Source organism: Achromobacter deleyi, from assembly GCF_902859705.1.
GTDB classification, from domain to species: domain Bacteria; phylum Pseudomonadota; class Gammaproteobacteria; order Burkholderiales; family Burkholderiaceae_B; genus Achromobacter; species Achromobacter deleyi.
In genome coordinates, this window is sequence record NZ_CADIJO010000022.1 from 1 (window position 1) to 92228 (window position 92228).

The 92228-nt window shown below is 67.4% G+C and carries 77 protein-coding genes; 24 read left to right on the forward strand and 53 right to left on the reverse strand.

What is annotated here, in order from left to right; genetic code table 11:
- The 3 genes from pcnB to hda form a co-directional block, all read right to left on the reverse strand.
- Positions 1 to 1315: polynucleotide adenylyltransferase PcnB (pcnB, locus tag HV798_RS24570; RefSeq protein WP_175216581.1), on the reverse strand; the 1315-nt coding region annotated here is incomplete at its 3' end.
- Positions 1316 to 2014, reverse strand: coding sequence for an HAD family hydrolase (locus HV798_RS24575; RefSeq protein ID WP_025136727.1), 699 nt, complete (start codon positions 2012 to 2014; stop codon positions 1316 to 1318).
- Entirely contained in the window at positions 2011 to 2712 is a 702-nt protein-coding gene (hda, locus tag HV798_RS24580) for a DnaA regulatory inactivator Hda (protein WP_175190753.1), read from the reverse strand. Before hda ends, HV798_RS24575 begins: the two co-directional genes overlap by 4 nt.
- A 305-nt stretch (positions 2713 to 3017) precedes the next feature.
- Here hda and purM point away from each other — a divergent pair, with 305 nt between their 5' ends.
- The gene (gene purM / locus HV798_RS24585) at positions 3018 to 4067 is read left to right on the forward strand and encodes a phosphoribosylformylglycinamidine cyclo-ligase (RefSeq protein ID WP_175190754.1); all 1050 of its coding nucleotides are present in this window, start codon (positions 3018 to 3020) and stop codon (positions 4065 to 4067) included.
- Positions 4068 to 4128: 61 nt separating this feature from the next.
- On the opposite strand, the gene HV798_RS24590 is transcribed toward purM, so the two are convergent.
- From HV798_RS24590 to mutL, 3 genes are read right to left on the reverse strand one after another with little or no spacing between them, the layout of a single operon-like run.
- The gene (locus HV798_RS24590; RefSeq protein WP_175190755.1) at positions 4129 to 4623 is read right to left on the reverse strand and encodes a hypothetical protein; all 495 of its coding nucleotides are present in this window, start codon (positions 4621 to 4623) and stop codon (positions 4129 to 4131) included.
- Positions 4623 to 5588, reverse strand: a complete 966-nt coding sequence (miaA, locus tag HV798_RS24595; RefSeq protein ID WP_425486168.1) for a tRNA (adenosine(37)-N6)-dimethylallyltransferase MiaA — start codon at positions 5586 to 5588, stop codon at positions 4623 to 4625. The genes HV798_RS24590 and miaA overlap by 1 nt, the downstream gene beginning before the upstream one ends.
- A gap of 3 nt (positions 5589 to 5591) precedes the next feature.
- Positions 5592 to 7562, reverse strand: coding sequence for a DNA mismatch repair endonuclease MutL (gene mutL, locus HV798_RS24600; protein ID WP_175190757.1), 1971 nt, complete (start codon positions 7560 to 7562; stop codon positions 5592 to 5594).
- Between the two features lie 124 nt (positions 7563 to 7686).
- Between mutL and HV798_RS24605 the strand changes: the two genes are divergently transcribed.
- The gene (locus HV798_RS24605) at positions 7687 to 8325 is read left to right on the forward strand and encodes a VTT domain-containing protein (RefSeq protein WP_025136733.1); all 639 of its coding nucleotides are present in this window, start codon (positions 7687 to 7689) and stop codon (positions 8323 to 8325) included.
- A gap of 128 nt (positions 8326 to 8453) precedes the next feature.
- On the opposite strand, the gene HV798_RS24610 is transcribed toward HV798_RS24605, so the two are convergent.
- Together HV798_RS24610 and tsaE are read right to left on the reverse strand one after the other, a co-directional pair.
- Positions 8454 to 9833 (reverse strand): N-acetylmuramoyl-L-alanine amidase, encoded by a 1380-nt coding sequence (locus tag HV798_RS24610; RefSeq protein WP_175190758.1) that lies wholly within the window; start codon positions 9831 to 9833, stop codon positions 8454 to 8456.
- Entirely contained in the window at positions 9761 to 10300 is a 540-nt protein-coding gene (tsaE, locus tag HV798_RS24615) for a tRNA (adenosine(37)-N6)-threonylcarbamoyltransferase complex ATPase subunit type 1 TsaE (protein WP_025136735.1), read from the reverse strand. Before tsaE ends, HV798_RS24610 begins: the two co-directional genes overlap by 73 nt.
- A 171-nt stretch (positions 10301 to 10471) precedes the next feature.
- Here tsaE and fumC point away from each other — a divergent pair, with 171 nt between their 5' ends.
- The gene (gene fumC, locus HV798_RS24620) at positions 10472 to 11863 is read left to right on the forward strand and encodes a class II fumarate hydratase (protein WP_175190759.1); all 1392 of its coding nucleotides are present in this window, start codon (positions 10472 to 10474) and stop codon (positions 11861 to 11863) included.
- Between the two features lie 347 nt (positions 11864 to 12210).
- Here the strand turns inward: fumC and HV798_RS24625 are convergent, their stop codons facing one another.
- Entirely contained in the window at positions 12211 to 13110 is a 900-nt protein-coding gene (locus tag HV798_RS24625) for an AEC family transporter (protein ID WP_175190760.1), read from the reverse strand.
- A 246-nt stretch (positions 13111 to 13356) separates the two neighbouring features.
- On the opposite strand from HV798_RS24625, the gene HV798_RS24630 reads away from it, so the two are divergent.
- Positions 13357 to 14349, forward strand: a complete 993-nt coding sequence (locus tag HV798_RS24630) for a tripartite tricarboxylate transporter substrate binding protein BugE (RefSeq protein ID WP_025136738.1) — start codon at positions 13357 to 13359, stop codon at positions 14347 to 14349.
- Positions 14350 to 14446: 97 nt separating this feature from the next.
- Here the strand turns inward: HV798_RS24630 and HV798_RS24635 are convergent, their stop codons facing one another.
- Positions 14447 to 15337, reverse strand: a complete 891-nt coding sequence (locus HV798_RS24635) for a LysR family transcriptional regulator (RefSeq protein WP_175191104.1) — start codon at positions 15335 to 15337, stop codon at positions 14447 to 14449.
- A 136-nt stretch (positions 15338 to 15473) separates the two neighbouring features.
- On the opposite strand from HV798_RS24635, the gene ggt reads away from it, so the two are divergent.
- The gene (gene ggt, locus HV798_RS24640) at positions 15474 to 17228 is read left to right on the forward strand and encodes a gamma-glutamyltransferase (RefSeq protein ID WP_175190761.1); all 1755 of its coding nucleotides are present in this window, start codon (positions 15474 to 15476) and stop codon (positions 17226 to 17228) included.
- 65 nt (positions 17229 to 17293) lie between these two features.
- On the opposite strand, the gene HV798_RS24645 is transcribed toward ggt, so the two are convergent.
- The 4 genes from HV798_RS24645 to HV798_RS24660 form a co-directional block, all read right to left on the reverse strand.
- Positions 17294 to 18700, reverse strand: a complete 1407-nt coding sequence (locus HV798_RS24645) for an APC family permease (RefSeq protein WP_175190762.1) — start codon at positions 18698 to 18700, stop codon at positions 17294 to 17296.
- 324 nt (positions 18701 to 19024) lie between these two features.
- The gene (locus tag HV798_RS24650) at positions 19025 to 20146 is read right to left on the reverse strand and encodes a CaiB/BaiF CoA transferase family protein (protein WP_175190763.1); all 1122 of its coding nucleotides are present in this window, start codon (positions 20144 to 20146) and stop codon (positions 19025 to 19027) included.
- Positions 20147 to 20158: 12 nt separating this feature from the next.
- A complete protein-coding gene (locus HV798_RS24655) occupies positions 20159 to 21139 on the reverse strand; it encodes a Bug family tripartite tricarboxylate transporter substrate binding protein (protein WP_175190764.1) in 981 nt (326 codons plus the stop codon).
- Positions 21140 to 21272: 133 nt separating this feature from the next.
- Positions 21273 to 22976, reverse strand: coding sequence for an acyl-CoA dehydrogenase family protein (locus HV798_RS24660; protein WP_175190765.1), 1704 nt, complete (start codon positions 22974 to 22976; stop codon positions 21273 to 21275).
- Between the two features lie 141 nt (positions 22977 to 23117).
- On the opposite strand from HV798_RS24660, the gene HV798_RS24665 reads away from it, so the two are divergent.
- The gene (locus HV798_RS24665) at positions 23118 to 24008 is read left to right on the forward strand and encodes a LysR family transcriptional regulator (protein ID WP_175190766.1); all 891 of its coding nucleotides are present in this window, start codon (positions 23118 to 23120) and stop codon (positions 24006 to 24008) included.
- Positions 24009 to 24020: 12 nt separating this feature from the next.
- Here HV798_RS24665 and HV798_RS24670 read toward each other — a convergent pair whose 3' ends face one another.
- The 6 genes from HV798_RS24670 to HV798_RS24695 form a co-directional block, all read right to left on the reverse strand.
- Positions 24021 to 24785, reverse strand: coding sequence for a fumarylacetoacetate hydrolase family protein (locus HV798_RS24670; protein WP_175190767.1), 765 nt, complete (start codon positions 24783 to 24785; stop codon positions 24021 to 24023).
- Positions 24786 to 24796: 11 nt separating this feature from the next.
- Entirely contained in the window at positions 24797 to 25222 is a 426-nt protein-coding gene (locus HV798_RS24675) for a nuclear transport factor 2 family protein (RefSeq protein ID WP_175216582.1), read from the reverse strand.
- Complete coding sequence (locus HV798_RS24680) at positions 25219 to 26376, reverse strand: alpha-hydroxy acid oxidase (protein WP_175190769.1); 1158 nt, start codon at positions 26374 to 26376, stop codon at positions 25219 to 25221. The genes HV798_RS24675 and HV798_RS24680 overlap by 4 nt, the downstream gene beginning before the upstream one ends.
- Positions 26377 to 26406: 30 nt before the next feature.
- Positions 26407 to 27387, reverse strand: coding sequence for a Bug family tripartite tricarboxylate transporter substrate binding protein (locus HV798_RS24685; protein ID WP_175190770.1), 981 nt, complete (start codon positions 27385 to 27387; stop codon positions 26407 to 26409).
- Between the two features lie 43 nt (positions 27388 to 27430).
- The gene (locus HV798_RS24690; RefSeq protein ID WP_175190771.1) at positions 27431 to 28306 is read right to left on the reverse strand and encodes a TauD/TfdA dioxygenase family protein; all 876 of its coding nucleotides are present in this window, start codon (positions 28304 to 28306) and stop codon (positions 27431 to 27433) included.
- A gap of 64 nt (positions 28307 to 28370) precedes the next feature.
- Positions 28371 to 29600, reverse strand: coding sequence for an iron-containing alcohol dehydrogenase family protein (locus tag HV798_RS24695; RefSeq protein WP_175190772.1), 1230 nt, complete (start codon positions 29598 to 29600; stop codon positions 28371 to 28373).
- A gap of 86 nt (positions 29601 to 29686) precedes the next feature.
- Between HV798_RS24695 and HV798_RS24700 the strand changes: the two genes are divergently transcribed.
- Positions 29687 to 30592: a LysR family transcriptional regulator gene (locus HV798_RS24700; RefSeq protein ID WP_175190773.1), complete on the forward strand. Its 906-nt coding sequence runs from the start codon at positions 29687 to 29689 to the stop codon at positions 30590 to 30592.
- 47 nt (positions 30593 to 30639) lie between these two features.
- Here HV798_RS24700 and purU read toward each other — a convergent pair whose 3' ends face one another.
- From purU to HV798_RS24730, 6 genes are all read right to left on the reverse strand, one after another.
- Positions 30640 to 31494: a formyltetrahydrofolate deformylase gene (gene purU, locus HV798_RS24705; RefSeq protein ID WP_025136752.1), complete on the reverse strand. Its 855-nt coding sequence runs from the start codon at positions 31492 to 31494 to the stop codon at positions 30640 to 30642.
- Between the two features lie 76 nt (positions 31495 to 31570).
- A complete protein-coding gene (locus tag HV798_RS24710) occupies positions 31571 to 32674 on the reverse strand; it encodes an NAD(P)/FAD-dependent oxidoreductase (RefSeq protein WP_025136753.1) in 1104 nt (367 codons plus the stop codon).
- Positions 32671 to 33192 (reverse strand): flavin reductase family protein, encoded by a 522-nt coding sequence (locus tag HV798_RS24715; RefSeq protein ID WP_025136754.1) that lies wholly within the window; start codon positions 33190 to 33192, stop codon positions 32671 to 32673. The genes HV798_RS24710 and HV798_RS24715 overlap by 4 nt, the downstream gene beginning before the upstream one ends.
- Positions 33193 to 33237: 45 nt before the next feature.
- Positions 33238 to 33867, reverse strand: a complete 630-nt coding sequence (gene pdxH, locus HV798_RS24720; protein ID WP_175190774.1) for a pyridoxamine 5'-phosphate oxidase — start codon at positions 33865 to 33867, stop codon at positions 33238 to 33240.
- A 127-nt stretch (positions 33868 to 33994) separates the two neighbouring features.
- Complete coding sequence (locus HV798_RS24725) at positions 33995 to 34657, reverse strand: gamma-glutamylcyclotransferase (protein WP_175190775.1); 663 nt, start codon at positions 34655 to 34657, stop codon at positions 33995 to 33997.
- 2 nt (positions 34658 to 34659) lie between these two features.
- Positions 34660 to 35868 (reverse strand): MFS transporter, encoded by a 1209-nt coding sequence (locus HV798_RS24730; RefSeq protein ID WP_175190776.1) that lies wholly within the window; start codon positions 35866 to 35868, stop codon positions 34660 to 34662.
- Positions 35869 to 36285: 417 nt separating this feature from the next.
- On the opposite strand from HV798_RS24730, the gene HV798_RS24735 reads away from it, so the two are divergent.
- The 4 genes from HV798_RS24735 (at position 36286) to HV798_RS24750 (ending at position 42226) form a co-directional block, all read left to right on the forward strand.
- Positions 36286 to 37467, forward strand: a complete 1182-nt coding sequence (locus tag HV798_RS24735) for an efflux RND transporter periplasmic adaptor subunit (protein WP_025136758.1) — start codon at positions 36286 to 36288, stop codon at positions 37465 to 37467.
- Position 37468: 1 nt separating this feature from the next.
- Positions 37469 to 39427 (forward strand): MacB family efflux pump subunit, encoded by a 1959-nt coding sequence (locus HV798_RS24740; RefSeq protein WP_175190777.1) that lies wholly within the window; start codon positions 37469 to 37471, stop codon positions 39425 to 39427.
- Positions 39428 to 39432: 5 nt separating this feature from the next.
- Positions 39433 to 40854: an efflux transporter outer membrane subunit gene (locus HV798_RS24745; RefSeq protein ID WP_175216583.1), complete on the forward strand. Its 1422-nt coding sequence runs from the start codon at positions 39433 to 39435 to the stop codon at positions 40852 to 40854.
- A gap of 541 nt (positions 40855 to 41395) precedes the next feature.
- Positions 41396 to 42226, forward strand: a complete 831-nt coding sequence (locus tag HV798_RS24750) for a tRNA threonylcarbamoyladenosine dehydratase (protein WP_175190778.1) — start codon at positions 41396 to 41398, stop codon at positions 42224 to 42226.
- A gap of 53 nt (positions 42227 to 42279) precedes the next feature.
- Here HV798_RS24750 and HV798_RS24755 read toward each other — a convergent pair whose 3' ends face one another.
- The 3 genes from HV798_RS24755 to HV798_RS24765 are packed head-to-tail and all read right to left on the reverse strand — an operon-like array spanning position 42280 to position 44318.
- Positions 42280 to 42591, reverse strand: a complete 312-nt coding sequence (locus tag HV798_RS24755) for a non-heme iron oxygenase ferredoxin subunit (RefSeq protein WP_025136762.1) — start codon at positions 42589 to 42591, stop codon at positions 42280 to 42282.
- 15 nt (positions 42592 to 42606) lie between these two features.
- Positions 42607 to 43080 carry an aromatic-ring-hydroxylating dioxygenase subunit beta gene (locus tag HV798_RS24760; protein ID WP_175191105.1) on the reverse strand — a complete coding sequence of 158 codons (474 nt, stop codon included), beginning with the start codon at positions 43078 to 43080 and terminating at the stop codon, positions 42607 to 42609.
- A gap of 2 nt (positions 43081 to 43082) precedes the next feature.
- Positions 43083 to 44318 carry an aromatic ring-hydroxylating dioxygenase subunit alpha gene (locus HV798_RS24765; protein ID WP_175190779.1) on the reverse strand — a complete coding sequence of 412 codons (1236 nt, stop codon included), beginning with the start codon at positions 44316 to 44318 and terminating at the stop codon, positions 43083 to 43085.
- Between the two features lie 157 nt (positions 44319 to 44475).
- Here HV798_RS24765 and HV798_RS24770 point away from each other — a divergent pair, with 157 nt between their 5' ends.
- Positions 44476 to 45378 (forward strand): LysR family transcriptional regulator, encoded by a 903-nt coding sequence (locus HV798_RS24770; RefSeq protein ID WP_175190780.1) that lies wholly within the window; start codon positions 44476 to 44478, stop codon positions 45376 to 45378.
- Between the two features lie 81 nt (positions 45379 to 45459).
- On the opposite strand, the gene HV798_RS24775 is transcribed toward HV798_RS24770, so the two are convergent.
- The 6 genes from HV798_RS24775 to uvrA all read right to left on the reverse strand — a co-directional run bounded on the left by HV798_RS24775 (position 45460) and on the right by uvrA (position 57239).
- The gene (locus HV798_RS24775) at positions 45460 to 47862 is read right to left on the reverse strand and encodes a TonB-dependent siderophore receptor (protein ID WP_246289110.1); all 2403 of its coding nucleotides are present in this window, start codon (positions 47860 to 47862) and stop codon (positions 45460 to 45462) included.
- 154 nt (positions 47863 to 48016) lie between these two features.
- Positions 48017 to 48997, reverse strand: coding sequence for a FecR domain-containing protein (locus HV798_RS24780; protein WP_246289112.1), 981 nt, complete (start codon positions 48995 to 48997; stop codon positions 48017 to 48019).
- On the reverse strand, positions 48994 to 49515 hold the full coding sequence (locus tag HV798_RS24785) for a sigma-70 family RNA polymerase sigma factor (protein ID WP_025136768.1): 522 nt from the start codon (positions 49513 to 49515) through the stop codon (positions 48994 to 48996). Before HV798_RS24785 ends, HV798_RS24780 begins: the two co-directional genes overlap by 4 nt.
- A gap of 100 nt (positions 49516 to 49615) precedes the next feature.
- On the reverse strand, positions 49616 to 50248 hold the full coding sequence (locus tag HV798_RS24790) for an aminotransferase class IV family protein (RefSeq protein ID WP_025136769.1): 633 nt from the start codon (positions 50246 to 50248) through the stop codon (positions 49616 to 49618).
- An 86-nt stretch (positions 50249 to 50334) separates the two neighbouring features.
- The gene (locus HV798_RS24795) at positions 50335 to 51471 is read right to left on the reverse strand and encodes an aminodeoxychorismate synthase component I (protein ID WP_175190782.1); all 1137 of its coding nucleotides are present in this window, start codon (positions 51469 to 51471) and stop codon (positions 50335 to 50337) included.
- Positions 51472 to 51479: 8 nt separating this feature from the next.
- Positions 51480 to 57239: an excinuclease ABC subunit UvrA gene (uvrA, locus tag HV798_RS24800; RefSeq protein ID WP_175190783.1), complete on the reverse strand. Its 5760-nt coding sequence runs from the start codon at positions 57237 to 57239 to the stop codon at positions 51480 to 51482.
- Positions 57240 to 57470: 231 nt separating this feature from the next.
- Between uvrA and HV798_RS24805 the strand changes: the two genes are divergently transcribed.
- The 3 genes from HV798_RS24805 to HV798_RS24815 are packed head-to-tail and all read left to right on the forward strand — an operon-like array spanning position 57471 to position 59854.
- Positions 57471 to 58268, forward strand: coding sequence for an IclR family transcriptional regulator (locus HV798_RS24805; protein ID WP_175190784.1), 798 nt, complete (start codon positions 57471 to 57473; stop codon positions 58266 to 58268).
- 25 nt (positions 58269 to 58293) lie between these two features.
- Entirely contained in the window at positions 58294 to 58938 is a 645-nt protein-coding gene (locus HV798_RS24810; RefSeq protein ID WP_175190785.1) for a bifunctional 4-hydroxy-2-oxoglutarate aldolase/2-dehydro-3-deoxy-phosphogluconate aldolase, read from the forward strand.
- Complete coding sequence (locus HV798_RS24815; RefSeq protein ID WP_175190786.1) at positions 58931 to 59854, forward strand: sugar kinase; 924 nt, start codon at positions 58931 to 58933, stop codon at positions 59852 to 59854. Before HV798_RS24810 ends, HV798_RS24815 begins: the two co-directional genes overlap by 8 nt.
- A gap of 209 nt (positions 59855 to 60063) precedes the next feature.
- On the opposite strand, the gene HV798_RS31865 is transcribed toward HV798_RS24815, so the two are convergent.
- Entirely contained in the window at positions 60064 to 60192 is a 129-nt protein-coding gene (locus HV798_RS31865) for a hypothetical protein (RefSeq protein ID WP_006226408.1), read from the reverse strand.
- Between the two features lie 1069 nt (positions 60193 to 61261).
- Positions 61262 to 62218 (reverse strand): LysR family transcriptional regulator, encoded by a 957-nt coding sequence (locus HV798_RS24820; protein ID WP_175190787.1) that lies wholly within the window; start codon positions 62216 to 62218, stop codon positions 61262 to 61264.
- A gap of 225 nt (positions 62219 to 62443) precedes the next feature.
- Between HV798_RS24820 and HV798_RS24825 the strand changes: the two genes are divergently transcribed.
- Entirely contained in the window at positions 62444 to 63379 is a 936-nt protein-coding gene (locus tag HV798_RS24825) for a glycosyltransferase family 2 protein (protein WP_025136776.1), read from the forward strand.
- A gap of 89 nt (positions 63380 to 63468) precedes the next feature.
- Here HV798_RS24825 and HV798_RS24830 read toward each other — a convergent pair whose 3' ends face one another.
- From HV798_RS24830 to HV798_RS24895, 14 genes are all read right to left on the reverse strand, one after another.
- Entirely contained in the window at positions 63469 to 64209 is a 741-nt protein-coding gene (locus HV798_RS24830; RefSeq protein ID WP_025136777.1) for an ABC transporter ATP-binding protein, read from the reverse strand.
- The gene (locus tag HV798_RS24835; RefSeq protein ID WP_175190788.1) at positions 64206 to 66002 is read right to left on the reverse strand and encodes a branched-chain amino acid ABC transporter ATP-binding protein/permease; all 1797 of its coding nucleotides are present in this window, start codon (positions 66000 to 66002) and stop codon (positions 64206 to 64208) included. Before HV798_RS24835 ends, HV798_RS24830 begins: the two co-directional genes overlap by 4 nt.
- Positions 65999 to 67039, reverse strand: a complete 1041-nt coding sequence (locus HV798_RS24840; protein ID WP_025136779.1) for a branched-chain amino acid ABC transporter permease — start codon at positions 67037 to 67039, stop codon at positions 65999 to 66001. Before HV798_RS24840 ends, HV798_RS24835 begins: the two co-directional genes overlap by 4 nt.
- A gap of 158 nt (positions 67040 to 67197) precedes the next feature.
- Positions 67198 to 68346 (reverse strand): ABC transporter substrate-binding protein, encoded by a 1149-nt coding sequence (locus HV798_RS24845; protein WP_175190789.1) that lies wholly within the window; start codon positions 68344 to 68346, stop codon positions 67198 to 67200.
- A gap of 186 nt (positions 68347 to 68532) precedes the next feature.
- On the reverse strand, positions 68533 to 69261 hold the full coding sequence (locus HV798_RS24850) for an SDR family NAD(P)-dependent oxidoreductase (protein WP_175190790.1): 729 nt from the start codon (positions 69259 to 69261) through the stop codon (positions 68533 to 68535).
- A 23-nt stretch (positions 69262 to 69284) separates the two neighbouring features.
- Entirely contained in the window at positions 69285 to 70070 is a 786-nt protein-coding gene (locus tag HV798_RS24855) for a cyclase family protein (protein WP_175190791.1), read from the reverse strand.
- A 45-nt stretch (positions 70071 to 70115) separates the two neighbouring features.
- Positions 70116 to 71357, reverse strand: a complete 1242-nt coding sequence (locus tag HV798_RS24860) for an SDR family NAD(P)-dependent oxidoreductase (protein WP_175190792.1) — start codon at positions 71355 to 71357, stop codon at positions 70116 to 70118.
- Positions 71354 to 72529 carry a thiolase family protein gene (locus HV798_RS24865; protein ID WP_175190793.1) on the reverse strand — a complete coding sequence of 392 codons (1176 nt, stop codon included), beginning with the start codon at positions 72527 to 72529 and terminating at the stop codon, positions 71354 to 71356. Before HV798_RS24865 ends, HV798_RS24860 begins: the two co-directional genes overlap by 4 nt.
- Positions 72526 to 74157: an AMP-binding protein gene (locus HV798_RS24870; RefSeq protein WP_175190794.1), complete on the reverse strand. Its 1632-nt coding sequence runs from the start codon at positions 74155 to 74157 to the stop codon at positions 72526 to 72528. The genes HV798_RS24865 and HV798_RS24870 overlap by 4 nt, the downstream gene beginning before the upstream one ends.
- Before the next feature lie 9 nt (positions 74158 to 74166).
- Positions 74167 to 74658, reverse strand: a complete 492-nt coding sequence (locus HV798_RS24875) for an aromatic-ring-hydroxylating dioxygenase subunit beta (RefSeq protein ID WP_175190795.1) — start codon at positions 74656 to 74658, stop codon at positions 74167 to 74169.
- A complete protein-coding gene (locus HV798_RS24880) occupies positions 74655 to 75974 on the reverse strand; it encodes an aromatic ring-hydroxylating dioxygenase subunit alpha (RefSeq protein WP_175190796.1) in 1320 nt (439 codons plus the stop codon). The genes HV798_RS24875 and HV798_RS24880 overlap by 4 nt, the downstream gene beginning before the upstream one ends.
- A 26-nt stretch (positions 75975 to 76000) precedes the next feature.
- A complete protein-coding gene (locus HV798_RS24885) occupies positions 76001 to 76978 on the reverse strand; it encodes a PDR/VanB family oxidoreductase (RefSeq protein WP_025136788.1) in 978 nt (325 codons plus the stop codon).
- A gap of 24 nt (positions 76979 to 77002) precedes the next feature.
- Complete coding sequence (locus HV798_RS24890; protein WP_175190797.1) at positions 77003 to 78559, reverse strand: indolepyruvate oxidoreductase subunit beta family protein; 1557 nt, start codon at positions 78557 to 78559, stop codon at positions 77003 to 77005.
- A gap of 11 nt (positions 78560 to 78570) precedes the next feature.
- Positions 78571 to 80799 (reverse strand): ferredoxin family protein, encoded by a 2229-nt coding sequence (locus HV798_RS24895; protein WP_175190798.1) that lies wholly within the window; start codon positions 80797 to 80799, stop codon positions 78571 to 78573.
- Between the two features lie 370 nt (positions 80800 to 81169).
- On the opposite strand from HV798_RS24895, the gene HV798_RS24900 reads away from it, so the two are divergent.
- The 6 genes from HV798_RS24900 to HV798_RS24925 all read left to right on the forward strand — a co-directional run bounded on the left by HV798_RS24900 (position 81170) and on the right by HV798_RS24925 (position 87385).
- The gene (locus HV798_RS24900) at positions 81170 to 81661 is read left to right on the forward strand and encodes a MarR family winged helix-turn-helix transcriptional regulator (protein ID WP_175190799.1); all 492 of its coding nucleotides are present in this window, start codon (positions 81170 to 81172) and stop codon (positions 81659 to 81661) included.
- A gap of 189 nt (positions 81662 to 81850) precedes the next feature.
- Complete coding sequence (locus HV798_RS24905) at positions 81851 to 83422, forward strand: ABC transporter substrate-binding protein (protein WP_175190800.1); 1572 nt, start codon at positions 81851 to 81853, stop codon at positions 83420 to 83422.
- Positions 83423 to 83485: 63 nt separating this feature from the next.
- Positions 83486 to 84475 carry an ABC transporter permease gene (locus HV798_RS24910; protein WP_025136793.1) on the forward strand — a complete coding sequence of 330 codons (990 nt, stop codon included), beginning with the start codon at positions 83486 to 83488 and terminating at the stop codon, positions 84473 to 84475.
- The gene (locus HV798_RS24915) at positions 84475 to 85389 is read left to right on the forward strand and encodes an ABC transporter permease (RefSeq protein WP_025136794.1); all 915 of its coding nucleotides are present in this window, start codon (positions 84475 to 84477) and stop codon (positions 85387 to 85389) included. The genes HV798_RS24910 and HV798_RS24915 overlap by 1 nt, the downstream gene beginning before the upstream one ends.
- Positions 85390 to 85397: 8 nt before the next feature.
- Complete coding sequence (locus HV798_RS24920; RefSeq protein WP_175190801.1) at positions 85398 to 86399, forward strand: ABC transporter ATP-binding protein; 1002 nt, start codon at positions 85398 to 85400, stop codon at positions 86397 to 86399.
- A complete protein-coding gene (locus HV798_RS24925) occupies positions 86396 to 87385 on the forward strand; it encodes an ABC transporter ATP-binding protein (RefSeq protein ID WP_175190802.1) in 990 nt (329 codons plus the stop codon). The genes HV798_RS24920 and HV798_RS24925 overlap by 4 nt, the downstream gene beginning before the upstream one ends.
- Positions 87386 to 87819: 434 nt before the next feature.
- On the opposite strand, the gene HV798_RS24930 is transcribed toward HV798_RS24925, so the two are convergent.
- Both HV798_RS24930 and HV798_RS24935 read right to left on the reverse strand, forming a co-directional pair.
- Positions 87820 to 88335, reverse strand: coding sequence for a hypothetical protein (locus HV798_RS24930; RefSeq protein ID WP_175190803.1), 516 nt, complete (start codon positions 88333 to 88335; stop codon positions 87820 to 87822).
- Between the two features lie 123 nt (positions 88336 to 88458).
- The gene (locus HV798_RS24935) at positions 88459 to 89274 is read right to left on the reverse strand and encodes an AraC family transcriptional regulator (protein WP_175190804.1); all 816 of its coding nucleotides are present in this window, start codon (positions 89272 to 89274) and stop codon (positions 88459 to 88461) included.
- A 99-nt stretch (positions 89275 to 89373) separates the two neighbouring features.
- On the opposite strand from HV798_RS24935, the gene HV798_RS24940 reads away from it, so the two are divergent.
- Both HV798_RS24940 and ettA read left to right on the forward strand, forming a co-directional pair.
- A complete protein-coding gene (locus HV798_RS24940) occupies positions 89374 to 90342 on the forward strand; it encodes a DMT family transporter (RefSeq protein ID WP_281360919.1) in 969 nt (322 codons plus the stop codon).
- A 66-nt stretch (positions 90343 to 90408) separates the two neighbouring features.
- Entirely contained in the window at positions 90409 to 92082 is a 1674-nt protein-coding gene (ettA, locus tag HV798_RS24945) for an energy-dependent translational throttle protein EttA (protein WP_025136800.1), read from the forward strand.
- Positions 92083 to 92228: the final 146 nt, after the last annotated feature.

A 92228-nucleotide genomic window follows, 5' to 3' on the forward strand; every position in this document is an offset into this window, starting at 1 on the left:
GCTTGCGCGCCGACGGCGCGGGCGCCTCGGCCGGGTCGCGCGGCTGGCGGCCCAGGTCTTCGATCATGTCGGCACGGGTGGCGTCATCGGCGTTGGCCAGGTCCATCCACCACTGCGCCAGCACGCTGTCGAATTCGCCGGCCGCGGCGCGCAACTGCAGGAAGTCGCAGGCGGCGCGAAAGCGCGGTTGTTCGATCATGCGGAAGATGGTCTTGCCCATGCGACGCTCGAAGCGCGGCTGCATGAACCAGATTTCACGCATGTCCGACGAGAAACGGCGCTGGATGGCGAGCTTTTCGGTCTGTTCGTCGAGCACCGAATCGGCCGCCTGAGACAGCGCGGGAATGGTGTGCTCGCCCTGGGCGCGCAGCTGCTTCCAGCGCACGTCCACCTGCTGCCACAGCAGCGCGGCAAACAGGAAGCTGGGGCTGATGGTCTTGCCGGCGCGCACGCGGGCGTCGGTGCGTTCCAGTGCCAGTTCGACGAAGTTCTCGCCGCCGGGCTGTTCCAGCACCACGTCCAGCAGCGGCAACAGGCCGTTGTGCAGGCCGTCGGCGCGCAGCTGGCGCAGGCAGTCCATGGCGTGGCCGCAGGTCAGCAGCTTGAGCATTTCGTCGAACAGGCGCGAGGCCGGCACGTTTTCGATCAGGTTGGCCATCGTGCGGATGGGCTGGCGCGTGGCCGGATCGATGGTGCCGTTGAGCTTGGCCGCGAAACGCACCGCGCGCAGCATGCGCACGGGGTCTTCGCGGTAGCGCTTGGCGGGGTCGCCGATGATGCGGACCTGGCGTTTCTTCAGGTCGGCCACGCCGTTGTGGAAGTCGATGACTTCCTCGTTGTGCGGGTCGTAATACAGCGCGTTCATGGTGAAGTCGCGGCGGGCCGCGTCTTCTTCGTGCGAGCCGAACACGTTGTCGCGCAGGATGCGGCCGTGTTCGTCGGTTTCCTGGTCTTCCGAGGCCGGGGCCCGGAAGGTCGAGGTTTCGATGATTTCCTGGCCGAACACCACGTGCACCAGCTGGAAGCGGCGGCCGATGATGCGGGCGCGGCGAAACAGCGGGCGGATCTGCTCGGGCGTGGCATTGGTGGCCACGTCGAAGTCCTTGGGTTCCAGGCCGACGATCAGGTCACGCACGGCGCCGCCGACGATATAGGCTTCATAGCCATGCTGGCGCAATACCTCGCACACCTTGATAGCGTGGCGCGACACGTTGCGCCGGTCGATGCCGTGCTTGTCGCGTCCGATGCGCAAAGGCCCCCGGGCTGTCGGCGCGAACAGTCGGCCGACGAATTTTTTTATGGTTTCGGTGATCATTTAGGACTTGGCATCTATGACGTGGTCGAACAGGTCGATCACTTGCCAGCCGCGTTCCTGGGCGATCTTGCGCAGGGTCGGGCTGGGGTTGGCGGCGATCGGACGGGTCACCTTTTCGAGCAGCGGGACATCATTGACCGAATCGCTATAGAAAAACGATTCCGAAAAATCTGCAAGTCCTAATCCCATGGCGCCCAGCCAATCGTTCACGCGCACCACCTTGCCTTCCTTGAAACTGGGCGTGCCCAGGATGCGGCCGGTGTAGCGGCCGCGCTGGACTTCGGCGTCGGTGGCGACCAGGTGGGGCACGCCGAAGGCGCGGGCGATGGGGGCGGTGACAAAGCTGTTGGTGGCCGTGACCACCGCGCACAGGTCGCCGGCTTCCAGGTGCGATTCGACCAGCTCGCGCGCGGCGGGCGTGATCGACGGCCGGATGACCTCGGCCATGAATTCCTCGTGCCAGGCGGCCAGTTCGAACGGCGCGTGCGCGGCCAACAGGCCCAGCATGAACTCGGCGGCCTGCTCGGCGGTGAGCTCGCCGCGGTTGTAGCGGTCCATCAGGTCGTCGTTGCGGCGACGGGCCTGGTCGGGGTCGCCCGCGCGGCCGGTGCGCGCCAGATAGTCGGCCCATTGGTAGTCGCTGTCCAGCGGCAACAGGGTGTGATCCAGGTCGAACAGGGCGAGACGTCGGGAGGTCATGGGCGTTGTGAATCAGGGTCTGCGAGCATGGCGCGCAACAGGGGCAGGGTGATGGGACGGCCAGTGGCCAGGGAATAGCGGTCCAGCGCGTCCAGCAAGGCGGCCAGCTTGCGGATGTCGCGCTCGTGGTGCGTGAGCATCCAATTGATAATTTCGGGCGCCAGGTGCAGGCCGCGCTCGGCGGCCTGGGCGGCCAATGCGGCCAGCTTGTCGGCGTCGGACAGCGGGTCCAGGCGGAACACCAGGTCCCAGCCCAGCCGGGTGCGCAGGTCTTCGCGCAGCGGCATCGACAGGGGCGCGCGGTCGCCGGCCACGGCCAGCGCGAAGGCGCGGCCGGTGGCGGCGGATTCGCGCCAGCGGTTGTACAGGGCGAACAGGCCCGCCTGGCGGTGTTCGTCCATGCGGTGCACGTCGTCCACGGCCACGAACTTGGGCATGGGCGACTTGGAATCGGCTTCGGCCAGCACCCGCAGGATGTTGGCGCTGTTGGCGGCTTCGATGTAGACGGCGTCCGGGCGCGCGGTCAGGGCGCGCAGCAAGTGGCTGCGGCCGCAGCCGGCGGAACCCCAGATATACAGCGCGCGGCCCGGGGCGAGCGTGCGCACGGCCGCCAGCGCCTCTCCGTTGGGACCGGCGATGAAATTGGTCAGCGATGGCGCTGGCGCGGGAAGAACGTCAAGCAGCAGCTGGCGGTTCATGAGAGGTTATCGATCAGGCGGGTGACGCGGGGCGTTGGCTCTTGCCCAAGGCCGAAGGCGGCATTGCCCGCCAGAAACTGGCAAAATCGCTATCGGCCAACCCTACACTTTAAACCACCCGGGGGGGCGGTGTCGCGTCCAAGCCCTTTGCCTGGCTTGGGTTTGCGCGAAAATGCCGACCTGCCGGCCCGCCCGCCCCGGGCGGCTTTCGGCGCCCGTCAGCCTGGACCGGGCCGCAACATCGTAAAATGCAGGGCGTTCCACCCAAATTCCCAGCAATTGTTACATACCCCACGGCATTTCTCATGACGAATCAACCCAAAGCTCCCTTGACCTACCGCGATGCCGGTGTCGACATCGACGCGGGCGACGCCCTGGTCGACCGTATCAAACCGCTCGCGGCGCGCACCATGCGCCCCGGGGTGCTGGCCGGTATCGGCGGCTTTGGCGGCCTGTTCGAAGTGCCCAAGCACTACAAAGAGCCGGTGCTGGTGTCGGGCACCGACGGCGTGGGCACCAAGCTGCGCCTGGCGTTCGACTGGAACCGCCACGACACGGTCGGCATCGACCTGGTGGCCATGAGCGTCAACGACATCCTGGTGCAGGGCGCCGAGCCCCTGTTCTTCCTGGACTACTTCGGTTGCGGCAAGCTTTCGGTGGACACGGCGGCGTCGGTGGTGGGCGGCATCGCCAAGGGCTGCGAGCTGTCGGGTTGCGCCCTGATCGGCGGCGAAACCGCTGAAATGCCGGGCATGTACCCGGACGGCGAATACGACCTGGCCGGGTTCGCGGTGGGCGCGGTCGAAAAGTCGGCCATCATCGACGGCAAGTCGATCAAGACCGGCGACGTGGTGCTGGGCCTGGCGTCCAGCGGCGCGCATTCCAACGGCTATTCGCTCTTGCGCAAGATCCTGGAACGCGCCGGCGCCAAGCCCGACGACGACTTCCACGGCCAGAAGCTGGTCGACGTGGTCATGGCCCCGACCCGCATCTACGTCAAGCAGGTGCTGGCGGCGCTGGCCAAGCACGGCACCGCCATCAAGGGCCTGGCCCACATCACCGGCGGCGGCCTGCTGGACAACGTGCCGCGCATCCTGCAGCCCGGCCTGGCGGCCAAGCTGCAGCGCGACAGCTGGGAAATGCCCAAGCTGTTCCAGTGGCTGCAAGCCCAGGGCGGCGTCGAAGACACCGAGATGTACCGCGTCTTCAACTGCGGCATCGGCATGGTGCTGGTGGTGGACCCGGCCCAGGCCGACGCCATCGCCGCCACCCTGCGCGAGCAGGGCGAAACGGTCAGCAAGCTGGGCGAGATCGTCGAGCAAACTGACGGCATGCCCCAGACCGTGGTGGTCTGAGCCGGCAGGCTCGCGTAAAAAAACCCGCCCTGGTGGCGGGTTTTTTCATTTCACCGGGCCCTCAAAAGAATTTGACCCGGCCCGCGTCCTCGCGGAATTCCTCGCCCGTATCCAGATCCGTGCGCCAGATCGTGTCGTGCACGGACAGAAAGCCGCGCAGGGAGGGGTTGGCGGCCCGCGCGTCCCGCCAGGCCGCCTGGAACCACGCGACATAGGTGTCGGTCATGGCTTCGCGCACGTCGTCGCCAAAGTCATCGTCTTCGTTGTCCATGGCCTCGTCCAGCGCGGCGTCGACGGCCGGCGGAATCAGCGGGGCCGGCAAGGCCAGCGGCAGGCCGCGTCCGCAGTAGCCCGAACGCGTGTTCAACGGAATGGCGACGGGGGCGAACGACTCCCAGTCGTACTCGAAATGAATGGCGTCCACGGTTTCCCTGGAAACGCCCGGGTTCAGCGTGAACGGGCGCTCCTGCAGCAGCCATTGGATCTTGCTGATCAGGGCCTTGTCCTGCTTGTGCAGCTGGGCCGCAAAGGCCTGGTTCGCGTCGTGGATGTCCATCAGTCCGATATCCTGTTATCCAGCGCTACGGCCACTGCGTCGATGGTCTGCGCCACCGCGTCGGCCGCCAGGCAGTCGACGATGATGCGTTCGGGCTGGGCACGCAGCCAGGTGATCTGGCGCTTGGCCAGTTGGCGGGTCGCGGCGATGCCCTGTTCGCGGGCCTCGTCCAGGCTGATCTCGCCATCCAGGTGGGCCCACATCTGGCGGTAGCCCACGCAGCGCACCGACGGCAGGCCCGGGTGCAGGTCGGCGCGCGCATGCAGGCCGCGCACCTCGTCCAGCAGGCCGTTGTCCAGCATGGCGTCAAAGCGCTGCTCGATGCGCGCGTGCAGCGCGGCGCGCTCGGAGGGTTCCAGGCTGATGGTCAGGTAGCGGTCGGCGTCGTCGTCGGGCGGGCGTTGGCCGCGGCTGAGCAGGGCGGACATGGGTTGGCCCGACAACTGGCAGATTTCCAGCGCGCGCTGGATGCGCTGGCTGTCGTTGGGCGCCAGGCGCGCCGCCGTGACGGGGTCCAGCACGGCCAGCTCGGCGTGCAGCGCCGGCCACCCCAGGCGGGCGGCGCGCGCTTCGAGTTCGGCGCGCAGCGCGGGGTCGGCCTGCGGCAGGTCGTCCAGGCCGTCGCGCAGCGCCTTGTAGTACATCATCGTGCCGCCCGCCAGAAGCGGAATGCGGCCGCGCGCGCGGATCTCGTCGATCAGGCGGCGCGCATCGGTGCGGAATTCGGCGGCGGAATACGACTGCGCCGGGTCGCGGATGTCCAGCAGGTGCTGCGGCACCCGCGCCTGTTCGGCCAGCGACGGCTTGGCGGTGCCGATATCCATGCCACGGTAGATCGTGGCGGAATCGACGTTGATGATTTCCAGCGGCCAGCGTTCGGCCAGCGCCAGGGTGGATGCGCTCTTGCCGGCGGCGGTGGGGCCGGCCAGGCAGATGACGACGGGGGCGGGGGACGGCACGGGCAAGATCTATTGGCCGCGCAGGAACAGCTTGTCCAGGTCCGACACGGACCACTGCACCCAGGTCGGGCGGCCGTGGTTGCACTGGTCGGCGCGCTCGGTCGCTTCCATCTGGCGCAGCAGGCCGTTCATTTCTTCCAGCGTCAGCTTGCGGTTGGCGCGCACCGAACCATGGCAGGCCATGGTCGACAGCAGCTCGTTGCGTTGCTCGGTCAGCAGGCGCGACACGCCCACGCCGGCCAGGTCGCGCAGCACGGCGCGGGCCAGCGTCTCGATGTCGCCGCGCGCCAGGATGGCGGGCACCGAGCGCACGGCGATCGACGTGGGCCCCGACGGCCGCATCTGGAAGCCCAGGTCTTCGAGCTGTTCCTCGAATTCCTCGACCACTGCCACGTCCTTTTCCTGGGCGTGGAAGACCACCGGCACCAGCAGGTCCTGGCGCGGCAGGCTGCGGGCGTCCAGCGCCTGCTTGAGCTGCTCGTAGACCACCCGTTCGTGCGCGGCGTGCATGTCCACCAGCACCATGCCGCGGCGGTTCTGCGCCAGGATGTAGATGCCGTGCAACTGGCCCACCGCCATGCCCAGCGGATGCTCTTCGTCGGCGGGCAGGGAGGAGACGGCCGGGGCTTGCGGGGCAACCGGTGTGGCCGCATCGCGCAGCGGTTCGGTGCGCGGGGCCGTGTCGTCGTTCAGCGGGCGGTACAGCGCTTGCCAGTCGGCCACGGGGATGCCGGCGGGTTCCGCATGCAGGCGGAACGGCACCTGCGTGTGCGGACGCGGCGCGGTGGGCGAGGGCCGCAGGCCGTACGGGGCGGCACTGCCGGCACCGGTGTAGCCGGGGCGGGGCGAGGCTTCGCCGGCCGCATGCAGGGCAGCCGGTGCGCTTGCCGCGCCATCTGCGGGCACGGCTGCGCCCGCGGGCGTGCCCGCCGGCGCCACGGTCTCGAATTCTTCATCGCGCGCGGCGCCGGCCGGGGCCACCGCCGACGAGCCGCCCGTCTGCGCCAGCGTCTGGCTGACCGCGTGCGTCACGAACCGGTGCACCGCGCCGCTGTCGCGAAAACGCACTTCGTGCTTGGCCGGGTGCACGTTCACGTCCACGGCGGCGGGGTCGATGTCCAGGAACAGCACATAGGCCGGCTGGCGGTCGCCGTGCAGCACGTCCGCGTAAGCGGCGCGCAGGGCGTGGCTGACCGTGCGGTCGCGCACGTAGCGGCCGTTGACGTACAGGTACTGGCGGTCGGCGCGGGCGCGGGCCGCGGTGGGGCGGGTGATCATGCCGGCCAGGCTGACCGTGCCCACGCTGTGCGATAGCAGCAGGCCGTGTTCGGCGAATTCGGCGCCCAGCACATCGCGGATGCGCTGCGGCGGTTCGGCGGGCAGCCACTGGCGCTGCGCGCGGTCATGGTGGAACAGGCGGAAGGCGATCTGCGGATGCGCCATGGCGATGCGCTCCATGGCGTCGACGCAATGGCCGAATTCCGTGGCCTCCGAGCGCAGGAACTTGCGCCGCGCCGGCACGGCGTCGAACAGCTGGCGCACGTCAACGGTGGTGCCCGGCGGGCCCGAGGCAGGGCCGACCTGCATGCTGCCGGCATCGATCTGCCAGGCGTGCTCGCCGTCGCGGGTGCGCGAAATGATGGACACCTGGGCCACCGACGCGATCGAGGCCAGCGCTTCGCCGCGGAACCCCATGGACGCCACCGATTCCAGCTCGTTCAGGTTGCGGATCTTGCTGGTGGCATGGCGCGCCAGGGCCAGCGGCAGCTCTTCGGGCGGAATGCCGCCGCCGTCGTCGGTGACCGCAATGCGGCGGATGCCGCCGCCTTCCAGGCGGACTTCGATCGCGCGCCCGCCCGCGTCGATGGCGTTTTCAAGGATTTCCTTGAGCACCGAAGCGGGTCTCTCGATCACTTCGCCCGCGGCGATCTGGCTGATCAGCAGGTCGGGAAGTGCAAGAATGGAGCGGCGTTCTGTCATGGGGTGTCCCGGTGTAGCTACAGGGATGATTTTAGCCTCTTGATTTTTGCCCGTTGATTTTGCCCATCGATCCGGTGGGCTATATTTCCTGGCTGGTTCCCCAACTGCTTTCAGGGCCGTATCAATGCTTGATTTTTTCCAAATGGTGCTCCACATCGACCAGACGCTGGGCGTCTGGGTCCAGCAATACGGCGTGTGGGTCTATCTGGTGCTGTTCCTGATCGTCTTCGCCGAGACCGGGCTGGTGGTGCTGCCTTTCCTGCCGGGCGATTCGCTGCTGTTCATTGCCGGCGCCTTCGGCGCCACGGGCAGCCTGGACCCGATTCTGCTGTCGGCGCTGCTGATCGTGGCGGCCGTCACGGGCAATACCCTGAACTACGCCGTTGGCCGCTATTTCGGGCCGCGCGTGTTTTCGATGAACCTGCGCTTCCTGGACCGCGGCGCGCTGATGCGCACCCACGCCTTCTACGAAAAACATGGCGGCAAGACCATCGTCATGTCGCGCTTCATTCCGGTGGTGCGCACGTTCGCGCCGTTCGTGGCCGGCGTGGCCGACATGCCGCTGTCGCGCTTCCAGCTGTTCAACATTCTGGGCGCGCTGCTCTGGGTCATCAGCCTGGTGGCCGCGGGCTACTTCTTCGGCAACATCCCGCTGGTCAAGGAGTACCTGAACACCATCGTGCTGCTGGGCCTGGCCGCGGCCATCGTGCCGGTGGTGGGGGCGGCGCTGTTCAAGCTGCTGCGCGCGCGCCGGGGCGGGTAGGGCGAGCGCGCCGCCAAGAAAAAAGCCATGTGCGTGCACATGGCTTTTTTTGTCCCGGCGCTCAGGTCAGGGGCGGCGAAGCCCTTCGTCCGAGGCCGGCAAGCGGGCCCGCAGGGGCCCAGCCGGGGTCAGCTGACGTCGCCCAGCCGCGCCAGCGGCGGGTTGGCCGTGAAGTAGCGCTGGATGCCCGTCATCATGGCCTGCGCCAGCTTTTCCTGGTGCGCCTGGGTCTTGAGCAGCGCCTCTTCCTGCGGGTTGCTGATGAAGGCGGTCTCGACCAGCACCGACGGGATGTCCGGTGCCTTCAGGACGGCAAAGCCGGCCTGTTCCACGCTGTTCTTGTGCAACCGGTTGATCTTCTTGATCTCGTCCAGGAAGGCGTTGCCGACCTTGAGCGAATCGTTGATCTGCGCGGTGGTGGACAAGTCCAGCAGCACCTTGGCCACCTGGCGGTCGTGGCTGCCCAGGTTGACGCCGCCGATCAGGTCGGCCGCGTTTTCCTTGTCGGCCATCCAGCGCGCCTGGGTGCTGGATGCGCCGCGCTGGGACAGCGCGAACACCGACGAGCCATTGGCTGAAGGCTTGATCCAGGCGTCGGCGTGGATCGACACGAACAGGTCGGCATGGACCCGCCGGGCCTTCTGCACGCGCACATGCAGCGGGACGAAGAAATCGTCGTCGCGCGTCAGGTAGGCGCGCATATAGGGCTGGCTGTCGATCAGCTGCTTCAAGCGCCGCGCGATCCGCAGCACCACATCTTTTTCGCGCAGGCCGCTGCTGCCGATGGCGCCGGGATCTTCGCCGCCATGGCCCGGATCCAGCGCAATGGTCAGCATGCGCTGCTTGCCGCGGCCCGCGGTGGCCGGCGGCGCCTTGGGCACCGCCAGGGGCGGGGCCGGCTGCTGGCCGCGCACGCGCGGCGGTTCGGGCGGGTCGGCGCGGGTGGCCGGGTTGCGCTGGATGTCTTCCAGGATGCGCGCCAGCGGATCGTCGGCGTCGGGGCCGCTTTTGTTCAGGATGGCGACCAGCGGGTCCTGGGCGATCTTGGGGTACAGATCCAGCACCAGGCGGTACTGGTAGTCCGCCACCGGTTTCAGCGTGAACACCTGCGGCGCCACGGCCTGCTTCAGGTCGAACACCAGCCGCACCACGTTCGGGCGGTTCTGCGCCACGCGCAGGCTCTGGATGTAGGGATCGTCGGGCCGGACCTTGGACACCAGGTCGTTCAGTGCGGCGCTCAGGGTCAGACCCTCGATATCGACCACCAGGCGGTGGGGATTTTCCAGGGTGAATTGTTCGGCCTTGAGCTCGCTGTCGAGTTCGAGCGTGACTCGGGTGTATTCATCGGCCGGCCAGGTACGTACCGCCAGGATCGTGGCGGCCTGGGCCAGCCGCGGCACCACCGGCAGCACGAGCAGGGTGGCGGCGACGCTGATCAGGCGGCGTCGGGTGGCGCCTGCTGCGGGGAGGGCGCCGTGACGGGCGGGGGGACAATCGCGTTCAACCATGTTTGTCCTCGAGCGGTGTACGCGGTCAGGGTGGCGTCGCGTCCCAGGCCGGCATAAGCCAGGGAAATCTGCAGGTCGGGCGGGGGCAAAAGACCCTCGGCCCGCTCCGGCCATTCGATCAAAACGACCGCATCTTCACGCAGTAAATCCCGGAATCCTGCGTCCAACCATTCGCGCGAATCACTAAATCTATAAAAATCAAGATGATAGAAGTATAAGTTAGAAACTTTATAGGATTCAAGCAGCGCGTAGCTTGGACTCTTGATTCGGCCTGTGATGCCGCATTCGCGCAACAATGCCCTGGTGAAGGCCGTCTTTCCTGCCCCCAGGTCCCCCTGAAGATGGATACATGCGCCTGCCAGCCCGGTTTGCTTGCCGGAAACAAGCGGCGCCAGCTGCCGCGCGAGGGCGTCGGTAGCGGCTTCGTCGGGCAGGTGCAGGGTCAGGCTGCTGAGGGGAGCGGACATGGCGCGGGGCAGTGGGCGAGTGGTAAAAGATCAGGATGGAAACGCGGATTGAACGCAATTATAGGAATTCGGGTTTCTGCTAATCTATAAGTGATTGCTATTCTCAAATAAGTCGTGCCTGGCGGCTCCTCCGCCGACCGCGACGGACGCTGCTACGGAGCTGTAAGCGCCATGAAGACCCGCATCGAAAAAGACACCTTCGGCCCCATCGAAGTCCCCGAAGACCACCTCTGGGGCGCACAGACCCAGCGCTCGCTGCATTTTTTCGCGATTTCCACCGAGAAAATGCCCGAGCCCCTGGTCAACGCGATGGCGCGCCTGAAGCGCGCGGCCGCCAAGGTCAACGCCGACCTGGGTGAGCTCGACCCCAAGATCGCCGACGGCATCATCCGCGCCGCCGATGAAGTCATCGCTGGCAAGTGGCCCAACGAATTCCCGCTGTCCGTCTGGCAGACCGGCTCGGGCACGCAAAGCAACATGAACATGAACGAGGTGCTGGCCAACCGCGCCTCGGAAATCCTGGGCGGCGTGCGCGGCGAAGAACGCAAGGTCCACCCCAACGACCACGTCAACCGCGGCCAGTCGTCCAACGACACCTTCCCCACCGCCATGCACGTGGCCGCCGCCGTCCAGGTCGAACACCACCTGCTGCCGGCCCTGAAGACCCTGCGCGCCACCTTCGCCGCCAAGAGCGCCGAGTTCTACGACATCGTCAAGATCGGCCGTACCCACCTGCAGGACGCCACGCCCCTGACCCTGGGCCAGGAACTGTCCGGCTACGTCGCCCAGCTCGACCTGGCCGAACAACAGATCCGCGCCACGCTGCCCGGCCTGCACCAGCTGGCCATCGGCGGCACCGCCGTCGGCACCGGCCTGAACGCCCACCCGCAATTCAGCGCCAAGGTCTCGGCCGAACTGGCCCACGCCACCGAAACCGCCTTCGTCTCGGCCCCCAACAAATTCCAGGCCCTGGCCTCCCACGAAGCCCTGCTGTTCGCCCACGGCGCCCTGAAGTCCCTGGCCGCCGGCCTGATGAAGATCGCCAACGACGTGCGCTGGCTCTCCAGCGGCCCGCGTTCCGGCCTGGGCGAAATCAGCATCCCCGAAAACGAACCCGGCAGCTCGATCATGCCCGGCAAGGTCAACCCGACCCAGTGCGAAGCCATCACCATGCTGGCCGCCCAGGTCCTGGGCAACGACGTCGCCATCAACATCGGCGGCGCCAGCGGCAACTTCGAACTGAACGTCTACAAGCCCCTGGTGATCCACAACTTCCTGCAATCGGTGCGCCTCCTGACCGACGGCATGGCCAGCTTCGACCAACACTGCGCCGCCGGCATCGAACCGAACCGCGAACGCATCGCGGAACTCGTCGACCGCTCGCTGATGCTCGTCACCGCCCTGAACCCGCACATCGGCTATGACAAGGCCGCCCAGATCGCCAAGAAAGCCCACAAGGAAGGCCTCTCCCTCAAAGAGTCCGCCCTGGCCCTGGGCTACGTCACCGAAGCCCAATTCGCCGAGTGGGTCGTCCCCGGCAGCATGACGAACGCCGGCAAGTAAGGCTCCCCGTCAGCGCGCAGCGATCACCGCCGCGACGCAAGACACCGCGTATGCAAAAACCGGCTGCCCGCGCAGCCGGTTTTGGCGGGCCCCGCAAATCTCTCACGCAAGCCCAGACCTAGCAGCGCAACAATCCCAGACGCACGTAGCTCCTCGGGGTGGCGGCTTGCCGAGCGGGCAACCTCGATGCGCCCGAGGGAATCTGAAGGCAGTCGCCGAAGGCGACAACGAAGATGACGAAGGGGCAGTCCGGAGCGAAGGCTCCGGACCGCAATCGTGGGCGCCCGCTCGGCAAGCCGCCACCCCGAGGAGCGACCTACGAAGCAATAATCACCGCAAGCAAAAAATCAACGCCCCCCAGCAAGCATCATCCACAAAGGAATCGTCAAAGCAGAAAGCAACGTTCCAAGGGAAATCAAGACGGCAACCATCCGCCCATCCCCCCCCATCCGCATCGCCAACACATAAGCCGCAGAAGCCGTAGGCAACGCCCCAAACAACAACAGCATCCGCGCCTCCAAAGCAGGCAACCCCAGCAACCCAGCCACCCCCAGCGCCACTAGCGGCAATCCCACCAGCTTCACCACCAGCATCCAGGCAATCAACCCCCCGTACCCCTTGCCGCCTTCCCAGGCCAGGCTGGCCCCCACGCATAGAATCCCCAACGCGATCGCCGCCGCGCCCAGTCGCGCCAGCACCGTATCCACCGGCCCCGGCAAATGCAGCCCCGCCAGATTGCACGCCAGCCCCGCCAGCGTCGACACCACCAGCGGATTGCGCGCCAGCTCGCGCAGCAGATTGCCGCCGTTGTGCCGCGCCAACCCGTACACCGCCGCCACATTCGCCATCGGCACCGCGAAGCCGATGATCAGCGCCATCACCGTCTGCCCCTGCGCGCCGCCCAGGCTCGCCGACAGCGCCAGCCCGATATACGTGTTGAACCGGAAGCCGCATTGCGCCGACGACGCCAGCCCCAACGACGACGGCTTGAGCACCAGCCCTGCCAGCCACGACAGCGCCACGCCCGACACGATCACTGCCGCCGTCGCCTGCAACAGTATTGCGGCATTGCCCGCGCTGATCGGCGTGCGCAGGATCGATTGAAAGAGCAGCGCGGGGAACAGCACGAAGTACACCAGCCGCTCGGTGCCGGCGAAAAACTCGCGTGAGAAATTCAGTTTGTGGCGCAGCGCCCAACCCAGCGCGACCAGCAAGAAATCAGGGAAAACCAGCAGTGCGACCGACATAGTGTGATGTGTTTTTTTCGAGGTCTGGGCCGGGGACCGGCGTCCTATGCGACTGTAAGCATTTGCTGCTATTCTCCGTCATTCCGGCGGGCGCGTGTGCCACAAGCAACTCATAAACAGCACGGCTTTCTGCCCTGCACACTAAGCAATGCGCCCCCACCGTTAACTGCTGACCCGCCCACAGGCGGGTGCACCACAAAACGGTCCGTTCACATACGGGCTCGCACACTTGGAGGAAACACACCCATGAATAAAGTTCGCTCCCTGGCTCTGGCCATCGCAGTGGCAACCGGTGCCGCAGGCACGCTCGGCGCTTCCGTCGCCCACGCCGCCGACAAGTATCCCAGCAAGCCGATTCGCGTCATCGTGCCGTTCGCGCCGGGCGGTTCCACCGACATCATCGCCCGTCTCGTGACGCAGCGCATGAGCCAGGAACTGGGTCAGCCGATGGTCGTTGAAAACAAGGGCGGCGCAGGCGGCGCCATCGGCGCGGCCGAAGCCGCTCGTGCCGACAAGGACGGCTACACGCTGTCGATCGCCACCGTGTCGACCATGGCCGTGAACCCGGCGTGCCGCCCCAACGACCTGCCGTACGATCCGATCAAGGACTTCCAGGCCGTCACCAACTTCGCCAACACCGCCAACGTCGTGGCCGTGAACCCGAAGTTCCCGGCCAAGGACTTCAAGGGCTTCGTCGAAGAACTCAAGAAGAACCCCGGCAAGTACTCGTACGGCAGCTCGGGCACCTGCGGCGTGCTGCACCTGATGGGTGAATCGTTCAAGATGGCCACGGGCACCGACATCGTGCACGTGCCCTACAAGGGTTCGGGCCCGGCCGTGGCCGACGCCGTCGGCGGCCAGATCGAAATCCTGTTCGACAACCTGCCGTCCTCCATGCCGCAGATCCAGGCGGGCAAGCTGCGCGCCATGGCCATCGCGTGGCCGGAAGACATCGCGTCGCTCAAGGGCGTGCCGAACTTCAAGGAAGCCGGCTTCCCCGTGCTGAACCAGCCGGTCTGGTATGGCCTGCTGGCGCCCAAGGGCACCCCGATGGAAGTCGTGAACAAGCTGCGTGACGCCGCTGTCGTGGCCCTGAAGGACCCGAAGGTCATCAAGGCGCTGGACGATCAGGGCTCGGCCCCGTCGGGCAACACGCCGGAAGAATTCGCCAAGGAAATCAAAGAGCAGTACGACTGGGCGAAGGACGTCGTGAAGAAGCAGAACATCAAGCTGGACTGATGGCGTGATGGCGCGGGCCTGGCCCGCTGCCTGAACCGTCAAGCAAAGAGCGCCTTCGGGCGCTCTTTTTCATTGGGCGGCCGTACGCTCGTCGTGGCTAGGCGTGCAACGCGGCCTGGCTCGCTTCGCACGCGCCGCGCAGCCGGTCGATCAGGTCGCGGTGCAGCGCCGACAACGGGTCCTGCTCGCGCGCCAGCACGCTAATCGGCACCTGCAAGATCGGCGCCAGCCGCCGCAGGTGCATGCCAGGGCGCAGCATGGCCTGCGCCGTGACCGCATCGACGATGGCGTCTCCCGCGCCCGCCTGGGCCAGTGCGCAGGCCACGTAGTGCGTCTGCACGCGCACCGCGGCGCGCGGGGCCAGGCCTTGCGCATCCAGCGCCATCTGCAACAGCGCGCCGGACGCATCGCTGGCATCCAGCAGGATCAGTGCGTCGCCCGCAATGTCGGCCAACGCCAGCGGGCCGTGGCCGGGCTGCGCGCTCAGGTGCACCAGTTCGGTGTGGCCCAGCTCGATGCGCGTCAGGCCCGGCGTGTCGCGGGTGTCGAAGGTCACCGCCAGATCCAGCTCGCGCGTCAGCATGCCGTTGACCAGTTCGGTGCTGTGATGGGTATGGATGTCGAAAGTCAGGCCGGGCTGGGCCTGGCGGCTGTCGCGCACCACGCCCGGCAACAGGCCCAGGCCCAACGCCGGCGCGCAGCCCAGCCGCAGGTGCGCATGGGGACGGTCGCGCAGGCTGGCGGCCAGGCGGCGCACGCTGTCCAGGTCCTGGTTCAGGCGGGCGACCTCGGGCGTCAGGATGTCGGCCTCGCGGGTGGCGACCAGGCGGCCCTTGACGCGTTCGAACAGCTTGAAGCCCAGTTGCGCCTCGGCGCTGGCCAGCAGCTTGCTGGCGGCCGGCTGCGTGATGTGCAGCGCCGCCGCGGCCTGCGTCAGGGAGCCGGTGCGGCGGATCGCTTCGAAGATCTCGATGTGGCGCAGGCGCATGGGAAAGGGAAAGAGTCGGCGCAAAGCGGCATTCTACGGCGCGGCGAGACGGCATGCGGCGGTATCAAGGACCGCGCCGATTTGTCTATCATGCAAGCTCATGCCGGCCTGCCGGCGCCACCCGATGGAGTCTGTCATGCGCATGCGTCCCTGCGCCGCCGTCCTGCTCGCCGCCGCGCTGGCCGCGATGCCATCCGCCTGGGCCCGTTCGCCCGTTGCCACCGACGACCTCAACCCCGAAGCCGCCACCGGCACCCGCGCGCGTGAACTGGTGCGTGCGCCGCATTTCATGATGGTGGCGGCCAACCCGCTGGCCACCGAGGCCGGCGACGAAATGCTGCGCCGGGGCGGCAGCGTGGTCGACGCCGCCATCGCGGCGCAACTGGTGCTGAACCTGGTCGAGCCGCAATCGTCCGGCATCGGCGGGGGCGCCTTCATGGTGGTGTACTCGGCCAGGCAAGGCCGCATCGTCACGTACGACAGCCGCGAGACCGCGCCGGCCGCCGCGCGCCCCGACCGCTTCCTGGATGCCGAGGGCAAGCCGTTGCCCTTCGTGCAGTCGGTCAACAACGGCATGGCGGTGGGCGTGCCGGGCCTGCTGCGCGGGCTGGAAATGGCGCACCAGCGCCAGGGCACGCTGCCGTGGGCCGATCTGTTCCAGCCGGCCATCCGCCTGGCCGAACAGGGCTTTGCGGTGTCGCCGCGCCTGCACAAGCTGCTGGCGGGCAACAAGGAACTGCCGCGCCAGGCGGCGGCCGCCGCCTATTTCTATGCGCCCGACGGCGCCGCGTGGCCTGTCGGCCATGTGCTGAAGAACCCGGCCTTCGCGGCCACGCTGCGCGCCGTGGCCCAGGGCGGCGCTGACGCGTTCTATCAAGGCGATATCGCGCGCGACATCGTGGCGGCGGTGCATGCCCACGCCAAGCCGGGCGATCTGGCGCTGGCCGACCTGGCGGGCTACCAGGCGCGCGAGCGCGAGCCGGTCTGCGGCGCCTATCGCGGTTACCAGCTGTGCGGCATGGGCCCGCCCAGCAGCGGCCCGATCGCCGTGCTGCAGATGCTGGGCGAGCTGGAACAGTATCCGCTGTCGCGCTATGCGCCCGGCAGCGTCGAGGCGGTGCACTATTTTTCGGAAGCGGGGCGGCTGGCGTTTGCCGACCGCGACTTCTACGTGGCCGACCCCGACTTCGTCAAGGTGCCGGTGCGCGCCATGCTGGCCCCGGCCTACCTGCGCGCCCGCGGCGCGTTGATCCAGCCGGATCGAAGCATGAAGGTGGCGCTGCCCGGCGATCCCGAAGGCAAGCTGCTGTCGCTGGGCCAGGACAACGCGCTGGAACAGCCATCGACCAGCCACCTGGTGGCGGCGGACGCGGACGGCAATGCGCTGTCCATGACCACCACCATCGAAAACGAATTCGGCAGCAAGATCTTCGTGCGCGGCTTCCTGCTGAACAACGAGATGACCGATTTCTCGTCATCGTTCAAGGACCCCGAAGGCCGGCTGGTGGCCAATCGCGTCGAACCTGGCAAGCGCCCGCGCAGCGCGATGTCGCCGCTGATCGTGCTGCGCGACGGCAAGCCTTACCTGCTGGTGGGTTCGCCGGGCGGCAGCGCCATCATCAATTACGTCGCCAAGACGGTGGTGGCGGTGCTGGACTGGGGCCTGGACATCCAGGCCGCGGCGGCGCTGCCCAACATGGGCAGCCGCAACAAGGAAACCGAACTGGAAAAGGGCACCGCGCTGGAAGCGTTGGCGCCGGCCCTGGAACGCATGGGGCACCCGGTGAAGATCACCGAGTTTCCCAGCGGCATCCATGGCATCGTGATCACGCCGGACGGCCTGCAAGGCGGGGTCGACCCGCGGCGCGAAGGGCTGGCGAAAGGCGGCTAAGTCGACTCAGGCGGGCAAGGCGGCCCGGCCTGCCACCGTGTGGCCGGGCCGGCCCGCCCGCCGGTTCAGTCCAGCGCCGCCGGGTCCAGCTGCATCTTGTCTTCCTTGCGGCGCGCCAGGTAGGTCACGCCCCACATCACCACGCCCAGCAGCAGCAGCCAGCCGGCGACCTGGTACTGGATCACGTCGCGGCCGGTCAGCGGCGTGACCAGGAACAGGCAGGCCGCAGCCCCCAGCCAGGGTACGACGCGGTTGATGCGAAAGTGCTCGTGCTTGACCGGGTGGCGGCGCAGCACCAGCACTGCTACGTTGACGAAGGCGAACACGCCCAGCAGCAGCAAGGCCGTGGTGCCGCCCAGCGCGCGGATGGCTTCGGAATCGCCCAGCGCCACCAGGATGATCAGGCCGAAGGCCAGCACGGTGGTGAACAGAATGGCCGTCCAGGGCGTCTGGTTGCGGCGATGCACGTGGGCCAGGAACGACGGCAGCACGCCCTGGCGCGACATGCCGTACAGAAGGCGGCTGGCCATCATCATGTTGATCAGCGCCGAGTTGGCGACCGCGAACATCGAGATCACCGGCATGATGTATTCCACCGGCAGGCCGGGCGCGGCGCGCTTGACCACCAGCACCAGCGGCGTGCTGCTGCTGGCCAGTTCGCCCACCGGCACCAGCGCCACGGCGCAGATCGACACCAGCACGTAGATCACGGCGGTCAGCCCCAGGCCCGTCAGCATCACCTTGGGAAAGATGCGGCTGGGGTTGTGGGTTTCCTCGGCCATGTTGACCGAATCCTCGAAGCCGACCATGGCAAAGAACGCCAGCGCGGTGGCCGAGGTGACGGCCAGGAACACGCTCTTGTCTTCGGGCGTGTCGAAGGCGATGACGCGCGAGAAATCGGCCTGGCCTTCGGACATGGCGTAAAAGCCCAGCAGGATCACCATCAGCAGGCCTGACAGTTCGATCAGCGTCAGCACCACGTTGGCGCGCACGCTTTCCGAGGCGCCGCGCAGGTTCACCAGCATCACCAGCGCCATGAAGCCCAGCGCGCCGACCGTGATCCAGGTCTTGTCGGCTTCCATGCCGAAGGCCGCGAACATATTGGCGGCAAAGGCTTGCGAGGCGGTCGCGGCCGATGTCAGGCCCGAACACATCACGGTGAAGCAGACGATGAAGGTCAGAAAGTGCACGCCGAAGGCCTTGTGCACATACAGCGCCGCCCCGGCCGCTTTCGGGTACTTGGTCACCAGTTCCAGATAGGACAGCGCGGTCAGCAGCGCCACGCCGAACGCCACCAGGAAGGGCAGCCAGGCGGCGCCGCCCACTTCTTTGGCCACCTGGCCGGTCAGCGCATACACGCCGGTGCCGAGAATATCGCCGACGATGAACAGCAACAGCAGCTTGGGTCCCATCACCCGCTTGAGCGGGGCGTTCTCTTGCGGCGCATCGCCGCTGGCAGCATTCGTAGCCATAGTCTTTCTCCTTGTTCTCTTTCGATGGGGAGTCGCGCCAGGGCAACGCCAGGGCCTGCCATTGCAGCCGGCCCGAGGTACGGAAAAAGTCTAAATCGGCCGGACGCCGGGCAATGCAACAGTGATGCAACGAATTGTCTGTGCATGAAAAACATGCAAGAGAGGCTGCGAGGACATGAAAACGCCCACGCAAGGTGGGCGATGAAGCGAACGTGACGGGCAGGACGAGCCATGGCAGGCAGGCCGCAGCAAGCAGATCGCAGCCAGCAGATCGCAGCCAGCAGACCGCAGCAAGCAGGCCGCAGCAAGCAGACCGCAACGAGCTCAGTCGGTCGGCGGCGCCAGATCCGGTGGCAGCCGGCGCAACGTGGCCGGCGTGCGCGACAGCTTGATGGGCGAACCCACGCCGCGGTAGTCGCCTTGTTCCAGCACCATGCCGCGGTGCCGGGTGTGCGGATGCGCCAACGCCTGGTCCACGGTCTGCACGGCGGCGGCCGGCACGCCGGCGCGCAGCAGGCGGTCGGCCAGCGCGGCGGCCTCGTGGCGGGCCAGCAGCGCCGCCAGGTCGTCGCGCAGCGCCGGGCGGTTTGCCAGGCGGTCGGCGTTGGCGGCGTAACGCGGGTCGTCGGCCAGGCCGGGCGCGCCCAGCACCTGCGCCAGCTGGGCGAACTGGCGGTTGTTGCCGACCGCCAGGAAGATCGGGCCGCTGGCGGTGGGCAGTGTTTCGTAGGGCGCGATGTTGGGATGCGCGTTGCCGCTGCGGCCCGGCGTCTTGCCGCTGTAGAAATAGTTGGGCGCGTGCGGATGCAGCAGCGACAGCGCGCAGTCGTACAGCGTGATGTCCAGGAACTGGCCCAGGTTGCTGCGCACGCGTTCGTTCAGCGCCAGCAGGATCGCCACCGCGGCGTTCAGGCCCGTCACCATGTCCACCACCGGCAGGCCCACGCGGGTGGCTTCGCCGTCGGCCTCGCCGTTCACGCTCATCAGGCCGCACATGGCTTGCGCGCAGGCGTCGTAGCCGGGCAGGCCGCCCAGCGGGCCGTCGGCGCCGAAGCCGCTGACGCGGCAGTGCACCAGCCGGGGAAACTGCTGGCTCAGCGTGTCGTAGCCCAGGCCCCACTTTTCCAGCGTGCCGGGCTTGAAGTTCTCGACCAGCACATCGGCATCGGCCAGCAGGTGGCGCAGCAGTTCCTGGCCCGCGGCTTGCGACAGGTCCAGCGTCATGCCGCGCTTGTTGCGATTGACGCCGACGAAGTACGAGGCCGTGTCGCCCAGGAAAGGCGGACCCCAGCCGCGTGTCTCGTCGCCGCCGGGCGGCTCGATCTTGAGCACGTCGGCGCCGTGGTCGGCCAGGATCTGGGTGCAGTAGGGGCCGCCCAGCACGCGGGACAGGTCGATCACTTTGCAGCCGGCCAGGGCGCCGGCATCGGGAAGCTGTGGAGCCATGGAGCCTCGGGGTCAGTCGATGGAAACGTGGGCGCTCTGGATGAGCGTGCGCCACTTGGGCACTTCGGTGGCGATGAAGGCGGACAGGCCTTGCGGGGTCTGGTCTTCGGCCCGCACGATGCCCTGGCTGCGCAGGGTCTGTTCGATGGCGGGGTCGGCCAGCGCGGTCTGGAACGCCTGGTTCAGCCTGGCCGTCACCGCGGCGGGCGTGTCCTTGGGCGCGACGATGCCGAAGAACACGCTGACGTCGTAGCCCTTCAGTCCTTGCTCGGACAGCGTCGGCAGGTCGGGCAGGGCGTCTGAGCGCTGCGCGCTGGCCAGGCCGATGGCGCGCAGCTTGCCGGCCTTGATGTACGGCAGCGCGGTCAGGATGTCGGTGAACGACATCGACACCTGTCCGCCCAGCAGGTCGTTCAGCGCCGGCCCCGTGCCCTTGTAGGGGATATGCATGACCTGGGTGCCGGCCATCTGGTTGAACAGGATGCCCGCCAGGTGCGACGACGCGCCGTTGCCGGACGAGGCATAGCTGAGCTTGTCCGGGTTCTTCCTGGCGTAGGCGATCAGTTCCTGCGCGTTGTTGGCGGGCACCGACGGGTTCACCACCAGGATGTTGGGCAGGTGGCCGATGCGGATGATGGGCGCGAAGCTGGTCTCGGGGTTGTAGCCCTGGTTCTTGTACAGGCTGACGTTGATGGCCAGCGGCCCGGACGTGCCGAACAGGATGGTGTAGCCGTCCGGCTTGGCGGCGGCCACGTATTCGGACCCGATATTGCCGCCCGCGCCGGCGCGGTTCTCGACGATCACGGTCTGGCCCAGCGGCGTCTTCAACTTTTCGGCCAGGCGGCGGGCCAGGGCATCGGTGGGGCCGCCGGGCGGGAAGGGCACCACCAGCGTGACGGGGCGGGATGGGTAGGCATCGGCGGCCAGCGCGGGCGCGGCGCCGGCCGTGAGCGCGGCTGCGGCCAGCAGCAGGGGAGTGAACAAGCGTTTCATGGAAGTCTCCAGTGGTAGGGGCGCGCCGACTGTGCCGCCGGCGTCGTGGGTCGAACAGGCATGCGGGCCATGCCGCATCGCCAGGTAAAGCTTCCACACCCGTCCTGCTACGAGTGCGGCAAAGGGCGCCAGCCTACAGCGCGTACTGCAGGATGCCGCGGCAGGCGGCGCTTTCGTCGGCGGCAATGGCGTAGGGATCGCGCGGCGCCAGGCGATGCTGCAGCACCTGGTCGGCCAGCAAGGCACGGCTGGCCAGGCCATCGCCGGCCGCTTCCCAGCGCAGCGCCGCCATCGACACCGCGTGGTACAGCAGCGCGGCGGCCTGGCGCGCCAGTTCGGCGCGGTCACCCTGGGCGGCGTGCTCGGCCAGCGCATAGGTCTGTTCCAGCGCGCGGGCCTGGGTGTCGGCCAGTTCGGGCGGGCAGGGCAGGCCGTCGGCCAGCAAGTGGTCGATGTGGCGGCGCAGCGCGGGCAGCGAGCCTTCTTTCTTGATGGCCCGCAGCACGTCCAGCGCCACGATGTTGCTGGTGCCTTCCCAGATCGAGCCCAGGTGGGCGTCGCGCACCAGCCGCGGTTCGGTCCATTCTTCGATATAGCCGCAGCCGCCGCGCACTTCCATGGCGTCGCCGGTGACCTTGCGTGCGTCGCGGCAGGCGCGGAACTTGATCAGCGGCGTCAGGATGCGGGCCAGCGCGGGATCGCCGCCGCCCTGGTCGGCGTCGGCCAGCGCGCGCGCCGTCTGGAACATGACGCTGCGCGCCTGTTCGGCCCACACGGTCATCTTGACCAGCTGGCGCTGCATCAGCGGCATGTCGATCAGGCGCTTGCCGAAGGCGCGGCGGTGCTGCGAGACGTAGACGGCCTCGGTGACCGCGCGGCGCATCAGGCCGGCCGCGCGCATGCCGTTGGACAGGCGCGAGTTGTTGATCATGTCGGCCATGTGCTTGAAGCCCTTGCCGCGTTCGCCCACCAGCCAGGCCGTGGCGCCTTCCAGCCGGATCTCGCCGCTGGCCATCGAGCGCGTGCCCAGCTTGTCCTTCAGGCGCAGGATGCGGTAGCGGTTGTGCGTGCCGTCTTCCAGGTCGCGCGGCAACAGGAACAGCGACACGCCCTTCAGGCCCGGCTCGGCTTCGCTGCGCGCCAGCACCATGGCAAAGCCGGCGTCGGGGTTGGAGCAGAACCACTTGTCGCCGGATACGCGCCAGGTGCCGTCTTCCTGGCGCTGGGCGGTGACTTCGGTGGCGCTGACGTCGGACCCGGCGCCTTGCTCGGTCATGAACATGGCGCCCTGGCGCAGGGTGTCGAAATCCTGGCTGGTGACCTGCGGCAGCACCCGTTCCACCAACGCCGGGTCGCCGAACTTGCGCAGCGTGCGGGCCAGGGAATCGGTCATGCTGACCGGGCAGCACAGGCCGAACTCGGCCTGCACGAACAGGTGGCTGAGCGCGTATTTGGCGGCGGCCGGCATGGGTTCCGGCCAGCCCAGCACGCCGCCCCGGTGCGACAGGGCCGCCAGGCCGAATTCGCTGTAGGCCAGGCGTTCCAGTTCGACGTAGGCCGGGTGCTTGTCCACCCGCGATTCGTCGGCCCCGGCGCGGCTGCGCACCGACAGGGTGGGCGGATGCTTGTCGGCCGTGGCCGCCAGCTCGTCCATGCGGCCGCCGGCCAGTTCGCCCAGGCGGTCCAGGTGCGGCAGCAGGTGCGCATGCAGCGCGGCGGGCAGGTAGCGCCGGGCCAGCGGCGCGGCATAGGGGTCGGCGCGAAACAGGTTCAGGCCGCGGGAATCCGGAACGGGCGTGGCCGAAACCGGGGCGGCGGGCTGGGCGGGGGTATCCATGGCGGCATCCTGCTGGGGTAGGGGTTGCCTGGCATGGTGCGACGATGGATTAATCTATACAAATACCGTTTTGGTGTAGACCTATCCAAAAAAAATATGGATCTCGGATGGCGCTGCGCGCGCCGCCCAGGGAGGAGACCGATGGACCTGGACCCGCGCCTGTTGCGCTATTTCATCGCCGTGGCCGAAGAACGCCACTTCAGCCGGGCGGCGGCGCGCCTGCACATTTCGCAGCCGCCGCTCAGCTACGCCATCCGCCAGCTGGAAGACAACGTCGGCGCGCGGCTGTTGGCGCGCACCAGCCGCCAGGTGGAACTGACCGCGGCCGGCCAGGTGCTGTACCGCGAGGCCCTGACGCTCCTGCGCCAGGCCGAAGACGTGCGCACGCTGGTGCAGCGGGTGGACGCCGGCCTGCGCGGGCGGCTGCGCATCGGCTTCGTGGGGTCGATGCTGTATCGCGGCCTGCCGGCGCTGCTGGCGGCCATGCGCGCCGAACTGCCGGACGTCGAGCACGTGCTGACCGAGCAGAATTCGCATGAGCAGATCGAGGCCGTGCGGCGTGGCGAACAGGACCTGGGCTTCATCCATGCCAATCCGGTGCCGGCCGGGGTGGCCGCGCGCGACCTGCTGGCCGAGCCGTTCGTGGTGTGCCTGCCCGACAGCCACCCGCTGGCCCGGCGGCGTTCGTTGCGGCTGGCGGAACTGGCCACCGACGATTTCGTGTTCTTCGCCCGGGCCGCCTCGCCCAGCTATTACGAAACCGTGCTGTCGCTGTGCGTGGGGGCGGGCTTCATGCCGGTGGTTCGCCACGAGGTGCGCCACTGGCTCAGCGTGGCCTCGCTGGTGTCGCAGGGGCTGGGCGTGTCGATCGTGCCGGCCTGCCTGTCGCGCAGCGGCCTGGCGGGCACGCGCTTCATCGCGTTCGAGCACCAGGCGCGCTCGGTCAGCCAGGTGATCTGGCCGGACGCCGATCGTTCACCCTTGCAGGACAAGGCGCTGGCGCTGGTGCAGCGCCAGTTTCCCGGCGGCTAGGGCCTGTTGACGCTAGCCGGCCTGCCGCACGAAGCGGTTCGTCAGCGTGCCCAGCCCGGTCAAGGACACGTCGACCACGTCGCCGTCCTGCAGGTCCGGTGAATGCCCGTCGGTGCCCATCCACAGGATGTCGCCGGGGTACAGGGTCAGGTAGCGGCTCATCGTGCTGATGAAGGCGTCCACGCCGAACAGCATGTCGTTCGTGCCGAAGCGGGTGGTTTCGCGGCCGTTCACGCGCACCACCGTCTCCATGCGCGCCAGGTCGACGTCGGTCTCGATCCAGGGCCCCATGGGCTTGAAGGTGTCGCTGTTCTTGGCGCGCCAGAAGGTGCGGTCCGACGCCTGCCAGTTGCGTTCGCTGACGTCGTTGCCGATGGTGTAGCCCAGGATGCAGGCGCGGGCCTCGGCGGGGCTGAGGTTGCGCGCCTGCTTGCCGATCACCACCACCAGTTCGCCCTCGTAGTGCACCCGGGTGGCGTCGGCGGGCATGAGAACGTCCTGCCCGTGCGCCACCAGCGCATTGTTGGCGCGGTAGCCGACGTCCGGCTGCGTGGGAATCTGCTTGCCCTCGGTGCCGATGTGCTTGATGTAGTTCAGGCCGACGCAGTAGAACGTGGGCGGCACTACCGGTACTTCCAGCCGCAGGTCTTCCAGGCGCAGCGTCTCGCCGCGCTTTTCATAGCCATTGAACGGGTCGCCCTGCACCGGGGTGACGCGGTCGTCTTCCAGAATGCCGTAGAACGTCTTGCCGCCTTGGCTGCCGCGTATCCATTTCATGGTGGGTTCCTTCAAGCCGCCGGGGCGGCGAAACTGGGTTCGTCGTTGGCCAGACGGGTGATCAGCCATTGCCCGTCGCGGCGGGCCAGTTCGATGTGCGTGGTGCGGATGTTCTCGATGCCCGTCAGCGGCGCTGGGCCGGTCAGCGGTGCGCCGCTGTCGTGGCGCACGACCAGCATGTAGGCGCGCATCGTGCATCGGTCGGCCCCATCCTGGCCGTCGGCCACCAGATTGCAGATCAGGTGGTGGATGCGCTGGGTGGTCGAGCGCCGCGACAGCGCCTGCAGCGTCGCCTCGCGGCCGGCCAGGGTCAGGCCCTGGCGCAGCCAGACGCCGTCGGGCGCCAGGCGCTGCACCAGGTCGGCGTAGCGGTTGTCGTCCAGGTCGCGGAAAAACGCCATGACCTGGTTGTGGCACAGGGCCAGGGTGTCGTTCATGGGGATACTGTCCTCAGCATGTCGTCGTTGATATCGGCCAGGCGGCGCGCGCCGCACAGCTGCATGGTGCGCTGCAGTTCGTCGCGCAGGATCTGCAAGGCCTTGCACGCGCCAGGGTGGCCGCCCGCCAGCACGCCGTAGAGCGTGGCGCGCCCGGTCAGCACGCCGGCTGCGCCCAGCGCCAGCGCCTTGAAGATGTCGCTGCCGCGGCGCACGCCGCCGTCCAGCAGCACCGGCACCCGGCCGCGGGCGGCGGCCAGTACCTCGGGCAGGGCGGCCAGCGACGCGATGCCGGTGTCGAGCTGGCGGCCGCCGTGGTTGGACACCACCAGCGCGTCGGCGCCCAGGCCGACGATGGCATCCACGTCCAGCCCGTTGACCACGCCCTTGACGATGAGCCGGCCCTTCCAGCCGTCGCGCAGCCGCGCCAGGTCGTCCAGATCGAAGGCGGGGTCATAGTTGCGGCCGGCAACGGACTTCATCGCGCGGCGGTCGGCAGTGCGCCCGGCCAGGCCCGCCAGGCTGGGCATGACGGGCGGGCGCCGCAGCAGCATGTCCAGCGACCACGCCGGCCGGCGCGCGAACTGGCAGACGTTGCGTGGCGTGAGCTTCATGGGAAAGCCCAGGCCGTGCGCCAGGTCGCGTTCGCGCTTGCCGCCCACCGGCAGGTCCACGGTGATCACCAGCGCCTCGTAGCCGGCCACGGCGGCCCGGCTGATCAGATCGGTCAGCCGCGCCTTGTCCTGCAGGATGTAGGCCTGGAACCAGAGCCGGCCTGGCGCCTGGTCGGCGATTTCTTCGATCGACGCCGTGGCCGACGTGGACAGCGCATACGGAATGCCGGCCTGCGCCGCGGCCCGCGCCAGCGCCACGTCGCCGCCGCGCCAGCCGAAGCCCACCGCGCCGGTGGGGCCGATGGCGCAGGGCAGCGCCGCGGGCGCGCCCACGAAAGGCGCCGCCATGTCCACCTGCGACACATCGCGCAGCACCCGGGGCGACAGCCTCAGGCGCTGGAACGCGTCGACGTTCTCGCGCAGCGTAATTTCATCTTCGGCGCCGCCGTCGAAGAAATCGAAGATCGGCCGCGGCAGGCGCGCGCGGGCGGCCAGGCGCAGGCGTTCGATCGAATAGCAATCGTCCAGTCGCAATGTCATGGCGTCAGCCTCCGGGCGGCGGGCGCCCGCTCATTCGCCTTTGACATTGCCTTTCTTGATCACGTCGGCCCAGCGGGCCCGGTCCTGCACCAGGAACTGGCTGAACTGCTCGGGCGTACCGCCATCGACCAGCGCGCCCAGCGAGGCCAGTTGCTGGCGTACCTCGGGGTTGGCCAGAGCGGCGTTGGCGGCCTGGTTCAGCTTGTCGACGATGGGCTTGGGCGTACCCGCCGGCGCCAGCATGCCGACCCACGACGCGCCTTCCTCGAAGCCCGGGTAGCCCAGGCTTTCCAGCGTCGGCACGCCGGGAAATTCGGGCTGTGGTTCCCGGGTGCCGATGGCCAGCACGCGCAATTGCTTCTGCGCCACGTAGTTGGCGATGCCGATGCTGGGATAGAACATGAACGAGATGCGCCCGGCCAGCATTTCCTGCAAGGCCGGCCCATTGCCCTTGAACGGCACGTGCATCATCTTCATGCCGGTCATGGTGCCCAGCATCTCGGCCGCCAGGTGGGCCGATCCGCCAATGCCCGACGAGCCGAAGGTGAGCTTGTCCGGGTTGGCGCGGCCGGCGGCGATCAGTTCCTGCATGGTCTTGTAGGGCGACCCGTAAGAGGTCACCACCACCATCGGCAGCTTGGCGAAGTTGCTGATGGGCGTGAAGTCCTTGACCGCATCGTAGTTGTAGCGGTCCGGGTACAGCAGCGGGTTCACGTTCAGCGTCAGCGAGGTCACCAGCACCTTGTAGCCGTCGGGTTCCGAACGCATCACGTCGCTGGCCGCGATGGACGCGCTGGCGCCCGGCTTGTTCTCGACCACCACCGAAGTCTTCAGGCTTTCCGACATCTGCTTGGCCAGAATGCGCGCGATCACGTCCGTGGGGCCGCCCGCCGCATAGCCCACCTGCATGCGGATGGGGCGCGACGGGTACTCGTCGGCCTGGGCGGGCGCGGCGGCGCCGGCCAGGATCAGCGCGGCACAGAACAGCTGGGTCAGGGTGTTTTTCTTCATGATGTCTCCTCCTTGTTTTTTGATGGATATCGGTATGGCCGTATCAGTACAGGTCGGGAAAGTACCGGTCGGCCATGACCTGGCAGCGCTTGATCAGGCGCGGCTCGTCGGGCCGGTAGTCGGCCACGGCGTTGTGGATGGTGCCCATGTTGTCCCACATCAGCACGTCGCCTTCCTGCCACTGGTGGCGATAGCGGTACTTTTCCTGCAACTGGTGCTTGAACAGGAAATCCAGCACCTCGTCGCTGCGCGCGGGGGGCAGCTCGTTGATCTTCACGGAATAGCCCGGGTTGGCGTACAGCACCTTGCGGCCCGTGATGGGATGCGTCAGGAACACGGGGTGCGAAACCGGCGGCTTGCGGCGCTTTTGCTCATCGGTCAGCGGCGGGCGGCTGCTGCCTTTTTCCCGGCGCATCATTTCCCAGAACTTGTTGAAGTCGTGCGTGATGGTCATGCCGTCCAGCTCGGTCTTCAGCGCCTCGGGCAGGTCGTCGTAGGCGGCGTGCATGTTGCAGAACTCGGTATTGCCCAGCGACTTGCCGTCGCGCATCGGAATGCGGATGCCGTACAGCACGTTGCTGAACGCGATGGTGCGGCTGTAGGACATGTCGGTGTGCCAGTCCTGGCCGGCATCGCTCAGGCCCACCGGCTTGCCGTTTTCCACCATGTTCGACAGGATCATCACTTCCGGCAGGCCCGGCTCGAAGTACATGTTCGCCACGTTCAGTTCCAGCGTGCCGAAGCGCTCGGAAAAGGCCTTCAAGTGATGCGCGTCCAGCGTCTGCCGCGGAAAGCTCACCACGCCATGCCGGCCCAGCGCGGCTTCGATGCCGCGGTAGTCGGCGTCGGCCAGCGGCTGCGCCAGGTCGATTTCCAGAATGCGGGCGCCCAGCGAGCCTGCCCCTGCAACGATCTTCATGATGTCTCCTGTCTGTGGAATGGGTCTGGCGTCCGCGCGGGGCGCCTGGGGGTGTCAATGGGTTTCAGAACGCGGCCCGCAAGATGCCGAGCACGTCGGCCGCATCGGCAAGCGGCCGCGGGTTCAGCGCCAGGCCGCGTTCGGTCATGATCTCGGCCGCCATCGGCGCCAGTGCCGTGTCGGGCACGCCCAGGTCGGACAAGCGCGCGGGCATCGCGTGGCGGCGCTGGATGTCCGCCACCCAGGCGGACAGGGTCGGATAGGGACGTTGCGCGCGCCGGTTCACCGCATCCAGCGCCGGCCGCAAGGCGTCTGCCGCAACGGCCTCGTTGAACGCCAGCGCGTGCGGCAGGATCACGCGATTGACCGCGCCATGCGCCAGGCCCTGGCGCGACGCCACGACATGGCAGATGGCGTGGTGCAGGCAACTGCGGGCCATCGACAGGGCCAGGCCGGCCAGGTGCGCGGCTTGCAGGATGGCGGCGCGCAGGGCGGCATCGCGGGCCGGGGTGTCCGGCAGGGCGATGGGGGGAACGGCTTGCGGTGCGCGGGTGGCGAGCGCCTCGTCGAACAGGTCGATCGCTCGCACCGCCACGCAGTCCGACACCGGCGAATGCCCCAGCGAATACAGGGCTTCCACCGCGTGCGCGATGCCGTTCATGGCGGTGTCGCGCAGCAGCGCCATCGGCAGGTCGTCGCACAGCAGCGGGTCGATCAGCAAAGTGGCCGCCGCCACGCGGCGATTCCAGAACATCAGTTTGTGTCCATCGGCGCCGCGCACACCGAACGACGAGGTGGCTTCGGCGCCCGAGGCCGTCGTCGGCAGTCCGATGATGGGAAGCTGCGGCTTGACGCGCCGGGGGATGTGCACCGTGGCGGGCGGCGTGAACGTGGTGACGTGATCGGCCAGCGCGCCGCCTTCGGCCAGCAGCAGGGCCAGGGCCTTGGCCGTATCGGCCACGCTGCCCCCGCCGATGGCGATCAGGCAGTCGGCGCGAAAGTCGGCAATTTTCGCGGCCACTGTTTCCACAAACGCCACGCCCGAATGATTCGGCACGTCGGTCAGCTGCAATGTGTCGAGTCCTTGCCAGGCCACCGACAGCGTGCGAAAGCGCTCGGAATTCGCCATCCGCGCCTGCGTCAGGATGGCGGGACGGGAACAGCCCAGCGCGTCGAGTTCCTTTACTATCAAGGACGATACGCCTTCCCCGAAGCAGACATGCGTGCCGAACAGGTGGTAATCGAAGGGGCGCGGACCGTGCCGGAGCGACGAAGGCGAGGGGGCGGAAGTCATGCGGCCAGTATAGTGACGCCGGTTATGCTGAAAAATCACCAGAAAAGGAAATGGCTTTTTCCTTTTTGGAAACACACGAGTCCTGAATGAACGTTATCGACTGCCTGGAAGTGTTCGTCGAAGTCGGCAAGAGCCTCAGCTTTTCCAAGGCGGCCGACAGCCTGGCGTCCAGCCGTTCGGCCGTCACCAAGAAGATCGCCTGGCTGGAAGCGCACTTCGAAGTGCAATTGCTCAACCGCAATACCAAGCACGTCAGCCTGACCGAAAGCGGCCGGCTGCTGCTGGAAAACGCCGATACGCTGGCGCAAAGCCTGCTGAACTTGAAGGAACTGGTGCAAGGGCCCGTGCTGACGGCCAGCGGCCGCATCCGCATCGGTGCGCCGCCCTCGTTCGGCACGGTGCACCTGGTGCCGGCCATCCAGGATTTCCTGGCGCGCTATCCGGCGATCAAGGTGTCACTGTTGATCGACGACGGCCGCAGCGATCTCATCGCCGAGAACATCGACCTGTCGGTGCGCATCGCGCCGCGGCTGAAGGATTCCAACCAGATCGCCTACAAGATCACGGTGGTGCCGCAGGTGGTGGTGGCCACGCGCGCCTACCTGGCGCGCCACGGACGGCCGGAAACCCCGCAAGACCTGGAACGGCACAACTGCCTGGCGCACAACCTGAAGGCCCCCACGGGGCAATGGAGTTTCACCGACGCGCAGGCCAATACCCACATCGTGCGGGTGGGCGGGTCGTTCAATTCGAATTTGGGCGAAGCCATCCTGAACATGACCAAGCGCGGCGGCGGCATTTCCATGCATCCGCGCTACATGGTCGAACAGGACCTGGCCGACGGCGTGCTGGACGTGCTGCTGCCCAACTACGAGCCGCAGGGGCTGGATATCCACGCCATCGTGCAGACCAGACGCAATCAGCCTGACAAGGTCAGGCTGATCGTGGAACATCTGCGCAATTGGTTCAAGGACGCCGACTGGAAACGCTGAACGTCGGGCCTTGCGATGCCCCCGCCCAAGCGCGGCGGGGGGAATGCCTAGCGGAACACCACGGTCTTGTTGCGGTTCAGCAGGATGCGGTGTTCGACATGGCTGCGCACGGCGCGCGACAGCACCAGCGATTCGATGTCGCTGCCGACCTGGGTCAGGTCTTGTGCGGTCATCGTGTGGTCCACGCGCTCGATGTCCTGGTCGATGATCGGACCTTCGTCCAGGTCCGAGGTCACGAAGTGGGCGGTGGCGCCGATGATCTTCACGCCGCGCGCATGCGCCTGGTGGTACGGGCGCGCGCCCTTGAAGCTGGGCAGGAAGCTGTGGTGGATGTTGATGGCGCGGCCATTCAGCGCGCGGCACATGTCGGCCGACAGGATCTGCATGTAGCGGGCCAGCACCACCAGGTCGATGCTGTACTGGTCCACCAGCGCCAGCACGTCCTGCTCTTGCTGCGCCTTGGTTTCGGGCGTGACGGGCAGGTGGTGGAACGGAATGCCATACGAGGCGGCCAGGCTGGCGTAGTCGTTGTGGTTGGACACGATGGCCGCCACTTCGGCATGCAGCTGGCCGCTGTGCACGCGGAACAGCAGATCGTTCAGGCAGTGGCCCTGCTTGCTGACCATGATCAGCAGGCGTTCCTTGCGGCGGGCGTCATGCAGCTGCAGGTCCATGCCGTACTCGGCCGACACCTCGTCCAGCCGGGCGCGCAGGGCCTCGGGGGCTACGCCCACGGGCAGGTCGAAGTGCACCCGCAGGAAGAAGCGGCCGGTTTCCTCGTCGCCGAACTGCTGCGAATCCAGGATGTTGCAACCCAATTCGAACAACAGGCCGCTGACGCGGAAGACGATGCCGGTGCGGTCGGGGCAGGACAGGGTCAGGATGTAGTCGTTGTGCTGCATGGCTGAGAGGAAAAAGAAAAGGAATGAGGGGGCCTCGGCGCTTGCCCATCGGGCAGTCAGCGCGCGACGCAGAGATTCACAATCTGGCCAGGGTCTCTTCGGCCAGGGCCAGGCTGGACGTCAGGCCTGGCGATTCTATGCCGAACAGGTTCACCAGGCCGGGCACGCCATGCACGGCGGGGCCGGCGATGACGAAATCGGCGGCCGGTTCGTGCGGGCCGGAAATCTTGGGACGGATGCCGGTATAGCCCGGCGTCAGGGCATCGTCGGGCAGCGCCGGCCAGTAGCTGCGCACGGCGGCGTAGAACACGTCGGCGCGGGCCGGATCGATGGTGTAGTCCTCGGTGCCGACCCATTCGGTGTCGGGGCCGAACTTGGCCTGGCCGCCCATGTCCAGCGTCAGGTGCACGCCCAGGCCGGCGTGCTGCGGCACCGGGTAGATCAGGCGCGAGAACGGGGCGCGGCCGGCCAGCGTGAAATAGCTGCCCTTGCACAGGTAATCGGTGGGAATGGTGGCGGGCGGCACGCCGTCGATGCGGCGGGCCAGTGCCGGCGCCTGCAGGCCGGCCGAATTGATCAGCACGTTGCAGGTCAGGTTCATGGCGTCATCGCCGCCGAACTGCAATTCGAAGCCGCCTTCGGGGCGGACCCGGCCGGACACCAGCGGCGTGTGGAACACGCATTGGGCGCCCGCGTTTTCGGCATCGCCCTGGAAGGCCAGCATCAGCGCGTGGCTGTCGACGATGCCGGTGGACGGCGACACCAGCGCGGCCGTGCATTGCAGCGCCGGCTCCAGCCGCATGGCGTCTTCGCCGGAAATGAATTGCAGGTCGTCCACGCCGTTGGCGCGGGCGCGCTGGGCAATGCCTTCGAGCTGGGTGGCCTGTTCGGCGGTAGTCGCGACGATCAGCTTGCCCAGGCGCCGGTGCGGAATGCCGCGTTCGGCGCAATAGGCGTACAGCAGGTGCTTGCCGCGCACGCACAGGCGGGCCTTCAAGCTGCCTGCCGGGTAATAGATGCCCGCATGGATGACTTCGGAATTGCGCGAGCTGGTGCCGGTGCCGATGGCCTCGGTGGCTTCGGCCACCAGCACTTCGCGGCCGGACTGGGCCAGTGCGCGCGCGATGGCCAGGCCGACCACGCCGGCGCCGATCACCACGCAATCGATATCGGCGCTCATGGCGTCTTGCCGGCGCGGGCGCCGGCCGGGGTCAGGTCGAAACCGCCCGCATGGAACACCAGGGGCGGTTCGCCGCTGTGGCCGCAACGCTCGACTTCTCCGACCATGATGACGTGATCTCCTTCGACGTAGCGGCTGCGGTTGTGGCATTCGAACCAGGCGGCGCAGTGGCCGTCCAGCATCGGCGTGCCGCCCGGCGCATGGTGCACCGTCAGGCCGTTGTAGCGGTCGGGCGTCTTGCCGGTGGCAAAGCGCCGCGCCAGGGCGATCTGCTCGGCCCCCAGCACGTTGACCACGTAGCGCTGGCACTGCTCGAAGGCGGCCAGCGACGAGGAATTGCGCGACAGGCTCCAGAGCACCAGCGGCGGGTTCAGCGAAACCGAGTTGAACGAGCTGACCGTGAGCCCGATGGGCGCGCCATCGAGGTCGGAAGTGGTCACGACCGTGACGCCGGTGGCGTAGCGGCCCAGCGCGGTGCGAAAGAAAGCAGCGTCGAAATCAGGGGAGGAGGCGGGCATGCAGATAAGGGAGGGAGCGGGCGCCGCGCACGGCGCCCGGCGGCGTCAAGGCGACAGGCGTTCGATCTTCCAGCCTTGGCCGTCGGCGACATAGCGCAGGCGGTCGTGCAGGCGCGAGGGCCGGCCTTGCCAGAATTCCAGGGAAGTGGGCTTGAGGCGGTAACCGCCCCAGTGCGGCGGGCGCGGCGGCTGGTCGCCGTAGCGCTCGCGGAATTCCAGTTCGCGGGCTTCGAGCTCGGCGCGGGTGATCGGCTGGCTCTGGCGCGAGGCCCAGGCGCCGATGCGCGAGCCGGCCGGGCGGCTGTGGTAGTAGGCGTCCGATTCTTCGGCCGCGACCTTTTCCACCACGCCCTCGATGCGCACCTGGCGTTCCAGCGGCTGCCAGAAGAACAGCAGGCAGGCGCGCGGCTCGGCGGCAAGGTCGGTGCCCTTGCGGGATTCGTAATTGGTGAAGAACGTGAAACCGTGCTCGTCGAACCCCTTGATGAGGACGATGCGCGCGCTGGGCTGGCCGTCGGCATCGACCGTGGCCAGGGTCATGGCGTTGGGCTCGGGGACCTTGGCGGCCAGGGCCTCGTCGAACCAGCGGGTGAATTGCTCGAACGGCGAGGCGGCGGCCTGGCTTTCCAGCAGCACGTTCTTGTCGTAGCTTTGACGCAGATCTGAGACAGACATGGGGCGTTTGATTCAGCGTTGATAACAAGCAGTTTATACCGCCGCTGGGATGCCTCCCTTATTGACCCCGCGCAGGGTCCGGGCAAGTTTCCGGTCCGATGCGGGCCGAGGTGCGCCGCTGGCCGCCCTAGGCGCCTTCGGGCAACGGCCGGCCGTCCTGTTCGAGGCGGCGGGCGATGGCGTCCAGGCGGGCGTCATGGATGCCGGCCGCGCGCAGCGCCTGGGCCGTCTGCACTACGTATTCGGTGCAGGGACCGTAGCGGCCGGCGGCGCGGCGCACGATGGCCAGCAGCTCGGGTTCGGGCAGGGCGCGGATGTACGCCGGATTGGCGCGGTTCATGACAAATACCAGCGCTTTGACGGTGCCGGCCTCGGTGGTGCAGTTGAGCCAGCGGGGCAGGTAGGCGCCGGTGGACATCTCGCGGTCCCACAGGGCCGGGAAATACGTCGGCACCTGGCCGCCCGCCAGGCGGTAGACCACACCGCGGCATGAGCCGCCGCGGTCCAGGCCGAATACCAGGCCAGGGCATTCGGGCGTGCCGCGGTTGACGCGCGACCACAGGCACAGCGCCCGGTGATGGCCGTGCAGGGTGGCGAGGCGACGCTCTTCGAAATCGAAATCGGGGCGCCAGACCAGGGATCCGTACCCATAGACCCAGACGTCCTCGCCGGCCTGCCAATGTTGCAGCGCAGTGGCAAGCGACGCCTGGCGTTCTTCGGGCGTCCACAGGCGAAAGGGCAGGCTGGCGCCGGCAATGCCGGCGGCGGAAGGAGGGGACTGCGTGTTCACGACTACGGTTTCCGGTCAGACTCGAGCGGGGGGTTGCGATTGGCCCAGCCTCCGGCCATCAGGGCCACGGAATAGGCCCAGAACAGCGGGGCGACGCCGATGACCGCACCCAGCGCGCCGAAGGTCAGCGGCAGGGACACCTGCGAACCGTTGATCAGCGCCATCCGCAGGCCCACGGCTTCGGCAGCGCGGCCCGGCGGCGAATGCTGGTGCAGCAGTGAAAGCATACTCGGTTGGCAGCACCCCAGCGCAAGCCCCAGGATGAACGACAGCACGATCAGGACGCTAACGTCGGTGAACAGCGGGTAAAGCATGAAGTCGATGGCGGCGGTGGCCATGGCCACGCGCACCAGCGTCCAGGACCGCACGCGGCGCTGGATCAGCGGCAATACCAGGCGGATGATGAACGTTGCCGCCGCGAAGGAAGCAAGAATGACGCCGATGGTGGTGGCGGACAGGCCGATCGCGATGCCGAAGATGGGCACCACGAACAGGTGGGTGTCCCAGGCGCCGGACAGGATGGTGTTGACCATCAGGATGCGGCGCAGCGCCGGCACGGCCAATAGTTCCGTCACGCGGCGGCGCTGGGCTTCCTTGGCGCCGGCCAGCAGCGAATCGACCGCCTTCAATTGGTGACGCAAGGTGTACAGCCCGGCCGCCGACAGCAGCGGACCCAGCGTCAGCAGGCCGAAGGCCAGCCGGGTGCCCAGGTGGTCGATCGCCAGGCCGGCGATCAGTGGCCCCGAAAACCCCGATCCCGCCAGGGCCAGCGACATGTACGAGAAATTGCGCAGGCGCTGCGTGGGTTCGGCGTGACCCAGCAGGTCCTGGGTGGCCACCTGGTGCAGCATGAAGCCGATGCCGATGGAACAGGACGCGATCAGCAGCGCGAACTGGGTCTGCGACACGAAGGGCAGCGCGGTGCCGATCACCACCAGCGTGGTGCCGGTGACCAGCGGGCGCACGATGCCGACCCGGTCGACCCAGCGGCCGGCGCGCACCGAAAACAGCATCGGCAGCACGGCAAACACGGCGATCAGCGTGCCCACCTTGAAGGTGGACAGGCCCATCTGCAGCGCCGTCAGGGACACGGTGATCCGTCCCCCTGTGAGCGCCACGTGGTTCAGCATGGCCAGCACGCACAACAGCGCCGCCCCGGAAAATTCCGGGGCGGCGTGATTTGAAGAGGGGGAAGGGGGCGAAGTAGGCACGGATACGACTTAACTGCATTCATTCTGTGCCTATCGTCGCGCTATGTCGAGGCGCGGTTTTTTTGCACTGCGGCAATCGTGTTTCGGCAGTGGCGACAAGATAGGCGCCATCTATGGCCCAAGTCGGATGGGGTTGGGGCAAGATGTCGGCACGTTCGCCGCAAGGTCGGTTACACGGGTTGCATTAATGCGCTGCAACAGATGTATCGTTCACGCAACGGAACAATCATTCGATACGGCGGCGCTAGCCCGGCCCGCTTTACCGTTTTTCACCCTTTAGCCACAGATTGGGCATCCTTTTGGCGCAAACCAGCGTTTAGGATGTGCAGGCAGTCTGGGCAAGCGCCGCCGGCCCTGTCCGTTTTTAGTTATTCGAGTGGCGGGCCATGCCCTCGCCGCCTCATCCGAACTGGTTCAATGAAAAAGCCTCGCAGCAAAGTCCAGCGCTACGTCCTCATCGCCGTTGTTCTCCTGATCATTGCCTATGGCGTCCGGGCCGTCTTTTTCTCGGCCCCGCCGCCACCCACCTTCGCCGTGGCCGAAGTCACGCGCGGCAACCTCGAAGACAGTGTGCTGGCCAGCGGCACGATGGACGCCATCGAACGCGTGAGCGTCGGCGCGCAGGCCACCGGCCAGCTCAAGTCGCTGAAGGTGGCGCTGGGCGACCGCGTCAAGAAGGGGCAGCTGGTCGCCGAGATCGACGATCTGACCCAGCAGAACGAACTGCGCAACGCCCAGGCCGCCTTGCAGACCCGCCGGGCCGAGCGCGCCGCCAAGGTCGCCACCCTGAAGCAGGCCGAACTGGCCTTCCGCCGGCAGCGCCAGATGCTGGCGGCCGACGCCAGCTCGCGCGAGGCCTATGAAACCGCCGAGGCCACGCTGGGCGTGACCCGCGCCGACATCTCGTCGCTGGACGCGCAGATCGTGCAGGCCGAAATCCAGGTGGACACCGCCAAGGTCAACCTGGGCTACACCCGCATCGTCTCGCCCATCGACGGCATCGTGGTCGCCGTGGTCACCAAGGAAGGCCAGACGGTGAACTCGTTCCAGAGCGCGCCGACCATCATCAAGGTCGCCCAGGTGGCCACCATGACCATCAAGGCGCAGATTTCCGAAGCCGACGTGACCCGGGTCAAGCCCGGCCTGCCGGTGTACTTCACCATTCTGGGCGAACCCGACCAGCGCTACCAGGCCACCCTGCGCGCGGTGGAACCGGCGCCCGAATCGATCCAGAAAGACGACGCCACCGCGTCCCTGACCTCGTCCGGTTCCAATTCCACCAGCGCCGCGGTGTACTACAACGGCCTGTTCGACGTGCCCAACCCCGAAGAAAAGCTGCGCATTTCCATGACGGCGCAGGTGTCCATCGTGCTGGGCGAGGCCCGCGACGCGGTGGTGGTGCCGGCCTCGGCCCTGGGCAAGCGCGGCGAAGACGGCCGCTATGCCGTGCGAGTGGTCGGCAAGAACAACCAGACCGAGACCCGCCAGGTCAAGATCGGCATGAACAACAACGTGCAGGCGCAGGTGCTGGAAGGCCTGGAAGCGGGCGAACGCGTGGTGTCGGCCGACGCCGCGCCGGTGGCCGCCGCAGGACGCTGAGATGGCCGGACCGCTTATTTCGCTGGCCGGGGTCCGCCGCGAGTTTCCCGCGGGCGAGCAGACCATCGCCGTGCTCAAGGACATCAACCTGACCATCGAGGCCGGGGAAATGGTGGCCATCGTCGGCGCGTCGGGCTCGGGCAAGTCGACCCTGATGAACATCCTGGGCTGCCTGGACCGCCCCACCAGCGGCGACTACCGCGTGGATGGCCGCAGCACCGGCGAGCTGGACCCGGACGAACTGGCCGAACTGCGCCGCGAACACTTCGGCTTCATTTTCCAGCGCTATCACCTGCTGTCCGACCTGACGGCGCAGGGCAACGTCGAGGTGCCGGCCGTCTATGCCGGCAAGCGCCGCGAGGCCCGGCTGGAACGCGCCGCCGAACTGTTGCGGCGCCTGGGCCTGGGCGACCGCACCGGCCACCGCCCCGGGCAGCTGTCGGGCGGCCAGCAGCAGCGCGTGAGTATCGCGCGTGCGCTGATGAACGGCGGCGACATCATCCTGGCGGACGAACCGACCGGCGCGCTGGACACGCACACGGGCCAGGAAGTGCTGCGCATCCTGGAAGAACTGAACGCGGCCGGCCACACCATCATTCTGGTCACGCACGACATGAACGTGGCGCGCCACGCGCAACGCATCATCGAGATCAGCGACGGCGAGATCGTGTCGGACAAGCGCAACCCCGATGCGCCGCGCGTGCTGGCCGAGCGCGAAGACGCCGCGCCGCTGCCGCCGCGGCCTGGCTGGCAGGCCTACCTGGACCGGTGCGGCGAGGCCCTGCGCATGGCGTTGCTGGCCATGAACGCGCACCGCCTGCGCACCTCGCTGACCATGCTGGGCATCATCATCGGCATCGCGGCGGTGGTGTCGGTGGTGGCGCTGGGCGAGGGCTCGCGCCAGAAGATCCTGGAAGACATCAGCGAGATCGGCACCAATACGGTCGAGGTGTTTCCGGGCAAGGACTTCGGCGACGAAAAGGCCGTCAACATCCGCACGCTGGTGCCGGCCGACGCCGATGCGCTGGCCCGCGAGTCGTACGTGGACAGCGTGACGCCGGAAGTCTCCACCAGCAGCACGCTGCGCTATCGCAACGTGGCGGTGAACGGTTCGATCCAGGGCGTGGGCGAGCAATATTTCCGGGTCCGCAACGTCAAGCTGGCGCAGGGCAAGTTCTTCGACGCCACCAGCGTGGCCCGCCGCGCGCAGGAAGTGGTGATCGACGAAAGCACCCGCAAGGCGCTGTTCGGCTCGCACACCGATGCCATCGGCCAGATCGTGTTCCTGGGCGCGATGCCGGCCCGCGTGATCGGCGTGACCAAGAAGAACGACACGGTCTTCGGCAACAACGAAACGCTGAACGTCTGGATTCCCTACACCACGGCGCTGTCGCGCGTGCTGGGCCAGCAGCATTTGAAAAGCATCACGGTGCGCGTGAACGATGCGTCGCCGCCGGCCGCGGCCGAGCAGGCGATCACCCGGGTGCTGCTGCGCCGCCACGTGGTGAAGGATTTCTTCGTGTTCAACACGGACGCGATCCGCAAGACGATCGAACGCACGACGGCGACGATGACGCTGCTGGTGTCGCTGATTGCGCTGATTTCGCTGATGGTGGGCGGCATCGGGGTGATGAACATCATGCTGGTGTCGGTCACCGAGCGCACCCGGGAAATCGGGGTGCGGATGGCGGTGGGCGCGCGCCGCAGCGACATCATGCAGCAGTTCCTGATCGAGGCGGTGCTGGTGTGCCTGATCGGCGGGGCGGTGGGTATCGCGCTGTCGCTGGGCCTGGGCGTGCTGGTGGCCAAAGCCACGGGCGGCTCGTTCCGCATGATCTATTCGACGGCGTCGATGGTGGCGGCATTCACGTGCTCGACGCTGATCGGCGTGCTGTTCGGCTATTTACCGGCGCGCAATGCGGCGCGCCTGGATCCCGTCGAGGCCTTGGCCCGGGAATGAGGACGATGAAAGCAGTTTCCCTGATCTACAAACCCGCCGCGCTGGCCTTGGCGCTGGCCCTGTCGGGCTGCGGTGGCCTGCTCAAGACCGAGTACCAGGCCCCCGAGACGCGCGCCCCGGCGGCCTGGACCTATGCGTCCGATGCGACAGCCCCGATGGCGCCGGCCGCGGCGCTGGCGGATGGCGGGGCGTGGTGGCGCAATTTCAATGACCCGGTGTTGATTGGACTGGTGGAAGGCGCGCTGGCGCGCAACAACGACCTGGCCGCCGCGGCGATCCGGGTACGCCGGGCGCAATACCAGGCGGGCCTGGCCGAAGACCAGCTGATTCCGCAACTGACGGGCAACGCCAGCGTGACCCGCTCACGCAATTTCTACGGCGACCGCGCAATCACCCGCACGAACGGCACGGAGCTGTCGATCGGCTACGAGGTGGACCTGTGGGGCAAGCTGTCGCGCCAGCGCGATGCGGCCGACTGGGAAGCGCTGGCGAGCGAGCAGGACCGCCAGAGTTCGGCGCTGTCGCTGGTGGGCACGACGGCGACGCTGTATTGGCAGACGGCGTTCATCAATCAACGCATTGCGAGCAGCCTGGAAAGCATTGCGTATGCACGCCGGACGCAGGACCTGGTGCGGGCGCAATATGCAGCGGGCGGGGCGTCGGCGCTGGAAATGGCGGAAGCGGAGCAGACGGTGGCAAGCCAGCAGGCGGCGCACGCGCTGCTGGTGCAGCAACATGTGGAATACGTGAATGCGCTGACGATTCTGTTCGACGGCCCGCCGGACCGCACGATGGCAGATCCGCCGCGGCTGCCGCAATATCCGTTGCCCGAGGCGCGGGCAGGCGTGCCGGCAGAGCTGCTGGGACGCCGGCCGGATCTGCGGGCGGCGGAACTTCGTCTGCGCGAGGCGCTGTCGAATGTGGACGCGGCGCGGGCAAGTTTCTATCCGACGCTGACGCTGACGGGCTCGCTGGGAACGAGCAGCCCGACGCTGTCGAACATTCTGCAAAATCCGGTGGGGGCGCTGACGACGGCGGTGACGCTGCCATTCCTGCAGTGGAACCGGCTGGGGCTGAATCTGAAAGTATCGCGGACGGAGTTCGATGAACGGGTGGTGACGTTCAGGCAATCTCTTTATCAGGCGATGGCGGATGTGGAAAATGCGTTGTCGAATCGGACGCAGCTGCGGGTGCAGGGGGAGCAGCTTGAGGCATCGTTGAAGGCGGCTCGGGAGGCTGAGCGGCTGTATGAAGTCCGGTATCGGGCGGGGTCTGTGTCGTTGCGGTTTTGGTTGGATGCGCAGGAGAAGCGGCGGGGGGCGGAGATTGCTCGGGATGAGAATGTGTTGAATCGGTTGGTTAATCAGGTGAAGGTTTATCAGGCGTTGGGTGGGGATGATTCTGTTTCTGCTACGAATGTGGAGTAGGTTTTCTACTTTTGTGGTTTTTGGTTTGCTGGTGGCGGGGAGTTCTTCGTAGGTCGCCCGTCGCGGGGGTGGCTTGCGGAGTGGGTGCCCACGATTGCGGTCCGGAGCCTTCGCTCCGGACTTCCCCTTCGTCATCTTCGTCCGCCTTCGGCTCCCTTCAGATTCCCTCGGGCGCATCGAGGTTGCCCACTCCGCAAGCCACCCCCGCGCCGGGCTACGCGTGTCTCGGTTCGTTGCGCTGCTAGACCTGTGTGCGGGGAATGGAATCTGCGGGGTCGCCAAGCCGCGGCCGCGCGGGCGGCCACGTTTGGCATTCGTGTTGCTGACTGTGTGGCGGTGGCGCTTCGCGCTGTTGGTGATTGCGTTTCTAGTGGTTCTGCGCGGTTGGGGGGGGGCGGTGATGGGCGGCGCGGCACATACTGGTTTGTGCATGGCGACTTTCTCGCGCGCCGCCCATCGGGCGCTGGAAACTTTGTTGGAATCCACGGTATCCGCGCCGTGGCTTAAGTACCCGCACCCCGCCCCATATAAAATACGTCCCATGAACCCCCAAGATCCTGTCGACCTCGACCGCCGCTTCTCCAGCCTGTCACGCCTTTACGGCCCCGACGCTCCGAAACGTTTTCAAGATGCTCACATTGCCGTTGCCGGCCTGGGCGGCGTGGGCTCTTGGACCGTGGAAGCGCTTGCTCGTTGCGGGATTGGGGCGTTGACCCTGATTGATCTGGACCATATTGCGGAGTCCAACGTCAATCGGCAGATTCATGCGCTGACCGATACCGTGGGGCAGTCCAAAGTGGATGCCATGGCCGAGCGGGTGTTGGGGATCAATCCGGCTTGCCGGTTGACGCGGGTGGATGACTTTGTGTCGCCTGAGAATGTCGGCGAGGTCTTGCCTGGGCCCTATACCGTCATCATTGACTGTACCGATCAGGCGGCGGCCAAGATTGCGATGATCTTGCATGCGCGGGCGTTGGGTGTGCCCATGTTGCTGTGTGGCGGGGCGGGGGGCAAGACGGACCCGCTGGCGTTGCGGGCGGGGGATCTGTCGGCGGCGGTGAATGATGCGTTGTTGTCCAAGTTGCGCAACAAGCTGCGGCGTGAGCATGGGTTTCCCCGGGCGTCGGACAAGAACGGCAAGGCCTTGAAGCGGGTGCCCAAGATGGGGGTGCATGCGCTGTGGTTCGATCAGCCGGCGATCTTGCCGGATGCATGGACGCGGGCCGGCGAGATGGACGACGACATGGGGGTGGCCGCGCAAGCGGCTGCGCCGCAGGGGTTGTCTTGTGCGGGGTATGGGTCTGTCGTGACCGTGACGGCCGCCATGGGGATGGCGGCGGCCAATGAGGCCTTGCGCCTGGCGTTGGGCTGATTGGCGGCGCCAGTGGGGCGCCGCCTTGGGCATGGGATGGTTCGGCTGTCTTGCTACAGCGCTACGAACACCATGCCATCTTCGATTCTGACGGGGTAGGTCGCCAGGTTGTCGCGTAGCGGCGAACAGAGGGCGCGGCCGTCTCTGACGTCGAAGCGGCCCTGGTGCAGCGGGCATTCGATTTCGTGGCCGGTCAGGAAGCCGTCGCACAGGCGGGCGTTGCCGTGGGTACAGAGGTTGGCGGTGGCGTAGACGCTGCCTTCGACGCCGTAGAGCGCGATTTCGTGGTCGCCGGCTTGCACGGCGATCACGTCTTCATCGGGTACGTCGGCCAGCGGGATGGCTTTGATCCATTGGGTTGTCATGGCGTGTCTGTTCTGTCAGATGGGATAGATCAACGAATTCGGAATCAGCTCGCTGTCGAAGATGCACAGTCTTGATTCGAATTTCAGGCCATCCGGGGTCTGGCGGATGACGTCCAGGTAGCGGCCTACGTTGTAGACGGTGGTGAGCTGGTTGGGCTTGGTGCGAAAGACGGCGTAGTTGGCTTCGGATTCGATCCGGTCGCCGGCGACCGACAGGACGCGGGGGGCGCCGACCACGTGGCGCTGGTAGTAGGGGTCGTGGAAGATGGTGTCGGTGGCGCCGTAGATGCGGTCGCGCAGCATGCCGCGGCTTTCGAAGGACATCGTGGCCAGGGGGTAGCCGCGTTCGTGGTTTTCGCGGGGCAGCACTTTGTAGGTGCAGTCTTCCAGGAAGAAGTCGGGCCACTGGTCCCATTGTTCGGCGTCCAGCACGGCGGCGTAGTCGGTGTACAGCCGGGTCAGCGCGTAGTACAGCGGAAATTCCAGCATCATCAGGCCTCCCCTTCCATCACGCGGCGCCAGTAGGCGTACATGCCGCGGATCAGCGTTTCGGTCACCATGTGGTCGGTGTTCTCGGCGGTCTTGCCGCCCAGTTCGGCCACGCTGCGGTGCCAGGGCTTTTGCTGGAAGCCGGACTGCGAAAACTCGATCACCTCGGCGTCGTCGGCCGACACGAAACCGGCGGGGCCGAACAGGTTGGCCTGGCGCAGGCGTCGCTGGGTCATCTCGGGCGTGTCGTCGGCGAATCCGAAGTGCGTCCAGACGAAATCGAAGGCGTCGTGGCCGACGGGCTGGATGTGGCGGGTCGACAGTGAATTGACCTGCTGCTGGATGATGACGCTGGGAAACAGCGTCATCAGCACCGCCGTGGGGCCGTTCCACCAGGGTTCGGGCACGATGTCCAGGAAGCGGTCGTCGTTCAGCGACATCTGTTCCTTGAAGCTGGATACGCCGCTGGTGACGCTGCCCTTGCCGCCCTGGCCGCGCGTCGAGATCATGGCGGCGTGGCGGAAGTGGCGGTCCATTTTCAGTTCGGACCGGTTGTCGGCCCGCCACAGGCCGAAGGTGACGAACCAGGTGTGGAGCAGGCCGGGGTGGTAAGGGTCCTTGATGTTCTCCTGCATCAGCTTCCAGTTGCCGGGAATGCGCTGGCGGCTGTAGCCGTGGATCACCAATTGGCGGCCGTCGAAGACGCGGTCGAAGTAGTGCAGGATGTCGGGGCCCAGGTAGTCTTCCAGCGGCTCGACGTCGTGGTCGAACGAGGCGAAGACGACGCCGTTGCGACAGGCCACGGCCAGTTTGGTCAGGCCGTGTTCCTCGGGTTTGAAATCCGGCGGCATGCCGCCGTTGACGCGGCCGTCCTGCTTGACGCCGCGGCGAAAGGGCACGCCGATCAGGTTGCCCTGCAGGTCGTAATTCCACTGGTGGTAGGGACAGACGAATTCGCTGCGGTTGCCCGAGCGTTCGCGGCAGAACTGCACGCCGCGGTGCGCACAGACGTTTTCCACCACCCGTACCTGGCCGTCGTTGTCGCGCAGCAGGATGACGGACCGCTCGCCCACGGCCGTGCGCTTGAAGTCGCCGGGGTGGGGGATTTCGGCTTCCAGGCCGACGTAGTTCCAGTGGCCTTGGTAGAAGAAGCGGTCCAGTTCCTTTTGGTGCACGGCGGCGTCGGTGTAGACGCCGAAGGGAATGCGGTGGGTGCCGTCGGCCGGCCAGGCTTGCATGGTTTGTCTCCTTCATCCGTGGCCGCCGTGCGGCCGGGCAGGGGCCGCGCGACATGGGCGCGGCGTTTGTTGCATCTTCGGCCAGGGCGTGGAATAAATAAATAGAATCTGGATGATGACAACAATCACCAAAATCAATATTGGTGGAGACAAGCGCATGAACCTGCAAGACATGGACCTGAACCTCCTGGTCGTCTTCAATGAACTATGCAAGCACGGCCGGGTGTCGGCAGTGGCGCGCAACCTGGGCATTTCGCAGCCGGGGGTCAGCAATGCGCTGGGCAGGCTGCGCAAGCTGCTGGGCGACGAGCTGTTCCTGCGGACCTCGCGCGGCATGGTGCCCACGCCGTATGCCGAAGCGTTGGCGCAGCCCATTGCCGATGCGTTGGGGGCGCTGCACGGCACGTTGAATGCGCGTACCTTGTTCGACCCGGCGCATAGCGAGCGGGCCTTCGTCATTGGCGTGAATGACGTGGGCGAAACCTATTTCCTGCCGCGGCTGATGCGGGCGCTGGATGGCGCGGCGCCGGGCGTCACCATCCGCACCGTGCGCACGACGTCGATCGACGTGAAGGACGAGATGGAGCGCGGGCGGATCGACCTGGCGATGGGCTTTCTGCCGGGTTTGAAGCAAGGCTTCTTTCAGCGCCGGCTGTTTCGCCAGCCCTATGTGTGCATCTTCCGGCAGGACCATCCGCTGGCGCGCGGCGGCGTGTCGGCCAAGCAGTTTCGCGCCGCCGAGCACGTGGGCATCGTGTCCGAAGGCACCGGCCACGGCGTGGTGGACCAGGTGATCGAACGGGCGGGCATCCGCCGCCGCCTGCGGCTGACGGTGCCGCATTTCATGGCGGTGGGGCCGGTGCTGCAGGCCACCGACATGATCGCGGTGGTGCCGCAGCGCTTTGCCGATTGCGCCTGTAAGCCCTTCGGCCTGGCCACCGCGCCCTGTCCGGTGAAGATTCCGGAGTCCGTCATCAATGTCTTCTGGCACGCGCGCAACCATCGCGAGCCGGCCAATCAATGGCTGCGGCAGGTGGTGGTGGAGCAGTTCGCGGACTAGTGGACGGCAAAATAGGAAGGCGGCAACCGGAAAGCGGCCTGCATCGGCGGGCTTTCCGGTGTGCCGGTGCCGGCCGCGCGCCTAGAACTGCATCTGCGCCGACAGAGCGACGTTGCGCGGATTGCCCAGGTAGTAGCTGTTGAGCCAGTAATTGCGGTTGGCGACGTTGTTGACGTTCAGGCGCAGCGTCACGGGGCGGCCGGTCACCTTGGTGGCGTAGCGCAGGCCCAGGTCGAACGTGGTGTACGAGGGCAGCCGGCTGCTGTTGGTGTCCGTGGCCCATTGCTTGCCGACGTGATAGACCCCGCCCGTCACGCTCAGGCCCGGCGCGAACGGCAGGGCGTATTCGGAATACAGCTTGGCCATGAACTTGGGCACGTTGATCGGCGCGTTGCCGTCGTTGGCGCTGCCTTCCACGCGGGCGGTCAGCCACGTTGCGCCGCCCATGACGGTCCAGGCCTCGGTCAGCTTGCCCACCGCCGATATTTCCGCGCCGCGGTGGCGCTGGATGCCGTCCTGCACGTACACGTTGGCATCGTTGGAATATTCGTAGGCCTTTTCGATATCGAACAGCGCGCTGCTGACCAGCACGCCGCCCAGTTCGGCCTTGATGCCCAGTTCGCGCTGCTTGCTGCGCATGGGCGGCAGCACCTGCAGGCGGTTGACCGCCTCGTCGGGCGCGACGCCGCCTTGCTCCAGGCCTTCGATATAGGTGGCGTAGGTCGTCAGCCAGACCGTGGGCGCGTAGATCAGGGACGCGTTGGGCGAGTTGCGGCCGCGGTCGTAGTCGGGCTGGCCGGCAAGGCCCTCGGCGTTGCGTTCCATCGACTTGATGGTGCTGCGGTTGATGCCGACCAGGGCGGACCACTGTTCATTGAAGCGCACCAGGTTGCCGATCATGAAGTTGTCGTTGCGGATGCGGCTGGCGTAGTACATCCGGGCGGAGGCGTCGGACGGCCACTGCGGTTCAGGCACGTGAGTCGGGCGGTCCAGGCTGTAGGGGCCGACGTAACCGGTGTGCGGGAAGTAGGTGGTCTGCCACTGCCGGTCCATGTAGCCGTAGTAGCCCAAGGTGACCTTGTGACCGAGCGGGCCGGTGTTGAACGACAGGTCGGCCAGGGCCTGCCAGGCCTCGGACTCGGTCTTGGTCGGCCCCACCTTTTGCCGCAGTTGCGAGTATTCGCCGGCTTCCTGCACCGAGTTCATGGTGTGGTACTGGATCGGGCGGTCCTGGTATTCGCGCAGATGGGCCACGCGCAGCGTCAGGTGGTCGCTGGCCTCGTAGGTCATGCGCGCCATCCATTTGCGGCTCTGGGTCTCGTCGCGGATCCACGGCTGGCTCCAGTCCTTGCTCGAATCCATGGCCTTGGGGCGGGGCACGCCGTCGCCAAAGAACCAGTAGGCCGTGGGCGAGCGCATCTTGTAGTCGCTGTACGACGCACCGAGTTCGAGCTTGAAGCGGTCGGTCACGTTGAAATCCAGCGCCAGGCTGGCCAGGGTGCGGTCGATCTTCTGGTCGTCCACGGCGGTGTCGCCGTTCTGGCGCACCAGGTTGACGCGATAGCCGACCTTGCCGTTGTCGTCGATGGGGCCGCCGAAGTCGCCATGCACATAGGCCTGGCTGGCACCATAGGTGCCCACGGTGATGCTGTTGTACCGGTCGGGGGTGGGGCGCTTGTTCACGTAATTGACCATGCCGCCGGGCGAGGCCGCGCCATACAGAAAACCGGACAGCCCGCTCAGCACTTCGACGCGTTCCTTGTCTTCCAGCGAGGCGGCAAAGCCGTAGGCGTGGCGCAGGCCATCTTCCGCGCGGTCGTAGCTGTTGAACCCGCGGATCTTGACCATCGGCGCCCAGCCGGCCAGTTGCGGTACCTGCGTCAGGGTGGACGGGTTGATCTTGTAGACGTCGTCGGGCGACTGCGCCTGCACGTTCTGCAGCAGTTCGCGGGGAATGACGTTGAAGGTGTAGGGGGCGTTGCGCAGCTCCATGCCGCCCAGCGCGCCGGCGGCGGATACGGTGCTGGCGCGGTAGCCGTCGCTGGCCAGGCCGTCCTGTTGCAGGGCGGCCGTGGCGCTGCCCTGCACGGTGATGCCCGGCAGCGTTACCGCATCGGCATTGGCCGCGGGAACGATGGTGTAGGCGTTGCCGCGCCGCGCCGGCTGCAGGCCGGTGCCGGCCAGCAGCGCGTTCAGGCCCGACCAGGCGGATTGCCGGCCGCGCAGGCCCGGGCTCTGGCGGCCGGCAGTCAGCGCCGCCTCGACCGAGACCTGGATGCTGGCCTGCACGGCGAATTCGGTCAGCACGCGGCTGAGTTCGCCGGGGGCAATGTCGTAGTCGCGCTCGGCGGCGGCCTGGGTGGCCTGGGGGGCGTTTGGCGTCTGGGCGGGGGCCGCGCCGGGCAGGGCCAGGCCGATCAGTGTGGCGGCGGCCGTGGCGGCGGGCAGGCGGACGGCGGCGCGTCGGCGGGAAGGGGAAGGCATGTGCATGGTACGGCCCGGTCTGGAAGGGAGAAATGGGTGGTTTCACCCCGTATGCCAATCCACGACGCGAAAAAGGGAACCTCGGCGACGCCTTCGCGCAAAAAGAATCGGCCAGCCCCTTTGTCGCCGTTTCCTGTCGGCTTTTTTCGGCCCCTCAGCGGCCTTCCAGCACCACCCACCACGGCAGCGTCCGGCGCACGCGCACGGGCAGCGTGTTTTCCAGGGTCGCCAGCACCTGGTCGGTGTCGGCGGTGGCATAGGTGCCCACGATGCGCAGGTCCGCAATCGCGGGGTCGCAGCCCAGGTGGCCGCGCCGGTAGCGCGACAGTTCGGCCGCGAAGTCGCCCAGCCGCATGTTCTCGGCGACGATCAGCCCGTCGGCCCACGAACGGCGGGCCAGGGCCGCGGGCTCGGCAGCGACGTGGCCGGCACGCGTGATGCGGGCCTGTTGGCCGGCATGCAGGATGCCGCCCGCCGCGCCCGGCGTCACCGGTTCGACCTGCACCGCGCCGTCAAACACCGCGACGACGCTGGCGTCGTCTTCCTGGTAGACGCTGTAGCGGGTGCCCAGCGCCCGCAGCCGGGCCTGGGCGGTATCGACCACGAAGGGCCGCGCGGGCGTCTGGATGTCGGGCGCGGTGGTGACCAGGATTTCGCCGGCCACCAGGCGGATGCGGCGCAGGCCGGGGCCGTAGTCCACGTCGATCGCGCTGTCGGTATTGAGCCAGACGCTGCCGCCATCGGCCAGCCGGACTTCGCGGCGTTCGGCCAGGGCGGTATGGTGCGTGGCCGTCCAGCGCCGCCAGGGCACGGCTTGCGACGCGCCCCAACTGCCCAGGCCGACGCCGCACAGCAGCGTCAGCATCTTCAGCGCCTGGCGGCGGCGCGCCTGGCCGGCCGCGGCGGCATCCAGCAGCCGATGGGCCATGGGCTTGTTGCCGCCGGGCACGTTCAGGAATTTGCCGCTGATGGCCTCGACCTGGCGCCAGGCCTGCTGGTGGGCGGGGTCGGCGTCCAGCCACTGGCGCCAGCGCTGGTGCGCCTGGGCATCGACGGCCGGCGCGCCCAGCACGGCGAACCATTCAGCCGCCTGCTGCAGTACCTGGAAACTGGGCGGCGCGCCCGTGGCGCTCATGGCGTGCCCGGTCCCAGCGCCTGGCCGGCGGTCAGGCAGTGCAGCATCGCCTGGGCCATGTACTTCTTGACCATGCGTTCGGACACGTCGAGCCGCGCCGCGATCTCCAGGTAGGTGTAGCCGTCCAGGTGCGCCAGCAGGAAGGCCGCGCGGGCCTTGGGGTTCAGCTGGTTCAGCAGCGCGTCCAGCTCGCACAGGGCTTCGAGCAGCAGCGCGCCTTCCTCGGGCGACGGGGCCAGGGTGTCGGACACCGTGGCCAGCGTCTCGCGGTAGGCGCGTTCCAGGTCCTGGCGGCGCCAGTGGTTCACCACCAGGCCGTGGGCGATGGTGGTCAGGTAGGCGCGCGGTTCGCGGATGGGTTCCAGCGTGCGCAGCACCCGCAGGAAAGTGTCCTGCGCCAGGTCGGCGGCATCGAAGGCATTGCCCAGCCGCCGGCGCAGCCATTCCTGCAGCCAGCCATGGTGGTCGCTGTACAGGGTTTCAACGTTGGGGGATGCCGCGCAAGAAGAAGGAAACACGATGGGACGCTGCCGACGCCGAACAATAGATAAGAATGAGTATCAATTATTCGTCAGCCTTGCCGGTTTGGCAATCGGCGCTGTCCCGCGCCAGGCGGCGTCAGGCTTCGCGCAGCGTCACGTCGAACCAGCCGCGCAGGGCGTTGGACAGGCGGATCTCGTCGGCGGCGTGCAGGTCGGCCAGGGTCAGCACGCGTTCGGTCACATTGCCGTTATCCAACAGTTCGCCACGCTGCACGCCGGGCAGGCAGCCGCTGTCCACCGGCGGGGTGTACCAGTCGCCGTCCAGCCGCAGGTAGACGTTGCTGCGGCTGCCTTCGCACAGCTCGCCGCGCTCGTTCAGGTAGACCAGGTCGAAAATATGCGGATGCGCGGGCAGCCATTCGATGGTCTTGGTGTACCAGGGCCGGTAGGTGGTCTTGTAGCGCAAGAGCGGTTCGGACGAGCGCAGCGCCTCGGGCGCCAGCATGATTTCCTGCACGGCGGGCAGGGGCGGCAGCACGGCGGTCTGGATGTGGCGGCTGCCGTCGCGCGCGACCAGCAGGCGCAGGCGGTGCGCGCCCGGCGTGACCAGGCTGAGCGCCGCGATCATGATGTCGCTTTCGACCGTGCGCCCGCCCCAGGTGTAGCCCAGCGCCTTGCAGGACTGTTCCAGCCGTTGCAGATGGCGCGTCAAGAGCGGCACGCGGCGCTCGGCATCGACCAGGATGGTCTCGATCAGTTCGGGTTGCATGGGGGCTCCTGGGTATCGGCGGACGGCGGCGGACAGCGGCGGGCGGGGCCGCGCTCTATCCTACTCTGCCCGCGTCGCTTGCGCATTCAGGCGCGCAATATGCGGGCCTTCCAGTGGCATTCCTGCCATTCCTCGGCCGGGTCCGAATCGTGCACGATGCCGCCGCCCACGCTGTAGACCCCGTGGCCCGCGGCATCCAGCACCAGCGTGCGGATCGCCACGTTCAGCGAGAAATCGCCGTCCGGCGCCAGCCAGCCGATGCTGCCGCAGTACAGGCCGCGCGGCGCCGCTTCCATCTGGCGGATGCGGCGCATGGCGGCCACCTTGGGCGCGCCGGTGATCGAGCCGCACGGGAACAGCGCGCGCAGCACGTCTTCCAGCGTGGCGCCGGGGGCCTGGGCCGACACGGTCGACGTCATGGTCCAGACGGTGGGGTAGCGTTCCAGCGAGAACAGGGCATCGACCTTGACCGAACCCGGCTCGGCCAGGCGGCCCAGGTCGTTGCGCAGCAGGTCGACGATCATCAGGTTTTCGGCGCGGTTCTTGTCGCTGGCCAAGAGCGCCTGGCCCAGCCGGGCGTCTTCGCCCGGGTCGGCGTGGCGCGGCGCCGTGCCTTTCATGGGCCGGGTGGTCAGTTGCGGGCCGCGGCGGGCCACGAACAATTCGGGCGAAAACGACAGCACCGTGCGTGCACCGTCCTGGATGAAGGCGGCGTGCGCGACGGGATTGCGCGCGGCGATGCGGCGGTACAGCGTGGCCGCGTCGCCCTGGTATTGCAGGTCCAGCGGCTGGGTGTAGTTGACCTGGTAGAGCTCGCCGTCGGCGATCAGGCCGCGGATGGCGTCGATCTGGCGCACGTAGTCGGCTTCCAGCATGCGCGGCGCCGGAATGCTGAGGGCGGCGGGGGCGCTGTTGGCCGCAGGGACATCCCACGGCACTTCGTCGATCTTGCGTTCGAACACCAGCGCGGTCAGGCGCGCCGCGCCGTCGTCGCGCGGCGGCGTCCAGGGGCCGGCGGGCGCGGGCCGGGTGGCCTCGGGCAGCAGCCACTCCCCCAGTTCGTAATCCAGCAGCAGGGCCACCCAATGGCCCTGGCCGCGAGCCGCGTCGATGGCGGCCAGCGCGGGGCCGACCTCGGCCGCCGCGCGCGCCTCGATGCGGGCCAGCAGGCCGTCCAGCCGCAGGGCGCGGCCGGCCAGCCGGTCTTCAAAACGACAATGCATGACGCTCTTTATTGTTGTGCGAGGAACTCCGCCAGGACCCGTCCGGTGTGCGATTGGGCGCTTTGGGCCATGACGTGTTCCGGCGATCCCTGGCCCACGAGCTTGCCGCCGCCCGTGCCGCCTTCGGGGCCCAGGTCCAGCAGCCAGTCGGCTTCGGCGATGACGTCGAGATTATGCTCGATGACCACCACGGTGTTGCCGGCTTCGACCAGGCGATGCAGCACGTGGATCAGTTTCTCCACGTCGGCCATCGACAGGCCCACCGTCGGTTCGTCCAGCACGTACAGCGTGTGCGGAATGCGCGAGGCGCGCCCGGTCTTGATCAGGCCGTCGGTCAGGCGCGCCTTGGACAGCTCGGTCACCAGCTTGATGCGCTGGGCCTCGCCGCCGGACAGCGTGGGCGACGGCTGCCCCAGCGTCAGGTAGCCCAGGCCGACGTCCTGCATCAGTTGCAGGGGGCGGTGGATCTTCGGGTGCGCCGCGAAATAGCCGATGGCATCGTCCACTTCCATGGCCAGCAATTCGCCGGCGTTCTTGCCGCGCATCTGCACGCTGAGCGTGTCGTTGTTGAAGCGCGCGCCGTTGCAGGCATCGCACGGCACCTTCACGTCGGGCAGGAAGTTCATTTCGATGGTGCGCATGCCCTGGCCTTCGCAGATCGGGCAGCGGCCGTCGCCGGTATTGAACGAGAAGCGCGCCGCCGTCCAGCCGCGCATGCGGGCCTCGCGGGTATCGGCGAACTGCTTGCGCACGTCGTCCCAGAACCCGACGTAGGTGGCCGGGCACGAGCGCGGCGTCTTGCCGATGGGGGTCTGGTCCACTTCCAGCACGCGGTCGATCGCTTCCCAGCCCTTGATGCTTTCGCAGCCGGCCCAGCCGGGCGCCTTGCCCTGCGAGACGGCCTGCATCAGGTTGTCCAGCAGCACTTCGCGCGCCAGGGTCGACTTGCCTGAACCCGACACGCCGGTGACGACGCTCAAGCGGCCCACCGGGATCTTGGCGTCGACGCTGCGCAGGTTGTGCAGGCGCGCGCCCTTGATCTCGATCATGGGCGTGTCGGCCTCGACCGGGCGGCGGCCCTGCAGCGGATGCTGCAGCGGCTTGGCCAGGTAGCGGCCGGTGACGGATTCGGGGGCGTCGATCAGGTCCTGCGCGGTGCCTTGGGCGACCACGCGGCCGCCGCGGATGCCGGCGCCCGGGCCGATGTCGATGATGTGCGAGGCGCGGCGGATGGTGTCGTCATCGTGCTCGACCACCACCAGCGTGTTGCCGTTGCCTTCCAGGCGCGCCAGCGCGTCCAGCAGGATGCGGTTGTCGCGCGGGTGCAGGCCGATGGTGGGTTCGTCCAGCACGTAGCAGACGCCCTGCAGGTTGGACCCCAGCTGCGCCGCCAGGCGGATGCGCTGCGCTTCGCCGCCCGACAGCGTCGGCGCGGCGCGGTCCAGCGCCAGGTAGTTCAGGCCCACTTCCTGCATGAAATTCAGGCGGCCGCGGATTTCGGTCAGGATGTCGCGGGCGATCTCGCCTTCGCGGCCGCGCGCCACCAGGCCCGTGAAGAAGGTATGCGCGTCCGACACCGGCAGCGAGGCCAGTTCGGCGATGGATTTGTCGCGCCAGCGCACCGCGCGGGCGACCCGGTTCAGGCGCTGGCCGTCGCACTGGGTGCAGGCCTTGGCCTCGCCTTCGTACCAGGCGTTCCAGGCGGTTTCCTCGCCGGTCTGTTCTTCGTCGAAGCCTTGCAGCTGCAGGCCGGTGCCGAAGCAGCCGGTGCACCAGCCGTGCTTGGAGTTGTACGAGAAAAGGCGCGGATCGGGTTCGGGGAAGCTGGTGCCGCAAGACGGGCAGGCGCGCTTGACCGAGAAGTGCTGCTGCTGCAATTCGCTGTTCAGCGCTTCGTGCAGCTTGTTCACGGGCCACACCACCGACATCACGCCCTGGCCGTTTTCCAATGCGCTCTTGACCGCGGCGCGCAGGTCGGCCTCGTTGGCGGGGTCGACCACCACGTCGGCCACCGGCAGTTCGATGGTGTGTTCCTTGTAGCGGTCCAGGCGCGGCCACGGCGCGACGGCAATGAATTCGCCGTCGACCCGCAGGTGCGTGTGGCCCTTGGACCCGGCCCACTTGGCCAGGTCGGTGTAGTAGCCCTTGCGCGCGGTCACCAGCGGCGCCAGGAGGCCGATGTGCTCGCCCTTGTGGTCGCGCAGCAGGCGCGCCACGATCTGGTCGGCATTCTGCGGTTCCACCGCCACGTTGCAGTCGGGGCAGTACTGTGTGCCCAGCTTCACGTACAGCAGGCGCAGGAAGTGATGGATCTCGGTCATCGTGGCCACGGTCGACTTGCGGCCGCCGCGGCTGGTGCGCTGCTCGATCGCCACCGTGGGCGGAATGCCGAAGATGGCGTCCACGTCCGGCTTGCCGGCCGGCTGCACGATGGCGCGGGCGTAGGCGTTGAGCGACTCCAGGTAGCGGCGCTGGCCCTCGTTGAACAGGATGTCGAAGGCCAGGGTCGACTTGCCCGAACCCGACACGCCGGTGATCACCGTGAACTTGTCGCGCGGAATCTCGACGCTGATGTTCTTCAGGTTGTGCTCGCGCGCGTTGCGGATCTCGATGGACATATTGTCCTGGCGGCGCTTGCGCATCACCGACTGCAGCGGCGTGCCTTCGCCCGCGCCATAGGCGGCGGCCGGCTCGGCGATGCGGGCGGTCAGGCCGGCCTGTTCGACTTCCTGGGCGTCGGCGTCGCTGGTCACCACCACGTCGGCCGGCAGGATGCTGACTTCGTAGTCGCGCAGCGCGGCGCCGGTGTGCGAGGCCGGGTTGGCCATCAGGTCCTGCGGCGTACCCACGCCCAGCACCAGGCCGCCGGCGTCGCCGCCTTCGGGGCCCAGGTCGATCAGCCAGTCGGCCGCGCGGATGACGTCCAGGTTGTGCTCGATGACCAGCAGCGTGTGGCCGGCGGCCAGCAGCTTGCGGAAGGCGCGCATCAGGCGCGCCACGTCGTCGAAGTGCAGGCCGGTGGTGGGTTCGTCGAACAGGAACAGGCTGCCCTTCTTGGCGACCTTGGCCGTCGAGATGCCGCTGCGCGCGGCCTCGGCCAGGTGGCCGGCCAGCTTGAGCCGCTGCGCCTCGCCGCCGGACAGGGTCGGCACGGGCTGGCCCAGCCGCACGTATTCCAGGCCGACGTCGGCCAGCGGCGCCAGGCCCGTCTGCACGTCGCGCAGGCCCTTGAAGAATTCCAGCGCCTCGCTGACGGTCATTTCCAGCACCTCGTCGATCGAGGCGCTCTTGCCCAGGTGTTCGACGCGCACTTCCAGCACTTCGGGGCGGAAGCGCTTGCCGTCGCAGTCCGGGCAACGCAGGTAGACGTCGGACAGGAACTGCATTTCGACGTGTTCGAAGCCGGTGCCGCCGCAAGTGGGGCAGCGGCCGTCGCCGCCGTTGAAGCTGAAGGTGCCTGCCGTGTAGGCGCGTTCACGCGCCAGCGGGGCCTGGGCGAACAGCTTGCGGATCGCGTCGAACGCGCCCACGTAGCTGGCCGGGTTGGACCGCGCGGTCTTGCCGATGGGGGTCTGGTCCACCATCACGACGTCGGCGATCTGTTCGGCGCCCAGCAAGCGTTCGAACGCGCCCGGCGCTTCGGACGGCTTGCCCTTCTGCTTGAGCAGGGCGGGGTACAGCACGTCCTGCACCAGTGTGGACTTGCCCGAGCCGGACACGCCGGTCACGCAGACCAGCCGGCCCAGCGGCAGTTCGACCGAGACGTTCTTCAGGTTGTGCGCGCTGACGCCTTCGAGCAGCAGGCGCGGCGTATTGGCCGCGACCGGCATGGGGCGCGGCGCTTCGACGCGCTGGCGGCCGCCCAGGTAGTTGCCCGTCAGCGTGTTGGCCGCGCGCAGTTGCGCCGGCGTGCCGTCGAACACGATGTTGCCGCCGCGTTCGCCCGGGCCGGGGCCGATGTCGATGATGCGGTCGGCGGCCACCATGACCTGCGGGTCGTGTTCGACCACCACCAGCGTGTTGCCGGCATTGCGCAGGCGGTGCATCACTTCGACCACGCGATGCATGTCGCGCGGGTGCAGGCCGATGGACGGCTCGTCCAGCACGAACAGCGTGTTCACCAGCGACGTGCCCAGCGCGGTGGTCAGGTTGATGCGCTGCACCTCGCCGCCGGACAGCGTGCGGCTTTGGCGGTCCAGCGTCAGGTAGCCCAGGCCGACGTCGCACAGGAACTTCAGGCGGGCGCGCACTTCGGTCATGAGCAGATCGGTGGCCGCGTCCAGCGCGCCCGAGAACGACAGCTTGTCGAAGAACGTGCGCACGCGCTCGATGGGCAGCAGCATGACGTCATGCACCGACAGGCCGTCCATGGCGTCCAGCTGCGGCCGGGTCCAGTTGGCGCCCACCGGCATGAAACGCTTGTAGCGGCCGTCGTCGGGCGGCAGCACGGTGTCGGCTTCTTCCTTGGTGCCCAGGCGCCACAGCAGCGCGTCGGGCTTCAGGCGCGCGCCATTGCAGGTGGGGCAGGGCGTGTAGCTGCGGTATTTCGACAGCAGCACGCGCACGTGCATCTTGTACGACTTGGTCTCGAGCCAATCGAAAAAGCGCTGCACGCCGTACCACTGGTGCTTCCAGGCATCGTTGCCGCCCTTCCAGTCGGGCGTGCCGTAGAGCACCCAGCGCTTGTGCTCTTCGCTCATGCTCTTCCAGGGCACCCCCAGCGGGATGCCGGCGCGCGGCGCGTACTTCTGCAGCTCGTCCTGGCATTCCTTGTACGACGGCGTGGTCCAGGGCTTGATGGCGCCTTCGAGCAGGGTCTTGTTTTCGTCGGGGATGACCAGGCCGAAGTCGATGCCGATCACGCGGCCGAAGCCGCGGCAGGCCTCGCAGGCGCCCAACGGCGAATTGAACGAGAAGCTGCTGGGCAGCGGGTCGGTGTATTCGATGTTGCAGTCGGCGCAGTGCAGGCGGTCGCTGTATTTCCAGATGTGCGCATCGGCGCCCTCGGCGTCCATCACGTACACCGCCAGGTGGCCGGCGCCCATGCGCAGGGCGGTGTCCAGCGCTTCCATCACGCGTTCGCGTTCGGTGCCGGCAAAGCGGAAGCGGTCCTGGATGACATGCAGGATGCGGCGCTCGTCGGTGTCGGCCTTTGCCTTGCCTTTGCCCTTCTTTGCGCCCTTGGCCGCGGCGGTGGCGCGCGGCACGGCGGTTTCCTCGGCGTGCACGCGGGTGTAGCCCTGCTGCTCCAGGAAGCCGCGTACTTCGTCTTCGGTGAAGTTGGCGGGCACGGCGATGGGGAAGGTCACCACCAGCCGCGGGTCGCCTGCGACGGCCGAGCGTTCGGCCAGCGAGTGGTAGATGGAATCGGGCGTGTCGCGCCGCACCACCTTGCCGCAGCCGCGGCAGTGCAGCCGGGCGCCGCGCGCGAACAGCAGTTTCACGTGGTCGTTCAGCTCGGTCATCGTGCCGACCGTGCTGCGCGAGCTGCGCACCGGGTTGGTCTGATCGATGGCGATGGCCGGCAGGATGCCTTCGATGCGGTCCACCTGCGGCTTGTCCATGCGGTCCAGGAACTGGCGCGCATAGGGCGAGAAGGTTTCCACGTAGCGGCGCTGTCCCTCGGCGTACAGCGTGTCGAAGGCCAGCGAACTTTTGCCGGACCCCGATACACCGGTCACGACAACCAATTCGCCGGTGGCGATGGTCAGGTCCAGGTTCTTGAGATTGTTCTGGCGGGCGCCAACGATGCGGATTTGGGAGCTCATGGACGGTATCGTAGCCTGAGGGAGGGGGCCTGCCGGGACGACGACCTGTCGCTGGTTCCGGGCGCGGCGATGTGGAATAATTGCCTATATAGTGAGGCATGAGTCCACAATGTGGTCAATCACGCGCTCAGCTGCTGTACAAATAAACAGTATCGCAGATTCGTCTGATATTCGCGCGGTTTGCCTTGCGCATTCTGCATAAGCATTGTTAACGCTGGGCATCTTCCCAACATGGGGGTGGTCGTGTCGGAAACCAAGGTGGCGGGCGCTGCGGCGTTCGCCAAGTTCATGACGGTGCTGCAGGCGGTGGCCGACGCCCCGCACCCGCCCACGGCGGCCGCGCTGGCGCGCAGCTGCGGCTATCCCCGGCCCACCGCCTACCGCATCGTGGCGGCGCTGGCCGAGCAAGGCATGGTGGCCGAAACCGACGGCGCCTACCGCCTGGGGCCACGCCTGCTGGCGCTGGCCAGCCGCGCCTGGTCGCAGTTCGACCTGCGCGCCGCGCTGTCGGCCGACTTGCAGGCCCTGCGCGACGAAACCGGCGAAACCGTGCACCTGGCGGTGCCGGCCGGCGCCGAAATGATCTACATCGACAAGCTCGAAAGCCCCGGCCCGGTGCGCATGGCCTCGCGCGTGGGCGCGGCCGTGGCGCTGCACTCCAGCGCGGTGGGCAAGGCCTACCTGGCGGCGCTGCCCGAGCCGGCGCGCGAGCGCCTGCTGCGCGACCTGCCGCTGGCATCCCGCATGCCCGGCACGCTGTCGACGCTGCCGGCCCTGCGCGCGGCGCTGGCCGACACGGCCGCGCGCGGCTACGCCCTGGACAACGAGGAAAACGAGCCCGGCATCGCCTGCTACGGCGTGGCGCTGCGCGACGCCGCCGGCCAGCCGGTGGCCTGCGTCAGCGTCAGCACGCTGCTGTTCCGCCGCCGCGCCGACCCGCAATCCGCCTATATAGAACCCCTGCTGCGGTTGCGCGATGCCGCCTCAGCCAAACTCGCCGTGCTGCCCGTGCCGTCCGGCGGCGCCTGAACGACCCCCGTCCCCGAGGAAATCCATGACCGCTGCTCCCCTTGCTTCAAAGCTCGCCGCCCTGCTGGCCGCCCGGGTCGTGCCCGTGCTGCGCTACACCGACGCCGCCACCGCCGCCTATGCGGCCGAAGTGGCCGTGGCCGCCGGCTGCACCACGCTGGAACTGACCTGGACCATTCCGGGCGTGACCGATCTGGTGCGCGCGCTGCGCGACAAGCACGGCGCCAACCTGCTGCTGGGCGTGGGCACGGTATTGAATGAAGAACAGGCACGCGAGGCCCTGGTGGCCGGCGCCGACTTCCTGGTGTCGCCGGCCCTGGCCACGGACATCGTGGACATGGCCCACGCCGCCGACGCCCTGTGCCTGCTCGGCGCCTTCACGCCCACCGAAGTGCTGGCCGCACGCCGCGCGGGCGTGGACGTGGTGAAGGTGTTCCCGGCCGACACGGGCGGCCCCAAGCACCTGGCCGCGTTGAAGTCGGTGTACCCGGACACGGTGTTCTGCCCCACGGGCGGCATTACGGCCGAAAACATGAACACCTATTTCGCGGCCGGCGCCGGCCTGGTCGGCATCGGCAGCAACCTGTACGACAAGGCCGCCTTCGCCGCCCGCGACACGGCGGCGCTGGTGGCGCAGATCACCCGCACGCGCGAGGCCGCCCATGGCTGATTTCGATATCGTCGCGCTGGGCGAACCACTGGTCGAACTGAACCAGACCCACAAGGATCAGCTGCAATACCTGCAAGGGTTCGGCGGCGACACGTCCAACGCGGTGATCGCGGCGGCGCGCCAGGGCGCGCGCTGCGCCTACCTGACGCGGGTGGGCGACGACACGTTCGGCGCCCAGTTCCTGGCGCTGTGGCTGGCCGAAGGGGTGGACACATCAGGCGTCGAGGTCGACGCCTCGGCCCACACGGGCCTGTATTTCGTGCAACACGGCCCCGACGGCCACGCTTTCAGCTACCTGCGCCGCGGCTCGGCCGCCAGCCTGATGACGCCCGCCAGCCTGGCCGGCGGCCAGATCGAACGCGCCCGTTTCCTGCACGTCTCCGGCATCAGCCTGGCGATCAGCACCAGCGCCTGCGACACCGTCTTCGCCGCGATGGCCCGCGCCCGCGCGGCCGGCGTCGAGGTCAGCCTGGATTCCAACCTGCGCCTGCGCCTGTGGCCGCTGGACCGTGCCCGCGCAACGCTGCGCGAGGCCCTCTGCCATGCGACCCTGTTTTTGCCGAGCATGGACGACATGCAGCACCTGACCGGCAACGACGACCCCGAACGTACGCTGGACTGGATCCGCGACGCGGGCGCCACCGGCGTGGTGGTACTGAAACTGGGCAAGGACGGCTCGATCATCGACGACGGCAAGACCCGCACCCCGATCGCCGCGCTGCGCGTGGACGCCGTGGACGCCACCGGCGCCGGCGACTGCTTCGCCGGCAGCCTGCTGGCCCGCCGCTGCCAGGGCGACAACTGGGTGGATGCGGTCCGCTACGCGAACGTGGCGGCCGCACTGTCGACGCTGGGATATGGCGCGGTGAATCCGCTGCCCAGGGCAGAGCAGGTGCTGGCAAAGCTGAAGGGCTAGGGCGAAGCGGGGGGGGGGGCCGGACTGGCCCCGCTTCGCCCGGCGATATGCCGTACCGGCGAGGCACGCGCGACACTGGAGCCCGCGTCAGGCCGAAGAGGCCAACCCCGCAAATCCGGGCCCCAAATGGAAAATCCCCGCCTGGCTCGCGCCCGGCGGGGATTTTTCGATCAAGCTACCCAGGCAAAGCCCGGGCAACCAGCGGCCATTTAGACGCGCTTGATCTTTTCCAGCATCTTGAAAACACCCTTGGGCGACTTGACGAACAAGCGCTTGAAGGCCTTGCCCAGGCAACGGCGTTCCAGGGTGTTACGACGCACGCGTTTGCGTTCAGCCATGTTGATTCTCCTGTTGAATTTGCGGAAATCGGATTTGCGGTTGGAAGTTCCAACTTGCGGTCTTCCAACCGACCGCACAACCGGATACTGGGCTGGCGGGGGAATTGGGTAACTCGGTATTCTAGCTTGAAATTTGGGAGAGCGCTAATTTGGGCTTTTCGGGGTTGCTTTTCGAGGGGGCGTTGATCTTCGTAGGTCGCCCCTGGCGGCGGTGGCTTGCGGAGTGGGCGCCCACGATTGCGGTCCGGCGCGCCGGCGCCGGACTTCCCCTTCGTCATCGTCGTCCGCCTTCGGCTCCCTTCCGATTCCCTCGGGCGCATCGAGGTTGCCCACTCCGCAAGCCACCGCCGCCAGGGGCTACGTGTGTCGACGTTCGCCGCGCTGCTATACCCGTGTGCAGGGAATGGAATCTGCAGGGTCGCCAAGCCGCGGCCGCGCGGGCGGCCACGTTTGGCATTGCGGTGTTGAAATTGTGGCGGTGGCGCTTCGCGCTGGTGGAGGTAGGGGTTCTTAAGGTTACGCAATTGTTTTGGGGGGGCGGTGATGGGCGGCGCGGCATGGGATGGCTTGCGCGTGACGAGTGTCTCGCGCGCCGCCCATCGGGCGCTGCACATTTATGTCGAATGCCACGGCATCCGCGCCGCTAGAAGACCGGGGGCAGTCGGGCGTCAATTCAACAGGTGATCAAGACGCGCTCGCGCTCCGCAAGCGCGATAGCGGCATCGGTGTACGCAAGACGGCGCGTAAGTCTCGTAAGGCCGCCCGCGCGGCCGGCACGAGACGGGCCCCGCACCCCGCTCCACCCCCCCACTGATCTTCACCAACATGCCAAGCACACAACTCGCCCCAGGGGCCGTCGTTAATCCTCGTCAAGAGCGCGTGGCGGGGTGGGTGTGGGGTGGGCGGGGCGTTAGATGCGCCCGAGGGAATCCGTAGGGAGCCGAAGGCGTACGAGGATGACGACGGGGCAGTCCGGAGCGAAGGCTCCGGACCGCAATCGTAGCCCCGCCCACCCCACACCCACCCCGTCACGCGCGGCTCAAGAACTCAAACCGCCGCAAACAAAAAACTACTCAGCCGGCCCCAACTTAGGCCGAATGAAATCCATAAAAGCCCGAGTCTTAGCCGGCTGAATACTAGACGGATAGACAACATAGATAGAAATAGGATCCACAGACCATCCCGGCAACACTCGCCGCAAAGAATTCCGCTTGATGATCGGATCCAACGCCTGACAATGCGGCATTCGCGTAATCGCCAGATCCAACCCCGCCAGCGTCCCCGCGATACTCATATTGTTCGCAGCAAGATGCCCGCTGACCGGAACCAGCTCGCTCACCTTGCCGTTGTGCAGCGTCCAGTGGGAATGTGCGTCATCGATCGTCGTGCGCAGGCACTGGTGCTGCGTCAGGTCGCTGGGTGTCTTCGGTTCGCCGAAACGTTCCAGATAGCGGTCCGAGGCGTACAGGTAATTGTCCAGCGACACCAGTTCCTGGATCACCGCGCCGTCGCTGCGCGGCGTCACCGCCGCGGTGCCGTTGTCGATATTGGCTGTCGGGTAATCGCTGTTGCGGCCGAATCGCAGCACGATATCGAACGGCGTGCCTTGCGCGTCCGATGCCGTCATCATGCTCAGGTCGAACTCGCATTCCACTTCCGGATAGCGGTCCGTGAAATCGTTGATCGTTTCCGGCAGCAGCCAGATGGCCAGGCTGTAGGGCATCGATACCCGCAGGTTGCCCGATGGGCCGCCCGACAGCGTCTGCAGTTGTTCGTGCGCCAGGCGCGCCTCGTCGATCAGGCCCTGGCAGCGGCTCATGTAGGCCGCGCCCGCTTCCGTCAGGTCCAGGCGGCGCGTATTGCGGTTGATCAGGCGCAGCCCGATCGCGCGTTCCAGCTCGTTGATCCGGCGTGACAGCGTGGACGTGGGCATATTCAGCGCGCGGGCGGCCAGGCTGAAGCTCTTGCGCTTGGCTACCTCTACGAACAAGGCGATGTCATTGAGCTGGACGGTCGAAGCTTCCATAGGCATTCCGGTTGGGGCCGCCCGAGTTTACGCCACTCCGGCGCCCGCCCCAACGGGTTCCCAGGCGGGTTGAGCCTGTCCTGGAATCCGCACATTGTCAGATTTGATTGCAAATTTGCATGCCGTGCCATGGGTTGGCGCAGGCATATCCCCTACACTTCAGGCGAAAACACGCATACCAAGACCGCAGCGGTTATCCGGAAATCGCAAAAGGGCACAGCAGGCATGACTGACACGCCGACGTTCTTTACCGTTCTGACGCCGACCTACAACCGGGCGGGCACCCTGCACCGGGTGTATGAATCGCTATCCCGCCAGACGTTTCGGGATTTCGAATGGGTCATCGTGGACGACGGCTCCACCGACAACACCCACGAAGCCGTGCTCGATTGGCAGCAGCGGGCTGATTTTCCCATCCGCTATGTCTGGCAGAACAACCAGCACAAGAAAACTGCCTTCAACCGGGGCGTGCGCGAGGCGCATGGCCAGTTGATCGTCGGGCTCGACAGCGACGACGAAATGCCGCCTGACGCCCTGGCCACCTTCAAGGCCGCCTGGGACGCCATTCCGCCTGCGCGCCGCGATTCCTACGTGGCCATCACCGGGCTCTGTGCGCGGCCCGACGGCAGCATCGTCGGCGACCGCTATCCGCAGGACGTCTTCGACAGCACCGCCGTCGACGTGTATTTCCGCTATCGCATCAAGGGCGAGAAATTCGGCTGCATGCGCACCGATATCCTGCGCAAATTTCCGTTTCCCGAAGACGTCGCCGGCTTCGTGCCCGAAAGCCTGGTGTGGTGGGCGATTGCGCGGGCGGGCTATCTCAGCCGTTTCATCAACCAGGTCGTGCGCACCTATCACGACACCCCGGGCGGCTTGAGCCAGGGCGCCGTGTCGGTGCGCAACAACGCGCAGGGGCTGTACCTGCTGGCCTGGGACATGCTGCAGCACCACCTGGAATTCTTCCGCTTCCGGCCGCGCGAATTCATCATGGCTGCCGCGCGCTACACGCGGTTCCGGCTGCACCTGAAGCATTCCGGCGTGCCGACGGCCGTGCAGGCCTACCGCCTGACGCAGCCGTGGGCGCGCGTGATGGTCGGCATCATGTGGCCGCTGGGCTATGCGCTGTATCGGCGCGACCGGCGGCGTGGCGTGGCTTGAGGCGCGGGCGCCGGTATACGAATCCTGCGGGCGCCTGCACATGAATCCTGCTGCTGCAAGCGCGGGGGTGCCAGCCCCCGCCTGACCCATTACGTTGCGGCGGCCGCGTGGCCCAGTCCCAGGTAGACCTCGACCACGCGCGGGTCCACGGCCACCTCGGCGGCGGGGCCTTCCAGCGTGACCGCGCCGGTTTCCAGCACGTAGGCGTAGTCGGCCACTTGCAGCGCGGCGCGGGCGTTCTGTTCGATCAGCAGGATGGACACGCCCATGTCGCGCAGGTGCGCGACGATGCGAAAGACCTCGCGCACGATGCGCGGGGCGAGTCCCAGGCTGGGTTCGTCCAGCATCAGCAGGCGCGGCTTGGCCATCAGGGCGCGGCCCACGGCCAGCATCTGGCGTTCGCCGCCCGATAGCGTGCCGGCCAGCTGGGCGCGGCGTTCCTGCAGCCGCGGGAACAGCGCGTAGACCTCGGCCAGCGTCTTGTCCTGGTCGCGCAGGCCGCGGCGAAAACGGTCGAACGCGCCCAGCGCCAGGTTGTCTTCCACCGTCATTTCGGCGAACAGTTCGCGCTTTTCGGGCACCAGGTTCATGCCGGCGGCCACCATTTCCTCGATCTCGGCGTGTTCCTGGCGCTTGCCGCCGAAAACGATCTCGCCGCGCGAGGGCAGCACGCCCATGATGGCCGACAGCAGTGTGGTCTTGCCGGCGCCGTTGGGGCCGATGACGGTGACGATCTTGCCTTCATCCACCGCCAGGCTCACGCCCGAGACGGCCTCGACCTTGTCGTAGGCCACGCGCAGATCGCGTACTTCCAGCAGTTTCGCGCTCATTCTTCCACTCCGCCCAGATACGCTTCCAGCACCGCGGGGTTGTGCTGGATCTCGGCCGGCAGTCCCTCGGCGATCTTTTCGCCGAAGTCCATCACGACCACCCGGTCCACCAGTCCCATCACGAAGTCCATGTCGTGCTCGACCAGCAGGATGGCCATGCCTTCGGCGCGCAGCTTTTTCAGCAGCTCGGCCAGCTCGCATTTTTCCTGGTAGCGCAGGCCCGCGGCCGGTTCGTCCAGCAGCAGGATGCAGGGGTCCGATGCCAGCGCCCGCGCGATTTCCAGGATGCGTTGCTGGCCCAGCGCCAGCGAGCCGGCTTCGTCGTGCAGGTGCTTGCCCAGGCCCACGCGTTCGACCTGGCGGGCGGCTTCGGCCAGCAGGCGGGCCTCTTCGGCGCGGTCCAGCCGCCAGGCGGCCGGCAGCACGCCGCGGTGGCCGCGCAGGTGCGCGCCGATGGCCACGTTTTCCAGCACGCTCATGCGGCCCAGAAGGCGCACGTGCTGGAAGGTGCGCGACAGGCCCAGGCGCGCGATCTTGCGCGCCCCGGCGCCGGCCACCGGCTGGCCCAGCAGCGTGACCTGGCCCGAGGTCGGCGTGTCCACGCCCGAGATCTGGTTGAACATGGTGCTCTTGCCGGCACCGTTCGGGCCGATCAGCGCCAGGATCTCGCCCGCGCGGATTTCCAGGTTCATGGCGTTGTTGGCCACCAGGCCGCCGAACTTGCGGGTCACGTCCACCGCCTTGAGCACCACGTCGCCGCGCGGCGGCATGGGCTTGCGCGGCAGCGGTTCGGCCTGCGCGTCGATCTTGCGCACGCTTTTCTTCACCGGAAAGCGCCGCGCCAGCACCGGCCACAGGCCGCCGCGGGCGCGATGCAGCAGCAGCACCATGCCGAAGCCGAAGATGATGACCTCGAAATTGCCGGTCTGGCCCAGCAGCTTGGGCAGCCAGTCCTGCAGCCATTGCTTGAGCACTGTGAACACGCCTGCACCGACCAGCGCGCCCCAGACCTGCCCGGCGCCGCCGATGACGGTCATGAACAGGTATTCGATGCCCATCTGCAGGCCGAACGGGTTCGGATTGACGAAGCGCTGCATGTGCGCGTACAGCCAGCCCGACGCGCAGGCCTGCAACGCCGCGATGATGAAGATCACCATGCGCGAGCGCGCAGTGTCCACGCCCATGGACTCGGCCATCACGCGGCCGCCCTTCAGGGCGCGGATCGCGCGGCCTTCGCGTGAATCCAGCAGGTTGCTGGTGGACCACATGGCCACCAGCAGGAAGGCCCAGATCAGGTAGTAGATCTCGCCGCCCTGGGTCAGGGCCCAGCCGAACAGGTGGATGGCGGGCACGTCGGGAATGCCGGTGTGTCCGCCCAGTCCTTCGACCGAGCCGAAGGCGAAGTACAGCGACAGGCCCCAGGCGATGGTGCCCAGCGGCAGGAAGTGGCCGGACAGCTTGAGCGTGATGGCGCCCAGCAGGTAGGCGATCACCAGCGTCAGCAGCAGCCCGGCCAGCAGCGTCAGCCAGGGCGAGGCGCCCAGCCAGGCCAGCCAGGCGGGCAGGGCGTCGGCCTGCGTGGTGAGCAGCGCGGTGGTGTAGGCGCCCACGCCGACGAACGCGGCCTGGCCGAAGCTGGTCAGGCCGCCGACGCCGGTCAGCAGCACCAGGCCCAACGCCACCATGGCGTACAGGCCGATGTAGTTCAGCAGGGTGACGTAGAACGGCGGCAGGACCAGCGGGGCGGCCGCCAGCAGCGCCAGGAACGCGAGGACGAGATGGCGCGGGGTCATTCTTCTTCTTCCTCGACGTGGTGGCTTTTCAGCGAGCGCCAGAGCAGCACGGGGATGATCAGGGTGAATACGATGATTTCCTTGTAGGCGCTGGCCCAGAACGACGAGAACGCCTCGATCAGGCCGACCAGCACCGCACCGCCGGCGGCCAGGGGGTAGCTCACCAGGCCGCCGATGATGGCGCCGACGAAGCCCTTCAGGCTGACCATGAAGCCGGAATCGAAGTACATGGTGGTGATGGGCGCGATCAGGATGCCCGAGACGGTGCCGATCAGCGCCGCCAGGAAGAACGTGGCCTTGCCGGCGAACACCGGTGAAATCCCCATCAGGCGCGCGCCCAGCCGGTTGAAGGCGGCTGCGCGCAGGGCCTTGCCGTACATGGAGCGTTCAAAGAATTGGTACAGCACGATGATCAGCAGCGCCGACACCGCCACCACCCACAGCGCCTGGCTGTTGACGTTGATGGGGCCCAGCGTCAGGCTGGCATCGCTGAACGGCGCGGTGCGCGCGCCCTCGGCGCCGAAGGCCAACAGGCCCAGGCCCACCAGCGCCAGGTGCACCGCGATCGACACGATCAGCAGCACCAGCGTCGAGGCGGACGCGATGGGCTGGTAGAACAAGCGATACAGCTGCGGCCCCATCGGCACCACCAGCAACAGCGTCAGCAGCGCCTGCACGGCCATCGGCAGCTGCGCCAGCGGCAAGCGATAGAACAGCGCCGCCAGGATCAGCGGATACGCCACCTTGGCGCCGATGCGCCAGGCGCCGCGCTGGCGGCCCGGCCGCTTGGCGCGCGCCAGCAGGTCGGCCACGGCCTCGGCCAGCGCAAAGGCCAGCAGCAGCCACACCAGCAGCACCGGCTTGCCGGCCTGCAGGGCGGCCATGGTCAGCGCGCCGAAGGCGACGAATTCGCCCTGGGGGATGAACAGCACGCGGGTAACGGTAAAGACCAGCAGGATGGACAAGGCCAGCAGCGCGTAGATGGCGCCGTTGGTGATGCCATCCTGCCCGAGTATCAGGGCGATCTGAGCATTCATCAGTACTTCCGGATAAAACAGACAAACATGACGGCGACCTCATCGTGACTTAGGCGCTCCCCAGCGGGATGCCATGGAGCCGGCTTTGCCGGTCCATAGGCATGCCCCCTGGGGGGAAGCGCGTAGCGCTTCGGGGGGGCCTTCCCCCGCCTTTACCTTTACTTCACCAACGTCCAGTTGCCGTCCTTCACCGTGATCAGTTCACGGCCGCGGTCGTCGAAGCCGCTGTGGTCGGCGGCGCTCATGTTGTAGACGCCCTGGGTGCCGACCAGCTCGCGGGTCTGCTCCAGCGCATCGCGCAGGGCGCTGCGGAATTCCTTGGTGCCCGGCTTGCCGGCCTTCTCGGCCAGCGGAATGGCCTTTTCCAGCAGCAGGCCGGCGTCGTAGACGTTGGCGCCGAAGGTGGCGGGCTTGGACCCGTTGAGCTTCTCGTAGGCCGCGATGTAGTCGCTGGCGACCTTCTTGGACGGGTTGCTGTCGGGCATTTCCGGCAGCACCAGCATCAGGCTGGCGGCCAGCACCGTGCCTTCGACCTTCTTGCCGCCCAGCTTCAGGAAGTCGGGCAGCGCGGCGCCGTGGGTCTGGTAGAACTTGCCCTTGAAGCCCTGGTCGAACAGCGTGGTCTGCGGCAGCACGCTGGCCGCGCCGGGAGCGGCGATCAGCACAGCGTCGGGCTTGGCGGCCAGGATCTTCAGCGCCTGGCCGGTGACCGAGCTGTCAAAGCGCAGATAGCGCTCGTTGGCGGCGATCTTGATGCCCTTTTCGGCGGCCAGGCCCGAGAAGACCTTGTACCAATTCTCGCCATACGGATCGTTCAGGCCGATGAAGCCGACGGTCTTGATGCCGGTCTTGGCCATGTGGTCAACCAGCGCGCGGGCGATGATGTCGTCGTTCTGCGTGGTCTTGAACACCCACTTCTTCTGCTCGTTCATCGGCAGCACCACGGCCGCGGTGCCCACCGGCGCCAGCATCGGCACGCCGGCTTCGGCGGCGAACTGGATCACGCCCATGGCGTTGGGCGACCCCGACGGGCCGATCAGCGCGTCCACGTTCTGCTCGGTGATCAGCTTCTTGAAGGCGGTGACCGAGTTGGTGGAATCGCTGGCATCGTCCAGCGAAATGTATTCCACCGTCAGGTCGCCGATCTTCTTGGGCAGCAGCGGCACGGTGTTCTTCTGCGGAATGCCCACCAGCGCGGTGGGGCCGGTGGATGAGGACACCACGCCGACCTTGACCTGGGCCAGGGCGGGCAGGGAACACAGCGCGGCCAGGACGGCGGCGGCCAGGGGGAGTTTCTTCGACAGCATGGCAAAACCTCCGGATAGGGAGCGTAAAAGGAGTGCGGCTGGAAAACGGAGAAAACGGGAACTGCGCGGGTACGGCTGGAATTACTTGCGGCTTAAACTTTCTGAGAGGCAAGGCTCAGCACTGTAGACCCGGTCCCCGTGCTTACCTATCCGTCAAAACCCGAAGCGGGCGTGAAAAAAGGCCGTTCAGATGGTGATGGAACTGACGCTGGCGCCGCCGCAGACGAACAGCGTCTGGCCGGTGACGAAACTGTTGGCCGGGTCGGCAAAGAACATGACGGCGCGCGCCACGTCGTCCGAACGCCCCAGGCGCTTGACGGGAATGCCGTTGGCCAGCTGCTTTTCACGCTCGCTGCCGGGCTCGATCACCTCGTAGAACATGTCGGTCTGGATCGGGCCGGGCGCCACCACGTTGACGGTGATGCCGTAGGGCGCCAGTTCCAGCGACCAGGTGCGGGCCATGCCGACCATGCCGGCCTTGGTGGCGGAATAGGCGGTGCGGGTGGGCAGGCCCAGCGCGCCGCGTGACGACATCATGACGATGCGGCCGAACTTGCGTTCCTGCATGCCGGGCAGGGCCGCCTGCACCAGGCTGATGGCCGCGCCCAGGTGGATCTGGGTCAGGCCATGCAGTTCTTCCTGCGTGACGTCGGGCAGCAGCTTGGGCCAGATCACGCCGGCGTTGTGGATAACGTGGCTGACGGGAAAACGCGCCACGACCTCGGCGCCGGCCTGCGCGGTGGCGTCCGCGTCCAGCAGGTCCACCTGCACGTTGTGCAGGCGCGGGTGGCTGAAATCGGCGGCGCGGCGCGCCATCGAGATCACTTCGTAGCCGGCATCGAGCATGCTGCGGCAGATTTCGGCGCCGATGCCGGCGCTGCCGCCGGTGACGATCGCGACGTTGGATTGAGTCATGCGGATTTCCTTTGCGTGCGAGGTCAGGCGCGGGGGGCCAAGGCCAGGACCCGCAACGGGCTGCCCGAGCCGCTGCGGATCTTCAGCGGCGCCGAGAAGATCACGGCGCCGGTCGGCGGCAGCTGGTCCAGGTTGGTCAGGCACTGCAGGCCGTAGCGGTTGTTGCCGTGCATGTAGTAGTGGCAGGGGTAGGGCGGATTCAGGTGATGCGCCTGGCCGGCGTCGGTGCCCACCGATTCGGTGCCGAAGCCGTGCACGTCGCGTTCCTTGATCAGCCAGGGCACCACCTCGGCATCGGGGCCGGGCGAATGGGCGCCGTCTTCTTTCATGTTCAGGTATTCGGCGGGCTTGGCGCGCTTGGACCAGTCGGTGCGCATCAGCACCCATGACCGGGCCGGAATGCGGCCGTGCTTTTCTTCCCAGGCCTTGACGAACTCGATGGTCAGCAGGAAGTCGGGGTTGTCGCGGGCTTCTGCGGAACAGTCGATGACGCAGGCGCCGGCAATGAAGGCGTCCACCGGAATGGTGTCCACGGTGTTGTCCGGCTGGTCCTTGCCCGTGACCCAGTGCACCGGCGCGTCGAAGTGCGTGCCGGTGTGCTCCGAACACGAGAAGTTGTTCCAGTACCAGGCCGGGCCGCGCTCGTCGTAGCGCGAAATCTCTTCGATGCGGAACGGCCAGGCCTGGCCGAATTCCGGCGGCAGCACGATGGTCGGGAATTCCGGCGTCAGCGTCTCGGTCAGGTCCACCAGGCGGATGCGGCCCGAAACCAGTTCGGTCATGAATTGGGCAAGAATGGGTTGGCTCATCTGTTGCTCCTTTTGGTTTTCGTGTCGTCGGGCGTGGGCCGGCCGTCAGGCGCCCAGTTCCCGCTCCAGTCCCTTGGGGTTTTCCGCCAGCCGCGCGCGGAATTCCTGCGCCACGTCGCCGACATACACGTCTTCGACGCCGTCCTGCAGCGCGCGCACGATGGCGCTCGCGATGGCCTTGGGCGCCACGCGCGGGGGCGGCGTGCGCTGCTCCCATTCATGGTCGACCGGGCCCGGAAACACATTCACCACCCGCACGCCCGCCGGCCGCATCTCGGCGCGCAGGCACTGCGCCAGCGACAGCGCGGCCGCCTTGGACGCCGACCACATGCCGCGCGACGGCAGGTTCATGTGGGCGTAGATGGACAGCACATTGACCCAGGCCGCCGCGTTGTTGACGCCATCGGCCGCGCGGCCGCACAGCGCCGGGCCAAAGCCTTGCGCCAGCCGCATCAGGCCCAGCACGTTCACGTCCATGGCATCGCGCGCGGTGTTCACGTCGCGCCGGTCCAGCAGGCCGCCTTCGCGTTCCAGGTCGGCCGTGTTGACCAGAATCTCGACCTTGCCGCCGATGGACGCCGCGGCGCGTTCGACGGAATCGGAGTCGGTCACATCCAGCGCCAGCACCTGCACCCGCGGGTCGGCCGCCAGTGCATTGAAGCCGGCGTCCTGGCGCCAGGCCTGCGGATCGCCCAGGAACACGGTCGGGCTGCCGGCGTCCAGCAGCGCGCGCGCCACTGCCTGGCCCACCGCCGACTTGCCGTCGGTGACCAGCGCGCGGCGGAACTTCGGATCGCACGAGGTTTCGCGCAGGGTCTTGTCGTCTTCCATGTTCGGCGTATTCCTTTCGGGCAGGGCGATCATCACGGCCTGGCCGGCGCGATCCAGCTTCAGGGCCAGCCGCACGCGGGCGCCGTCGGCGCAATCCTGGTGGATGTGGGCCACGACCGAGGGGCCGGCGTCCATGCGCACGGTGCCCACGCGCCAGGGCAGGCGCTCGCGGAAGTAGAGGTCGTTGCTGTGATGCAGGGTCGTGCTGACCAGCAGCACGCCGTTCGGGTCCGCCGGGCGCCATGGCAGGCGGTCGGACAGGCAATGGCCGCAGGCGTCGCGCGGCGGGTACTGCACCGCGCCGCAGTCCGCGCAGGTCTGCAGGTCGAAGCGGCCCTCGGCGGCCGCGGCCGTCAGGCCCAGCGCGGCGCGGCTGCGGGCGCCGGGCGGCAGGGTCGGCTGGCGGGTGCGCGCCACCGGGTTCTTGCGGGGCGGCTTGGCTAGCGGCTCGGTCATGCGTCGCTCCTGGCCAGGATGGCCGCGGCGGTGCACAGCCCGCGGTCGTAATTGATCATGCCGAAGCCGCTCACCAGGCCCAGCCGCGCGTCGGCGACCTGCGTGCCGCCGGCCGTGCCGGTCAGCTGGCGCAAGGCCTCGACCATGCCCAGGTAGCCGCCGGCCGCGCCGGCCTGGCCCACCGACAACTGGCCGCCGTTGGTATTGAAGGGCAGGCTGCCGTCCACCGTGAAGGTGTTGGCGCGCACGAACTCGGGCGCCGCGCCCTTGGCGCAAAAGCCCAGGTCTTCCATCTGCATCAGGTTGATGACGGGGTAGTCGTCGTAGGCCTGCAGGAAATCCATGTCGGCCGGGCTGGCGTTGGCCATGCCGTAGAGCTCGTCGATGTCCATCGTCCAGCCGCCGCGGGTCTGGATCGGGTCTTCGATCCAGGCGTTGTGGCGTTCGATGGTGGACAGGATGCGGGCGTAGGGCAGGCCCAGCGCCTTGGCGCGTGCCTCGGTCATGACCAGGAAGCCGTCGGCGCCGGCGCAGGGCATGACGCAGTCGAACAGGTGGATCGGGTCGGCAATGACACGGGCGTCCAGGTATTGGGCCAGCGTCAGCGGCTTTTTCATCAGGGCGTGGGGGTAGCGCAGGGCGTTGTCGCGCTGGGCCACGCAGACCTTGCCGAAGTCTTCGCGGGTGGCGCCGGTGGCGCGCATGTAGTGCGCCGTCAGCAGCGCGAAGCTGGCGTTGGGGCCGCCTGCGCCATACGGGTAGACGGCGTCCTGGGCGAAGCGCGAGAACTGGCTGACGGTATTGCGGAACGAGTCCACCTGGTTGGTGTCGCCCGCGATGCAGGCGATGATGCTGGCGTCGCCGGCCTGCACCGCGCGGGCGGCGCGGCGCAACGCGGCCACGCCGCTGGCGCCGCCCATGGGAAGGTGGTCGAGCCAGCGCGGGCTCATGCCCAGGTGCTGTACCAGGCCCACGGCGGTGTCCGGCGCCAGCGTGAAGCTGGACACGCACAGGCCGTCGACGTCGGTCTTGGCGATGCCGGCCTGGCGGATCAGCGCGGCCAGCGCGCGGCCCAGCCAGCCGTGCGCGGCCAGCGTGGAATAGCGCTCGTACGGAATGCTGACGGGCAGGGCCGCCACCACGCCGTCGTAACGGGCGCGCGACGCGGTCATCGGGCGGGCTCCTGGCGCTTTTTCATGGCAGTGGTGTCCACGCAGCAGGCGGTGCCCGGCAGCGTCGGCGCCAGCGTCTTCATCTCGCCGCGCTGGATCTTGTTGGTGGTGGTGAGCGGCAGGCTGTCGACAAACGCCACATAGCCGGGCGCCTTGTAGTAGGCCAGCTGCTGCAGGCTCCATTGCACGATGCCGCGCGCGGCGTCGGCCCGGGCGGCAGCGTCGGCGGGCGCCGTTTCGGCCACCACGCAGGCCAGCACCTCGTCGCCGCGCACCGGGTCGGGCACCGCGGCCACCGCCACGGCCTTGACCAGCGGGTGCTGCAGCAGCACGCTTTCCACTTCCACGGCCGAGATGTTCTCGCCGCTGCGGCGGATCACGTTCTTCTTGCGATCGACAAAGCGCAGCGCGCCGTCGGCCTCGCGGCGCACGATGTCGCCGGTATGGAACCAGCCGCCTTCCCAGGCCTGGTCGGTGGCGTCCGCGTCTTTCAGGTAACCGGCGAAAAAGCCGTAGCGCGGGTCGCTGCCGGCGTGGCGCACCAGCAGTTCGCCGGGTTCGCCGGCCGCCGCTTCGCCGCCGTGGTCGGCCACGATGCGCACCTGCACATCGTCTTCTTCCGCGCCGAAGCAGCTTTCACCGATATGGCGCGGTTCCTGGTTGGCGATGATGACGGCGCCGGCGCCGGTCTCGGTCATGGCCCAGGCTTCCAGCAGCGGAAAGCCGAAGCGCGCTTCGAACGGCTGCTGCAGCTTGCGGTCCACGCCTGCGCCGAAGCCGAAGCGGATGGCGGGCTGGCGGTCTTGCGCAGACGGCTCGGCCTTCATCAGGATGGCCGGCATCACGCCCAGGTAGTGCAGCACGGTAGCGCCGGAATCGCGCACGCTGTCCCACCAGGTCCTGGGGTGGAAGCGGTCCAGCGGAATCAGGCAGCCGCCGGTCAGCACCATCGCCATGGCGGAATAGGCCATGGCGTTCATGTGCACCAGCGGCAGCGGGGTCAGCATGCGTTCTTCCCCGGGCCGCAGCTGGGCCAGGCCGCCGATGCGGGCATACCAGCCGCCCGCATGCAGGAAATAGCGGTTGGGCAGGATGCAGCCCTTGGGCCGGCCGGTGGTGCCGGACGTGTACAGCAGCGCGCATTCGGTCAGTTCGCCGGGTTCGCCGGCCAGCGGCGCGGCAAACGGCGCGGCGGGCGGCGCATCGTCCGGCGCCATCACCCGCAAGGGGCGGCCCGCGCGTTCGGCCGCGGCCAGCAGGTCGGCATGGCGGTCGGGCAGGGCCACCGCCAGCGCGATCTCGGAATGGCCGGTCAGGTATTCGAGTTCGGCCGCGCGCAGGTCGGGGTTGATGGGCACCACCGACACGCCCAGCGCGTTCAGCGCGAACCAGTGCAGGAAGAAGGCCGGACGGTTTTCCAGCAGCAGGCCGGCGCGGTGGCCATGGCCGTAGCCGGCCTGGGCGTAGGCGGCGCGCAGCGTCTCGATGGCGCTGGCGGCCTGCGCATAGCCCAGCTCGCCGGCGCCGATGCCGTAGGCCTCGGCCGTTTCCGGCAGGATGCACAGGAAGGGCCTGGCGCCGTGGCGGGCCGCGGTGTCGCGAAAGGCCTGATGGACGGTGGTGCTCACAAGCCGCTCCTACATGAACAGTTGGATGTTGCCGAAGGCGGCATCGCAATTGACCAGGTCAACGCGCTTTAACCGGATGCGCAGCGCGCCGTCCTGTTCCACCAGGTGGTGGGTGGCCCAGCCGGCGTACAGCGTCTGCGCGTCCTGGCGCGTCTCGACATAGTGGAACGCGGTGCGCAGCACGTGGCGGCCTTCGTCGGGGGCGGATTCCGGATGGTCGCGTTCGATCGTGGGCGCCTGCAGCAAGTGATGGCAGCGGCTCTTGGGCTGCTGCGAAAAGGTGCGTTGGCCGGCCAGGCGCTCGACCCGCACGCGCAGCAGCAGCTTGTCTTCGTACATCAGCGAGGCGTGCAGCCTGGCGTCGGTCTGGCCGTGGGCCAGCGGCATCCAGTAGTAGCCGTCTTCGGCATACAGGTCCAGCCAGTCCTCGAAGCGCAGGTCATCGAGCAGGCGCGCTTCGGCGTAGACGAAATCGATCAGGTCGCGTTCGGAAAAACTCATGCTGCCTCCGTCTGCGTCATGTAGCGGCCCCAGGCGCGGTACTGGTTGCGCATCTGCCATTCGTTGGTGCCGTTGGTGGTGACGTTCTTGCGCCCGGCTTCGTCGGGGGTGTACAGGCGGCCGACGTTGACCCAGTCGCGGGCCCGCGATTGCAGGCCGTCCTGCGCGCGTTCGTACATTTCCAGGTCGTCGTGGCCGACCACCGACGTGGGCGCATTGATCAGCCGGTTGTACATGAGGGTACGTTCCAGCAGCAGGTCGGGCGCGCCGACCAGGCGGAAGGTCCAGGACTCCACCAGCGTGCGGTCGGCGGCAATCGGCTTGAACACGCGCAGCGTCTGGATCGGGCCCTTGACCATGATGTTGGGGAAATACACCGTGTTGTGGCGCACGTCGCCCAGGATCTGGTGCGCGCGTTCTTCGCCGTACGCGGCCACCATGGATTCCCAGTAGCCCGGAATGCCGGAATACGCCGCGTGGATCGAATCCGACACGCCCGTGTGGCCGTGGCCGTTTTCCCAGACGCGGATGCCCATGTTTTCAAAGAACTCATAGGGCGAGATGAACGGCGCGAACAATTCCACCGCCATGGGCTTGGGCGTGCCGGCCGGGGCCTGTTCCCAGACCTTGACGGCCGTGCCCGCCGACGACTCGTGCGCCACCATGGGGTGGCAGGTGTCCGTCTGGTTGTCGACCAGCATCTTCCAGTTGCAGCGGTGCATGTAGCGCAGCACGCCGCCAGCCACTTCCAGGCGGCCTTCGGGCGAGCGGTCGACCATGTTGTCCAGGGTCGACAGCGCGTCGCCGAAGAAGTCCTCGAACGACTGGCCCTCAGGGTTCAGGCGGCAGAAGACGAAGCCGCGGTGGTTGCGCACGTCTTTCACGGCCGCCATGCCCTGACTGGCTTCGCACTGTTCCAGGCCGGTGTTCTCGTAGCCTTTTTTCAAGGGGATCGACAGCAGGCTGCCATCGGTCTTGAAGGTCCAGGCGTGATAGGGGCAGCGGAAGAACTTGCCGGTGTTGCCGCAGGCGTCGCCCGCCACCATGGTGCCCTTGTGCGGGCAGCGGTTGTGCAGCACGCGCACCGTGCGGTCGCTGTGGCGCACCATCACCACCGGCTGGTTGCCGACGGTGGTGGTGATGTAGTCGCCCGGGTTGGGCACCTGGCTGTCGTGGCCGACGTAGACCCAGGTGTTCGCGTACAGGCGTTCCATTTCCAGGTCGAACAGTTCCTGGTCGATGAACAGGTCCTTGTGCACCTCGGTCTCGCGCAGCAGGGCGCGGATGGCGTCGGGATTGTCGCGGTATTTGGCCATGCTCGTCTCCTTTCTGCGGACCGGCTCTACAGGTCCAGCACCAGGCGCGCCGACTTGGCGCGCGAGATGCAGATCTGGATGATCTTGCCGCTGGCTTTCTCGGTGTCCGACAGGTAGTAGTCGCGGTGGTCGGGCTCGCCTTCCAGCACGGTGGCCTGGCACACGCCGCATTCGCCGCGCTTGCAGTCAAACATGGGATCGCAGCCTTCTTCTTCCATGACGTCGACGATGGTCTTGTCGGCGGGAATCGTCAGCACGCGGCCGGACTGGCGCAGTTCCACCTCGAACGGCTGGTCGCCGGCCTGCGGCGCGGCGCTGGCGAACAGTTCGAAATGGATGTGGGCGTCGGGCCAGTGGCGCGCGCGGGCGCCCTGGATGACGGCGTCGATCAGCCCCTTGGGGCCGCACACGTACAGGTGCTGGCGCGGGTTGGCAGCGTCAAGCAGGGCTTGCAGATCGAAGCGGCACGACGGCTCATCGTCGGCGTGCAGGGCCAGCGCGTCGCCGGCCAGGGCCTGCAGTTCCGGCAGGAACGCCAGCTGGTCGCGGCTGCGGCCGCTGTAGTGCAGGCGGAAGGCGCGGCCGGCAGACTTGAGCGCAGCCGCCATCGAGGCCACCGGCGTGATGCCGATGCCGCCTGCGATCAGCACGACCGGTTCGTCGCCCGCGGGCGATTCGTGCAGCGGAAAGTCGTTCTTAGGGCCTTCGACGGTCAGCGTGTCGCCCACCGCCAGGCCGTGCATGTGGCGCGAACCGCCCTGGCTGGCTTCTTCCAGCCGCACGCCCAGGCGGTATTCGGCGGGCTCGGCAAAGCGGCCAGCCTCGGGCGCCAGCTGCACCAGCGAATAGCAGCGCGCCTCGCGCAGGCCGGGCACCGACACTTTCAGGTGGGCGCCGGGGCCAAAGGCCGGCAGGGCGCCGCCATCTTCGCGCGCCAGGCGCAGCGAACGGATCAGGGGCGATTCCTGGCGGATCTCGCGGACGATGAGTTTCAGGGTTTGCACGGCGTTCGTCTCTAGGTTCTGGGATCAGGCGGCCATTTTCTGGGCCAGTACGTCGGCCAGCTGGCGTTCCATGGGGCCGCATTTCTCGTCGGCCAGCGCGGCTTCGCGCAGCGACCGCAGCGACGCTGCGGCATCGGGCCGGCCCGCCAGTTGGGCCGCGGCCGCGATCAGCTGGCGGTACTTGCCGCCGCCGCGCACGTGGGTGTCGCTGTAGCCCTTGACCAGGCGGCGGCAATTGACCGTTTCCACGGCCAGGTCGTAGTCGCGCGGCGCCAGGCTGGCTATCAGGTCCAGCCACTGCGTCAGCGCGGCCGATTCGATCTGGTGGCGCAGCGTGCGGCGGCGAAAGCGCCGCATGCCGGCCAGCAGGTACAGCATCATGAAACCGCCCAGCGTGCCGCTCTGCATGCGGCGGCCCTTGCCCAGGCGCCGCTCGACAAAGCCGCCAAAGCCCTTGGATTGCTCCAGCCAGCGGCCCAGGCCCGCGGGCAGCGTGCCGCAGATCTCTTCCAGCCGCGGATGCATGAATTCGGTGGTGTAGACCAGCTGGTCCGGCTTGGCGCCCACTTCGCTGCGTACGCGCTCGAAGCGCGAGCCGCGGGTCTTCAGGTCGGCCACGCGGATCACATCGTCGTAGGCCATGGCGGTGGCCAGGTAGCGCGCGGCGGCGCTGGTCAGCGCCCATTGCCTGGCTTCACCGCCGTGGCGCGCGTCCAGTTCACGGATGGCTTGCATGCGCGCCAGGTAATCCTGGGCGTAGGCCAGGTCCTGGAACTCGATCTGGCGGCGCACGCCGGCCACCAGCATGGGCTGGGCACAGGGCGGGAAATCGCGGGCAATGGTGTCCAGCAGCGCCTGCGTGCGCGGGCTGGCGGCGCGTTCGGGCAGTACCGGCACGGGGCGGGTCAGGTCGATCGCGGCTGGCTGCGCGGGCGCCTGGTCGGCAGCCGTAAAGCCCAGCGCGAAGGCGCGCAGGCTGGCGTCCACGCCGACGCCGGCACGGCGCACGGTGGCTTCATAGTCTTCGCGCGAGAACGGCAGGGCGCCGCTGCCGGCCACCGCGCCGAACAGGCTGGCGCTGATGACACTGCCGGCCCGGTCGGCCAGGTCCTGCAGGTCAAAGCACAGGAAACGGCGGGCGGCGGCGCGGCCGGCTTCCAGCACCTTGTTGGGGTCGGCAATGCCGTTGCCGGGCGCCGACTTCTCGCTGACCGCGTAGCTGCGGTGCGACGAGGCGATCAGCACGCTGCGGTCGGGCGTGACCAGGCCGCGCTGGATCGCGCGGCCGCCTTCCATGAGTTCGGCGGCCACCACCAGGTCTACGTCGCCGGGCGTGGGCATCAGCGCCAGCGCGGGCGGACGGCCGGCGCGCGCCACATCGGCTTCGGGCAGCAGTTCCAGGTAATAGATGGTGGCGCCGGTGCGCTGGGCCACGCCGGGCACCGAGGTGGTCTGGGCCCACCAGCCGGCGTGTTCGGCCATGTCGACGATCCAGTCGGCCAGCACGCCGCCGCCTTGGCCGCCCATGGCCAGGATAGCGATCTTGATGGGGGTGCCTTGCTGCAATGCCACCGGGTTCATGGGGCGGGTCCTCACAGGGCGAATTTGGCCAGGCGCGCGGCACGGCGGCGCTGCAGGTAGCCGATCACGCCCTGGCGCACGCGCGCCAGGAAACGGTCGCGGCCGCTGGGGTTGTGCACGATGTCGGCACGGTAGAAAGACGGGCACAGCACCGCGGCATGCGCGACTTCGCCGCAGTTGCCGCAGCCCACGCAGCTGCTTTCCACGTGCGCCACCGGGTCTTCCTTCAAGGGGTCGCCGCTGTCCTTCACCGTCAGCGACGGGCAGCCCGACAGCCGGATACAGGCGTGGTCGCCGGTGCATACGTCGGGGTCGACGCCAAAGCGTTCCTTGACCACCCGCTTTCCTTCCTTGACCGCCTTGTTGAACAGCGGCTTGATGCGGCGCTGCTTGTTCAGCATGCATTCCGACTGGGCGATGATGACCTTGGGGCCCTTGATGTCGGTGGTCAGCGCTTCTTCGATCGTGGCGCGGACCTTGGCCACGTCATAGGTGCGGTCCAGCGTGCGCACCCACTTCACGCCCACGCCGCGCACGGCCTGGTCGATGGGGTTGTTGGTGGACCGGTCGGGGTTCTCGGCGCGGGACGACAGGATGTCCTGCCCGCCGGTGGCCGACGCGTAGAAGTTGTCGACGATGACGATGACGCCGTCGTACTTGTTGAAGACCGCGTTGCCGATGCCCGACGCCAGGCCGTTGTGCCAGAACCCGCCGTCGCCCATGATCGAGATCGGCCGCTTGGCCGCGGGCACGTTGAACGCCGCCGCGCTGGACGCGCCCAGGCCGTAGCCCATGGTGGTGGCGCCCAGGTTGAAGGGCGGCAGGATCGAAAACAGGTGGCAGCCGATATCGCACGAGATATGGTGCTGGCCCAGCGTTTCCTGCGCCAGGGTCAGGGCCGAGAAGATCGGCCGTTCCGGACAGCCGGTACAGAAGCCGGCGGGGCGGGGCGGCACCACGGCGGCCAGGTCGGCCACCTGCTTGTGGAAGGTGATGGGTTGCTCGGCCGGACGCGGCGCCGGCTTGGGCCGGGCGATCTCGGTGATCTCGAGCTGCGGCGCGGCGCTGGCTTCGCGGTCCACGGCCACCGCCGCATGCGTCTGCAACGAGTGCGGCCGTTCGCGCTTGAGGAATTCGCGCAGGCCGTCGCGCATGACCTGGGTGGTGTATTCGCCCGCCATCGGCAGCACGTCCTTGCCGGACAGGCGGGTGTCGATGCCCGCCTTGCGCAGCACGGCGTGCAGGTTCTGTTCCAGGTAGTCGGGCTGGCCTTCTTCCAGCAGCAGCACCGAGCGCTTGCCGCGGCAGAAGTCGATGACCTCGTCTTCGATGACGGGGTAGGCCACGTTCATGACGTACAGCGGAATGCGGCTGTTGCCGAAGTTGTCGGCCAGGCCCAGCAACTGCAAGGCGCGGATCACGCCGTTGTACAGCCCGCCCTGCAGGATCAGGCCGATGTCGTCCTGGTCGCCATCGAAGTGCTCGTTGAGCTTGTGCTCTTTGATATAGCGGATGGCGGCGGGCCAGCGTTCCTTGATCTTTTCCTGTTCGTGCAGGAACGAGGCGGGCGGCAGCACGATGCGGCTGGTGTCGCGCGCCGGGCTTTCCAGCGCCTGGGCCAGCGAGAATGCCGGCCGCTTGTTTTCCTTGGCGATGAAGCGGCCGTGCACATGGCAGCCGCGGATGCGCAGTTGCAGCATCACCGGCGTCTTGCTGGCTTCCGACAGCGCGAAGCCGTCTTCCACCGCCTTGACCATGCTTTCCAGGTTGGGGCGGGGGTCCAGCAGCCAGATCTGCGATTTCATGGCGAACGCGTGCGAGCGTTCCTGCATGATGGACGACCCTTCGCCGTAGTCTTCGCCTACGATCACCAGCGCGCCGCCGGTGACGCCGCCCGAGGCCAGGTTGGCCAGCGCGTCGGACGCGACGTTGGTGCCCACGGTGGACTTCCAGGTGACGGCGCCGCGGATGGGGTACATGACGGACGCGGCCAGCGTGGCGGCGGCGGTGGCTTCGGATGCGCTGGCCTCGAAGTGCACGCCCAGTTCCTGCAGGATGTCGTTGGCGTCGGCCAGCACGTCCATCAAGTGCGAGATGGGCGAGCCTTGATAACCGGCCACGTAGCCCACGCCGGACTGCAGCAAGGCCTTGGTGACGGCCAGGATGCCTTCGCCGCGAAACTCTTCGCCGGCCCCGATACGCAACTGCTGGACTTCTTTCTTGAAAGACCTTTCAGCCATCTCGAACTCCTCCACGCGGACCGGCTTGCGGGTCCTCAAGCGTTGCTGCTGCGCAGCAAGGCCACGTCACGAAATTTCACTCTGAAAAATACTTTAGGAGTCAACGTTTTAGCTGTCAACAAAAAAGATGAAATTTCATGGAATCAAAAAAATATCACGCTAAAACAAGGGTGTATATACTGGTTGTTCTCTATCGCCGCGGCTTAAAAAAGGCGCTGTGATGGTGCAAAAACGGGTTGCGATTCGGGGTATACCCTGTGCTGCGCAACAGCATTGCGTCGCGTCATGGCGCGCCTTCGCGCCGCCGTGGTGCAATGCGCCCTGCGGCATGACGCCGCCTATCCATATTGGTGCGTGGGAGCAAAGCAACATGCGGTCGGACAAGCAGAGCGGGACCCTGGCCACCGGCACGCGGTTCGTCGACGATTACCTGGCCTATCTGCTGGCGCAGGCCAGCCAGCGCATCTCGGCCGAATTCCATCAGCAGGTGAAGTCGGCCGGCCTGTCGGTCACCGAATGGCGGGTGCTGGCCAGCCTGGAAGGCAGCGCGGGCGAAACCATCGGCGACCTGGCGGTGCTGGCCATCACCAAGCAGCCGACCCTGAGCAAGGTGGTGCAGCGCATGGAAGCCGAGGGGCTGGTGGCGCGCACCGGCGTGCGCGCCGACCGCCGCCAGACGCGGGTCGGCATCACCACCAAGGGCCGCAACCTGATCGCGGCGCTATGCGAGCAGGCCACCCAGCACCAGAAGGCGGTGCTGGCGCCTTTCGGCGAAGAAAAGGCGGCGCTGCTGATCGACATGCTGCGCGTGCTGATGACGGAACACGTGCCGCTGGACCTGCCGCTGGACACGGACGAATAGGGCTTGTCCGGCAGGTGAACACTGTTTACTTGGGCGGATATGCGATTTTTTCGTCATGTCCTTATATGTCCCTAATTGTGTTTCTCCTGTGAAAACCGGCTCCGGTACGCATAAACCCTTAATTGACGAGGGTCTTGCGGCTAGGCAATATCGCGCCGGTATTCAGACTACAGTCAGGAGTTGACACCTATGCGCCGCACTTTGATTGCCATCGCGATCGCCGCCGCCGTGGCCGTGCCCTCGATCGGGCAGGCCAAATCCTTCCGTTGGGCCGCCCAGGGCGACATCCTCACCTTTGATCCGCATTCGCAGAACGAAGGCATGACGATCGCCGCCAACAGCTACATCTACGAACCGCTGGTGGACTACGACAAGGACTTCAAGGTGGTGCCGCGCCTGGCGACCGAGTGGGAGCAGGTCTCGCCCACGCTGTACCGCTTCAAGCTGCGCCCCGGCGTGAAGTTCCATGACGGCGCCGCCTTCACCGCCGACGACGTGGTGTTCTCGGTGCATCGCGCCATGGCGCCCACGTCGAACTACAAGGCCTACACCACCGGCATCAAGGAAGCGCGCAAGATCGACGACCTGACGGTCGAGATCGAGACCTCGGCGCCCAACCCCGTGCTGCTGCGCCAGCTGCCCAACGTGTTCATCATGAACAAGGCCTGGTCGGAAAAGAACAACATCGCCAAGCCGCAGGACTTCGTCAACAAGGAAGAGACCTTCGGCGCGCGCAACACCAACGGCACCGGCCCCTACAAGCTGAAGTCGCGCGAAGTGGACGTGCGCACGGTGTTCGAAGAAAACAAGGACTGGTGGAACAAGGCCGGCAAGGTCGGCAACGTCACCGAAGTGGTGTTCACGCCCATCAAGCAGAACGCTACCCGCACCGCCGCGCTGCTGTCGGGCGAAATCGACTTCGTGCTGGACCCGGCCGCGCAGGATCTGGACCGCCTGCGCCAGTCGGCCAAGGTGGTCGAAGGCAACGAATACCGCACCATCTACCTGGGCCTGGACCAGAAGCGCCCTGAGCTGCAGTACTCGAACATCAAGGGCAAGAACCCGTTCCAGGACATCCGCGTGCGCGAGGCGCTGTACCGCGCCATCGACGTGGACGCCATCAAGCGCGCCGTGATGCGCGGCCTGTCGGCGCCCACCGGCACCATGATCGCGCCGCAGGTGCATGGCTGGACCGAATCGTTGCACAAGCGCGTGCCCTACGATCCTGAAAAGGCCCGCGCGCTGCTCAAGGACGCCGGCTACGACGGCACCCTGAACTTCACGCTGGACTGCCCCAACAACCGCTACATCAACGACGAGGCGATCTGCCAGGCCGTGGTGGGCATGTGGGCCAAGGTGGGTGTGAAGGCCACGATGAACGCCATGCCGCGTTCGACCTACTTCCCCAAGGTGCAGAACTCCGACACCAGCGCCTACCTGTTCGGCTGGGGCGTGCCGACGTTCGACGCCATGTACACGCTGCAGAACCTGATCCGCACCAAGGGCGAAGGCGCGGACGGCATGTACAACCTGGGCAACTACAGCAACAAGGAACTGGACGCGATCATCGATCGCATCAAGACCGAAACCGACGCGGCCAAGCGCGATGCCGACATCCAGAAGGTGCTGGAAGTCCACGCCAAGGAATTCGGCCACATCGCGCTGCACGACCAGGTCATTCCCTGGGCCATGCGCAAGAACGTCACGGTCATCCACCGCGCCGACAATCGCCTCGTTGCCGATTGGGTCAAGGTCGACTGATCCCGGCTAACCAGATAGCGAAGCCCCTGCTCAGGGGCTTCGCCGTCTTTGTTTTTCCCGCCTATGTTTGCTTTCATACTGCGTCGCCTGTTGCAGGCCGTAGCGGTGATGCTCACCGTCGCGCTACTGGCCTTTGTGCTTTTTCAATACGTCGGCGACCCTGTCACCATCATGCTGGGGCAGGACGCCACCGATGCCGAGCGCATCGAACTGCGTGAACGCCTGGGCCTGAACGAGCCCGCCATCGTTCAATTCGGCCACTTCGTGGCCAACGCCGCCCAGGGTAACTTCGGCATCTCCCTGCGCCAGAGCGAACCGGTTTCCACCCTGCTCAAATCGCGCCTGCCCGCCACGCTGGAACTGTCCATGGTGGCGGCGTTGCTGGCGCTGGTGGTGGGCGTGCCGCTGGGCGTGTATACCGCGCTCAAGCGCAACAGCCTGCTGTCGCAGCTGCTGCTGGCCGGCTCGCTGCTGGGGGTGTCGCTGCCGACCTTCCTGATCGGCATCCTGCTGATCCTGGTGTTCTCGGTGCAGCTGGGCTGGCTGCCCAGCTATGGCCGCGGCGATACCGTCAGCGTGGGCTGGTGGACGTCGGGCCTGTTCACCGCCACGGGCTGGAAGCACCTGATCCTGCCGTCCATCACGCTGTCGCTGTTCCAGATGACCCTGGTGCTGCGGCTGGTGCGGTCGGAAATGCTCGAGGTGCTGCGGTCGGACTACATCAAGTTCGCACGCGCCCGCGGCCTGAAGCGCCGCGCCATCCACTTCGGCCATGCGCTGAAGAACACCATGGTGCCGGTCATCACCATCACCGGTCTGCAGCTGGGCGGCATCATCGCCTTTGCCATCGTGACCGAGACGGTGTTCCAGTGGCCGGGCATGGGTCTGTTGTTCATCCAGGCGGTGCAATTCGCCGACGTGCCGGTGATGGCCGCGTACCTGTGCCTGATCGCGCTGGTATTCGTGGTGATCAACCTGATCGTCGATCTTCTGTATTTTGTCGTGGACCCGCGCTTGCGCTCGGGATTGACCCGCGGCGGAGGTGGCCACTGATGCGCGCCGTCATGAAACGCTGGTGGGACAGCGACATTGCCTGGGCCTGGCGCCGGGCGCCCGTGGCCATCGTGGCCACCGTCTTGCTGGCCTTGCTGCTGATCGGCTCGTTCGGCGCCGGCTGGGTCGCGCCGCACAATCCGTTCGACCTGACCAAGGTGGAACTGCTGGATGCGCTGTTGCCGCCGGCCTGGGAGGCCAACGGCCAGCAGACCTATCTGCTGGGCACCGACAGCCAGGGCCGCGACCTGTATTCGGCGATCCTGTACGGCACTCGCGTGTCGCTGCTGATCGGCCTGGCGTCGGTGCTGCTGTCGATGCTGATCGGCATCGTGCTGGGGCTGATCTCGGGCTACGCGGGCGGACGCATCGATGCGTTCATCATGCGGATCGCGGACGTGCAGCTGTCGTTCCCGGCGATCCTGATCGCGCTGCTGATCGACGGCGTGGCGCGTGCGGCAGTGCCGCGCGAGCTGCACGAGATCATCGCGTTCCCGGTGCTGATCGGCGCCATCGCGCTTGCCGGCTGGCCGCAGTACGCCCGCACGGTGCGGGGGTCGACGCTGGTGGAGAAGAACCGCGAATACGTGCAGGCCGCGCGGGTGATCGGGGTGGCTTCGCCGGTCATCATGTTCCGCCATGTGCTGCCCAATGTGCTGGGGCCGGTGCTGGTACTGGCGACCGTGCACCTGGCCACCGCGATCATCACCGAGGCGACGCTGTCGTTCCTGGGGGTGGGGGTGCCGCCGACGGCGCCGTCGCTGGGCACGCTGATCCGCATCGGCAACGATTTCCTGTTTTCCGGAGAGTGGTGGATCACCATCTTCCCAGGCGCCGCGTTGGTGTTGCTGGTGCTGTCGGTCAATCTGCTGGGTGACTGGCTGCGCGACGCGCTCAACCCGCGTCTGAATTGAGGTCTTACATGAGCGCACTTCTTGAAGTCCGCAATCTGCGCGTCGAGTTTCCGACGCGCCGCGGCACCCTGCGCGCCCTGGACGACGTGTCCTTTTCGATCCAGGCGGGCGAAGTCCTGGGCGTGGTGGGGGAATCGGGCGCGGGCAAGTCCCTGACGGGCGCGTCCATCATCGGCCTGCTGGAACCGCCGGGCCGCATCGCGGGCGGCGAGATATTGCTGGCCGGCCGCCGCATCGACAATCTGCCGGACGAGCAGATGCGCCGCGTACGCGGCCGCGAGATCGGGGCGGTGTTCCAGGACCCGCTGACCTCGCTCAATCCGCTGTACACGGTGGGCCGGCAATTGGCCGAGACCATCGTGACGCACCTGGACCTGAGCTGGTCGCAGGCGCGCAACCGGGCGGTGGAACTGCTGGCGTCGACGGGCATCCCCGCCGCGCGCGAGCGCATCGACCATTACCCGCACCAGTTCTCGGGCGGCATGCGCCAGCGCGTGGTGATCGCGCTGGCCCTGGCGGCCGAACCGAAGCTGGTGGTGGCGGACGAGCCGACGACGGCGCTGGACGTGTCGATCCAGGCGCAGATCATCGAGCTGCTCAAGCGGCTGTGCCGCGAGCACGGCACGGCGGTGATGCTGATCACGCACGACATGGGCGTGATTGCGGAAACGGCGGACCGGGTGGCAGTGATGTACGCGGGCCGGGTAGCCGAGATCGGTCCGGTGGCCGATGTGATCCACCAGCCGCGCCACCCGTATACGGCGGGGCTGATGGGGTCGATCCCGTCGCTGGAAGGGCATGCCGAAAGGCTGGTGCAGATCGACGGCAGCATGCCGCGGCTGAATGCGATTCCACCGGGCTGTGCGTTCAACCCGCGCTGCGGGCGGCGGCTGCCGCGTTGCGCCCAGGACCGGCCCGAGCTGATGCCGGCCGGCACGTCGCGCGCGGCCTGTTGGCTGCATGAGGGGGCCGCGGCCCCGAGTGGCAAGCAATCGGAGGTGGCAGCATGAGCGCGCCGTTGGTGGAAGTGAAGGACGCGGCGCGCTGGTTCGATGTGTCGCCGCCCTGGCTGGAACGCAAGCTGGCGGGCAAGCCGCGGGTGATGCTGCGGGCGGTGGACGGCGTGTCGTTCGAGATTGCGCGCGGCGAGACGCTGGCGCTGGTGGGCGAGTCGGGCTGCGGCAAGTCGACGGTGGCGCGGATGCTGGTGGGGCTGTATGGCCTGACGCGCGGCGATATCCGCTTCGACGGCCAGCCGCTGTCGAAGATGTCGGAGCCGGGCGGCCGGGCGCTGCGCAAGCGGCTGCAGATGATTTTCCAGGACCCGTATGCGAGCCTGAATCCGCGTTGGCGGGTGGGGCGGATCATCGCGGAGCCGATGCTGACGCACACGACGATGACGCCGGCGGAGCGGACGGCGCGGGTGGGGGATCTGCTCAAGCAGGTGGGGCTGGACCCGGCGGACCAGGGCCGCTATCCGCACCAGTTTTCAGGCGGGCAGCGCCAGCGCATTTCGATTGCGCGGGCGCTGGCGGTGAATCCGGAATTCCTGGTGTGCGATGAACCGACTTCGGCGCTGGATGTGTCGGTGCAGGCGCAGGTGCTGAATCTGATGAAGGACCTGCAGCGGGAGCTGGGGCTGACGTATCTGTTCATCTCGCACAATCTGGCGGTGGTGCACCATGTGGCGGATCGGGTGGGGGTGATGTATCTGGGGCGGATGGTGGAAGTGGCGCCCCGGGACGAGCTGTTTGCCCGGCCGCGGCATCCGTATACGCGGATGCTGCTGGAGGCGATTCCGGATATCAATGGGGCGGGCAAGCCGCGCACGGCGGTGGCGGGGGAAGTGCCCAATCCGCTGAATCCGCCTTCAGGGTGTACGTTTCATCCCCGCTGTCCACATGCGGATGAGCGGTGCAAGGCCGAGGCGCCTGTTGCTGGGTTGGCGGGGGTGTCGGTTGTTGCTTGTCATGCGGTGCAGGAGGGGAGGATCTAGGGTTTTTTGCTGTTGGTGGGCGGGCGTTCTTTAGGCGTCAGGAGCGGCGGGGTGCGGGGGGCGTGGGGCTACGATTGCGGTCCGGAGCCTTCGCTCCGGACTGCCCCTTCGTCATCCTCGTCACCGCCTTCGGCGGTTCCTTCGGATTCCCTCGGGCGCATCTACACGCCCCGCGCCCCCCGCACCCCGCCGCTCCTGACTCGCGTCCGTGGCTCGCCGTCGTTGCTGGGGCGAGTGGTTTGCTTGGCGTTCTTGCCTCGGGTTTCTTGGGGGAGGAGGGTCTTGCGGGGCCGCGGCAACGAGGCCGCGCGGGCGGCCCGTCGCCGCATTTGGTTTGTGGGGCGTCGTTGCGGCTTGGCCGCTTTGCTGGACCGGCCCGTTCTGGGCGGTCCCTTTCCAGCTTTGAGTGTTCGACTGTTGCGTCGCCGCGTGGCTCAGTGGCGGTGGCCGGGGTCGTTGGGGTCGTGCGGGTGGTCGTGGCCCAGGGGGTCGTCTTCTTCGTCGTCGTCTTCTTCGTCGGGGTCGGGCAGGGGTTCTTCGGTCAGGGCGAAGGGCAGGACGTCTTCCAGGTTGTCGGACCAGGCGGATTCTTCGCCGTCGTGGTCGAGTTTGATGAAGCGTTCGCCTTCGTTGAGCGAGATCTGGATGGCCCACAGGTAGAGGCAGTCGTAGGTGTCGTCGTCGGTCTGGGGCAGGCCGCCGCGGTTGCCGAGCAGGCGGGCGCCGGGGCCGCCCAGCTGGACGTGGGTCTGGGCTTCGTCGGTCTTGGCGTTTTCGTCGATGGGCACGCCGTAGGTGACCCATTCGGTGCCTTCGTCGCCCAGGACGACTTCGGCCAGGACGGGCTTGCCGAGGTAGGCGCTGAGGGCGTCGGCGGTCTTGGCCAGCATGTCGAGTTCGGTCGCGCTGAAGTGGGTCAGGGAAGGCGGGGGCGTGGCAGAGGCGGACATGAGGGTTCCTGGGCGCGATGATGCCGCGGGTACGGCGTTACGAAAAAACAATCGCTATTGTCTCGCGATCGCGCAAGCCGTGCATCGCACGGGTGGATGACGATTTACGCGGGGGGAGTGCGGCTATAGCGGAGCGGGCGCACCGGGATGGTGCGACGGGCGGGGCGGCTCGGTGCGCTTGCGGGCGCTGTCGGGGGATTGGCCGGTCAGGCGCTGGAACATGGCGATGAAGGCGGACGGGGTGCTGTAGCCGAGGTCGCGGGCGATGGCCTGGACGGACTGGCCGGCTTCGAGCATGCCGAGGGCGCTGACGACGCGCAGGCGCTGGCGCCATTCGTTGAAGGTCATGCCCAGGTGCTGCTGGCAGTGGCGCAGCAGGGTGCGTTCGGTGATGCCGGCGGTGGCGGCCCAGTGGGCGGCGCTGCGCTTGTCGCCGGGCTGGCTTTGCAAGGCGGCCAGGATGGGGGCCAGGACGGGTTCGCTGGCGGATGGCAGGTAGCTGGCGTAGGCGCGGGCGACGCGGATCTGGTCGATGACGACCTGGGCCAGGCGGCGATCTTCGGGGGTGTCGGGGTAGGTGATGCCGCGCCGTTCGAAGTCGGCCAGGACAGCGCGCATGACGGGGCTGATTTCGAGGGTGCAGGGGGCGGCGGGCAGGTCGGCGCAGGCGGCGGCAGGGATGTCGATGCAGGCGTAGTGGACGTCGTCCTGGTTCTGGCAGCAGTGCTCTATCTGGGGCGGTATCCAGATGGCGTACTGGGGCGGGGACAGGTAGGTGGCGCCTTCGATGCCGATTTCCATGATGCCGGACAGGGCGAAGTTCAGTTCGCCCCAGGGCGAGGTGTGCCGCCTGACGCGGGAATGCGGCAGGAAGTGCAGGATGCGGCAGGCCAGGGGGTAGGGGCGGCCAGGGCCGAGGTCCGGGGGCGTAGAAGCCATGTCCGAAGTTCACAGGAGTTTGTCTGATTTTCATTATATACATCGAGTCGGACATAGCCCTACACTGGCCAGCCATTCCTGTTTGGCAGTACCGCTTCCATGACGCGCGCAGTTTCTCCGGGGACGACCCCGGCCTCTTCCTCGGCTTCTTCCCCGGCTTCTTCTCCTGTTCCGGCCCGCTATTTCCTGTTTCCGCTGCTGGCGGCGCTGATCTGGTCGGTCAACATGATCGTCACCAAGATGGCGGCGGACGTGATTTCACCGGCAGTCATCGGCTTTTATCGCTGGGCGCTGGCGGGCGTGGTGCTGACGCCGTTCGCGCTGCCGGGGGTGTGGCGCAACCGGCGCGTGGTGCTGCCCTACCTGCCGAAGTTCGCGGTGCTGGGCGGGCTGGGCATGGCGCTGTACCAGGGGCTGGCCTATGTGGCGGCGAGCAGCACCACGGCGACCAATATGGGCATCATCACGGCGATGATTCCGCTGATGACGATCGCGGTGGGGGCGCTGGTGCTGCGCGAGCGGCCGTCGGCGATGGCACTGCTGGGCGGCCTGTTGTCGCTGGCGGGGCTGGCGCTGTTGATCGGCGAGGGCGATCCGGCGCGGCTGTTGTCGGTGGGCGCGAATCACGGCGACGTGCTGATGGGCCTGGGGGCGCTGGCGTATGCGCTGTACGGCGTGCTGTTGCGCCGCTGGGGCCTGCCGGTGGGGCCGTGGCAGTCGCTGTATGTGCAGGTGGCGTTCGGCGTGCTGTTCCAGCTGCCAGCCTTCCTGGTGGCGCCGGCCGCATCGCTCAATGGCGAGAACCTGCCGCTGGTGCTGTATGCGGCGATATTTCCGTCGCTGTTCGCGCCGTTCCTGTGGATGCAGGGGGTGCGGCACCTGGGGCCGAACCGCGCCAGCATGTTCCTGAACGTGATGCCGGTGGCCACGGTGGCGATCGCGGCGCTGTTCCTGGACGAGAAGCCGCACCTGTTCCATATCGTGGGCGGCGCCATGGCGCTGGCGGGGGTGATGCTGGCGCAGATGCGCGCGCCGTTCGCCGGGGGCAAGCCCGCCGCGCAAGGCTGACGCGCGCCTGTCAGGGTTCCGGCCTACAATCAACGGTTCATCAGCTTTCTTACCCTATACGAGCCCATGGCCCAATACGTCTACACCATGAACCGCGTCGGCAAGATCGTGCCGCCCAAGCGGCAGATCCTGCGTGACATCTCGCTTTCGTTTTTTCCTGGCGCCAAGATCGGCGTGCTGGGCCTGAACGGCTCGGGCAAGTCGACGCTGCTGAAGATCATGGCAGGCGTGGACCGCGAGATCGAAGGCGAAGCCACGCCCATGCCGGGCCTGAACATCGGCTACCTGCCGCAGGAACCGCAGCTCAACCCCGAGCACACGGTCCGCCAGGCCGTCGAAGAAGGCCTGGGCGCCGTGGTCACCGCCAAGAAGCGCCTGGACGAGGTCTACGCCGCCTACGCCGAGCCGGACGCCGATTTCGACGCCCTGGCCGCCGAACAGGCTGAACTCGAAGCCATCATCGCGGCCGCTGCCTCCAGCGGCGCCGACGACATCGAGCACCAGATGGAAATCGCCGCCGACGCGCTGCGCCTGCCGCCCTGGGATGCCATCGTCGGCAACCTGTCCGGCGGTGAAAAGCGCCGCGTGGCGCTGTGCCGCCTGCTGCTGTCCAAGCCCGACATGCTGCTGCTCGACGAACCGACCAACCACCTGGATGCCGAAAGCGTCGAATGGCTGGAACAGTTCCTGCACAAGTTCCCGGGCACCGTCGTGGGCGTGACCCACGATCGCTACTTCCTGGACAACGCGGCCGAATGGATCCTCGAACTGGACCGCGGCTACGGCATCCCCTGGAAGGGCAACTACAGCTCGTGGCTGGAACAGAAAGAAGACCGCCTCAAGCAGGAAGAGTCCTCGGAATCGGCCCGCCAGAAGACCATCAAGAAAGAACTTGAATGGGTGCGCCAGAACCCCAAGGGCCGCCAGGCCAAGGCCAAGGCGCGTCTGGCCCGCTTCGAGGAACTGTCGTCCTACGAATACCAGAAGCGCAACGAAACCCAGGAAATCTTCATTCCCGTGGGCGAGCGCCTGGGCAACGAGGTCATCGAATTCAACAACGTCAGCAAGGCCTATGGCGATCGCCTGCTGATCGACAACCTCAGCTTCAAGGTGCCGCCGGGCGCCATCGTCGGCATCATCGGCGCCAACGGCGCCGGTAAGTCGACGCTGTTCCGCATGATCGCCGGCCGCGAGCAGCCCGATTCGGGCGAAGTGAAGGTCGGCCAGACCGTCAAGCTGGCCTTCGTCGACCAGTCGCGCGATGCGCTGGAAGACAAGAAGACCGTGTTCGACGCGGTGGCCGACGGCGCCGACATCCTCACCGTGGGCAAGTTCGAAATGTCGTCGCGCGCCTACCTGGGCCGCTTCAACTTCAAGGGCGGCGACCAGAACAAGGTGGTCGGCCAGCTGTCCGGCGGCGAACGCGGCCGCCTGCACATGGCCAAGACGCTGATCGCCGGCGGCAACGTGCTGCTGCTGGACGAACCGTCCAACGACCTCGACGTCGAAACCCTGCGCGCCCTCGAAGACGCGCTGCTCGAGTTCCCCGGCAGCGTCATGGTGATCAGCCACGATCGCTGGTTCCTGGACCGCATCGCCACGCACATCATGGCGTTCGAAGGCGACTCGCAAGTGGTGTTCTTCGATGGCAACTACCAAGAGTACGAAGCCGACAAGAAACGCCGCCTGGGCGAAGAAGGCGCCAAGCCCAAGCGCCTGCGCTACAAGGCCCTGAAGTAATCCCGCCTGTAACGCAGTCCGAGAAATCCCGGCCGATGTGAACTGACCCCCGAAAGTTGGACTTTGATCCAACCTTCGGGGGTTTTTTGCATGGCAAAGTACGACGAGCAGTTCAAGCTGGACGCTGTCCGGCGGTATCTGTCTGA

Bases quoted from the DNA above. Each gene is read 5' to 3' on its own strand.
- pdxH (WP_175190774.1), bottom strand. From the start codon at position 33,867: ATGTCTGTCTCAGATCTGCGTCAAAGCTACGACAAGAACGTGCTGCTG.
- HV798_RS24715 (WP_025136754.1), bottom strand. From the start codon at position 33,192: ATGCCCGCCTCCTCCCCTGATTTCGACGCTGCTTTCTTTCGCACCGCG.
- HV798_RS24740 (WP_175190777.1), top strand. From the start codon at position 37,469: ATGGCCGGACCGCTTATTTCGCTGGCCGGGGTCCGCCGCGAGTTTCCC.
- HV798_RS24685 (WP_175190770.1), bottom strand. From the start codon at position 27,387: ATGAAGAAAAACACCCTGACCCAGCTGTTCTGTGCCGCGCTGATCCTG.
- HV798_RS24900 (WP_175190799.1), top strand. From the start codon at position 81,170: ATGCGGTCGGACAAGCAGAGCGGGACCCTGGCCACCGGCACGCGGTTC.
- HV798_RS24850 (WP_175190790.1), bottom strand. From the start codon at position 69,261: ATGACTCAATCCAACGTCGCGATCGTCACCGGCGGCAGCGCCGGCATC.
- uvrA (WP_175190783.1), bottom strand. From the start codon at position 57,239: ATGAGCTCCCAAATCCGCATCGTTGGCGCCCGCCAGAACAATCTCAAG.
- HV798_RS24825 (WP_025136776.1), top strand. From the start codon at position 62,444: ATGACTGACACGCCGACGTTCTTTACCGTTCTGACGCCGACCTACAAC.
- HV798_RS24625 (WP_175190760.1), bottom strand. From the start codon at position 13,110: ATGTCGGTCGCACTGCTGGTTTTCCCTGATTTCTTGCTGGTCGCGCTG.
- HV798_RS24605 (WP_025136733.1), top strand. From the start codon at position 7,687: ATGCTTGATTTTTTCCAAATGGTGCTCCACATCGACCAGACGCTGGGC.
- HV798_RS24665 (WP_175190766.1), top strand. From the start codon at position 23,118: ATGGACCTGGACCCGCGCCTGTTGCGCTATTTCATCGCCGTGGCCGAA.
- HV798_RS24770 (WP_175190780.1), top strand. From the start codon at position 44,476: ATGAACCTGCAAGACATGGACCTGAACCTCCTGGTCGTCTTCAATGAA.
- ettA (WP_025136800.1), top strand. From the start codon at position 90,409: ATGGCCCAATACGTCTACACCATGAACCGCGTCGGCAAGATCGTGCCG.
- HV798_RS24905 (WP_175190800.1), top strand. From the start codon at position 81,851: ATGCGCCGCACTTTGATTGCCATCGCGATCGCCGCCGCCGTGGCCGTG.
- HV798_RS24775 (WP_246289110.1), bottom strand. From the start codon at position 47,862: ATGCCTTCCCCTTCCCGCCGACGCGCCGCCGTCCGCCTGCCCGCCGCC.
- tsaE (WP_025136735.1), bottom strand. From the start codon at position 10,300: ATGTCCGCTCCCCTCAGCAGCCTGACCCTGCACCTGCCCGACGAAGCC.
- HV798_RS24670 (WP_175190767.1), bottom strand. From the start codon at position 24,785: ATGAAATGGATACGCGGCAGCCAAGGCGGCAAGACGTTCTACGGCATT.
- HV798_RS24660 (WP_175190765.1), bottom strand. From the start codon at position 22,976: ATGGATACCCCCGCCCAGCCCGCCGCCCCGGTTTCGGCCACGCCCGTT.
- fumC (WP_175190759.1), top strand. From the start codon at position 10,472: ATGAAGACCCGCATCGAAAAAGACACCTTCGGCCCCATCGAAGTCCCC.
- HV798_RS24610 (WP_175190758.1), bottom strand. From the start codon at position 9,833: ATGGTTGAACGCGATTGTCCCCCCGCCCGTCACGGCGCCCTCCCCGCA.
- HV798_RS24630 (WP_025136738.1), top strand. From the start codon at position 13,357: ATGAATAAAGTTCGCTCCCTGGCTCTGGCCATCGCAGTGGCAACCGGT.
- HV798_RS24935 (WP_175190804.1), bottom strand. From the start codon at position 89,274: ATGGCTTCTACGCCCCCGGACCTCGGCCCTGGCCGCCCCTACCCCCTG.
- HV798_RS24760 (WP_175191105.1), bottom strand. From the start codon at position 43,080: ATGCTGGAATTTCCGCTGTACTACGCGCTGACCCGGCTGTACACCGAC.
- HV798_RS24700 (WP_175190773.1), top strand. From the start codon at position 29,687: ATGAACGTTATCGACTGCCTGGAAGTGTTCGTCGAAGTCGGCAAGAGC.
- HV798_RS24890 (WP_175190797.1), bottom strand. From the start codon at position 78,559: ATGAACCCGGTGGCATTGCAGCAAGGCACCCCCATCAAGATCGCTATC.
- HV798_RS24815 (WP_175190786.1), top strand. From the start codon at position 58,931: ATGGCTGATTTCGATATCGTCGCGCTGGGCGAACCACTGGTCGAACTG.
- HV798_RS24925 (WP_175190802.1), top strand. From the start codon at position 86,396: ATGAGCGCGCCGTTGGTGGAAGTGAAGGACGCGGCGCGCTGGTTCGAT.
- HV798_RS24655 (WP_175190764.1), bottom strand. From the start codon at position 21,139: ATGAAACGCTTGTTCACTCCCCTGCTGCTGGCCGCAGCCGCGCTCACG.
- HV798_RS24875 (WP_175190795.1), bottom strand. From the start codon at position 74,658: ATGAGTTTTTCCGAACGCGACCTGATCGATTTCGTCTACGCCGAAGCG.
- HV798_RS24765 (WP_175190779.1), bottom strand. From the start codon at position 44,318: ATGCAAGCCTGGCCGGCCGACGGCACCCACCGCATTCCCTTCGGCGTC.
- purM (WP_175190754.1), top strand. From the start codon at position 3,018: ATGACGAATCAACCCAAAGCTCCCTTGACCTACCGCGATGCCGGTGTC.
- HV798_RS24675 (WP_175216582.1), bottom strand. From the start codon at position 25,222: ATGAACGACACCCTGGCCCTGTGCCACAACCAGGTCATGGCGTTTTTC.
- HV798_RS24680 (WP_175190769.1), bottom strand. From the start codon at position 26,376: ATGACATTGCGACTGGACGATTGCTATTCGATCGAACGCCTGCGCCTG.
- HV798_RS24940 (WP_281360919.1), top strand. From the start codon at position 89,374: ATGACGCGCGCAGTTTCTCCGGGGACGACCCCGGCCTCTTCCTCGGCT.
- HV798_RS24695 (WP_175190772.1), bottom strand. From the start codon at position 29,600: ATGACTTCCGCCCCCTCGCCTTCGTCGCTCCGGCACGGTCCGCGCCCC.
- HV798_RS24915 (WP_025136794.1), top strand. From the start codon at position 84,475: ATGCGCGCCGTCATGAAACGCTGGTGGGACAGCGACATTGCCTGGGCC.
- HV798_RS24855 (WP_175190791.1), bottom strand. From the start codon at position 70,070: ATGAGCCAACCCATTCTTGCCCAATTCATGACCGAACTGGTTTCGGGC.
- HV798_RS24755 (WP_025136762.1), bottom strand. From the start codon at position 42,591: ATGACAACCCAATGGATCAAAGCCATCCCGCTGGCCGACGTACCCGAT.
- HV798_RS24710 (WP_025136753.1), bottom strand. From the start codon at position 32,674: ATGAGCGCCGATATCGATTGCGTGGTGATCGGCGCCGGCGTGGTCGGC.
- HV798_RS24830 (WP_025136777.1), bottom strand. From the start codon at position 64,209: ATGAGCGCGAAACTGCTGGAAGTACGCGATCTGCGCGTGGCCTACGAC.
- HV798_RS24880 (WP_175190796.1), bottom strand. From the start codon at position 75,974: ATGGCCAAATACCGCGACAATCCCGACGCCATCCGCGCCCTGCTGCGC.
- HV798_RS24930 (WP_175190803.1), bottom strand. From the start codon at position 88,335: ATGTCCGCCTCTGCCACGCCCCCGCCTTCCCTGACCCACTTCAGCGCG.
- HV798_RS24805 (WP_175190784.1), top strand. From the start codon at position 57,471: ATGGGGGTGGTCGTGTCGGAAACCAAGGTGGCGGGCGCTGCGGCGTTC.
- HV798_RS24645 (WP_175190762.1), bottom strand. From the start codon at position 18,700: ATGGCTACGAATGCTGCCAGCGGCGATGCGCCGCAAGAGAACGCCCCG.
- HV798_RS24910 (WP_025136793.1), top strand. From the start codon at position 83,486: ATGTTTGCTTTCATACTGCGTCGCCTGTTGCAGGCCGTAGCGGTGATG.
- HV798_RS24795 (WP_175190782.1), bottom strand. From the start codon at position 51,471: ATGCATTGTCGTTTTGAAGACCGGCTGGCCGGCCGCGCCCTGCGGCTG.
- hda (WP_175190753.1), bottom strand. From the start codon at position 2,712: ATGAACCGCCAGCTGCTGCTTGACGTTCTTCCCGCGCCAGCGCCATCG.
- HV798_RS24845 (WP_175190789.1), bottom strand. From the start codon at position 68,346: ATGCTGTCGAAGAAACTCCCCCTGGCCGCCGCCGTCCTGGCCGCGCTG.
- HV798_RS24745 (WP_175216583.1), top strand. From the start codon at position 39,433: ATGAAAGCAGTTTCCCTGATCTACAAACCCGCCGCGCTGGCCTTGGCG.
- HV798_RS24575 (WP_025136727.1), bottom strand. From the start codon at position 2,014: ATGACCTCCCGACGTCTCGCCCTGTTCGACCTGGATCACACCCTGTTG.
- HV798_RS24735 (WP_025136758.1), top strand. From the start codon at position 36,286: ATGAAAAAGCCTCGCAGCAAAGTCCAGCGCTACGTCCTCATCGCCGTT.
- HV798_RS24895 (WP_175190798.1), bottom strand. From the start codon at position 80,799: ATGGCTGAAAGGTCTTTCAAGAAAGAAGTCCAGCAGTTGCGTATCGGG.
- HV798_RS24635 (WP_175191104.1), bottom strand. From the start codon at position 15,337: ATGCGCCTGCGCCACATCGAGATCTTCGAAGCGATCCGCCGCACCGGC.
- HV798_RS24920 (WP_175190801.1), top strand. From the start codon at position 85,398: ATGAGCGCACTTCTTGAAGTCCGCAATCTGCGCGTCGAGTTTCCGACG.
- HV798_RS24750 (WP_175190778.1), top strand. From the start codon at position 41,396: ATGAACCCCCAAGATCCTGTCGACCTCGACCGCCGCTTCTCCAGCCTG.
- purU (WP_025136752.1), bottom strand. From the start codon at position 31,494: ATGCAGCACAACGACTACATCCTGACCCTGTCCTGCCCCGACCGCACC.
- HV798_RS24865 (WP_175190793.1), bottom strand. From the start codon at position 72,529: ATGACCGCGTCGCGCGCCCGTTACGACGGCGTGGTGGCGGCCCTGCCC.
- HV798_RS24790 (WP_025136769.1), bottom strand. From the start codon at position 50,248: ATGCAACCCGAACTGATCGAGACCATCCTGGTCGATGCCGAGCGCCGC.
- HV798_RS24820 (WP_175190787.1), bottom strand. From the start codon at position 62,218: ATGGAAGCTTCGACCGTCCAGCTCAATGACATCGCCTTGTTCGTAGAG.
- HV798_RS31865 (WP_006226408.1), bottom strand. From the start codon at position 60,192: ATGGCTGAACGCAAACGCGTGCGTCGTAACACCCTGGAACGCCGTTGC.
- HV798_RS24810 (WP_175190785.1), top strand. From the start codon at position 58,294: ATGACCGCTGCTCCCCTTGCTTCAAAGCTCGCCGCCCTGCTGGCCGCC.
- ggt (WP_175190761.1), top strand. From the start codon at position 15,474: ATGCGCATGCGTCCCTGCGCCGCCGTCCTGCTCGCCGCCGCGCTGGCC.
- HV798_RS24650 (WP_175190763.1), bottom strand. From the start codon at position 20,146: ATGGCTCCACAGCTTCCCGATGCCGGCGCCCTGGCCGGCTGCAAAGTG.
- HV798_RS24780 (WP_246289112.1), bottom strand. From the start codon at position 48,997: ATGAGCGCCACGGGCGCGCCGCCCAGTTTCCAGGTACTGCAGCAGGCG.
- HV798_RS24590 (WP_175190755.1), bottom strand. From the start codon at position 4,623: ATGGACATCCACGACGCGAACCAGGCCTTTGCGGCCCAGCTGCACAAG.
- HV798_RS24840 (WP_025136779.1), bottom strand. From the start codon at position 67,039: ATGAATGCTCAGATCGCCCTGATACTCGGGCAGGATGGCATCACCAAC.
- HV798_RS24835 (WP_175190788.1), bottom strand. From the start codon at position 66,002: ATGACCCCGCGCCATCTCGTCCTCGCGTTCCTGGCGCTGCTGGCGGCC.
- HV798_RS24690 (WP_175190771.1), bottom strand. From the start codon at position 28,306: ATGAAGATCGTTGCAGGGGCAGGCTCGCTGGGCGCCCGCATTCTGGAA.
- HV798_RS24860 (WP_175190792.1), bottom strand. From the start codon at position 71,357: ATGACCGAGCCGCTAGCCAAGCCGCCCCGCAAGAACCCGGTGGCGCGC.
- mutL (WP_175190757.1), bottom strand. From the start codon at position 7,562: ATGACAGAACGCCGCTCCATTCTTGCACTTCCCGACCTGCTGATCAGC.